116 protein-coding genes, 1 tRNA gene and 1 pseudogene (1 of these 118 running past the window's edge) are annotated in these 110,144 nt (G+C 60.8%); 53 read left to right on the top strand and 65 right to left on the bottom strand.

Annotated features, from left to right (window positions below; genetic code table 11):
- Positions 1-107: 107 nt before the first annotated feature.
- The 6 genes from AC1DXM_RS07420 to AC1DXM_RS07445 form a co-directional block, all read right to left on the bottom strand.
- A complete protein-coding gene (locus AC1DXM_RS07420; RefSeq protein ID WP_477232479.1) occupies positions 108-584 on the bottom strand; it encodes a YciE/YciF ferroxidase family protein in 477 nt (158 codons plus the stop codon).
- Between the two features lie 135 nt (positions 585-719).
- Positions 720-1,205 (bottom strand): YihY/virulence factor BrkB family protein, encoded by a 486-nt coding sequence (locus tag AC1DXM_RS07425; protein ID WP_477232480.1) that lies wholly within the window; start codon positions 1,203-1,205, stop codon positions 720-722.
- Positions 1,108-1,716, bottom strand: a complete 609-nt coding sequence (locus AC1DXM_RS07430) for a YihY/virulence factor BrkB family protein (RefSeq protein ID WP_477232481.1) — start codon at positions 1,714-1,716, stop codon at positions 1,108-1,110. Before AC1DXM_RS07430 ends, AC1DXM_RS07425 begins: the two co-directional genes overlap by 98 nt.
- 194 nt (positions 1,717-1,910) lie before the next feature.
- Complete coding sequence (locus tag AC1DXM_RS07435; RefSeq protein ID WP_477232939.1) at positions 1,911-2,162, bottom strand: GlsB/YeaQ/YmgE family stress response membrane protein; 252 nt, start codon at positions 2,160-2,162, stop codon at positions 1,911-1,913.
- A gap of 127 nt (positions 2,163-2,289) precedes the next feature.
- Positions 2,290-2,619, bottom strand: a complete 330-nt coding sequence (locus AC1DXM_RS07440) for a DUF4112 domain-containing protein (protein ID WP_477232482.1) — start codon at positions 2,617-2,619, stop codon at positions 2,290-2,292.
- A gap of 85 nt (positions 2,620-2,704) precedes the next feature.
- Positions 2,705-3,202: a YidB family protein gene (locus AC1DXM_RS07445; protein ID WP_477232483.1), complete on the bottom strand. Its 498-nt coding sequence runs from the start codon at positions 3,200-3,202 to the stop codon at positions 2,705-2,707.
- A 240-nt stretch (positions 3,203-3,442) separates the two neighbouring features.
- On the opposite strand from AC1DXM_RS07445, the gene AC1DXM_RS07450 reads away from it, so the two are divergent.
- A complete protein-coding gene (locus AC1DXM_RS07450; protein WP_477232940.1) occupies positions 3,443-4,441 on the top strand; it encodes a L,D-transpeptidase family protein in 999 nt (332 codons plus the stop codon).
- Between the two features lie 333 nt (positions 4,442-4,774).
- Here AC1DXM_RS07450 and AC1DXM_RS07455 read toward each other — a convergent pair whose 3' ends face one another.
- From AC1DXM_RS07455 to AC1DXM_RS07465, 3 genes are all read right to left on the bottom strand, one after another.
- Positions 4,775-5,038, bottom strand: a complete 264-nt coding sequence (locus AC1DXM_RS07455; RefSeq protein WP_477232484.1) for a YMGG-like glycine zipper-containing protein — start codon at positions 5,036-5,038, stop codon at positions 4,775-4,777.
- Between the two features lie 111 nt (positions 5,039-5,149).
- Positions 5,150-5,437, bottom strand: a complete 288-nt coding sequence (locus AC1DXM_RS07460; protein WP_477232485.1) for a hypothetical protein — start codon at positions 5,435-5,437, stop codon at positions 5,150-5,152.
- Positions 5,437-5,775, bottom strand: a complete 339-nt coding sequence (locus AC1DXM_RS07465) for a low affinity iron permease family protein (protein ID WP_477232486.1) — start codon at positions 5,773-5,775, stop codon at positions 5,437-5,439. Before AC1DXM_RS07465 ends, AC1DXM_RS07460 begins: the two co-directional genes overlap by 1 nt.
- Positions 5,776-6,292: 517 nt before the next feature.
- Here AC1DXM_RS07465 and AC1DXM_RS07470 point away from each other — a divergent pair.
- On the top strand, positions 6,293-6,592 hold the full coding sequence (locus AC1DXM_RS07470) for a DUF1236 domain-containing protein (protein ID WP_477232487.1): 300 nt from the start codon (positions 6,293-6,295) through the stop codon (positions 6,590-6,592).
- A 93-nt stretch (positions 6,593-6,685) separates the two neighbouring features.
- Here the strand turns inward: AC1DXM_RS07470 and AC1DXM_RS07475 are convergent, their stop codons facing one another.
- The 7 genes and pseudogenes from AC1DXM_RS07475 to AC1DXM_RS07505 all read right to left on the bottom strand — a co-directional run bounded on the left by AC1DXM_RS07475 (position 6,686) and on the right by AC1DXM_RS07505 (position 17,006).
- A complete protein-coding gene (locus AC1DXM_RS07475) occupies positions 6,686-8,764 on the bottom strand; it encodes a response regulator (RefSeq protein ID WP_477232488.1) in 2,079 nt (692 codons plus the stop codon).
- A 12-nt stretch (positions 8,765-8,776) separates the two neighbouring features.
- Entirely contained in the window at positions 8,777-9,652 is an 876-nt protein-coding gene (locus AC1DXM_RS07480; RefSeq protein WP_477232941.1) for a response regulator, read from the bottom strand.
- 15 nt (positions 9,653-9,667) lie between these two features.
- A pseudogene (locus AC1DXM_RS07485) lies at positions 9,668-14,580 on the bottom strand (HAMP domain-containing protein); the annotation flags it as partial.
- Positions 14,581-14,856: 276 nt separating this feature from the next.
- Positions 14,857-15,369: a DUF6894 family protein gene (locus tag AC1DXM_RS07490; protein ID WP_477232489.1), complete on the bottom strand. Its 513-nt coding sequence runs from the start codon at positions 15,367-15,369 to the stop codon at positions 14,857-14,859.
- Between the two features lie 47 nt (positions 15,370-15,416).
- On the bottom strand, positions 15,417-16,076 hold the full coding sequence (locus AC1DXM_RS07495) for a hypothetical protein (RefSeq protein WP_477232490.1): 660 nt from the start codon (positions 16,074-16,076) through the stop codon (positions 15,417-15,419).
- Positions 16,060-16,470: a phage holin family protein gene (locus AC1DXM_RS07500; RefSeq protein WP_477232491.1), complete on the bottom strand. Its 411-nt coding sequence runs from the start codon at positions 16,468-16,470 to the stop codon at positions 16,060-16,062. The genes AC1DXM_RS07495 and AC1DXM_RS07500 overlap by 17 nt, the downstream gene beginning before the upstream one ends.
- Positions 16,471-16,487: 17 nt before the next feature.
- Entirely contained in the window at positions 16,488-17,006 is a 519-nt protein-coding gene (locus tag AC1DXM_RS07505) for a hypothetical protein (RefSeq protein ID WP_477232492.1), read from the bottom strand.
- A gap of 493 nt (positions 17,007-17,499) precedes the next feature.
- On the opposite strand from AC1DXM_RS07505, the gene AC1DXM_RS07510 reads away from it, so the two are divergent.
- From AC1DXM_RS07510 to AC1DXM_RS07520, 3 genes are all read left to right on the top strand, one after another.
- On the top strand, positions 17,500-17,688 hold the full coding sequence (locus AC1DXM_RS07510) for a DUF3606 domain-containing protein (protein ID WP_477232493.1): 189 nt from the start codon (positions 17,500-17,502) through the stop codon (positions 17,686-17,688).
- A gap of 4 nt (positions 17,689-17,692) precedes the next feature.
- Positions 17,693-17,911: a hypothetical protein gene (locus AC1DXM_RS07515; RefSeq protein ID WP_477232494.1), complete on the top strand. Its 219-nt coding sequence runs from the start codon at positions 17,693-17,695 to the stop codon at positions 17,909-17,911.
- Positions 17,912-18,252: 341 nt separating this feature from the next.
- Positions 18,253-18,543, top strand: coding sequence for a hypothetical protein (locus AC1DXM_RS07520; protein ID WP_477232495.1), 291 nt, complete (start codon positions 18,253-18,255; stop codon positions 18,541-18,543).
- Positions 18,544-18,831: 288 nt separating this feature from the next.
- On the opposite strand, the gene AC1DXM_RS07525 is transcribed toward AC1DXM_RS07520, so the two are convergent.
- A complete protein-coding gene (locus AC1DXM_RS07525; RefSeq protein WP_477232942.1) occupies positions 18,832-19,149 on the bottom strand; it encodes a plasmid stabilization protein in 318 nt (105 codons plus the stop codon).
- Positions 19,150-19,224: 75 nt separating this feature from the next.
- Here AC1DXM_RS07525 and AC1DXM_RS07530 point away from each other — a divergent pair, with 75 nt between their 5' ends.
- The 4 genes from AC1DXM_RS07530 (at position 19,225) to AC1DXM_RS07545 (ending at position 21,498) form a co-directional block, all read left to right on the top strand.
- A complete protein-coding gene (locus tag AC1DXM_RS07530) occupies positions 19,225-19,827 on the top strand; it encodes a diguanylate cyclase (RefSeq protein WP_477232496.1) in 603 nt (200 codons plus the stop codon).
- Between the two features lie 125 nt (positions 19,828-19,952).
- Positions 19,953-20,426 carry a DUF899 family protein gene (locus tag AC1DXM_RS07535; RefSeq protein WP_477232497.1) on the top strand — a complete coding sequence of 158 codons (474 nt, stop codon included), beginning with the start codon at positions 19,953-19,955 and terminating at the stop codon, positions 20,424-20,426.
- A 219-nt stretch (positions 20,427-20,645) separates the two neighbouring features.
- On the top strand, positions 20,646-21,272 hold the full coding sequence (locus AC1DXM_RS07540) for a cupin domain-containing protein (protein WP_477232498.1): 627 nt from the start codon (positions 20,646-20,648) through the stop codon (positions 21,270-21,272).
- A 46-nt stretch (positions 21,273-21,318) separates the two neighbouring features.
- Positions 21,319-21,498 carry a hypothetical protein gene (locus AC1DXM_RS07545; protein WP_477232499.1) on the top strand — a complete coding sequence of 60 codons (180 nt, stop codon included), beginning with the start codon at positions 21,319-21,321 and terminating at the stop codon, positions 21,496-21,498.
- Here the strand turns inward: AC1DXM_RS07545 and AC1DXM_RS07550 are convergent.
- The 6 genes from AC1DXM_RS07550 to AC1DXM_RS07575 all read right to left on the bottom strand — a co-directional run bounded on the left by AC1DXM_RS07550 (position 21,495) and on the right by AC1DXM_RS07575 (position 25,336).
- A complete protein-coding gene (locus tag AC1DXM_RS07550) occupies positions 21,495-22,895 on the bottom strand; it encodes a phospholipase D-like domain-containing protein (RefSeq protein ID WP_477232500.1) in 1,401 nt (466 codons plus the stop codon). The genes AC1DXM_RS07545 and AC1DXM_RS07550 overlap by 4 nt on opposite strands.
- 165 nt (positions 22,896-23,060) lie before the next feature.
- Positions 23,061-23,564: a hypothetical protein gene (locus AC1DXM_RS07555; protein ID WP_477232501.1), complete on the bottom strand. Its 504-nt coding sequence runs from the start codon at positions 23,562-23,564 to the stop codon at positions 23,061-23,063.
- A gap of 60 nt (positions 23,565-23,624) precedes the next feature.
- The gene (locus AC1DXM_RS07560) at positions 23,625-24,029 is read right to left on the bottom strand and encodes a host attachment family protein (RefSeq protein ID WP_477232502.1); all 405 of its coding nucleotides are present in this window, start codon (positions 24,027-24,029) and stop codon (positions 23,625-23,627) included.
- Between the two features lie 260 nt (positions 24,030-24,289).
- The gene (locus AC1DXM_RS07565) at positions 24,290-24,691 is read right to left on the bottom strand and encodes a response regulator (protein ID WP_203278803.1); all 402 of its coding nucleotides are present in this window, start codon (positions 24,689-24,691) and stop codon (positions 24,290-24,292) included.
- A 200-nt stretch (positions 24,692-24,891) separates the two neighbouring features.
- Entirely contained in the window at positions 24,892-25,131 is a 240-nt protein-coding gene (locus AC1DXM_RS07570) for a hypothetical protein (RefSeq protein ID WP_192252064.1), read from the bottom strand.
- Positions 25,132-25,144: 13 nt separating this feature from the next.
- Entirely contained in the window at positions 25,145-25,336 is a 192-nt protein-coding gene (locus AC1DXM_RS07575; protein WP_210328143.1) for a hypothetical protein, read from the bottom strand.
- Between the two features lie 297 nt (positions 25,337-25,633).
- Here AC1DXM_RS07575 and AC1DXM_RS07580 point away from each other — a divergent pair, with 297 nt between their 5' ends.
- Positions 25,634-25,963, top strand: coding sequence for a hypothetical protein (locus tag AC1DXM_RS07580; protein WP_477232503.1), 330 nt, complete (start codon positions 25,634-25,636; stop codon positions 25,961-25,963).
- A gap of 112 nt (positions 25,964-26,075) precedes the next feature.
- Here the strand turns inward: AC1DXM_RS07580 and AC1DXM_RS07585 are convergent, their stop codons facing one another.
- Positions 26,076-26,429 (bottom strand): hypothetical protein, encoded by a 354-nt coding sequence (locus AC1DXM_RS07585; RefSeq protein ID WP_477232504.1) that lies wholly within the window; start codon positions 26,427-26,429, stop codon positions 26,076-26,078.
- A gap of 176 nt (positions 26,430-26,605) precedes the next feature.
- Positions 26,606-28,546, bottom strand: a complete 1,941-nt coding sequence (locus AC1DXM_RS07590; RefSeq protein ID WP_477232505.1) for a hybrid sensor histidine kinase/response regulator — start codon at positions 28,544-28,546, stop codon at positions 26,606-26,608.
- 198 nt (positions 28,547-28,744) lie between these two features.
- Between AC1DXM_RS07590 and AC1DXM_RS07595 the strand changes: the two genes are divergently transcribed.
- Positions 28,745-28,981, top strand: coding sequence for a hypothetical protein (locus tag AC1DXM_RS07595; RefSeq protein WP_477232506.1), 237 nt, complete (start codon positions 28,745-28,747; stop codon positions 28,979-28,981).
- Between the two features lie 151 nt (positions 28,982-29,132).
- Here AC1DXM_RS07595 and AC1DXM_RS07600 read toward each other — a convergent pair whose 3' ends face one another.
- Both AC1DXM_RS07600 and ligD read right to left on the bottom strand, forming a co-directional pair.
- Positions 29,133-30,152 carry an ATP-dependent DNA ligase gene (locus AC1DXM_RS07600; protein ID WP_477232507.1) on the bottom strand — a complete coding sequence of 340 codons (1,020 nt, stop codon included), beginning with the start codon at positions 30,150-30,152 and terminating at the stop codon, positions 29,133-29,135.
- Entirely contained in the window at positions 30,149-32,785 is a 2,637-nt protein-coding gene (ligD, locus tag AC1DXM_RS07605) for a DNA ligase D (RefSeq protein WP_477232508.1), read from the bottom strand. The genes AC1DXM_RS07600 and ligD overlap by 4 nt, the downstream gene beginning before the upstream one ends.
- 666 nt (positions 32,786-33,451) lie before the next feature.
- On the opposite strand from ligD, the gene AC1DXM_RS07610 reads away from it, so the two are divergent.
- On the top strand, positions 33,452-33,643 hold the full coding sequence (locus AC1DXM_RS07610; RefSeq protein ID WP_477232509.1) for a hypothetical protein: 192 nt from the start codon (positions 33,452-33,454) through the stop codon (positions 33,641-33,643).
- Between the two features lie 271 nt (positions 33,644-33,914).
- Here AC1DXM_RS07610 and AC1DXM_RS07615 read toward each other — a convergent pair whose 3' ends face one another.
- The 3 genes from AC1DXM_RS07615 to AC1DXM_RS07625 all read right to left on the bottom strand — a co-directional run bounded on the left by AC1DXM_RS07615 (position 33,915) and on the right by AC1DXM_RS07625 (position 35,758).
- The gene (locus AC1DXM_RS07615) at positions 33,915-34,301 is read right to left on the bottom strand and encodes a hypothetical protein (RefSeq protein ID WP_477232510.1); all 387 of its coding nucleotides are present in this window, start codon (positions 34,299-34,301) and stop codon (positions 33,915-33,917) included.
- A 15-nt stretch (positions 34,302-34,316) separates the two neighbouring features.
- Entirely contained in the window at positions 34,317-34,526 is a 210-nt protein-coding gene (locus tag AC1DXM_RS07620) for a hypothetical protein (protein ID WP_477232511.1), read from the bottom strand.
- 74 nt (positions 34,527-34,600) lie between these two features.
- A complete protein-coding gene (locus AC1DXM_RS07625) occupies positions 34,601-35,758 on the bottom strand; it encodes an AAA family ATPase (RefSeq protein ID WP_477232512.1) in 1,158 nt (385 codons plus the stop codon).
- On the opposite strand from AC1DXM_RS07625, the gene AC1DXM_RS07630 reads away from it, so the two are divergent.
- Entirely contained in the window at positions 35,757-36,002 is a 246-nt protein-coding gene (locus AC1DXM_RS07630; protein ID WP_477232513.1) for a hypothetical protein, read from the top strand. The two genes, AC1DXM_RS07625 and AC1DXM_RS07630, sit on opposite strands and share 2 nt — an antisense overlap.
- A gap of 116 nt (positions 36,003-36,118) precedes the next feature.
- Here AC1DXM_RS07630 and AC1DXM_RS07635 read toward each other — a convergent pair whose 3' ends face one another.
- From AC1DXM_RS07635 to AC1DXM_RS07645, 3 genes are all read right to left on the bottom strand, one after another.
- Positions 36,119-36,337, bottom strand: a complete 219-nt coding sequence (locus AC1DXM_RS07635) for a helix-turn-helix transcriptional regulator (RefSeq protein WP_477232514.1) — start codon at positions 36,335-36,337, stop codon at positions 36,119-36,121.
- Between the two features lie 584 nt (positions 36,338-36,921).
- Positions 36,922-37,983 carry a glycosyltransferase family 2 protein gene (locus AC1DXM_RS07640; RefSeq protein ID WP_477232515.1) on the bottom strand — a complete coding sequence of 354 codons (1,062 nt, stop codon included), beginning with the start codon at positions 37,981-37,983 and terminating at the stop codon, positions 36,922-36,924.
- Positions 37,977-38,522: a cupin domain-containing protein gene (locus tag AC1DXM_RS07645; protein WP_477232516.1), complete on the bottom strand. Its 546-nt coding sequence runs from the start codon at positions 38,520-38,522 to the stop codon at positions 37,977-37,979. Before AC1DXM_RS07645 ends, AC1DXM_RS07640 begins: the two co-directional genes overlap by 7 nt.
- Positions 38,523-38,708: 186 nt before the next feature.
- On the opposite strand from AC1DXM_RS07645, the gene AC1DXM_RS07650 reads away from it, so the two are divergent.
- The 4 genes from AC1DXM_RS07650 (at position 38,709) to rimO (ending at position 41,896) form a co-directional block, all read left to right on the top strand.
- Positions 38,709-39,065: a hypothetical protein gene (locus AC1DXM_RS07650; RefSeq protein WP_477232517.1), complete on the top strand. Its 357-nt coding sequence runs from the start codon at positions 38,709-38,711 to the stop codon at positions 39,063-39,065.
- 147 nt (positions 39,066-39,212) lie between these two features.
- Positions 39,213-39,620, top strand: coding sequence for a DUF930 domain-containing protein (locus tag AC1DXM_RS07655; protein WP_477232518.1), 408 nt, complete (start codon positions 39,213-39,215; stop codon positions 39,618-39,620).
- Between the two features lie 163 nt (positions 39,621-39,783).
- Positions 39,784-40,443 carry a TerC family protein gene (locus AC1DXM_RS07660; RefSeq protein WP_477232519.1) on the top strand — a complete coding sequence of 220 codons (660 nt, stop codon included), beginning with the start codon at positions 39,784-39,786 and terminating at the stop codon, positions 40,441-40,443.
- A 139-nt stretch (positions 40,444-40,582) separates the two neighbouring features.
- Complete coding sequence (rimO, locus tag AC1DXM_RS07665) at positions 40,583-41,896, top strand: 30S ribosomal protein S12 methylthiotransferase RimO (RefSeq protein ID WP_477232520.1); 1,314 nt, start codon at positions 40,583-40,585, stop codon at positions 41,894-41,896.
- A 74-nt stretch (positions 41,897-41,970) separates the two neighbouring features.
- On the opposite strand, the gene AC1DXM_RS07670 is transcribed toward rimO, so the two are convergent.
- Positions 41,971-42,414, bottom strand: coding sequence for a hypothetical protein (locus AC1DXM_RS07670; protein WP_477232521.1), 444 nt, complete (start codon positions 42,412-42,414; stop codon positions 41,971-41,973).
- Between the two features lie 237 nt (positions 42,415-42,651).
- On the opposite strand from AC1DXM_RS07670, the gene AC1DXM_RS07675 reads away from it, so the two are divergent.
- Positions 42,652-43,752, top strand: coding sequence for an acyltransferase family protein (locus AC1DXM_RS07675; RefSeq protein WP_477232522.1), 1,101 nt, complete (start codon positions 42,652-42,654; stop codon positions 43,750-43,752).
- 46 nt (positions 43,753-43,798) lie between these two features.
- Here the strand turns inward: AC1DXM_RS07675 and AC1DXM_RS07680 are convergent, their stop codons facing one another.
- The 8 genes from AC1DXM_RS07680 to AC1DXM_RS07715 form a co-directional block, all read right to left on the bottom strand.
- Positions 43,799-44,866 carry a BMP family ABC transporter substrate-binding protein gene (locus tag AC1DXM_RS07680; protein WP_477232523.1) on the bottom strand — a complete coding sequence of 356 codons (1,068 nt, stop codon included), beginning with the start codon at positions 44,864-44,866 and terminating at the stop codon, positions 43,799-43,801.
- A gap of 51 nt (positions 44,867-44,917) precedes the next feature.
- Complete coding sequence (locus AC1DXM_RS07685; protein ID WP_477232524.1) at positions 44,918-45,838, bottom strand: ABC transporter permease; 921 nt, start codon at positions 45,836-45,838, stop codon at positions 44,918-44,920.
- Positions 45,838-46,962, bottom strand: coding sequence for an ABC transporter permease (locus AC1DXM_RS07690; protein WP_477232525.1), 1,125 nt, complete (start codon positions 46,960-46,962; stop codon positions 45,838-45,840). Before AC1DXM_RS07690 ends, AC1DXM_RS07685 begins: the two co-directional genes overlap by 1 nt.
- Entirely contained in the window at positions 46,959-48,536 is a 1,578-nt protein-coding gene (locus AC1DXM_RS07695) for an ABC transporter ATP-binding protein (protein ID WP_477232526.1), read from the bottom strand. The genes AC1DXM_RS07690 and AC1DXM_RS07695 overlap by 4 nt, the downstream gene beginning before the upstream one ends.
- A gap of 214 nt (positions 48,537-48,750) precedes the next feature.
- Complete coding sequence (locus AC1DXM_RS07700) at positions 48,751-49,728, bottom strand: quinone oxidoreductase family protein (RefSeq protein ID WP_477232527.1); 978 nt, start codon at positions 49,726-49,728, stop codon at positions 48,751-48,753.
- A 19-nt stretch (positions 49,729-49,747) separates the two neighbouring features.
- A complete protein-coding gene (gene pcsA / locus AC1DXM_RS07705) occupies positions 49,748-50,593 on the bottom strand; it encodes a phosphatidylcholine synthase (protein ID WP_477232528.1) in 846 nt (281 codons plus the stop codon).
- Positions 50,590-51,204 (bottom strand): DUF1326 domain-containing protein, encoded by a 615-nt coding sequence (locus tag AC1DXM_RS07710; protein ID WP_477232529.1) that lies wholly within the window; start codon positions 51,202-51,204, stop codon positions 50,590-50,592. Before AC1DXM_RS07710 ends, pcsA begins: the two co-directional genes overlap by 4 nt.
- Positions 51,205-51,218: 14 nt before the next feature.
- Positions 51,219-52,115 (bottom strand): DUF2182 domain-containing protein, encoded by an 897-nt coding sequence (locus tag AC1DXM_RS07715; RefSeq protein ID WP_477232530.1) that lies wholly within the window; start codon positions 52,113-52,115, stop codon positions 51,219-51,221.
- 102 nt (positions 52,116-52,217) lie between these two features.
- On the opposite strand from AC1DXM_RS07715, the gene AC1DXM_RS07720 reads away from it, so the two are divergent.
- Positions 52,218-53,426, top strand: a complete 1,209-nt coding sequence (locus AC1DXM_RS07720) for a UbiH/UbiF family hydroxylase (RefSeq protein WP_477232943.1) — start codon at positions 52,218-52,220, stop codon at positions 53,424-53,426.
- Between the two features lie 263 nt (positions 53,427-53,689).
- A complete protein-coding gene (hspQ, locus tag AC1DXM_RS07725; protein ID WP_023668971.1) occupies positions 53,690-54,013 on the top strand; it encodes a heat shock protein HspQ in 324 nt (107 codons plus the stop codon).
- A gap of 71 nt (positions 54,014-54,084) precedes the next feature.
- Here hspQ and AC1DXM_RS07730 read toward each other — a convergent pair whose 3' ends face one another.
- Positions 54,085-54,711: an invasion associated locus B family protein gene (locus AC1DXM_RS07730; RefSeq protein WP_477232531.1), complete on the bottom strand. Its 627-nt coding sequence runs from the start codon at positions 54,709-54,711 to the stop codon at positions 54,085-54,087.
- A gap of 258 nt (positions 54,712-54,969) precedes the next feature.
- Between AC1DXM_RS07730 and AC1DXM_RS07735 the strand changes: the two genes are divergently transcribed.
- Together AC1DXM_RS07735 and AC1DXM_RS07740 are read left to right on the top strand one after the other, a co-directional pair.
- Positions 54,970-56,790: an extracellular solute-binding protein gene (locus tag AC1DXM_RS07735; protein ID WP_477232532.1), complete on the top strand. Its 1,821-nt coding sequence runs from the start codon at positions 54,970-54,972 to the stop codon at positions 56,788-56,790.
- 99 nt (positions 56,791-56,889) lie between these two features.
- Positions 56,890-57,570: a DsbA family oxidoreductase gene (locus AC1DXM_RS07740; RefSeq protein WP_477232533.1), complete on the top strand. Its 681-nt coding sequence runs from the start codon at positions 56,890-56,892 to the stop codon at positions 57,568-57,570.
- Positions 57,571-57,572: 2 nt separating this feature from the next.
- Here AC1DXM_RS07740 and AC1DXM_RS07745 read toward each other — a convergent pair whose 3' ends face one another.
- Positions 57,573-58,007: a hypothetical protein gene (locus tag AC1DXM_RS07745; protein ID WP_477232534.1), complete on the bottom strand. Its 435-nt coding sequence runs from the start codon at positions 58,005-58,007 to the stop codon at positions 57,573-57,575.
- Positions 58,008-58,158: 151 nt separating this feature from the next.
- On the opposite strand from AC1DXM_RS07745, the gene AC1DXM_RS07750 reads away from it, so the two are divergent.
- From AC1DXM_RS07750 to mgtE, 3 genes are all read left to right on the top strand, one after another.
- Positions 58,159-58,560, top strand: coding sequence for a hypothetical protein (locus AC1DXM_RS07750; protein ID WP_477232535.1), 402 nt, complete (start codon positions 58,159-58,161; stop codon positions 58,558-58,560).
- A gap of 89 nt (positions 58,561-58,649) precedes the next feature.
- Entirely contained in the window at positions 58,650-60,542 is a 1,893-nt protein-coding gene (locus tag AC1DXM_RS07755) for an ABC transporter ATP-binding protein/permease (protein WP_477232536.1), read from the top strand.
- A gap of 280 nt (positions 60,543-60,822) precedes the next feature.
- On the top strand, positions 60,823-62,190 hold the full coding sequence (gene mgtE / locus AC1DXM_RS07760; protein WP_477232537.1) for a magnesium transporter: 1,368 nt from the start codon (positions 60,823-60,825) through the stop codon (positions 62,188-62,190).
- Positions 62,191-62,228: 38 nt separating this feature from the next.
- Here the strand turns inward: mgtE and gor are convergent, their stop codons facing one another.
- The 3 genes from gor to rpiA all read right to left on the bottom strand — a co-directional run bounded on the left by gor (position 62,229) and on the right by rpiA (position 65,074).
- Positions 62,229-63,620 carry a glutathione-disulfide reductase gene (gene gor / locus AC1DXM_RS07765; protein ID WP_477232538.1) on the bottom strand — a complete coding sequence of 464 codons (1,392 nt, stop codon included), beginning with the start codon at positions 63,618-63,620 and terminating at the stop codon, positions 62,229-62,231.
- A 124-nt stretch (positions 63,621-63,744) separates the two neighbouring features.
- On the bottom strand, positions 63,745-64,356 hold the full coding sequence (locus tag AC1DXM_RS07770; RefSeq protein ID WP_477232539.1) for a DUF2059 domain-containing protein: 612 nt from the start codon (positions 64,354-64,356) through the stop codon (positions 63,745-63,747).
- The gene (gene rpiA / locus AC1DXM_RS07775; RefSeq protein WP_477232540.1) at positions 64,343-65,074 is read right to left on the bottom strand and encodes a ribose-5-phosphate isomerase RpiA; all 732 of its coding nucleotides are present in this window, start codon (positions 65,072-65,074) and stop codon (positions 64,343-64,345) included. Before rpiA ends, AC1DXM_RS07770 begins: the two co-directional genes overlap by 14 nt.
- A gap of 157 nt (positions 65,075-65,231) precedes the next feature.
- Between rpiA and AC1DXM_RS07780 the strand changes: the two genes are divergently transcribed.
- The gene (locus AC1DXM_RS07780) at positions 65,232-65,915 is read left to right on the top strand and encodes a phosphoglycolate phosphatase (RefSeq protein WP_477232541.1); all 684 of its coding nucleotides are present in this window, start codon (positions 65,232-65,234) and stop codon (positions 65,913-65,915) included.
- Positions 65,916-66,074: 159 nt separating this feature from the next.
- Positions 66,075-66,149 (top strand) — tRNA-Val (locus tag AC1DXM_RS07785).
- A gap of 59 nt (positions 66,150-66,208) precedes the next feature.
- Here the strand turns inward: AC1DXM_RS07785 and AC1DXM_RS07790 are convergent.
- Positions 66,209-67,453 (bottom strand): serine/threonine-protein kinase, encoded by a 1,245-nt coding sequence (locus tag AC1DXM_RS07790; RefSeq protein ID WP_477232542.1) that lies wholly within the window; start codon positions 67,451-67,453, stop codon positions 66,209-66,211.
- Positions 67,454-67,663: 210 nt separating this feature from the next.
- Between AC1DXM_RS07790 and AC1DXM_RS07795 the strand changes: the two genes are divergently transcribed.
- Both AC1DXM_RS07795 and AC1DXM_RS07800 read left to right on the top strand, forming a co-directional pair.
- Positions 67,664-68,071: a DUF6884 domain-containing protein gene (locus tag AC1DXM_RS07795; RefSeq protein ID WP_477232543.1), complete on the top strand. Its 408-nt coding sequence runs from the start codon at positions 67,664-67,666 to the stop codon at positions 68,069-68,071.
- Entirely contained in the window at positions 68,071-68,697 is a 627-nt protein-coding gene (locus tag AC1DXM_RS07800) for a GIY-YIG domain-containing protein (protein ID WP_477232544.1), read from the top strand. The genes AC1DXM_RS07795 and AC1DXM_RS07800 overlap by 1 nt, the downstream gene beginning before the upstream one ends.
- 202 nt (positions 68,698-68,899) lie before the next feature.
- Here the strand turns inward: AC1DXM_RS07800 and AC1DXM_RS07805 are convergent, their stop codons facing one another.
- The 4 genes from AC1DXM_RS07805 to AC1DXM_RS07820 form a co-directional block, all read right to left on the bottom strand.
- Entirely contained in the window at positions 68,900-71,599 is a 2,700-nt protein-coding gene (locus AC1DXM_RS07805) for a DNA/RNA non-specific endonuclease (protein WP_477232545.1), read from the bottom strand.
- Positions 71,596-72,840, bottom strand: coding sequence for a hypothetical protein (locus tag AC1DXM_RS07810; protein ID WP_477232546.1), 1,245 nt, complete (start codon positions 72,838-72,840; stop codon positions 71,596-71,598). Before AC1DXM_RS07810 ends, AC1DXM_RS07805 begins: the two co-directional genes overlap by 4 nt.
- Positions 72,841-73,028: 188 nt before the next feature.
- On the bottom strand, positions 73,029-74,006 hold the full coding sequence (locus tag AC1DXM_RS07815; RefSeq protein WP_477232547.1) for a trypsin-like peptidase domain-containing protein: 978 nt from the start codon (positions 74,004-74,006) through the stop codon (positions 73,029-73,031).
- A 9-nt stretch (positions 74,007-74,015) separates the two neighbouring features.
- On the bottom strand, positions 74,016-76,283 hold the full coding sequence (locus tag AC1DXM_RS07820) for a DNA/RNA non-specific endonuclease (protein ID WP_477232548.1): 2,268 nt from the start codon (positions 76,281-76,283) through the stop codon (positions 74,016-74,018).
- A 540-nt stretch (positions 76,284-76,823) separates the two neighbouring features.
- On the opposite strand from AC1DXM_RS07820, the gene AC1DXM_RS07825 reads away from it, so the two are divergent.
- Positions 76,824-77,510, top strand: a complete 687-nt coding sequence (locus tag AC1DXM_RS07825; RefSeq protein WP_477232549.1) for a Crp/Fnr family transcriptional regulator — start codon at positions 76,824-76,826, stop codon at positions 77,508-77,510.
- A 29-nt stretch (positions 77,511-77,539) separates the two neighbouring features.
- Here the strand turns inward: AC1DXM_RS07825 and AC1DXM_RS07830 are convergent, their stop codons facing one another.
- Together AC1DXM_RS07830 and AC1DXM_RS07835 are read right to left on the bottom strand one after the other, a co-directional pair.
- The gene (locus AC1DXM_RS07830; protein ID WP_477232550.1) at positions 77,540-81,865 is read right to left on the bottom strand and encodes a cytochrome P450; all 4,326 of its coding nucleotides are present in this window, start codon (positions 81,863-81,865) and stop codon (positions 77,540-77,542) included.
- Between the two features lie 129 nt (positions 81,866-81,994).
- Positions 81,995-83,767, bottom strand: a complete 1,773-nt coding sequence (locus tag AC1DXM_RS07835) for an adenylate/guanylate cyclase domain-containing protein (RefSeq protein ID WP_477232551.1) — start codon at positions 83,765-83,767, stop codon at positions 81,995-81,997.
- A 362-nt stretch (positions 83,768-84,129) separates the two neighbouring features.
- Between AC1DXM_RS07835 and AC1DXM_RS07840 the strand changes: the two genes are divergently transcribed.
- From AC1DXM_RS07840 to AC1DXM_RS07850, 3 genes are all read left to right on the top strand, one after another.
- Positions 84,130-84,390: a PepSY domain-containing protein gene (locus AC1DXM_RS07840; RefSeq protein ID WP_192254054.1), complete on the top strand. Its 261-nt coding sequence runs from the start codon at positions 84,130-84,132 to the stop codon at positions 84,388-84,390.
- Positions 84,391-84,474: 84 nt separating this feature from the next.
- Complete coding sequence (locus AC1DXM_RS07845; RefSeq protein ID WP_477232552.1) at positions 84,475-85,215, top strand: lysozyme inhibitor LprI family protein; 741 nt, start codon at positions 84,475-84,477, stop codon at positions 85,213-85,215.
- Positions 85,216-85,312: 97 nt separating this feature from the next.
- The gene (locus AC1DXM_RS07850) at positions 85,313-85,777 is read left to right on the top strand and encodes a hypothetical protein (RefSeq protein WP_477232553.1); all 465 of its coding nucleotides are present in this window, start codon (positions 85,313-85,315) and stop codon (positions 85,775-85,777) included.
- Between the two features lie 97 nt (positions 85,778-85,874).
- Here AC1DXM_RS07850 and AC1DXM_RS07855 read toward each other — a convergent pair whose 3' ends face one another.
- Entirely contained in the window at positions 85,875-87,752 is a 1,878-nt protein-coding gene (locus AC1DXM_RS07855) for a L,D-transpeptidase family protein (protein WP_477232554.1), read from the bottom strand.
- 214 nt (positions 87,753-87,966) lie between these two features.
- Positions 87,967-88,713, bottom strand: a complete 747-nt coding sequence (locus AC1DXM_RS07860) for a 3-oxoacyl-ACP reductase family protein (protein WP_477232555.1) — start codon at positions 88,711-88,713, stop codon at positions 87,967-87,969.
- 99 nt (positions 88,714-88,812) lie between these two features.
- Between AC1DXM_RS07860 and AC1DXM_RS07865 the strand changes: the two genes are divergently transcribed.
- Together AC1DXM_RS07865 and AC1DXM_RS07870 are read left to right on the top strand one after the other, a co-directional pair.
- Positions 88,813-89,421, top strand: a complete 609-nt coding sequence (locus AC1DXM_RS07865) for a TetR/AcrR family transcriptional regulator (RefSeq protein ID WP_477232556.1) — start codon at positions 88,813-88,815, stop codon at positions 89,419-89,421.
- Positions 89,422-89,484: 63 nt separating this feature from the next.
- Positions 89,485-89,880 carry a rhodanese-like domain-containing protein gene (locus AC1DXM_RS07870; RefSeq protein WP_192254046.1) on the top strand — a complete coding sequence of 132 codons (396 nt, stop codon included), beginning with the start codon at positions 89,485-89,487 and terminating at the stop codon, positions 89,878-89,880.
- Between the two features lie 8 nt (positions 89,881-89,888).
- Here AC1DXM_RS07870 and AC1DXM_RS07875 read toward each other — a convergent pair whose 3' ends face one another.
- Positions 89,889-90,800, bottom strand: coding sequence for an alpha/beta hydrolase (locus AC1DXM_RS07875; RefSeq protein ID WP_477232557.1), 912 nt, complete (start codon positions 90,798-90,800; stop codon positions 89,889-89,891).
- Positions 90,801-90,848: 48 nt separating this feature from the next.
- On the opposite strand from AC1DXM_RS07875, the gene AC1DXM_RS07880 reads away from it, so the two are divergent.
- Positions 90,849-91,301 carry a MarR family winged helix-turn-helix transcriptional regulator gene (locus tag AC1DXM_RS07880; protein ID WP_477232558.1) on the top strand — a complete coding sequence of 151 codons (453 nt, stop codon included), beginning with the start codon at positions 90,849-90,851 and terminating at the stop codon, positions 91,299-91,301.
- A gap of 416 nt (positions 91,302-91,717) precedes the next feature.
- Here AC1DXM_RS07880 and AC1DXM_RS07885 read toward each other — a convergent pair whose 3' ends face one another.
- Positions 91,718-92,329: a pyridoxamine 5'-phosphate oxidase family protein gene (locus AC1DXM_RS07885; protein ID WP_477232559.1), complete on the bottom strand. Its 612-nt coding sequence runs from the start codon at positions 92,327-92,329 to the stop codon at positions 91,718-91,720.
- A gap of 89 nt (positions 92,330-92,418) precedes the next feature.
- Here AC1DXM_RS07885 and AC1DXM_RS07890 point away from each other — a divergent pair, with 89 nt between their 5' ends.
- Positions 92,419-92,841, top strand: coding sequence for a nuclear transport factor 2 family protein (locus tag AC1DXM_RS07890; protein ID WP_477232560.1), 423 nt, complete (start codon positions 92,419-92,421; stop codon positions 92,839-92,841).
- On the opposite strand, the gene AC1DXM_RS07895 is transcribed toward AC1DXM_RS07890, so the two are convergent.
- A complete protein-coding gene (locus AC1DXM_RS07895) occupies positions 92,838-93,191 on the bottom strand; it encodes a gamma-butyrobetaine hydroxylase family protein (RefSeq protein WP_477232561.1) in 354 nt (117 codons plus the stop codon). The two genes, AC1DXM_RS07890 and AC1DXM_RS07895, sit on opposite strands and share 4 nt — an antisense overlap.
- 200 nt (positions 93,192-93,391) lie before the next feature.
- Here AC1DXM_RS07895 and moaA point away from each other — a divergent pair, with 200 nt between their 5' ends.
- The 13 genes from moaA to AC1DXM_RS07960 all read left to right on the top strand — a co-directional run bounded on the left by moaA (position 93,392) and on the right by AC1DXM_RS07960 (position 103,040).
- Complete coding sequence (gene moaA, locus AC1DXM_RS07900) at positions 93,392-94,387, top strand: GTP 3',8-cyclase MoaA (RefSeq protein WP_477232562.1); 996 nt, start codon at positions 93,392-93,394, stop codon at positions 94,385-94,387.
- A gap of 54 nt (positions 94,388-94,441) precedes the next feature.
- Positions 94,442-94,915 (top strand): hypothetical protein, encoded by a 474-nt coding sequence (locus AC1DXM_RS07905; RefSeq protein ID WP_477232563.1) that lies wholly within the window; start codon positions 94,442-94,444, stop codon positions 94,913-94,915.
- 120 nt (positions 94,916-95,035) lie between these two features.
- Entirely contained in the window at positions 95,036-95,392 is a 357-nt protein-coding gene (locus AC1DXM_RS07910) for a hypothetical protein (RefSeq protein WP_112561697.1), read from the top strand.
- Between the two features lie 134 nt (positions 95,393-95,526).
- Positions 95,527-96,447 carry a DMT family transporter gene (locus AC1DXM_RS07915; RefSeq protein WP_477232564.1) on the top strand — a complete coding sequence of 307 codons (921 nt, stop codon included), beginning with the start codon at positions 95,527-95,529 and terminating at the stop codon, positions 96,445-96,447.
- A gap of 4 nt (positions 96,448-96,451) precedes the next feature.
- On the top strand, positions 96,452-97,084 hold the full coding sequence (gene mobA, locus AC1DXM_RS07920) for a molybdenum cofactor guanylyltransferase MobA (protein WP_477232565.1): 633 nt from the start codon (positions 96,452-96,454) through the stop codon (positions 97,082-97,084).
- Entirely contained in the window at positions 97,081-97,584 is a 504-nt protein-coding gene (mobB, locus tag AC1DXM_RS07925; RefSeq protein WP_477232566.1) for a molybdopterin-guanine dinucleotide biosynthesis protein B, read from the top strand. Before mobA ends, mobB begins: the two co-directional genes overlap by 4 nt.
- A gap of 216 nt (positions 97,585-97,800) precedes the next feature.
- Positions 97,801-98,583 (top strand): ABC transporter substrate-binding protein, encoded by a 783-nt coding sequence (locus AC1DXM_RS07930; RefSeq protein WP_477232567.1) that lies wholly within the window; start codon positions 97,801-97,803, stop codon positions 98,581-98,583.
- Between the two features lie 74 nt (positions 98,584-98,657).
- Complete coding sequence (locus AC1DXM_RS07935) at positions 98,658-99,377, top strand: ABC transporter permease (RefSeq protein ID WP_477232568.1); 720 nt, start codon at positions 98,658-98,660, stop codon at positions 99,375-99,377.
- A complete protein-coding gene (locus AC1DXM_RS07940; protein WP_477232569.1) occupies positions 99,374-100,195 on the top strand; it encodes an ABC transporter permease in 822 nt (273 codons plus the stop codon). The genes AC1DXM_RS07935 and AC1DXM_RS07940 overlap by 4 nt, the downstream gene beginning before the upstream one ends.
- Positions 100,196-100,306: 111 nt before the next feature.
- Positions 100,307-101,176: an NAD(P)-dependent oxidoreductase gene (locus tag AC1DXM_RS07945; RefSeq protein WP_477232570.1), complete on the top strand. Its 870-nt coding sequence runs from the start codon at positions 100,307-100,309 to the stop codon at positions 101,174-101,176.
- A gap of 5 nt (positions 101,177-101,181) precedes the next feature.
- Positions 101,182-101,886 (top strand): DNA alkylation repair protein, encoded by a 705-nt coding sequence (locus AC1DXM_RS07950; protein WP_477232571.1) that lies wholly within the window; start codon positions 101,182-101,184, stop codon positions 101,884-101,886.
- 25 nt (positions 101,887-101,911) lie between these two features.
- A complete protein-coding gene (locus tag AC1DXM_RS07955; protein WP_477232572.1) occupies positions 101,912-102,406 on the top strand; it encodes a GNAT family N-acetyltransferase in 495 nt (164 codons plus the stop codon).
- Between the two features lie 64 nt (positions 102,407-102,470).
- Positions 102,471-103,040: a DUF3299 domain-containing protein gene (locus AC1DXM_RS07960; protein WP_477232573.1), complete on the top strand. Its 570-nt coding sequence runs from the start codon at positions 102,471-102,473 to the stop codon at positions 103,038-103,040.
- Between the two features lie 11 nt (positions 103,041-103,051).
- Here AC1DXM_RS07960 and AC1DXM_RS07965 read toward each other — a convergent pair whose 3' ends face one another.
- The 4 genes from AC1DXM_RS07965 to AC1DXM_RS07980 all read right to left on the bottom strand — a co-directional run bounded on the left by AC1DXM_RS07965 (position 103,052) and on the right by AC1DXM_RS07980 (position 105,582).
- Positions 103,052-103,543 (bottom strand): Lrp/AsnC family transcriptional regulator, encoded by a 492-nt coding sequence (locus AC1DXM_RS07965; protein ID WP_006333679.1) that lies wholly within the window; start codon positions 103,541-103,543, stop codon positions 103,052-103,054.
- Between the two features lie 144 nt (positions 103,544-103,687).
- Complete coding sequence (locus tag AC1DXM_RS07970) at positions 103,688-104,305, bottom strand: uracil-DNA glycosylase family protein (RefSeq protein WP_203278297.1); 618 nt, start codon at positions 104,303-104,305, stop codon at positions 103,688-103,690.
- Between the two features lies 1 nt (position 104,306).
- Positions 104,307-104,918 (bottom strand): glutathione S-transferase, encoded by a 612-nt coding sequence (locus AC1DXM_RS07975; RefSeq protein WP_477232574.1) that lies wholly within the window; start codon positions 104,916-104,918, stop codon positions 104,307-104,309.
- 28 nt (positions 104,919-104,946) lie between these two features.
- Positions 104,947-105,582, bottom strand: a complete 636-nt coding sequence (locus AC1DXM_RS07980) for a thermonuclease family protein (protein WP_477232575.1) — start codon at positions 105,580-105,582, stop codon at positions 104,947-104,949.
- Between the two features lie 75 nt (positions 105,583-105,657).
- Between AC1DXM_RS07980 and AC1DXM_RS07985 the strand changes: the two genes are divergently transcribed.
- Positions 105,658-107,178: a sensor histidine kinase gene (locus tag AC1DXM_RS07985; protein ID WP_477232576.1), complete on the top strand. Its 1,521-nt coding sequence runs from the start codon at positions 105,658-105,660 to the stop codon at positions 107,176-107,178.
- Positions 107,179-107,188: 10 nt separating this feature from the next.
- On the opposite strand, the gene AC1DXM_RS07990 is transcribed toward AC1DXM_RS07985, so the two are convergent.
- Positions 107,189-108,187, bottom strand: a complete 999-nt coding sequence (locus AC1DXM_RS07990) for a nicotinate-nucleotide--dimethylbenzimidazole phosphoribosyltransferase (RefSeq protein ID WP_477232577.1) — start codon at positions 108,185-108,187, stop codon at positions 107,189-107,191.
- Positions 108,188-108,386: 199 nt separating this feature from the next.
- Here AC1DXM_RS07990 and AC1DXM_RS07995 point away from each other — a divergent pair, with 199 nt between their 5' ends.
- Both AC1DXM_RS07995 and AC1DXM_RS08000 read left to right on the top strand, forming a co-directional pair.
- Positions 108,387-108,620 carry a DUF1289 domain-containing protein gene (locus AC1DXM_RS07995; protein ID WP_477232944.1) on the top strand — a complete coding sequence of 78 codons (234 nt, stop codon included), beginning with the start codon at positions 108,387-108,389 and terminating at the stop codon, positions 108,618-108,620.
- 13 nt (positions 108,621-108,633) lie between these two features.
- Positions 108,634-109,338: a TIGR02281 family clan AA aspartic protease gene (locus AC1DXM_RS08000; RefSeq protein WP_477232578.1), complete on the top strand. Its 705-nt coding sequence runs from the start codon at positions 108,634-108,636 to the stop codon at positions 109,336-109,338.
- A gap of 5 nt (positions 109,339-109,343) precedes the next feature.
- Here AC1DXM_RS08000 and dusA read toward each other — a convergent pair whose 3' ends face one another.
- On the bottom strand, positions 109,344-110,144 hold the 3' portion of the coding sequence (dusA, locus tag AC1DXM_RS08005; protein ID WP_477232579.1) for a tRNA dihydrouridine(20/20a) synthase DusA. It continues 201 nt past the right edge of the window; the window shows 801 of its 1,002 coding nt (coding positions 202-1,002); the start codon falls outside the window, past its right edge; the stop codon is at positions 109,344-109,346.

Raw genomic sequence — 110,144 nt, forward strand, 5'->3', positions numbered from 1 at the left:
GGGGCGCCTCCTCCCCGCTGTGCCCCCTCCTCCCCGCTGTGCCCCTTACAGCTTAAGGAGCGACTGTCACTCCGAAGGCCAGGAACTGCTCGCACCAACGCCGGGGATCAATTTGTCCTGTTAATCGACGTAACCGCCAGGTTCGTCAGCTTGTTGTTGGTGGCTTTTTCCTGGTCGAGGATCTCGCTGAGCAACTTGTGCGCCTCATCATGCCCAAGATCCTTTGCCCATTCCCGCAGCGAGCCGTACCGGGATATCTCATAGTGCTCGACTGCCTGACAAGCCGCCAGCAGGCCGGAATCGAGAGCCGTTCCCGACGCTTCCTCCATCAGTCCGTYAGCTTCCTTGATGAGGCCCTCTATCGCGTCGCACTTCTCCCCAGACGCTTTCTTGCCTATCGACTTGAACACCTGCTCGAGTTTCTTGATCTGTCCCTTTGTCTCTTCGAGATGGTCCTCGGCAGCTTTCTTTAGCTTGGCGTCCTTCACGGCCACAGCCACCTYGGGCAAGGCCTTGGTAATCGCGTTCTCCGCGTAATACATGTCTTGGAGGGTATGCTCGAAAATGTCGGCTAGAGTTTTCATTACAATGCTCCCTTGCCCGAATTGGCTTCGAGTGAAAGAGCGGGCGAGGCGAAAGGTTCCGTGCCTTTCACGCGGCACGCTACATCCTGCCGGAAGTCGCGATGGCTTATAGGATTGCGATGGCTTACCGCGTGGTCAGCGGCGAAGACCCAACATCAAGGTGGTCAGTGTTGCGCTCGCGCATGCCACCGCAAACAGCACGACAACTCCAGCAGGGTTGGACTTTTGCTCCGCGCGAAATGCGCCCACCTGTCTTGCTGGCAGACCTCTGTGAACCACCGCGTCCAGATCGGACCTGCTGCCGTGTCGAACGGAATAGGCGCGAGTGATTTCCGCACCAAAAAGAAAAATCTCCGCCGAGTAGTAAACCCACAGCAGGATGACGAGCAGMCCACCGGCAGCCCCATATGAGGACGCGATCGCRCTGGAGCCGATATACCAACCRATAAGCGATTTCCCGAGCGTGAACAGGGCAGCGGTCACAACSGCGCCAATTCCGACATCGCGCCATTCCAAGCTTCGATCAGGCAAGATCTTGAAGATAGCGGCGAACATGGCGGCGATCAGGACAAACGAAACGACCGCGTTGATCACGCCTAGGACGATTGTGCCGAACGGCAACTGTGCGTTGATGACGTTGCCTAGGGCCGAAATCGCCGCGCTCGCTCGAAACGAGCAACATGAAGCCCAGTGCAGCGACCAGTCCCAGACTTGCTGCACGTGCGCGCACCAGSCGCGACAACGAACTGCCCTGCGCTTCGACCTTCCATATCGCGTTCAACGACTGCTGCATTTCGCCAAAGACACCGGAAGCGGTCACAAGCAAGGTGATGATGCCAATCACCGCCGCCCAGGTGCCGGATGATTTTCCGGATGCGCTCTCTAGTGCGGTTTGAAGGAGACTTGCGCTTTCTGGACCCATCAGGCCTGTGATCTGGGCAGACAAAGCCAATTGCGCGGCTTCGTGGCCGAATGCGAGACCCGCGATTGCCACCACGATGAGCAGAATTGGCGCCAACGATGTCGTGGCGTAGAAAGCAATTGCCGCGCCGTGGCTAAGAGCGTTGTCGTTGACAAACCCAACGACACTTTCTCGCACCATGCCCCATGCATTTGTCAACACGCGACGCATTTCGTTTCCGAGTCGAATTGGCGTTCACTAGCAATGCGCCAGCACTTGCGATGTTCCGGTTGGGACTATAGCACGAGTTGCGCACTCCCCTCAAAATCCGAGGGCTAAGCGTCGCAAGAGGGCTGTGAAAAAACGCGTGACCCCAGGACCACGCGCCTCAATCATGAGTAAGAACGTGCAAGTCGATTATGGGTTCAGCGTCTAATCATTCGAGCCCCGGCAATCAAAATGCACGCACCGATGAAGCCGGCGACAAGATAGCCAAGCCAGCCGCTTAACGATACGCCCAGCACCCCGAGAAGGACGTTGGCAACGATGGCGCCGACGATCCCCAGAATGATGTTCATGAGCACGCCCATATTGCTTTTCATGAACATCTCGGCGAGCCAGCCCGCGATACCGCCGATGACGATAGCAGCTATCCAACCAATGCCTGGATTTTCCATATTTTCCCCTTTACTTGAACCGAAATTGGTTCGGCGGGAAAACGTGCCATACGCCAATAAAGTTCCTCGGGTGAATACTGAGCTACACTAAGGCAGATCGCGTCACCGGCCAGCTGCCAGCTTCCGCCTACCTCTGGAGGTGACGACGAAGCAGTCGGATGTTGCGGTTGTTGGCTTTGAAATAGATATCGAAGATTGAACCGAGAATAGGAACGCTTCCCCCTACCGTATCAAGCAGCACGTTCCCCAACATGCGGGCGACCAAGCCATTTCCAGCACCGCAGTTTCGGGCTCGCACCACGATATATGCCGAAACTAGGCCCGTCGCCATATCTCCGAGTACGGGCACCAGACCCACCAGAGCATCCAGTCCAAAACGTATTGATGTTCCTGGAATGCGCCAGCGGGAATCAAGCAACGCGGCCAATAAATCCAACTCGACAATTGCTGTTGCCACCTCAGAATCGCGATGGCCCTCCCGGCTCGTCTCAGCGGCCGGGCGTGTGCGATTTATCAACTCGCCCCGTTCTAGAGCTGTTGCTCTAGACATCGTCCTGACCGGTTGAATTCTTAGCTTGTGGCCTACGGGTGGGCACGTCATCAAGCAAGGTCGTCTCACCCGAGTTTCGCGTCGACTCAGCGGGCAATTTACCATCTGGCGTCATCTTGTTGACTGCCTCGGGCAAATCGCGCGTGATCCTGCTGATGAGGTCCTCGCGTGAAAGACCCGTCTGCATCGAGAGCGAAGTGAGTGTGTCTTCGTCTATGGCCGCCTCCACGTCGCTTGGCTGGATAGGCTGGTTCGGCCCGGTGCCAACCCAAGAGTCGACCTTCGATCCTGCCCCTGCCCCTCTGAATCGGTCGAGGATCTCACCGAGGGCTGTTCCCGACACGCCTTTCGATATCTGATCCAGAATCCCGCCTTGCGGGTCGCTTGGATTACGAGCTCCCGCCCCACGGAGCATGTCGCCGATCTTGTCGCGATTCTGGTATGCCAGGACGCCAAGCATCGCGATCGCCAATCTTCCCAGATTTGCCATTTTTGGTCTCCTCCACGGTTCAAATGGAGGAAGGGCTCAGCTTCACAAAAGTTCCGCGAGCGACGATCTAATGCTGGGTATCGCTGCGGCGCTGTCCGGGGCCGTCCGACTAAGATGTGAGTGCCGGTACGAGGTTGCGCTTGCGCTAAAGCCTTGAATCCAAATGCCTTGGACCGAGTTCACGGAACCAAATAGGCTGTGCCGCGTCATAGAGGCAGGTCCCCATCCGGAGTGAACTCGATGATCAGGCTCCTTGTTGTCGCGGCAGCGTTCCTCCTCGCTTGTGGGGGAGCCGAAGCGGCGAAGGAGGATCTAGCCGACGTCAACCAGGCGCAATTTGCATCCGACACTCCAAAGGGTTTCAGCCCAGTCGTTCTGAAGGCACAAATTCTCTTGGACCGCGCGCGCTTCTCGCCAGGCCTGATCGACGGCCACCTTGGTGAGAGCTTCACCAAGGCGATCAGCGCCTTCCAGACGGCGAACGGATTCCCGTCCGATGGCAAGCTCACCCAGGAAACCTGGGACAAGCTGCTGGCTACCTCCGCGAGCCCGGTCCTGATCACCTATGAACTGACGCGCAAGGATGTGCGCGGACCTTTTACAAAGCGAATTCCTGCTCGCCTGGAGCGCATGGCCCGGCTGTCGAGGCTCGGCTATCACAATGCGGCCGAGAAGCTGGCGGAGCGCTTCCACATCAGCGAACCGCTATTGCAAAGACTCAATCCTGGCATCGGCCTGAGAAAGGCCGGCACGAAGCTGCTGGTCCCTGACATTGGTCGGGGCGATCCTCCCGCCGCCATTGCCGAGGTTGAGGTCGACAAGGAGGCTCGCGTGCTACGCGCGCTTGATCCTTCCGGTAAAGCGCTCGCAGTCTACCCCGCGTCCATAGGAAGCGACGAAAAGCCCGCGCCGAGCGGCCAGACAGAGGTCAAACGCGTGGTGCACAATCCGACCTATCACTACGATCCCCACTTCGCTTTCAAGGGCGTCAAGACCAAACGCCCCTTCACCATTGCTGCCGGCCCTAACAATCCGGTGGGGTCTATATGGATCGATCTGTCGATCGAAAGCTACGGCATTCACGGCACCCCCGAACCCGGCAAGATCGGGAAGACCTTCTCGCATGGCTGCATCAGGCTGACGAACTGGGATGCCGAAGATCTCGCCTCGATGGTAAAAAAGGGCACGAAAGTTACCTTCAAGGGCGAAATGGCCGACGCTAGCGGCAAACCCAAGTAGGCATACCCACCAAATCGGTCATTTTGACCTGAAAAGCAGGATGTGACCAGGGCCTCATCAACGTTGTCGAGGTGGCAGGCAAGGACGGCTTCGGCTGGCACTTCGCCCTACTGTCGGGAACGGGAGCTGATCGCCCCTGGCTGGCAGGCAATCCTACCCCTCTCAAAGGATGGTGGATCGCGGGCTGCCGCAAAGAGCTATTGGGCTTCATTGATTTGACGCCAGCATCGGCTTCAATGCCCATCGCGAAGCCAAAACTGATGGAAGAAAGCAGCCGTGGGAAGGACCGAAATCAAAAGGCGCGTGATCGTAGAGGACCACGCGCCTTCTAAATCAGTAGCCCTCCGGGCACCGAGCCACGTAAACTCTTCCATACCTATCGCGGTATCTGCACTGGCCGGCTTCGCTGGCGTGTCCAATGACCGCGCCGGCTATCGCGCCAACTGCGCCACCAACAACCGCGCCTTTGACGGGGTCGCCTGCCACGGCGGCGCCTACTGCCGCGCCGCCCAATCCGCCCACGGCAGCGCCCTGTTCGGTGCGTGAACATGCTGCGAGCGGGATAAGTATACTCAAAATAAGAAGCGTCTTTTTCATTGATTCCTCCTTAGGCCATTATTAGCCATAACTTAAATGCGCGACCGGGTTTTTTGATCCACCGTCACCCGCTGCCAGCAAGCGAAAAGCAGATCAGGCATGTCGCATTCGTCAGTCATTGGGCTTGACTTTCATTCGGCGTGCGGCGTCCACCAACGCGGCACCGTCCCCATCAATGCTATCGACGAGTTCGCGAGCCTGATCGGGGTCGATGCCGGTTTCCCTCGACAAGAAGAAGACACGGAAGGACTTCTCTTCAGATGGAACGGGCGCAACACACCCGCCCCCATCTTCAGCCAGACGCTTGGCACGCTTTCGCGGTGTGCGCTTCCTCTGATCAGATGCCGTGAGAGGGTCGAGGGACATGGCCACGTCGTCTGCTGGGCCAGAAACGCTCATTATCGCTGTCCTCGATCTGCCGCTTCTTCTTCGAGCACGATAAGCTTTTCCCGGATCTCCTCCGGCTCGGCGTGCTCCAGTCCGACGACATCGTTTCTGGTTTCATCCAGTGAAACGATGATTTCATCGAGTTTGGCGTGGATGGCGGCTGTGTCTCGATAGCCCTGAATAAGGACAATCCCCGTGATCACGATAGCCGCTACTGAAAGCGCATAGGTAACTGCATTTGTCATGCCAAAGGGCACCAGAGCGGTACACGCCACCATGGCTATCATCAAGACGTAGAAACCCGGTGGCCGCGATAGGAAATCGGCCGCCACGAAAAGGATGCGGTTCATGTCCTTGCCACGGTCAACAAGGCAATCAGGGAAGCGAGGGCGACGCAAATTGGCACTGCCGCGAGTAAGCCTGCCTCCAGGAACCGGACTTCTTTGTCGCGAAACATTAGTTCACCCCACGCTCACCAGTCAGGACAGAGGGTTCAATCGCCATTTTCCGCTGCAGTAGAGTCGTCTCAGCGCAGCAATGGGCCAAGCAGATGTTGGGATCGTCAGCCAAGGGATATTCCAATCATTAGGAACGTGACTGCCCGCAAAAATCGGCGCGAGCAGCCAACGCGCTTGGCCAACACTTCTATCCATAGGTTCCTCCTGCAATCTGCATCAAACAACGAGCGCAGGGAGTGGCTGTTCCGGCCAGCATAATCCGCAAGACCATTGCGTCTTGCAGTCAGACCTTGGTCCTGCGTCGGCCCGACCGAAGTCTGTGCCTGGGAACATTTGCAATACGACAAAGTTGGATTGGCCAGGCCGACGACGAGGGTCGGTCCGTGCAGACCTAACAAAGGAGAAAATTATGAAAATCTATCTTACCGGCACCGCAGCGGCGCTTCTGCTTCTCGCAGGCATCGGCGCCGCTGCTGCAGAAGACATCATCATCCAGCCCGAGCAGGACACGGTTATCCGCGAATATGTGAAGAAACAGCCTCTCGCTTCGGTGAAGCTTCCCGGTGTGGAACTCAACGTCGGCACGGCTCTGCCTGATACGGTCGAGCTTCACGAAGTGCCGAACGTCCAATACCGTTACGTCGTGATCGACAACCGCACGGTTCTCGTGGATCCGGGCACTCGCAAAATCGTCAAGGTCTACGACTGAGCACTTTGCTACGTCAGCCCGTCGCCTCCCAAGGAGGTGACGGGCGAACAAATGCGCGTCGGTCGCTGTCAACCGGTCGGCGCTCCGATGGTGCTAGCCCACCTCGATCTTCTGGGGCTCTGCATTGGCGATAGCGAGGAAGATGCTGTCGAGCAGATCCTTGTCGCGGAAGGGCTTGCCAAGCAAGGGCACGCCCGCCGGTCGATCGGCGATGTCCTCTGCATCGGCATAGCCCGTGATGATAACCGCCGGCCAATCGGAGCGCAGGTTGCGCGCGAAGCGGATGACATCCACGCCGGTTACCAGGGGCATGGCGAAGTCGGTAACGATGACATCGAACTGATCGGGAGCACGTTCGATCATAGCCAGCGCTTCCGCTCCTCCTCCTGCGCACGTAACCTCGAACCCACGTTGGCGAAGCGATTCGGCTGTCAGCTGCCGCAACACGCTGCTGTCATCAATCAGAAGGATCGACGGGCGGCCTGCGGAGGCGCCGCCTAGAAGCGTGTGCCCAACTTCGGCTTCGAGCGAAGAACTGGCGGGTTCTTCGAGGGAGCGCGGCAGCCACAGCTGCATGGCTGTTCCGCGATCGACGGCGCTATCGATGCGCAGCGTCCCACCGGACTGCTTCATGAAGCCGTAGACGGTGCTGAGACCGAGCCCCGTTCCCTTCCCCACCGGCTTTGTGGTGAAGAACGGTTCGATGACCTTCGCAAGTATGTCAGGCGCGATACCCGAGCCCGTGTCCTTGACCGTCAGAACGACATAGTCTCCGGCCAGCACGTCTTCCGATCGATTTTTGATTGATCGGTTTTGCGCATGGACCGTTATTGTGCCGCCAGAAGGCATGGCGTCTCGCGCATTGAAAACCAGGTTCATCAAGGCAAGCTCCAGCTGTCCCGCGTCGACATGCACGGGCCACACCGCGTCATCGATCTGCCAGTCGAAGCGTATCAGCCCTCCCAAAACCGGTGCGACCAAGCCGTTCATGGTGTCGCCAAGGGCAGCAAGGCGCATCGCTTCCGGCTTCAGGGTCTGACGCCGCGAGAAGGCGAGCATTCGCGTGACCAAGTCGGCACCTTGTTTGGCAGAACGCCGCATCAGATCGACAACCTGTCGTGCCTGATCGTCCAGCGTCCCGCGGCGTTCAAGCAATCCCAATCCGCTGAGAATGGCGGCAAGCAGATTGTTGAAATCATGGGCCAGGCCACCCGTCAGCTTGCCGATTGCGTCCAGACGCTGTGATTGGAGCAGCTGATCCTCAAGCCCGCGCCGCTCGGTAACGTCCAGCAGTGTCCCCAGTATCTCTGGCTTTTCGCCATCAGACCCGTCCGACATCACACCCTGGTCGAGAAAGATGCGATACTCCCCGTCGGCGCACAGCCAGCGGAATTCGCAGGTGTAGAAGCCGGTGTTTTTTGTCTCCAGCAGTGCTTGCTCCAACCTTGAACGGTCTTCAGGGTGGACCCGGCTAAGGCCGAAGGCCGGATCCGAGATCAAATCGTCAGGCGAAAACCCGGTCAGACGCTCGACGCCCTTGGTCACAAAGCGCGCCGCGAAGGGCGGTTCGGCGGCCCGTGCATGGAAACACACCGGCAGCGACCTCAAAATGGCGTCCTGCCGTTCCTCTGAGCTGCGCAGGGCCCGTTCCGCCTGAAGCTTGTCCTTCTGCGCCTGGAGTGCCTGCGCCAGCAATCCCTGCTCGGCCGCGGCCTTTCGCTGGATTTCCAGCCTCTTCTCGTGAAGCTCGACGAACACCGCGACTTTCGAGCGCAGCATGATCGGATCGAATGGCTTGAAAACATAATCGACCGCGCCGGCGTCATAGCCGCGCAGCATGTGGGCTTCCTCCTTGTTGATGGCCGTGAGGAAGATGATCGGCGTGCGCTTGGATTGTTCACGCTGGCGGATGAGCGCGGCCGTTTCATAGCCGTCTATTCCCGGCATAAGGACATCCAGCAGAATGACGGCGAAATCCTCCTTCAGCAGATAGCGCAGAGCCTCTTCGCCCGATTGGGCGCAGATGACATCGCCGGTTGCGGCGAGCACTTCGCTGATCGCCAACAGATTGCGCTCATCATCGTCAACGGCGAGGATGCGAGACCTTGCCGGTGCTTCGGCCGATTGCACGGCCTCAAGTTTTCTTACCCTGTTTCGCGGCAGTTTTTGCATGGGGCCTGGCCGTCAGTTTACTGCCACGAGCATCTCGTCCGGATTCTCTGCGCGTGCTCGAGAACGGCCGATCCAGACACGAAGCAACGCCAGCAGCAGATCAAGATCGACCGGCTTGGCGATATAGTCGGAAGCACCGGCGTCCAGGCATTTCTGACGATCGCCCTTCATTGCCTTGGCGGTCACCGAAATCAGTGGGATGTGAGCGATCGCGGCCGTGCCGCGAATGCGCCGCATCGTCTCGTAGCCGTCCATCTCCGGCATCATGATATCGATCAAGGCCGCGTCAACATCGGGCGTCTGTTCCAGGAGCGCGATGCCATCACGGCCTCGCTCAGCATGCAGAACCTGTATGTCGTAAGTCTCCAGGACGCTGGTGAGCGAGTAGATGTTGCGGATATCATCGTCGACGATGAGAACTTTGGCTCCCGCCAGATCCGACCTGCCGGTCTGTTCGGTTTCGGTCTCGCGCGCTTCGCGTCCTTCGCCCGGCAGCGTCGCCGAGATATGAAGCGCCAATTGAGCAAAATTCTCCGCACGCGGCGCACTCGCAAGCGCTGGATTTAGCGCCAGCACCTGCTCAAGCGCATCCGGATGGGGGGCAAAAAACAGCAGTTGCGGCAACGCTTCCCCGAACTGGCCAGTGAGTTCGTCCAGCACTTGGGCGTTCTCCTTCGCTGAGCGGCCGAAGCCGAGCACGAGGGCATCATAAGAGGCCATGCCGACGTCGTCGGCGTTTGCCGCAAACCGACCGACCGCTGTCACCGAGGTGACGCCGTCGCGGATCGCTTCGACGAGCGATAGCCGGCGCTCTGGATCGGGGTCGGCGACCAGAACGCGGCGTTGGGTACGCAGTTTCTTGGAATGGATGTCCTGAAACACCTGCATCAGTTCGTCAGAGGACACTGGCTTGGTGGAAACGCTGGACGCGCCCTTACGGGCAAGGCTTCCGATATCTTCCGCACCCGAGATGACATGTATGGGAATTCCCCTTGTCTTCTGGTCGTGTCGCAACAGGTCGAAAAGCACCCAGCCATCGATGTCCGAAAGCCCGAGATCAAGTGTGATAGCGTCGGGAACCAGTTTGCGAGCCAATGCCAAAGTGCCGGAACCCGCATTCGACAAGACGCCTTTCAGCCCTGCCGAACGTGCGAGGCCGAGCAACAGCCCGCCAAATGTCGGGTCGTCCTCGACGATCAGCACGACCCGATCGGTCGGCGATATGGAATCGCGGTCGTCGATAAGCTCTGCCGAAGGCGGGCTGCCGAGCGAAGGCGCAGCAACGGCGTCCGTCGGCGCAGGCATGGCGGCTGACTGAGGGGCGGCCACGCGCGGGCCGGCGAACGGGATCACTAGCGTAAATGTCGAGCCCTTTCCCGGGACGCTTTCGACGCGCAGCTCACCACCAAGCAAGCGAGCAATCTCTCGGCTGATGGAGAGCCCCAGTCCGGTGCCGCCATATTTGCGGCTGGTGGTGCCGTCGGCCTGCTGAAAGGCCTCGAATATCAGCTTCTGCTTGTCTTCGGGAATGCCTATGCCGGTGTCGGTTACGGCGATTGCCAGAGCCTTCGTCGGATGTGAAGAGCCACTGCGGCGCCCGGTCTTTTCGACACGGAAATTCAGGCTGACCTCGCCATGCGACGTAAATTTGAAAGCATTCGAAAGCAGGTTGAGAACGATCTGCTGCAAACGCTTCTCGTCCGTGCGGACAGTCTCGGGAAGTGCGGGATCGACTTTGATGGTGAAGCCAAGGCCCTTGTCGGCGGCCAGCTGACGGAACGTGCGTTCCATGTGCTGCCGCAAATGCGTCACCGGCATATCGTTGATATCGATCGAGACAGTACCGGACTCGATCTTGGACAGGTCGAGGATATCGTTGATCAGGCTGAGAAGGTCGGTTCCGGCTGAGTTGATGGTACGTGCGAATTCGACCTGCTTTTCGTTGAGATTGCCTTGCTGGTTCGTCGCGAGGAGGTTTGACAGAATGAGCAGCGAGTTGAGCGGCGTGCGCAACTCATGGCTCATATTGGCCAGGAATTCGGACTTGTATTTCGACGTCAACGCCAGCTGCTCGGCTTTCTCCTCCAGAGCGCGCCGGGCCATCTCGATTTCGAGATTCTTGTTTTCCACCTGCTTCTTTTCGTTTTCGAGCAGCTGCGCCTTTTCCTGCAACTCCTCGTTCGTCGTATGCAGCTCTTCCTGCTTCTTGGTCAGTTCGGTCTGACGCGCCTGCAACTCCGACGTCAGCAACTGCGACTGCTTGAGCAGGCCCTCCGTGCGCATCGTTGCGGCAATGGTGTTGAGAACGATGCCGACGGATTCCATTAGCTGATTGAGGAACGACTGGTGGGTGTCCCGAAACTCACTGAACGAAGCAAGCTCGATTACGGCCTTGACCTCATCCTCGAACAAGGCCGGAAGGATGATGACGTTGGCCGGCGAGGCGCTGCCGAGACCCGACGTGACGCGCAGGAATTCCGGCGGCACATTGTCCAGCATGATGGCGCGCTTGTCTGCCGCACTTTGCCCGACCAAGCCTTCCCTGAGATCGAGGCGCTGCTTGATGGAAGCTTTGCTCTCGGCACCGTAGGACGCCGCCAGCTCGAGATAGGATTCCTCTTCGTCGCGATTGGTGACGTAGAACACTCCGTATTGCGCATTCACCAGAGGAGCGAGTTCGGACATGATGAGACGCGACACGGTGGCGAGATCGCGCTCGCCTTGCAGCATGCGCGAAAATCGGGCGAGATTGGTCTTCAGCCAGTCCTGCTCGGCATTCTTCAGCGTCTGATCCTTCAGGTTGCGGATCATCTCGTTGATGTTGTCTTTGAGCGCCGCGACCTCTCCTGAGGCCTCGACGCTGATCGAGCGCGTCAGATCGCCCTTGGTGACTGCCGTCGAGACCTCGGCGATGGCGCGGACCTGGGTGGTCAGATTGGCGGCGAGTTGGTTGACATTGTCAGTCAGGTCGCGCCACAGGCCTGCCGCACCCGGCACACGCGCCTGTCCCCCAAGCTTGCCCTCGATGCCGACTTCGCGGGCGACATTGGTCACCTGGTCGGCAAAGGTCGCAAGCGTCTCGATCATGCCGTTGATGGTATCGGCCAGAGAGGCGATTCGCCCTTCGCGTCGACTGTCAGTTTGCGCTTCAGATTGCCTTGCGCGACCGCTGTCACCACGTCGGCGATGCCACGCACCTGATTGGTCAGGTTTGTCGCCATCAGGTTGACGTTATCGGTCAGATCCTTCCAGGTGCCTGCGACGCCTTCGACCCGCGCCTGGCCGCCAAGTTTGCCCTCTGTGCCGACCTCGCGTGCCACGCGGGTCACCTCGCCGGCAAAGGAGTTGAGCTGGTCCACCATGGTGTTGATGGTCGATTTGAGCTCGAGGATTTCGCCCTTCACGTCGACCGTGATCTTCTTCGACAGGTCGCCGCGCGCAACGGCGGTCGTAACCTCAGCGATGTTGCGCACCTGGCCGGTCAGGTTCTCGGCCATGGAGTTCACGTTGTCGGTCAGGTCTTTCCAGGTGCCGGCGACGCCGCGCACTTGCGCCTGGCCGCCAAGCTTGCCTTCCGTACCGACCTCGCGTGCCACGCGCGTCACTTCCGAAGCGAATGAATTGAGCTGGTCCACCATCGTATTGATCGTGTCCTTGAGCTCGAGAATCTCGCCGCGGACATCGACCGTGATTTTCTTCGACAGGTCGCCGAGCGCCACGGCCGTGGTCACTTCGGCGATGTTGCGCACCTGGCCGGTCAGATTGGCGGCCATGGCATTGACGTTGTCGGTCAGGTCTTTCCATGTGCCGGCGACGCCACGCACCTGCGCCTGGCCGCCCAACTTGCCGTCGGAGCCGACCTCACGCGCCACGCGCGTCACTTCCGATGCGAAGGAATTCAGCTGGTCGACCATCGTGTTGATGACGTCCTTGATCTGTAAGATCTCGCCCAGGGCGTCGACCGTGATCTTCTGCGTCAGGTCACCGGTCGCGATGGCCGTTGCAACCTTGGACACGTCGCGCAATTGCACCGTCAGGTTGCCCGCCATGGCGTTGACGTTGTCGGTCAAATCCTTCCACGTACCGCCGACGCCTTCGACATGAGCCTGTCCGCCAAGCTTGCCTTCCGAGCCCACTTCGCGGGCCACGCGCGTGACTTCCGAGGCGAACGAATTCAGCTGATCGACCATCGTGTTGACGGTGTCTTTGAGCTCCAGAATTTCGCCTTTGACGTCGACGGTGATCTTCTTCGACAGATCGCCGCGCGCCACGGCCGTCGTCACCTCGGCGATGTTGCGCACTTGCCCGGTCAAATTCGCGGCCATCAGATTGACGTTGTCAGTCAGATCCTTCCAGGTGCCGCCGACGCCCCTCACCTCGGCTTGGCCGCCAAGCTTGCCTTCAGTGCCGACCTCGCGCGCCACACGTGTCACTTCGGAGGCAAAGGAGTTCAGCTGATCGACCATCGTGTTGATGGTATCCTTCAGCTCAAGGATTTCGCCTTGCACGGCAACGGTAATCTTCTTCGACAGGTCGCCCGAAGCGACCGCCGTCGTCACCTCGGCAATGTTGCGCACCTGCCCGGTCAGATTCTCTGCCATGGAATTGACGTTGTCGGTGAGGTCCTTCCACGTGCCGGCGACACCGCGCACCTGCGCCTGGCCGCCTAGCTTGCCTTCGGTGCCAACCTCGCGCGCCACGCGGGTCACCTCGCCGGCGAAGGAATTGAGCTGATCGACCATGGTGTTGATGGTCGATTTCAGCTCGAGAATTTCGCCCTTCACGTCGACCGTAATCTTCTTGGACAGGTCGCCCAAAGCCACAGCTGTCGTCACCTCCGCGATGTTTCGCACCTGTCCCGTGAGGTTCTCGGCCATGGAATTTACGTTGTCGGTCAAATCCTTCCATGTGCCGCCGACACCCTCGACGCGCGCCTGGCCGCCAAGCTTGCCTTCGGTGCCGACCTCGCGTGCCACGCGGGTCACTTCCGAAGCGAAGGAATTGAGCTGATCGACCATCGTGTTGATGGTGTTCTTCAGTTCGAGGATTTCGCCTTTGACGTCGACGGTGATCTTCTTCGATAGATCGCCCGACGCGACTGCCGTTGTAACCTCCGCGATGTTGCGTACCTGCCCGGTCAGGTTGGTCGCCATGGCGTTGACGTTGTCGGTCAGGTCTTTCCACGTGCCGGCAACGCCTTTCACCCGAGCCTGGCCGCCGAGCTTGCCTTCGGTGCCGACCTCGCGCGCCACGCGCGTCACTTCAGAGGCGAACGAGGCCAACTGGCCAACCATCGTGTTGACGATCTTGCCAATACGCAGAAACTCGCCGCGCAGTGGTCGGCCGTCGATTTCGACCATCATGGTTTGGGACAAGTCACCCTTGGCGACAGCGCCGATAACGCGGGCCACCTCGGCTGTAGGCTGAACCATGTCTTCAATCAGGTCGTTGACGGATCGGACACTGGATTCCCAACTGCCGGTGGCGTTTCGAACGCGGCCGCGTTCGCCAATCCGCCCTTCCTTGCCGACCACTCTGCTCAGGCGCTCGAATTCACGCGTCACCTGATCGTTGAGATCGACGATCTCATTGAAGGTATCGGCGATCTCGGAATCGACCCCTTCGTAGACATTGTCGATACGGACGGAAAAATCACCGCGCCGAAAGGCCTTTAGAGAATTGAGAATGCTTCGACGGTCCAATTGCTTCTTGGATGCCTGCACGGTCAAAGCGCCCCTCCCACTCAAAAATGGAATGCTTGAAACTGCCCCTGCGAGCCGAATGGTACATCCCCCCGCAACCCCGAAACGCCGCATTTCAAATTTCGTTCCACAGGGACGCTCCGCGGACCCAAAACCGGTTTGAAGCAGAGTAAAGGTTTCCCCAGGCGCGGGTTGCGTGGCGGATCAGACCGGGTATCGCAGGATCAAGCCGAATGAGGAACATGGGCCAACGGTTGGTGGCCAACGGGCCAGTCAGACGCAGAGCCGGACAATCATCACCGCTGTCGCCGCCGCCATTGGCGGTCATCCGCCCACCGATCCCGCCCATGGCCAGCGGCAAGGTTCTTGGCCCGCAATTGTCAGTTTGCCTCAAAGCGGCGTGTTGTCTTTGGCCTGCCGGGCGGCTTCGGCCTCCGCGACGTCGATCGCGCAAAGCTCGTTCCCGGCCTGGTCGCGCACGCGTACCAGCCATCCGGTCAGATCGTCAGCGCCGGGCTGCAGATCGACCAGCATGTCGATTGCGCAACGGATCGCTTCGGCACGAGCGGCCTCAAAACTTGGCATTTCGGCAGGGGGAACCTGGCGAGCCTGGTCCCTATCGCGATATTCGAACGTGTAAATATTGGTCTCCCCCGAGTGGTCATCGTCGCGTTCCGCAGAACCATCCGACACGCCGTTCCCGTCGACAGGCATCTCGAACGTTGCGGTCTGGACAAGCAGGGCTTTTGCACGGTCGATTGCGCCGAGGGCGCCGTCGGCGTCTTCGCCTCGCGCCATTTCGACGGCGACAGATTCCCCGCCCTCACCTTCAAACACCACTCGAACCAGAGGCAGGCCGGAGGGCGCGGCCGCCGGTCCAATGTTGATTCCAACAATCTGCATGGGAATTCCTTCAATTGTTCAGTGATGACCACTTTCGTCACTGCCGATCAGCGATTTGGCTGATCGTCGTCTTCATCCGCGCGGCCGAGATAGTCGCTGGCTGCCGTCAATACGGCCAGGAATGCAGCGGCGTATCTGGCAAATCCGAAGGCCTGTGCGGCGGCCAATTTCGCGCCCCAAGCATGTTCAGCGATAAACTTGTCCGCGATATCCTGAACTTCAGCTCCAGCCTTGCCGAACAGGGCGCGCTCCTTTGCTGTGGGCTCGAACGCCTTGCCGATAATGTGTCCAAGCAACAGGCCTCCTGCAGATCCAGCAAGCACCTTCGCACGCGTTGAGTTTGTGATTGCCTTGTGCGTATGGGCTTCGTAACGAATTGAAGCCGCGTCCGAATGGGTGGCGCCGGTAACCAGGTCGACAGCGTCATGATCGGCGCCTCGTGGACTGCGGGCACTTCGCCTGCCGGCGTCAAACACCGCAACCGCGCCCAACGCGACCGCTGCGGCGGCGCCGCCATTATCCTTCACGGCGTCGGACACACCGCGAAAGACCTTCGCAACCTTCCGCTTCGCGTATCGGGTCGACGCATCGACCAGATTTCGGGGCTGCAGCCGCCGGCTTATTTCGCTGACAGGCTCAAACAAGGCCTGCCGTTCTGCTCGGCTTTGCAGCATGATCTCTCGCATCTCTTCACTGGGTTGAGCCAAAACGCATCCCCTGTTTTAGTGCTGCGATATCGGTGCGCACCTGGTTGACGGTCTCGACCGGTGTGATGGTCCATCCCACCAGCGCTCGCTTGGCAGAATAGAGCAACAGCACGCCGCCGACCCCCAGCAAAACACCGACCGCCAGACAAGCGAGCATCGGATTTACGCCGACATGGATCATCGCGAGGATTAGGAACTGGACCATCGCGAACGCTGCCAGGACAAAGAGTGCTAATGCGGCGATGCCGCATGCACCCGACGAGACGATCGTCGTCGTCTTGACCTTCATCTCCGCCTGGAGAAGACGAAGATCTAGGCGCATCAGCGAAGCGAACTGGCTCAGCCCTTCGCTGAACACGCTCCCTAAGGGTCGGCGATCGGAACCATCATCCATTTGGAGTGCTCTTCCTCTCAGGAGCGATCGGAGCTTCGCATGATGCGAGTGAGAACCACACCGGCCAGGATGCCGACGCCGAAAAAGGCGGCCGGTTGTCGCTGCGCGAATTTCGTCACCGAGTCCAGCAATTCGCCCACGTTGCGATCCCTGATATCCGATGAAATCCGTTCCACGCCCTCCGCGGCGCTGCGGACCATGCCTGCAACCTGCGGCGATTGCTTCTCGATGCCGTCGGCGGCTTCCCTGACCGAGTGGGCAATGTTGGCAATCGCATCCGCGCCCGCGGTCTTGTTCGACTCCACCGCTTCCTTGAACGCTCCAGCAGCATCCGATGCCACCGAGCCGGCGTAATTTTTCGCGTCAGTCGAAACCGAGGCGGCTGCGGTCTTGAGGTGCGTTGCAGTTTCGGCAGCGCTCGACTTCAACTTGCCGAGTGCTTCCTTGCTATTGCCGGTCTGACCGGTCTCGGTCTCGTCCGGCCATTCATTCCCACTAGAGGCTCCGCTGAGGTCGTTGGTGATTGGCGTGTTCACGATTTTTCACTCCTGTTGTCATGAATTGAACTCGGCCAACAGCAACCAGTTCCTGGCGAAAACGAATATTCCTGCCTCGGACCGGGGGCGTCGCCAGTCGCCTCAGCTACTGCTACTTCGTATCGCAAATCGACAAGCCCGTTGCCCAGAGCCTCGAAGCCCTGCGACGAGCTAGACCCGGCCGGAATTCGACGAAGCTCTGGCTGGCGGCTCGACCCTCAATCGATCCCAGTCGTCGCTTGGTGGCTCGACGCGCTACCGATCCTTCTCACGGATGGTGAGCCAGTTTGACCCTCGCGAGACCGGGCGCCTCATGCCCTTGCAGCCCGCCCTGAGGCGCTTCTTCAATCGCTCGGGCAACAAGGCCTCGACATTCGCTAAGCGCATGGACTGGCGCACAAACCGCGAGTGTCAGACGAGAATTTGCACGCCGCTGAAACCAATTGTGATTGCGCACGTTCGAAGATGCGATGGCGTTGTGGAGGACGTTCAAATGACGGACGACAAGTATAACATTGGCTACCAGGACCGCGCTCAGGTCAGCGGCGACCAGGAATACGAGGTTGGTTATTTCGCAAGCAAGTTTGGCCTTTCAACCCTACAGGTCCGGGAGCTAATCGCGAAGCACGGCAACAACCGTGAAACCTTGGAGCGTGAAGCCAAACAGCTCGGCAACAGGTAAAGACATGGCGCGATATCAGGTGGAAGAGCTGTATGGCGAAGAAGTCGTCACATCAAACGACGCAGATGCCGAAAATGCCCTAGCGGCCGTCGAGGCAGTGACAGGAAAGGTGATTTCGCCACGGGCGCTGCAGGAACACTGGTTCAGAGTTGTGGACGAGGGCGGAAGTGTCCACGAATTCAGTCTGCACCAAGAGCAGCAACCTGCCGACTTTGCGAAGTGACGAGCTGGCAGCAAAGGAGGTGCTATGGCAAAGCCAACGACCAGCAGCGACCCGAATTCAGACATATGCCCCTACGACCTGAATTTTTTCGCCGACAAGCACGGCCTATCCAAGGAGACGGCAGAGGTCATTTTGCGCAGCAACGGACCATCCCGGACGCGGTGTGACTACGCGGCGGTAGCCTATCTTCGCTTCAAGCGTTTGAAAGAGGCGAGAGCCAAGCCCCCTGCAATGGCGACAAGGCTCTTGCAGTCGCGGCGGTCTTAATTGCTTCCCACCAATTCTGTTTCGCTTGGAACGCAACCCGGTCACGGGCATTGCACAGGAACAGGAGGTTCCCCATGCCAAAATTTCGCTTTGAGACGACAGCATATGGCCAGACAACCGCCTTCGAGGAGGAGCTAGCCAGCGCCGACATGGCGAGTCCGAGAGCGATCGAAAAGGCACGCGCAGCAATGGTGGCGGATCCTGGTACCGAGCAATCACGATCGATTACCAGGGTCTATGATGAAGCCGGATATCTGGTCGCCACAGTTAATTTTTCTGATGTATTGCCGGATGATCCGGACGCCGCTCAAGATGCGGTTGGCGAGCCGCCTGTCGAGGAGCCGGGTGTGATGCGATCTGGCTGATTGACGAGTACCCCATGCTCGCCATCGTCAGTTGGTCGAGCGCTTCAAGAAGCCCGCTGTTAGTCGCCTGCCTGCTTGTCGGCGCAGCATCGATCCTCGGCATGTTCTGTCGCGGGCTCACATACGAAATCGAGAAGCGCCCGGGAGACAAGTGGCAGATTCCGTTGAGTTGGAGTTGGCGCCCTACCAATTCTCCGCGGATGTTCGACGGGGCCAATGGCGTCGCATCGAAAGCAGGGAACCTGACTCTCGGCGCCGTGTCTCCAAAGGTCCCCCATCGTTCTCTGGCTATCTGTCCGCGTGACCTCCGTTGCGCGACCTTGTAGCCGCGGCTTTTTTTGCAGAGGCGGATCTGGCGGACGCCGAGCGCGACGCTGACGCCTTGCCGCCCAGTTCGCCACCCTTGTGAGCTGCTGGGTGGCCCGTATGCTTGCCACGACCCGATCCACCCTCCTTTTTGCCGCCTCCATCATCCTTGTTGACGGTCGCCCATGCGCGCCGCTCGGCTTCCTTTTCCGATACGCCGCGCTTCTCATATCCCTCGGCTATGTGGTCGGCCTTGCGCTCCTGTTTGTCCGTATATTTGGATTTTCCGCCTCGTGGCATGGTCTTCACTCCTCTTTGAGTTAGTTCACAACGGAGGTGGTTCAAAAGAGGTTCCACCGTCGTGGAGATTCAAAGATGTTGTCTGATCCGACCGTGCTGATCCTGATGTATTTCATCCTGCCGCTGTGGCTAATCGCAGGGTTCGCCGATTGGCTCTGCCACCGCGCGTCACACATCGAATTGACCACCGGCGCCAAGGAGTCCGTCATCCATCTTCTGATGTTTGCAGAGGTGGGCATACCATTGCTGGCGGCGATGTTTCTGGAAATCAACGCGTTGATCATTGCAACGATGCTGGTGGCTTTTGCGCTGCATGAGGCAACGGCGATGTGGGACGTCAGCTACGCCACCACGGCTCGAACCGTGTCGCCCATCGAGCAGCACGTGCACAGTTTCCTGGAGATGATCCCGCTGATGGGGATTGTCAACGTGGTCTCGCTTCACTGGGGGCAGTTCCAGGCGCTGTTCGGCTATGGCGACGAACCCGCACGGTTCGAGTTGGCCTGGAAGCCCGAGCCCCTGCCCGTGGCCTACATTGCCACAATCATCATCCTGGTCATTTTGTTTGAGGTGCTTCCTTATCTGGAGGAGTTCATCCGCGGCCTCCACGCCAATGAAAGGAAACTGATCCCTGAAAAGGCGCGCCGCGCAAAGTCTGGATCAACAACTGAACGCTAGTCGGAACTGCCGATGGCCCCGGCTGGAGCTGCATTGGATACCGTCGGATGCGTCGTTGACTTTTTTGCTGACTGCCCAAAATTGCATTCAGACTGCGCTCGCGGCGGACATGTTGGAGATTTCTCATGGATGGCGGCACTCTCACGCCCGCCGACGCACTGGCGGTAAAAGCCCGGACACCTTTTCCTGGCGCGAGCGATGAATACCAAAAGGCTCGACAGGCGTTGTTGAAGGACGAGATCGAATTCCGTCGGCATATGACCCGCGTGGCCGAGCAGCGCAGAAGCCTGCCTGATGGACCGGTCATCGAGAAGAATTATCGTTTCAAGGACGCGAATAGCGCCGATCTCGGACTGCTTGAGCTTTTCGGCGACAAGGACACACTGGTAACCTATTTTTGGGTATTCGGGCCGCAGCGCGCGCGACCGTGTCCGATGTGCACGAACTGGCTGGGCGCGGTGAATGGAAATGCCGCTGACATCAAGCAGCGCGTCGGCCTGAAAATACTCGGACGCAGCCCGGTCGAGCGGCAGATCGCATTCGCGCAGGAACGTGGGTGGCGCGATTTGGATTTCGTCCAGACAGTCGGCGACGACTAAGCCAATGACCTCAAGCTGATCAACGCCGATGGCAGCGAAAACCCAGCCCTGGTCGTGTTCAAGCGCGACGGTGAGCGGGTACGGCTTTTCTGGGCCAGCGAGATGACGGCGGAGATGGCCGACCCCGGCCAGGATCCCCGAGACGCTCCAGACATCGCGTCACTCTGGTCTGAACTACTAGGGCTCAGGCGCGCCCAGTCCCAACGAGAGGCTTCCGCTATGAGCATTCTGGAGAGCGCGAAGAGAGCCGTCGAGAAGATCACCGGTGTTGCGAGACCGGAGAAGAAAGATCTCGCGGGTCTCGTCAGAGGGCGCAAACCAAATGCCTTCCGATTCAAGGATGATGGCCTGGTGCCCAATCATCCGGCTTGGCCACTGGTCGTCTATCGGGGCGCCGTGAGGCTGCCGGACGAATTCGATCCTGCCGCCGTCATGGAAGCGCTCTTCGGAGCCAATGGCTGGGGCGATAGCTGGCGCAATGGCATCTACACGTACGTTCATTACCATTCGCGGATACACGAGGTGCTGGGCGTCGCGCGCGGCACGGCCAAGGTACAATTTGGCGGCAAGAAGGGCCGGACGCTGTCCCTGAAGCCCGGCGATGTGGCGGTGCTGCCGGCTGGCACCGGTCACCAATGCCTGTCTGCATCCGGCGATTTCCTGGTCGTCGGCGCGTATCCGCCTTTTGGAACATACGACGAATGCACGACTGCCGAGCAGCACAAGGATGCACTCGCGACGATCCCCAAGGTTGGCCGTCCACGCAAGGATCCCATCTACGGAAGCGAAGGCCCGCTTCTCGGGCTGTTCGAACGTGGCTCGTTAATCGCTCGTGGGCGGAACTAAATAAGAGCTGAACTACTGTGGATGCGAACCCAGCGAGACTGTTCGCGTGTCCAAGATCAATGACAAATGGAAAGTCGGCCGCACGGTCAACTCGAAAAAAGTCGTCGATGGCCTGCTGACCGTTGCGGGTAAAATCCGAATGCCGGGCCTGCCGCCGACGTCCGCCGGCACTGTCAGGTGGAGCCCCGACCACCTCCCCGCGTTGCAATCTTGTGCTGCGGGCTAAAGCTGAGATTCAATCGGAAGGTAACGGACCAATCCCGCCAGGATACGGCGATAGAACCCGGCTTCTGGTTCATGCGTGAAGTCCTGCATTTTGCCTTCGTCGCAGCCGTGCCAGTGCAGAACATTGTGCTTGAGTTCGAGCCGATAGCTCGCTTCCGGAGATATCTCTGACTGGAATCGATCCCGCAGCTCAGCAACCAATCTCGCATCCTCAAAGAGGACGCCCATTTCCGAGTTTAGAGACACTGACCGCGGATCGAAATTGAAGGAACCGACGAAGCCAATCTTGTCGTCAACGGTGAATGCTTTCGTATGCAGACTGGCGCCCTTTGAACCAAACACCGAGATTGACGGCTGACGGCTGAAGGGTTGAAGCTCGAAAAGTTTGACGCCCTTCCTCAGCAGTCGCTTGCGGTAATTTGCGTAAGCACCGTGGACCGCGGCGACATCCGTAGCGGCCAAGGAATTGGTCAGGACCGAGACCTCAACGCCGGCGCCGACGAGGTCCAACAGGATCGCTGAACCCCTTTTGCCTGGGATGAAATAGGGAGACACAATTTCCAGACACTTGCGTGTCGATTGAATGATGGGGCGCAGCTCTTTCATAAGCCAGCTGCGACGTCTCCAACCACGAACCTTCTCAGGTGGATCGGAAATAACCCGCACACCCTCCACCCAGTGAACATCGTTGCCGGCCGCGATAAACTCTACGACAGAGCCTCGGTCCCCAATGCCGTTCAAGAATTTTGACTCGGTTTCGGACTCGTTCACTTCGAACCGTTTGACCTGCTCATGCTCCGTCGCTGAACCAAGTGTCTTGATTGGCTTGGATTCCACGCATGCCCAGAAGGCATCAAATATCGCCGCCGTTTGCTGTACTGCAGGCCCCATGAGCAGAATGTCGAGGTCCCGGAAATTGGTCTCTGCCGCATCGAAATAGGCATCGCCAACATTGCGCCCGCCGACAATGGCAAACTTGTCGTCGGCGATCCAAGCCTTGTTGTGCATCCGTCGTGTCAGTGCAAAGAGCCGCAACAGCACTTCCACGCCACGCATGATCCGGCCGCTCCTGATGCCGCTCGGATTGAACAACTTCAATTCGATGTTTGGATGATTGTTCAGCGCCCAATAGGCAGCATCGTTTTTGCGCGGATTGACGTCGTCAAGGAGCATGCGCACCCGCACGCCGCGCTCAGCGGCTCGAAAAACCTCCTGCAGTAACAAACGGCCAGTGTGGTCATCGTGCCAAAGGTAGTACATGAGGTCGAGCGTGCGCACTGCGCTCCGTGCCGCCAGCACGCGCACAGCGAAGGCGTCATAGTTGTCCGAAACAAGCAGCAAGCCGCTCTTGCCGGCCTTGATGTTGTCGTCTGCGGTTTGAGAAACCGATACGTCCATGAAAATTGGCCACCTTCGGACGGCGGTCGCAGCCGGCCCTGCTCAAAATCATAGCAAGAACCCGTCACTGCCATTCTGGTTGCATGTCCAGCCGTTTAATAGCCTGGAGCTGCCCGTCAAATGATCCGTCAAATGACGGCGAACCAGCGGTGGACCACCTAAATCCTACGGCCGGTTCAGGTTGATCTCGCTGATAACAATGTTCTTCCCGGTGGATGGGTCTTTGTCGGTTGTCGTCAGACGCATCCCGTTGTCGCCAACCTTCTCCAGCTTCAACTGCGCAGCCCGGTCACCATTGACTTCTTTCGCCCAACGAATGCCGAGCACCAAGGCGTCGCCTGAACGATTGCCATTGAGTCCAGCCGGGCCGGTGCTCGATCCGGTATAAGTGCCCGTATATGTCTCGCCATTTGTCTTGACGTCGGCGCCGATAGCTCGCGAGAACACGACGTAGCCTGTACATTTGCCATCAAGTGACAGCGAACTCACTGTAGCGCTGGACGCAAATTTGCAATTGATCTTGATGGGCTTGGAATCGGCGTCGGTTTTCACCGTGCCCTTGCCAACCCAACTCCCGGCGAATGATTTCAGAAACGCGCCATCGTCGGCCTGTGCGGGCCATGCGACGCAGAGCATTGCTGCTGCGAAGCATCCAAGGGATTTTTTCATAATAGGTATCCTTATTTTCACCATAGCCGTAGCAACACCGGGGCGGCACGAGCGATCCGCCTAGGCGGCGGCAACTGCCTTCTCTATCTCCTGGGTGGAATGGCCCGTGAGATCCTTGGCGATTTCGCCGATGAGCACAGCTGACAGTTTCTGATGGTAGTGTTTGCGCAGTTCGCCAAGCGTTCGGGGCGCGGCGATGATGATCAGATTGTCGATCTGCCCGCCAAGAACCTGGCGGTTGAGCAGGTCGGCAGTTCCGGCTGCGAAGCTATCTTCCTCGATCCGGCTGTTGTCCGGGTTGGCGGAGCTGCTCTGATGCCGGGCGCCGGATCCCTTGTTCTCGTTTGTCACGTCCTCAACTGCTGCGGCAGTCAGGCTGGGATTGGCTTCGTCTCCCGAATTGCGAAACAAATTGAGCTTCTCGCCATCAGCTACGGCTACGGTCGCTCCCTTGGGGATATCCATTTTTATTGATCTCCGAGATTGCGCCAGCCGGTGTCGAATCCGGTTGATTGCCCGCTGACGTCAGTCTCAACGTTTCAACGCGTTATTGGATGCCTTTCGTGAAGTTAGGTCGAAACCGGGTGTCCCCGCTTTCGCAAGGACGGCAGTGGGCAGCACTCGGCCTTGCGAGGCGAGCGCCAGCCCGAACAAGTTGAAACCCTCAGATCCAAGCGAAGGAGCGATCCGCTGGTCGTGCAATGCGGCCATTTGAACTGGCAAACCTAGTCATCAGGATCGTTGGTGCTAGGGGCAGGCTGCGCATTCATCAGCGTAGATAGGGCGGTGATGATCTGGGGCAGGAAGAATGGCTTGGTGATCATAACGCTTTCAGGGACGCCCTCGGCGCCCCAATGGATAGCACTGTCGCCGCTCACGTAGACGACGGGGATGCTCGAGTTGGCCTGGCGCAAATGCCTCGCTATTTCCCAGCCGGATTTACCAATTCCCAGGCGAATGTCGGTAACGAGGCCCTTGAACTTGGTTGGATCCGCGTCGAACGCCGCCAAAGCCTTTTCGGCGTCATTAACGGCTATAACTTCGAAACCCGCTTCCTGCAGCGCCGTCTCGACGTCAAGCAGGATGAGCGGCTCATCCTCAACGACCAAAACCGCACCGATACTCATTTGTGAATGTCCCCCATTGCGCACCACTACGGTTCAAACTGGGGTTTGGTTCCAAAAGCACACCAGCGAAGCGGCCTTACCAAACGGAACAAGCTATGGAGGACGGCGCTCTGGTCGATGCGGCGATGCCTCTGACGGCCGGCCGAGTTGTTACGCTACGCTCGGGAAGTCTGATTGGAATTGCAAGCGTTGCGATACGGTCACGGGTCGCTCGGCTGCTCGCTGAGCGCAGCCTCATCGAATTCCGACTCAAGCTCATCACTTACAGGCTTGGGCTTCACCGCACCCGCGCCAAACTCTCCATCAAAGCCCTGCAACCATGCATCGGCGTAATCATGCCAATAGTCAGGCACGGCTCTGTCCTTGCCGTCCTTGCGTGCTTGCGCGCCATACATCCACGCATAGCCGGCGCGCTCCTGGTCCTTTTTCGCCACGGCCATTCAGGTCTCTCGGTCAATCGTCTGGGTTGGTGGAACGTCTGTCCAATATTCCGAAATCTGCGGAACGGGACCCGCTTTCAGCTTCCAGAAATCCTTCCGCAGCCAAGCCACGCCTGAGCAATTCCCGGACCGCAGCAGCCCTGCTAGGCATGCGTTTCTGAAAGCGCCAGGTATCGAGCGCCGTGAATTCCTTAGCGTTGAGCATGACCTGAAGACGTTCTGGTCGCTCAAGATTATCCGCCACAGCTGCCTCCAATTGGTCGTTGAGTGAAATGAGTAACTTACCCGTGTGCCTCATAAGACCTAAAGGGCGCGTAGGTTCCAAAGGCGTCAAATACATTTGATGCATGCCCTACTCACCATCATCAAATTCATCCAAAGGCGTAACCTACTAACTTATTGATTTAGCTATATATTATTTTCGAATTTACTTGCTTTCAGATTATTTCGGCTGCATGTTCACATCCGAGGGAAAACCCAGTCCTTGGGACAGGAGTTGACCATGCAATATTCCACAAGCCTGCGAGATGATCTCAACCAGATGGTTGTGGACGAGATTCGAAAGTACGGGATCGTGAACGTACCGGTAATGGCGGAGCGCATTCGAGCCCAGCAACCGGATGAAGGTTTCACCGCCCTTGATGCAGAGTGCTTAGTGTTAGGTTTCGCAGCCCTGTATTGCGCACCCATTGAGTTTGACAGCACGGGGTGTGCCTGGCGCAAGCGAAGGCCGGTGTCGGCGGTTAACGATGGTCTGCTGTTAGAGTTTGTCGAAGACGGCGATATGGCAGCGCTTGCCGGCCAGCCCGCGGCTGGGATCAAGGCAGCATAGTGCTGTCGCAGGCACGGAGCCACACAAGCCATTGCCTGTACTTTCCGCAGCAAAGGCGTGCCGAAAATAGCCTTCGCCTCGCATGAAGGCCCGCATCGGACTGTGTCCCCAATCAACTCTGCATGGAGTGCAAGAGAGCCTGCATGTGCTCTTCAAGGTCGAGCTCGCCACGCGCTTCAATTTTCAATAGGTACTCTGCCTTTACTCGACGCTCGCCCGTGCCGGTCGCGGGATGGGCACATATGGCCAGCAGCGCTTGCTGTTCTATTCGGTCTGCAATCTCGCGATCGTTCCAGGTGCTGCCCGCGCTATGAACAACCTGATGGAGCGCATCATAGGCGACCTGATGGGCGTCAATGAGCGCCTGCAACTTCGGTGCGGTAGCCCCACTCCGCGCTAAAGATGGTTCAACGACAGACGCGACGGCGGCGAACGCAAGAAGCGTGCGGCGAGTGACTCCGGGCATGCGATATCCCCTTTCTGTCTGACAGTTTCCGGCACATTATAGCACCAGCGTAACAGCTCGCGGAGGTGATCCGCGGAGCGAGCGCATTGTCTGCTGACAAGATCGCAGAAGCGGCTGGGCTGGCCATGCGGGATATTCATCAGACGCGTCCACCTTCACCATTGAAGCGGGAGGCTTCACCGCCGAAGGGCGATATCCATCGCCTTTTCCAAGTCATCATCAAAAAAGGGCTTGGCCAAGCGGGTGGCACTTGTCTGTGTGTCGGATGGAAGTTCGGCATAGCCCGTGGCTAGAATCGCAGGAAGATGGGGACGCTCGGCCCTAGCCAGTTCTATGAGCTCGGCCCCTGTCATACCTGGCATCGCGTGATCAGTGATCAGCAAATCCAGCTTCGCTTCACCCTTCAAGATCTCAAGCGCCCGCGTGCCAGAGCTTGCCTCCAACACCGCATGGCCCAGATCCTCCAGCATTGCGACCGTGTTCATCAGGACAAGCGGGTCGTCGTCAACAGCCAAGATTGATATCGCATGCCGGTTTGACGTGTTTTGTGGTGGCGTCTGGGCCTTTTCGACCTGAGGCTGAGGTGCCATGGCTGCGGGAAGCCAAATCTCAACCGTCGTCCCGGCACCAAGTTGACTGTGAACGACAAGGCGGCCTCCTGACTGCTCCGCAAACCCCTGCGCCATCGCGAGGCCCAAACCCGTCCCTTTGCCAACGCCTTTAGTCGTAAAGAAGGGCTCAGTCGCCCGTGCCAGCGTTTCGGCGTCCATTCCATGGCCAACGTCTTTCACCGAGAATCGGACATATCGGCCTGCTTTGAGCCTGTGATGATTGAAAGCGTCTAGCTCCTCCGCCTCAGCGCTAATGACGAGTGGCCCACCAGAGGGCATCGCATCTCGTGCATTGACCGCAAGATTCAAAAGTACCGACTCCAGCTGGTTGGGGTCAGTCACAACGCTGGGCAGCGACAGGGGAAATTGGGTCAAAACAGGGATAGACGGACCGATGGCCCGTTCAAGCATATCCGTCATGCCACGCACGAGTTCAGGAACAGAGACCGTTTGTTGATCAAGGTCTTGGCGGCGTGCAAACGCCAACATTCGCTGGGTTAGCGAAGAGCCCCTCTCCGCAGCCTGCAAAGCGTTGTCCAGGAGAGACACCAGTTTCGGATCATTGGATAGGCGCCGCCGTATCATCGATAGGCTGCTCTGGATCACCATCAAAAGATTGTTGAAGTCGTGCGCGACCCCACCGGTGAGCTGACCGATGGCTTCCAGTTTTTGGATTTGGAAGAGTTGTTCGCGGGTTTGCTCGAGCTCTTTCTGAGCCTTGCTGCGTTCGGTCACATCGCGGGTGATTTTGGCAAAGCCGATCAGTTCCCCGCTGTCATTTCGGATTGCATCGATGATCACATGGGCGAGAAACGTCGTTCCGTTCTTGCGCAAACGCCAAGCTTCCCGCTCGAAACGTCCTTCCTTGGCGGCGATCGCAAGGCTCTCTTCCGGAAGCCCAGCTTTTCGGTCAGCCTCGAGATAGAAGCGCGAAAAATGTTCGCCTAAAATCTCGTCGGTCTTGTAGCCTTTGATCCGCTCCGCGCCAAGGTTCCAGCTGGTTACAAATCCCTTCGGATCCAACATGTAAATGGCGTAATCGGCTACGCTCTGTACCAAGATTCGAAACTGTTCTTCGCTGCTTTTCAGTGCCTGTTGAGCGCTTTGTCTTTCAGTCAGGTCCCGGGTGATTTTGGCAAATCCGACCACTGAGCCGTCGGCGCCACGCACGGGATCGATAACCACGTGCGTCCAGTACTCCGTGCCGTCCTTGCGAACGCGCCACCCTTCGGCCTCGAACCGACCCTCAACCGCGGCCGTTTTCAGCGCACGCTCGGGCAACCCTGCGGCCCTGTCCCCCTGCCTGTAGAAGACTGAGAAATGTTGGCCGATGATCTCGACTGCGCTGTACCCCATGGATTTTTGCGCGCCCGGGCTCCAGCTGCTTACGATCCCGTTTGCATCCAGAAGATACACAGCATAATCGGTAATAGAATCGATGAGCACGCGATAGCGGTCCTCAACAGGAAGCGATGAGGTCGGCTGCTCGATTGACAATTTTTGCAAAGTTACTGCTCCCGTAACAGCTAGAAACGCAAGCTCTAACCCTTAGTTCCGTTCTGACAACTGTGTCCTCATCAATGGCAGGGGACCGATGAAGGCCTGCCGCTTGTGCCTCGACGGAAATGAGGTTGGACGTTCCGGCCAAATAGAAAAAAGGGCTGTCGGCGTTCGCGAGAGGAATCGGCTTTGCCGGGGAACGAGATGCTAAGGCAGCAGTTAACCGGCATCGCGTACACGGCAAGGGAGGAAAAAATGGGATTCTTTGGCAAATACTTTTTCGGCTTCGGCCGCAAAAAGTCTGACGACAAGCAACAGAGCGGCGACATGCGCAAGGCTACAGGTGCTGGCCCGGCTATCGCAGCGCATTCAAAGGACGCCAGGAGCTCGGCGGCCACGGGACAGAACCCGGCAGCGGCAAAGAAGAAATCAAACAACTGAGCTTCGATCGCGAGCCGCACACCATCGATGCTCCGCCGATCGACCCCGACATTCCAGCGCCGGCGCAACAGCCTGAGACTTAGCGTTTCCAAGGCGGTTGCGGCGGCGCCCTGAACAGGGACCCGTTTTCGAGGGGCGACCGGGCGAGCCGTCATGTTTTCAATATCTGCTCGAACGTGCACTGCTGTGGGCTCTTGTCAGGGCGCCACCGTATAAGTTTTGTACCATGCCGAAATCGATCGCCGGTGACGTGGTCGAAGCGGACTTCCACTACGAGTTCTGGACGAACGGGCTCCCACTGTCCGCTCCTCTCCGTGCTCCACCGGCTCGGGCCGCCAGGGGCTTTGCCGGTAAATCCCGGAGGTGATCGCAGCGCTTCGAGTTCCCGTGTCAGCTTTGAACGATCTTCCCGGGCGATCGTCGATGTGAATCCCACGTGGTCGAGTTTGCCTTGGTTGTTGTAGAGGCCAAGCAGCAAGGAGCCGACCTCGCGCGAGTTCGCCAGATAGCGGAACCCGCCGACCACACAATCGGCGGTGCGCAGCCGCTTGACCTTGACCATGGCGCGCTCGCCGGGCCGATACGCGTCGTTGAGAAGCTTGGCGACAACGCCATCCGTTGAACCCTGACCGGATTCGCCGAGCCACTTCATTGCAGTCGCCAAACTCTTAGTACACCGCGACAGCTCAAGTCCGCTTCCCGATTCTCCCCTGATTAAGCCTTCCAGCGCCTCGAGTCGTGCCGACAGCGGTTGATCCATCAAGCTGGCATCGGCACTGGCCAGCATGTCGAAGAGGATCAATTTGGCCGGGGTCTCGGCCGACAGTTTCCGAATCCTGCTTTCCGCTGGGTGCAGCCGCATCTGCAGCGCGTCAAACGACAGGGAACCATCGACTTCGATCGTGATCTCACCATCGACCACAAATGCTTGCGCCTTCAGGTCGCGCAGCATCGCGACTACCTCAGGAAAATATCGGCCAAGTGGCTTGCCGGATTTCGCCCTTAATTCCACCTCGTCGCCGGCTTTGAACGCCAGGCAGCGAAACCCGTCCCATTTGGGTTCGTATTGCCATTGGCCGCTGTCATCAGGCAGCGCGTCCGCCGACTTTGCCTCCATGGGCTCAGTGTCCAACGGAAGGCCAAAGGACGGTTTCACAAGCTTCGATGTCATGCGGCCAGCTTTGCTGCACCCAGCCGCTTGATGGCGGTGGCGATCGACCGTTCGCTATCGTCATAGTCGGTCCAGGCGACGATTTTCTTCAGGAGGGCCGGCACGGTTCGGACCGTGTATCTCTTCGGATCGAGATCCGCCTTCGCTTGCCCCCATGTCAGCGGCATGGAGACGGTCGCGCCTTCCCTTGCCCGCGTTGACAGCGGAGCAACGGCAGTCGCCATGCGGTCGTTTCGGAGGTAGTCGAGAGAGATGCGTGACGTCCGCAGCTTCTTGGCCATGTTGACGAGGTAGAGATCGGGGCGCTCCGCCGCCATCTGCATGCAGACAGCTTTGGCGAAGGCTTTGGCCTCGGGCCATGTCGTCTTGCTGCGCTGGCTGGCCAGTGGCGTGACGACATGCAACCCTTTGCCACCCGTCGTCTTGCAAAAACTCACTAGGCCCAGATCTTCGAGGCGATCGCGCACTTCCTTGGCGGCCGCGACCACCTGCGCAAAGGAGACTTCCGGACCAGGATCCAGATCGAAGACGAGCCGGCCGGGCACTTCCGGATGACCGGGCTGGCAATTCCAGGGATGCAACTCAAGGCCGCCTATCTGGGCGATCGCTGCCAGACCCTCAACGCGATCGATCTGCAGATATGGCTTGTGGTCGCCGAAGACTTTCACCAGTTCCAGCAGATTGGACGTGCCGGGCATCGCGTGGCGCTGGAAAAACTGCTCGCTTGCGTAGCCGTCCGGGGCTCGCACAAGCGAACAGGGGCGCCCTTTGAGATGTTTGATCATCCAAGGCCCCACGGCCGCAAAGTATTCTGCAAGATCGAGCTTGGTGACAGCGGTGCTATCGCCGGCGTTCGGCCAGAGCGGCTTGTCCGGCTTGGAAATGATGACACCCATGACGACCGGGCTTTTTCCCGTCCTGCCAGCCACCTTGGCAGGGTCGGCAATCCGAGTCTCCTGAGGATCGGCCGGGCGCTCGGCCTCGACTTCTTTCGCCGGCTTGTCCTCGCGTAGACCTTTGAAGGCCGCCTGCCTGATATTGCCGCCGCCGGTCCAGCCGGCGAACTCGATTTCAGCAACCAGCTCCGGCTTGGCCCAGAACACGGTCGCATCTTTTTTCGGTGCGCCATCGCCGGTGAATGGCGACTTCGCAGCCTTAATCTCCTTTAGCCTTGGCAGCAGCTGCTTGACCTTCGCCTCGCTGTAGCCGGTCCCGACACGGCCGATATAGGCGAAATGTTCGCCGCGATTGACGCCGACCAGCAAGGACCGGAACTTGCCATTGGTGGTCGACCACCCACCTATGACCACCTCATGCCCAGCGCGGCATTTCGATTTTGCCCAGGTGTCGGTCCTTCCCGAGACATAGGTTGCATCAGCCATTTTGGAGACAATGCCTTCGAGCGCAAGCCGGCAGGCGGACTGCAGCACCGCGTCGCCGCCGTTGGTGAAATGCTCGACATAGCGGATGAGATTTTCCTCGCCGCGGTCGACCTCGCCGAGCATCTCCCTCAGCCGCTCCTTGCGCTCAGTGAGAGGCAGTTTTCGCAGATCGACGCCATTTGCGAAGAGCAGATCAAAGGCAAAGAAGATCAAATCCTTTGTCCGGCGCTCCGACAGTGCGGCTTGCATCGCGGCAAAATCGGGCGCTCCGTTTTCGCCGAGCGCCACGATCTCACCGTCGACGATGACATTGGGAAGGCTTGCGGCCTCGTTCGCGATAGCGCCGAATTTCTCAGTCCAGTCCAGGCCCTTCCGCGTCCTCAGCGTGGCGGCGCCATCTTCGACACGCATCTGGACGCGGTAGCCATCGAACTTGATTTCGTGGACCCAGTTCGAGCTGGCCGGCGGCCGGGAAAGCGTCGCGCAGAGCTGTGGCGGGATGAAGTCGGGCATCGTCACTGCCGATGCTCGACCGGCTCGCTTTGGAGGTTGAGACGGCTTTGACGCTTTGGCGGCGCGCTCGTCGGCAGCATGTCCGCGATTGCTGTCCCACACGGCATCAGCATCGGCCACCGAGGAGCCCTGCAGCATGAAGGGCTTTGGTCCGGCACCTTTGCCCGCGGCAATCTTGTCCATGCTGCGTCCGGAGGCGACAGATCGGTCCTGCGCCAACACCGCGTCGCCATTGCCATCTGTCGCGTATTTGTCGCGGTGTTTGATCAGCAACCAATTGGTCCGCTTGCCGCCATTGCGGTCATGCTTCATCCGCACCAGGACGAAGCTGCCGCGCAGGCGCTTGCCGTCGAGCGTGAACTTCAGATCGCCTTTTTCCAGAGCCTGTTCGGGCGACAGTGCGCCTTCCGGCACCCAATAGCCGCGATCCCACAACTGTACGGTGCCGCCACCATACTGGCCCTTGGGGATCGTGCCTTCGAAGTCGCCATAGTCCAGCGGATGGTCTTCGACCTCTACCGCGAGCCGCTTGTCCTGAGGATCTAGCGACGGCCCTTTGGTGACGGCCCACGACTTGAAGACACCGCCGAGTTCCAACCGCAAATCGTAATGCAGACGCGTTGCATCGTGCTTCTGGATCACAAACCGCAGCCGGTTCGAACTAGCGATCGACGTGGGCTCCTTTGTCTGCGAAAAATCCCGCTTGGCCCGGTAGGTTGAAAGGTCGCCCTTGGTCATGAATGTGCCCCGGCTGATCACGCAATGCCGGGACTCAACGCGGTGAAGGTCATTGGGTTCATGTCTTGAACAGAAAGAGCGCGCACGCCCGCCAGCCTAAACGGACGACGCATTGTTGCGATGGCAACTGGTCGCTCTTAGGGACGAATAGGCATTTGGTTCGGTGATCCTGCCGGCCGGGTTTCCTCATGCATGGTATGCATTGAAGGACCCTCAACATTTCAATCGGCAAAATGTGCACGCAGCGGCTCAAGCGGTCCGCGAAAACGCCCACGTCAAGGATCGAAACACCCCCCTAGGGGGGTATCCGAATATCTAGGCCGGGCTGGTGAGAATACCGCTTCGGGTGAAAGCGCGCACAGCCGCAATTCAAATGTTGACCCACGCGCGCCTGCTTGTGCGTATGCGTATTGCGTGAGAGCGAAAATCTGTATTAGCGACAATGGTGGGCTTGGCAGCCGTTGTGGGAAATCGAACACCCACAGATCGGAGGCCCGCCCCACCCGGGTAAAATAGTCTGAAAACCTGCGGGGTCACGCGTCTGATGGCACTGATGGTGTGTGGAGTCGACTGGCACAGGTCTTGGTACGCCCCGGGTGGCAAAAGTGATTTTGTTGTCAGCACCAGGCGGGCTACGTTGCGTCATCCACGAAAGAGGAGATGACGATGAAAACATTCCTCGCAATAGCCACAGCGTTAGGCCTGTCCGTATCCGCCGCCTATGCCGATTGCCCATATCACCAGAAGGTACAGGCATCGATCGACACGCAGAAAACAGCGAGCGTCGAGAAGGCCGATATGTCGAAGGCTGCGGACACTCAAACTATAAAGAAAGAAGTGCCGCCAAAGACGGAATAACGGCGGGCTACCAGTCCCACGCCCCTGTGCGCAGCCTTGGCCAAGCGCACCGCCTTCCGCACGACGCCTGATGCGCTCCGGGCGGCCGCGGCGGCGAGTGCTGCCGGAAGAAAATCCCAAAAAAATCGAAATTGTTACGGTTTTGCAGAGCTAAACCCCGAAGCGGTCCAAGCGGGTAGCCACTGGCGCAACTAGACCCCATTGGGGTGGGTGGTCATCCCAATTCGAGAAACCGGCCAGGCCGGCAGTGCCGCCCGCAATGGGCGAACGGTTAGTCGCGCCACATTGTCTTGAGGTACATCTGCCCAAGGAAGACCAGGCCTGCCGCCAGTCCTATGCCGACCGGTCCCGTGGTTATGTAATTCAGATTGGGATTTGACTCTGCAAGGTTGGCAGCGAACACAGGCACTAAAAAGCCACCAACTACGCAGGCAACGGCAAGGTTGTGGAACACTTGAGCGAGCAATTTTACCCGTTCGTTGTATCCGGTCTTATCGGTCATTGAGGCACTCCTTTCATACCGCTTTTGCTGGTTGTTCATTCGAATTGTCGTTCGCCGCGGGCTTTCGGTCAGGCCGGATGCGATAGAATTGGTGCCATGAGATCGTTTTGATTTGAACGTCTCGCCGTTTGTCTCGACGGTTCTTGCAGCAGCCATTGGCGCCTCCCATCATCACTCGTCCACCCGCCGCACAGTCGGAAAGGAACTGGTGTATAGTTGGCCGTCGTCGCCTTCCGTGATCACGACGAACTGCCCCTCGGAATATGATCCTTCATGGACTACGCCGACGACCTGGCACGGATACCAACTAGTGCCGCCGCCCATCTTCTTGATTGGGTAGGCGGCTTCGAAGGGCGCGATTGAAATTACGTTGGTGGTCATGATGTGCTTTCACTTTGTTCTCTCCTCTGTAGGTGCATTAGACTCATTAGGGTGATTAGTTTCGGAGATTGAATCTAATCGGTCTTACCGATCTTATCGGGGTGGACGTAGGCGCCGAATGCGATCTTACTGGCCTCGCCGGACGCCACCATCTTTCCCAAAAGCACGTTGACGCTGCCGACTTTGAGACCGGTTGCGGCGGCGATCTCGGCCGGGCTCATGACCGCAGTTGCATCGGATAGCGCGCCAATTATCTTCCGGCGCTCGGCTGAACGCTTGACCTCATCGACGTCGCCAAGGACCGACCATCGGCCGGCGTCAAATCGAAGGGACTTTTCAATCTCTTCGATGTCTCTGCCGCGCCCGTATAGCTTCGGGCCATCGCCGTCCCGATTAAGGACCATGATGGTGTCGGCAGCGCCAGTTAGACCGTTAGTGCCGGAGATCATCTCAAGTGGATCGCTGGCTTCCTGTTTTCGAACGTGGGTTATCACGATGATTGCAATGCGATGCTCGCTGGCAAACCTTTGGAGGGGTGATAGCGCTGCATAATCCGCTTCGTAGGAATCCTGTGTTCGGCCTTTTGGTGGTCGCACCATGGCCAGCGTATCAATTACGATCAGCTTGGGGTCGACCGCTTCCTTCCGCCATGCGTCCAGTTGATCAATCAAACCGGCGTTTATGCGGGGCGCTTCAGTTCTTAGGGTGAGCCGTGAGATGTCCGGCCGGAGGCGCTTCAATGGCGGCAACACTTTGAAAAGCCGGTCCTGTAAGCGTCTCTGGTTATCTTCTAACGCCAAGTAGAGCACATCGCCTTGCTCACAGTTGACGCCCAGCGACGGGCCGCCCGTGGCAACTGCGATACAGAAATCCAGAGCGAGCCAAGACTTACCAAGCTTTGGCCGCCCGCCAAGGATGGTGAGGCCTTCAGCGACGTAGCCTGGCACGGTGAAGTTGACCGGGGCGAACTCGAGGCCAAGCAGTGTCTGAGCATCGATCTCCGAAGACGGGCGGTTGTCATTGGCCCCCTGTCTGGATTTGGACTTGGCTCCTAACTGCAAATGCTCGCGTTTCAGCCCGGTGGCATTGAACCGAATGGACTGAACCGTGCCGCTTGCCGTGGTCGCGCTTAGAACAAGCCAGTCTTCTCCGTCTTGTTTGAGTATGCCACCAAAATCGCGATGGTAGGTCGTTGCTCGCTGTTGTGCGGGCTTATCGTTGGCTGCGGTCATGCGGCGATGGCTCCTGAAGCGCGGCAAGAGCGGCGCGGGCGATTTCTGCAACAAGTGGCTGGGAGAAGGTGACGACGCGGCTACCCATCGCGTTGGGTGCAAACACGGCGTGGCCGCCGTCGGCGCGCCTGGAGAGCTTCAGATTGAAGACGCGGAGGTCTTCATTGATCTCAACATCGACGCGCGCGATAGCGTTGCCGAGACCGCCAGGCGGTTCGGGTCGGCAGGCAATGATTTTCAATGAGTGGTTTCCCTAAAGGAGTGCCGCCGTTGGTTCGGCGGGAGGTTTTTGAAGAGAGACGCGCCCGCGGCGGGTGTTCCGAGGGTTTCGCATGGCGATTGGCCGCAGGCGCGTTCCTGTTAGGCGGCTGCCCTCGCCTCTACAGCCGTGAGACCATCGACCCAGGCCATAACGTCCGCATATCGCCAGCGCACGGATCCCGTCCCGAGCGCGACAGGTCTGGGAAAAATTCCAGCTTCGATATTGCGGTAAATAGAGCTGCGGCCAAGGCCGACCATGCGTTCGACGTCTCCCACCCGGAGCAGCAGCGGAGGCGGGTTATCATTTGCGGATTGCATTTATTTTCGTTCCTCTCGAAAATTCCACTTGACACCGTTTTGACTTCCAAGTAATTTATCGGCTGCGATGGAGGCCTTGTATCAAGGTCGTATGCGCTATCACTTTTCACTAACAATGTCAAGTCCCATGCGTCTGCTTGGGACTATTTTTGTATGCGCCCCTAAACTGGGGTATTATCTGGGGTATTTCCCTAAGTTGCCATATAAAATCAGTTTTAAAACAGCAAGTTATGGAGTTAGTCGTATAGACACTCCCTCCGCCACATGCCATTGAATTACTTGCATAATCAGCTGCTTAGGCGATCGTACGTACAAAATGTAGTGTGCAAGGTGCCGAAACGCTGGCGCGGCTTGGCGCCAACTTTGCTAGATCGGCCACAGCCGTCTTGCGGAGCCTTTCGACTTCCTCCGCTTTCATTTCACCCATGACCGGCCGCCGGCCCTTGATGAGGTCCATATAGCGACTCGGCCGCATTCAGGGCCGGTTCCATGGCGCGGAGAGCTGCCCACTCGGCATGGAAGGCGGCTTCGAGTTCGGCAACCTTGCTCTCGGTGACCCGTTGCGTCGCCGGTCAATTTTTTGCCTATCGGCCGATACGCCTTCGCAATTGCCTTAGAGGGGCAGTCCAACGCCAACTCTTCGAGCGCTTGAGCGCCTCCATCTCCACCTTCAAAGCGTCCCTTTCTATCGCGAGAGCCTGTACTTCTGCCACAAGAGCCTCCGCTCGGCCGTTATCTGGGGCAGCGGGCGGAGGTGGTGTGGGCGGCGGGTCGGGTCTAACCAGGTTTTCTAGACGGTCGACCGCAAGTCGGTTAACGGCGTCGGCTGCTGCTTCGCGAATGATTGCGGTCCAGCCATCGGGATCGACAGACATGATGTCCCAGAAGACCTTTTGTTCCAGGTGTCCTGTCGGAATGGCGACCCGCAGCGGCGCTGGATACCAGATCGATTTCTCACACGCGTTGATAAATCCCGTCAGCCTCGGATTCCCGGAGTCTCTGAGGTTTTTCCACTTGGCGGAGAAATGCAGGCACGTCGGAAGGCGAAGGTAGCGCACGGCGGCGAACCCCTTGGTGAGCACGATGCGACGCCAGATCTCCCAGTCTCCCGCCCCGTTCACATCTTCTGGCCACACCGTCCGCTCCGCAAGAGCGCTGGCGCGATATACGACGCCTGAGGCCGCAATCGTGTTCCCTCTCGCCATGAATTGACGCCGCTCTTCGGGAAAAAACAGGTTGGTAAGATCAGGACCGCAAATGCCGTCGGTCGAGACCCAGAGGACCTGGCCGTAGACAAGTGCCACCGACGGATCGACGAACTGGCCGCGCATGAGGGCAAGATGATCCGGCATCATCAGGTCATCGTCGGCGGCGAAGGCTATCAATTCCCCGCGTGACGATCGAAGCGCCAGATTTCGATTGGCATAGCCAAAGTGAGGCGCCTTCGGGAAATCAAACCAACGAATGCGCGGGTCGGAAAAGCTTTTCACGACCGCTTCGGTCTCGGGTGCTGCGCCGTCGCCAACGACCAGAAGCTCGAACGATTGCTCCGTCTGCGCCAGCACCGACTGGATGGCATAGGCAAGAGAGTCGGGACGATTGTGGGTCGGCATCAGGACGCTGAAGAGCGGCGGAGCGTCTACCATCCCTTGAGGCCGCCAAAGTCGACCGGGATCAAATCGGTATCTAGCGGCAGCCGGTATTTGTCGGGATTGGCGTGGTCATATTGCATTGTAGGAAAATTGATTGCTCTAACGTCCCTCGTGCCGATGTTGTGGTCCGCGTGCCAGACGAATCTGGGGATGTTCATCAGGCGTGGCTGGGCTGAAGACAGAACAATCCGAAATACCTGTCCGCAGGTGCTCGACTCGGGCCTTGGGTCATACAGGACGACCTCCATTTCGCCATCGACAACGAAGTATCGATCCTCGTGAAGCTTATGCAGCCCCCAACCCTTCACCGTTCCCGGTCGGATGGTAAACATGTAGCAAAAGACCAGCGGATCGGGGTGCCAATTCCAGCGGGTGTCGTAGATTTCGGTGACGCTTCCCCTGTCGTCGAGGTGGGCGGTCATGTCGTGGAACGACAGGCCATCGGGAACCTTGGCAATCGGCTTGCCGGATCGAACCGTCTCCTGATCCTTCTTCGCCCCGGCCAACGTCTTTTCGAGAATGTTCTGCGCCATGAAACTCATCCAATCAATTCGATTGCGTTGCGACAGCCATTCTTGCCCTTCTTTTGAGCGTCATTCAACGGAGCCAGGAGGGCCGCGTGACAATTCCTCCCTGTATCTCGGCGCGCTGGTGGCGCTCCTACTTGCCAGCGCTGTCGGCGAGCTATCAGGCGCATCGACCGCCCTTACGATGTCGAATTGGCAAAGGCCAAAACTGCAAACGACCGCGAGAATGCTGAAAACGGTCGTCACTGGGAAACTTCGCTACACGTTGACGCGATCGAGGCGATCAAAACGCGGAGGCTCCTGCGCAAAGCGGATAGCCTTGACGTTCCTTATGAATACCCGAGCGAGGCCAGCTCCATTTGGGAACGGTCGCGCCAGCTGCACACATGGCACCTGACGACGATCGGTTATTCCGAAGTTCGAAAAGCGATCCGGCTGGAGCGCAGAGACCGGCGTGAATCCGCCATTACGTGGGCTGGCGTGATCATCGGGATCATCGGCTCGCTCACCGGACTGCTGTCTGTCTGGCTGTCTGCGCGAGGGCCGTAACGCGATGCCGTTTTGTCTTGGTTCTCGCAGCTCCATCCGGAAGATTACGCCTTCAACGTCGCACCGTTGCGCGCCGTTTCTGGTTTCAATTGCCAGTCTGACCGGACGCGGCCGGGTCGGCACTCCGGTTGATTTTTGAACCGAAATATGCTGGTTCTCCCGCCCATGAAAAAACTATTCCTTGCGGCCCTGGCGTCGGTGACGCTGGCATGGCCTGCCCAGGCGATGGACGCCGCCTTGCGCGCCGGCCTGCTGAAACTCGATCCGCAGACCCGGCTGGAACAGCGATGCGACGCAGAGGTTCTCGACCGCATCAGCCATGACGACCACAAGTACAAGGCCGACCGCGTCGTCGCCTACGCCTTTGCGACGCCGGAAATGAAAGCCGATGCCATCCGCAGCCCGGGCGCTGCCTTCCGCAGCAAGGGGCAATGGTACCGGTTGAAGTTCAAATGCGAGACGGCGCCGGACCATATGGAGGTCCTGCAGTTCCGTTACCGCATCGGTGACGAGATCCCGGAAGCCGACTGGGCGAAGTACAATCTCTACGACTGAATTTTCCAAAACCAGAATTCTCTCTGGCAGAACGAGCTTTCGCTATCACTGTGGTTTTTTGGCCTTGCCCGTAGCGTTCTCTTGACGCGCAGGAAGCATACACGTTAGGGCGTCGGCATATCCGACGACGAACACGCGGCGAACAAAAAGGGGCCTCCGGTCGATGGACATTTTTAGCGCCGCAAGCATGACCGCCCTCCTCCAGGTCATCGCCATCGATCTGGTGCTTGCCGGCGACAACGCCATCGTCATTGGCCTTGCTGCAGCCGGCCTGCCGGTCGAGCAGCGCAAGAAGGCCATCCTCATCGGCGTCTTGGCTGCAACAGTGCTGCGCATCCTGTTTGCCGCCGTCACCGTCAAGCTGTTGGCAATCGTCGGCCTGCTGCTGGCCGGCGGCATCCTTTTGTTGTGGGTGTGCTGGAAGATGTGGCGCGAGCTGCGGACGTCCTATGCCGACGAGCAGGAGGCGACCGAGGCGCTGGCCGATGCCGATCTCGACGGCGACAAGACGATTGCGACCGGCAAGGCGCGCAAGACGCTCGGCCAGGCAGCACTCCAAATCGTCGTCGCCGATGTCTCGATGTCGCTCGACAATGTGCTGGCGGTCGCCGGTGCGGCGCGCGATCATTTCCCCGTGCTGGTCATCGGGCTCGTGCTGTCGATTGCGCTGATGGGCCTCGCCGCGAGCTTCATTGCCAGGCTGCTGCATCGCTACCGCTGGATCGCCTATATCGGCCTGCTGATCATCCTCTATGTCGCGCTCGACATGGTCTATCGCGGCGTGGTCGAGGTCTGGCCGCATGTCAGTCCTGCGGTGAGCTGACGCTGCTGGTCAGATCACTTCTGCAACAGCCTGGGTTTCAGCTGGAAGCTGCGGTCGCGTTCGCCGCAGCCGCTGCCCATACCAATGCCACAATAAGTGTGGTACTGGCCGCCGATCCCGAAAAACCGGAAGTTGTTTCATGTCTGCCCCTCGCGTCAGTTTCGTCAGCCTTGGATGCCCGAAGGCCCTTGTGGATTCCGAGCGCATCATCACGCGCCTGCGCGCCGAAGGCTATGAGATCGCACGCAAGCATGACGGCGCCGACCTCGTCGTCGTCAACACCTGCGGTTTCCTCGATTCGGCGCGCGACGAGTCGCTCAATGCCATCGGTTCGGCGCTTTCAGAGAATGGCAGGGTCATCGTCACCGGCTGCCTTGGCGCCGAGCCCGACGTGATCCGCGAAAAGCACCCCAACGTGCTCGCCATCACCGGACCCCAGGCTTATGAAAGCGTGATGGCAGCGGTGCATGAGGCGGCACCCCCGAGCCACGATCCCTATATCGACCTATTGCCGCCGCAAGGCGTGAAGCTGACGCCGCGCCACTACGCCTATCTGAAGATTTCGGAAGGCTGCAACAACCGCTGCACCTTCTGCATCATTCCCGCACTGCGCGGCGACCTCGTCTCGCGACCGGCGGCCGATGTGCTGCGCGAGGCCGAGAAATTGGCCAAGGCCGGCGTCAAGGAATTGTTGGTCATTTCGCAGGACACCAGCGCCTACGGCATCGACATCAAGTACCAGACCTCGATGTTCGGCGACCGCGAAGTGCGGGCGAAATTCCTCGACCTGTCGGAGGAACTGGGCAAGCTCGGCATCTGGGTGCGCATGCACTATGTCTACCCCTACCCGCATGTCGCCGACGTCATCCCGCTGATGGCCGAGGGAAAGATCCTTCCCTATCTCGACATCCCTTTCCAGCACGCCTCGCCGCAGGTGCTGAAAAACATGCGCCGGCCCGCGCATGGCGAAAAGACGCTGGAGCGCATTCGTGGCTGGCGCGAAGTGTGTCCGGATCTCGCGATCCGCTCGACCTTCATCGTTGGCTTTCCCGGTGAGACCGACGAGGATTTCGAGATGCTGCTCGACTGGCTGGATGAGGCCAAGATCGACCGCGCCGGCTGTTTCAAATACGAGCCGGTCCGGGGCGCCCGCTCCAACGATCTCGGCCTCGAACAGGTGCCGCAGGAGACCAAGGAAGCGCGCTGGCATCGCTTCATGCAGCGCCAGCAGAAAATCTCGGCAACGCAGCTGGCCAAGAAGGTCGGCAAGCGCTTGCCGGTGTTGATCGACGAGGCGCATGGCACCTCGGCCAAGGGCCGCACAAAATACGACGCGCCCGAGATCGACGGTTCGGTGCACATCCAGTCGCGCCGTCCGCTGCGCCAAGGCGACATCGTCACCGTCAAGATCGACCGCGCCGACGCCTACGATCTTTACGGTTCAGCGGTTTAGAAAACCGCCAAAAGGGCGCCTCTCGGCGCCCTCGGCTTTTGGCACACCCCTGGTAAGGCGGTGTTGCGTTTTCTTCAGAGCTTGACCGATTCCATTGCAGCCAAGGACCGATCGATCGCCTGATTGAGGGTTTTGTCCAGCCGCGTGCCCGCCGAGCCAGCCGCGACCACGGACAGCCGTGCAGCAAATCCCAGATGATAGTCTACGAACCATTCGGGATGCGGCTCGGGTTCCGGAATCGGCGGCCACCATGGAGGAAGCTTCGGAATCTTCGGTCGCGTGGGGCACCAATCGTCGAGGTCGCTCATCAACGCCTTGCTATCGAGCCCGCCTCGCTCGGCGGACCAGGCGGAGCGGACGAATTCGTCCGCGATCGCGGCGCCCAGTTCGTGAGGCGGGAGCGGCTGAGGATTGAGTGCGATTTGCGCGAGCCGCCACTGTGGTCCGTGCGGGATGACGTCGTAAATGGCTGGAATGCGTTTACCGATAATGGCTAAGAGTTTTTTGCTCAATTGCATAAGACATTCTCCTGCTCAAATTAGTAACGTCGGCCGATTTCGTCGGGCCGCAAGATGAGCATGCAAGTAAAAAGCAACTTCGTCTGTGAAGGGGGTCACGGAGCCGTGTCCCAGACAATTGTGTCCGGTCGGATGCTTCTGCCGCCATTTACCAAATTTCGCGATATTTGCCGCTGTTTACCTTGTTTCGTCGAGATCTGCGCTATGGTTTCCGGGCCGTAAACGCCGAGACTTCGCATGGATGCCAGACCTGCCCGACAGGATCATATCGCGACGCTAGACCTGTTGAGGCTGACGGCGGCGTTGGCTGTGGTGTTCTTCCATTACTTCTTTCGCGGCGCGGCTGCCGAGGGCGCGCTGGCCGAGGGCTATCCGAGCGTGGCGCCGTTCGCGCTCTACGGCTATCTCGGCGTCAATCTGTTCTTCCTGATCAGCGGTTTCGTCATTGCCTGGTCGGCGGAAGGCCGCTTCTGGCAAGAGTTTGCGATCGCGCGTTTCGTACGCCTCTACCCCGGCTACCTCCTGTGCATGACGATCACCTTCGTCATCGTCATGGCTTTCGGCGCACCGCTGTTTTCAACCTCGCTCGGTCAATATGCAGCCAATCTGTCGATGTTTGCGCCGGCCTTGGGCCAGCCTTTCATGGACGGCGTCTACTGGTCGATCCTGCTTGAACTGGTGTTCTACGGCTGGGTGACGCTCGCTCTCCTCGGCGGCGTTTTCCAGAAATGGAAGCTTGGGCTGATCTTCGTCTGGCTGGCGATCTCGGCGTCGAACGAGTTCTTCCTTGGCAGCCGGGGGATAAGGCTGCTGTTCATCACCGAGTTCGGGCCATTCTTCGCCGCCGGCGTGTTGGTCCACCACATCCATGCGCATGGCCGCTCCCTGGCAGCCCTGCTACTGCTTGGTGCGGCCTTCCTTCTGTCCTGCAGCACGTTGTCCGTGACGCAGCAGTGGATGCTGAATGAATACGGCATTGCCGTTTCGCAGCCGCATCTGGTGATTGCCAACATCGTCATGCATTTCCTGCTGATCGGCGCCATCCTGCTGCGTGGCTATCTCGTGCCGTCCGCATTGACGCTGGCGCTGGGCGGGCTGACCTACCCGCTTTATCTCCTGCACCAGAAAATCGGCTATATCGTCATCAACGGCGCCGCGCCTTTAGCCGGCAAATGGGCCGCTGGCCTGGGCTGTGTCGCGCTCATGGTTCTGATTTCCTGGGTGATCTGGCAGTATTTCGAACGGCCGGCCCAGCGCAGGGTGAAGGCCTGGATCGGCGGCGCGCTCGATACCGCGCTGGCTCGGTTTCGCGGCAGGAGCGCACAGCCCGCGAAATGAAAAAGGGCGCCAGAGGGCGCCCTTTTTGTTTTGCGTTTTCCTATGCTTACTGCGGCAACTTGTCGTCGACGCCCTTCACATAGAAGTTCATGCCGAGCAGCGTGCCGTCGTCGGCGACTTCGCCGTCCTTCAGCCACGGCGTGCCATCCTGCTTGGCGACCGGTCCGGTGAAGGGGTTCCATCCCTCAGCGATCTTCTTGGTGGTGGCCTCGGCCATCGCCTTCACATCGTCCGGCATGTTGGTGAAGGGCGCGAGCTTCACGGCGCCGTCCTTGATGCCCAACCAGACATTGTCCGGCTTCCAGGTGCCGTCGAGTGCTGCCTGCACGCGGCTGATGTAGTAAGGGCCCCACTCATCGGTCAGCGAAGTCAGCTGCGCGTTCGGCGCGAACTTGATCATGTCGGAGGACTGGCCGAAGCCGTGCAGCTTGCGCTCCTCGGCCACCTGCAAGGCAGCGGTGGAATCGGTGTGCTGGACGATGATGTCGGCGCCCTGGTCAAACAGCGCCTTGGCGGCGTCGGCTTCCTTGCCCGGATCGAACCAGGAGTTCACCCAGACGATCTTGGCCTTGAAGTTCGGGTTGATCGACTGCGCGCCGAGCATGAAGGAGTTGATGCCCATCACCACTTCGGGGATCGGAAAGGAAACAATGTAGCCGGCGACACCAGCCTTCGATTCCTTGGCAGCGATCTGGCCGAGCACATAGCGGCCTTCATAGAAGCGCGCATTGTAGATGCCGAGATTGTCACCGGTCTTGTAGCCGGTGGCGTGCTCGAACATCACCTTCGGGAATTTCTTGGCGACCTTCACTTCCGGATCCATGAAGCCGAAGGAGGTGCCGAAGATGATCTTGCAGCCCTCGCGCGCCAGACGCTCGAAAGCGCGGTCGGCGTCGGGGCCTTCCGAGACATTTTCGAGGTAAGCGGTTTCGACCTTGTCGCCGAGCGCCTTCTCCACCTCGAGGCGGCCCTGGTCGTGCTGGTAGGAATAGCCGAAATCGCCGATCGGGCCGGTGTAGACCCAGCACGCCTTGAGCTTGTCGGCGGCCTGCGCCGACGCCGCCAGTGACATGGCGGCGGTCGTGGTCATAAGTGCAATAAGCAGTTTTTTCATTGTGTTACCTCTCTGAGTTTAGCCTTGGAGCTTTCCCGTTTGTTTTTGTTGTCAACGATCCGGAACGAATGGCTGCCCCAAGGAAGCCGGCGTGTTCATCATCGTCAGACGCTTGTTGCGCGAGATTAGAACGAGAACCACGACGGTTGCCAGATAGGGCAGAGAAGAAAGCAGCTGCGAAGGCACCGGAATGCCAAAAGCCTGTGCATGAAGCTGGCCGATCCAGACCGCGCCGAAGATGTAGGCGCCGGCCAGCACTCGCCACGGCCGCCAGGAGGCGAAGACGACCAGCGCCAGCGCGATCCAGCCGCGGCCGGCGGTCATGTTTTCCACCCATTGCGGCGTATAGACCAGCGACAGGTGGCCGCCGGCAAGGCCGGCGCAGGCGCCGCCGAAGATGACGGCGAGATAGCGGTAGCGGATAACCTTGATGCCAAGCGCGTGCGCCGATGTGTGGCTGTCGCCGATCGAGCGTAGCGTCAGCCCGGTGCGGGTCTTGAACAGGAACCACATGACCGCTGCCGTCAGCGCGATCGAAATGTAGAAGACAGGGTCTTGGCCGAACAGCAGCCTGCCCACCACAGGAATGTCGGTCAGGACGGGAATATACAGATTGGGCAGTCTTTCGCCGGGTTGGCCGACAAAACTGGTGCCCATCATGCCGGACAGGCCGAGGCCAAGCAGCGTCAGCGACAGGCCCGTCGCCACCTGGTTGGTGGCGAGCGACAGCGTCATCACCGCAAACAGCAGTGAGAACACCGCGCCCATGGCGATTGCCGCCAACAGGCCGATCCAGGGCGATCCGGTGAGATAGCCGGCGCCGAAGCCGCCGACGGCGCCCATGATCATCATGCCTTCGACGCCGAGGTTGAGCACGCCGGAGCGCTCGACCACCAGCTCGCCGATTGCCGCGATCAACAACGGCGTCGCCGCCGTGGCGATGGTCAAAAGGATGTTGACGGTGATGTCCATCAGCGGGCTTCCTTCAACTTCGGCGCAGCATCGAGTTTTGCAGCGCCCTTCGCTAGCGCCATGCCGACGAGGCGAATGCGGTAGTGGATGAGGGTGTCGCAACCGAGGACGAAGAACAAAAGCATGCCCTGGAACACACGCGCCACCTTGTCGGAGATGCCGAGCGCACTTTGCACCGCCTCGCCGCCGAGATAGGTCAGCGCCAGCACCAGGCCGGCGGCAACAATGCCGAGCGGGTTGAGCCGGCCTAGGAAGGCGACGATGATGGCGGTGAAGCCGTAGCCGGGCGAAATCACCGGTTGCAGCTGGCCGATGGCGCCGGAGACTTCCGAGATGCCGGCAAGCCCCGCCAGCGCCCCCGACAGCAGGAAGGCGAAGAAGACCATGCGGTTGAGCCCGAAGCCGGCGAAGCGCCCTGCCCGCGGGCTGGAGCCGAGCACGCGGACCTCAAAACCCTTGAGCAGGCGGCTCATCAGCACCCAGATCAGCAGCGCGGCGACAAGCGCGAAGACAAAACCCCAATTTGCGCGGCCGGCATCCCGCATCAGCTCCGGCAAAACGGCCGAGTCGTTGAACTGGATCGTCTGCGGGAAACCGTGGCCCTGCGGATCGCGCCAGGGACCGCGCACCAACCAGTCGAGGAACAGCTGGGCGACATAGACCAGCATCAGGCTGGTCAGGATCTCGTTGGTGCCGAAGCGCGTCTTCAGCAGAGCTGGGATAGCTGCATAGGCGGCGCCACCGACCATGCCGAACAACAGCATCAGCGGCAGCACGAGCGGGCCTTCGAAACCAGGAAACAACACCGGGATGGCCGAGCCCAAAATGCCGCCGAGGATGAACTGGCCTTCGGCGCCGATGTTCCAGATGTTGGCCTTGTAGCAGACCGACAGGCCGACCGCGATCAGGATCAAAGGGGCGGCCTTGATCGCCAGCTCATGCAGCTGCCAGACCTGGCTGATCGGCTCGATGAAGTAGATTTCGAATGCATTCAACGGGTTGACGCCGAGCAACGCGAACAGAATCGCGCCGGCAATCATCGTCAGGCCGAAGGCGATGAAGGGCGACAGCGCCGAAAACAGCATCGAGCGCTGCGGGCGTTTGACGAGTTCGAGGCGCATCATGCCGTCTCCAGCGTGTGTTCGGCGTGGCCGGGCTCGGCGCCGCCCATCAAAAGACCGATCTTTTCGAACGTGGCCTCGGCAATCGGCAGCGGTTTCGACAGCTCGCCATTGTGCATGACGGCGATCGCATCCGAAATCTCGAACAGCTCGTCGAGGTCCTGGCTGATGACCAGCACCGCCGAGCCGCTGCGCGCCAGTTCGATCAGCGCCTGCCGGATATGGGCGGCAGCACCGGCGTCGACGCCCCATGTCGGCTGGTTGACCACCATGACAGCCGGGCTGCGGTCGAGCTCACGGCCGACGATGAATTTCTGCAGATTGCCGCCGGAAAGGGCCGCGGCTTCCGGATCGGGCGCGCTCTTGCGCACATCCATCGCCACGATGATGCGCTGGGCGGCGGCATAGACCGCACCGCTTTTGACTGCGCCGCCGGTGCCGACAAAAACCTTGCCGTCGGTGGCGTGGCGCGACAGGAGCAGGTTTTCCGAAAGCTTCATGCGTGGCGCCGCACCATGGCCGAGACGTTCTTCCGGCACGAAGGCGGCACCCATCAGCCGGCGGCCGGTGATCGATAGCGCGCCGGCATCCTTGCCGCGAATGCGCACGGAAGCGGCATCCTGCTGCAGCACTTCGCCGGAGACGGATTCGAAGAACTCGCCCTGGCCGTTGCCGGCGACGCCGGCAATGCCGATCACCTCGCCGGCACGCACGTTGAGGTTGATGTTTTTCAGCGGGATCGAGAACGGCGTCGCCGGCTTTCGGCTGAGCGCGCGGATCTCGAGCAGCGGCTGCGCGGTCTCGATGCCGTCGGCCGGCGCGCGCACCACGGCTTTCACCTCGTTGCCGACCATCATGCGGGCCAGCGACGAAGCGGTCTCCTCGCGCGGGTTGCAGTGGCCGACGACCTTGCCGTGACGCAGTACGGTGGCTCGGTCGCAGATGCGTTTGACCTCTTCCAGCCGGTGCGAAATGTAGAGGATGGATTTGCCCTCCGAGCGCAGGCGTTCCAGCGTCTCGAACAGTTTGTCGGCTTCCTGCGGCGTCAGCACCGAGGTCGGCTCGTCGAGAATGATGAGCTGCGGCGTCTGCAAGAGGCAGCGGATGATCTCGATGCGCTGGCGTTCGCCGACCGAGAGATCACCGACCAGCGAGTCCGGATCGAGCGGTAGGCCATAGCTGAAGGAAAGCGCCCTCGCCTTGGCGGCGATCGAGCTGATCGGCGAGCCGTCATCCAGCGACAGCGCGATATTCTCGGCCGCGGTCAGCGCCTCGAACAGCGAGAAATGCTGGAACACCATGCCGATGCCGAGTTTCTTCGCCATGCCCGGGCTGGTGATGCGAACCGCCTCGCCGTTCCAGAAGATCTCGCCGGAATTGGGCTCCAGAGAACCGAACAGCATCTTGACCAGCGTCGACTTGCCGGCGCCGTTTTCGCCGAGCAGCGCGTGGATCTCGCCTTTGGCGATGTTGAGGTCGATATGATCGCACGCAGTCAACGTGCCGAATATCTTGGTCAGGCCACGAACCTCAAGCAGGTTCGCTCCATCATGATCTGCACTCACAGTGCCTCCCATCCGGTTTCCGGATATGTTCTGTGTTCCCGAAAGCATGGTATGCGCTGGCTGCTCTCGTGCGAAAGCAGCACCCACCTTGAAAGAGCTTCAAGAATTTCAGCGGAAACTCAAGGGGTAAAAATAAGCCTGCTTCGCACAACAAACTGACAGACCGGTTTTCATGCAAACAGCGCCCGGCACTCGGCAAAGCGCTGAAAAGCTGGGCAAATTCCCGTTAGGGAACCAGAATGGTGGTTCCCGTCGTCTTGCGGGCCTCGAGATCGGCCTGCGCCCTGCCGGCATCCTTCAGGGCATAGCGCTGGTTGATCTGGATCTCGACCGCGCCGCTTAGCACCACGTCGAACAAGGCTGCGGCCGAGACTTCGAGGTCTTCGCGCTTTGCATTGTAGACGAACAGCGTCGGCCTGGTGACGAACAGCGAGCCCTTCTGCGCCAGGAGCGACATCGAAAATGGCGGGATCGGCCCCGAGGACTGGCCGAAAGCGACGAACATGCCGAGCGGCCGCAAACAATCGAGCGAAGCGGGGAATGTGTCGTTGCCGACCGAATCGTAGACGACGTCGCATTTTTTCCCGCCGGTGATGGCGGCGACGCCGGCGACGAAATCCTGCTCCTTGTAGTTGATGACGTGGTCGAAGCCATGCGCCTTGGCGATCTCGATCTTGTCAGTCGAGCTTGCCGTGCCGATGACGGTCGCGCCGAGATGTTTCGCCCATTGTCCCAGGATCAGGCCGACGCCGCCGGCGGCGGCGTGGAACAGGATGGTGTCGCCCGCTTTCACCTTGAAGGTGCGACGCAGGAGATACTCCGCCGTCATGCCTTTCAGCATCATGCCGGCGGCCTGCTCGTCGCTGATGCCGTCCGGCACCTTGACCACGCGGTCGGCAGCGACGACGCGCTGCTCGGCATAAGCGCCGACATTGACGGCATAGGCGATGCGATCGCCCGGCTTCAGCCAGTCGACGCCAGTGCCAACCGCCAGCACGACGCCGGCCGCTTCGCCGCCCGGGATCAGCGGGAAGCCGCCGGGTGGCGGATAGAGGCCGGTGCGATGATAGACATCGATGAAATTGAGGCCAATCGCCGTGTGCCTGACCAGGATCTGCCCTGCGCCGGGCTGCCCCGGATCGGCATCCTCATAGGTCAGGACTTCCGGACCGCCATGAGCGTGGATACGGATCGCTTTGGACATTTTCGGGCTTTCCTGCGGGTCAGGTTTTCTTGCTGTCAGTCGCTTTTGTTGGCGGCTTGGCGCCGAGCTTTGGGAAGAACTGCATGATACCGCCGATGCAGGCGAGGTAAAGCCCGGTGACGGTAATGCCGACCTTGGTGAAGATACTGACCTGTTCGCCCAGAACACCGATCTGGTCGTAGAAGGCGGCAAGGGCTGCCTGCGCCAGCGCCAGCGCGCCGAAAGCGCACCACAGTAGCGTCATGCCGAGATTGATGGGCCGCAGCCGCACCACCCGCACCGGATGGATGAAATTGATCGGCACGAAGGTCAGGATGCCGGCCGCCACGACGACGCCAAAGGACACCCATTGCCCTGGCTCGATGACGAACAGCGTGAACACCACCATGTTCCAGACCACCGGAAACCCTTTGAAGAAGTTCTCCTTCGTCTTCATGCCGGTGTCGGCATAATAAATGGCGCTGGATACCACGATGATGGCCGCCGACAGGAACGACAGTTTTTCACCCATGAAGCCGCGTTGGTAGAGCGCGAAGGCGGGGATCAGCACGTAGGTGACATAGTCGATGATGTTGTCGAGGAGTTCGCCCGACCAGGTCGGCAGGATCTCCTTGACCTCGAGCTTTCGCGCGATCGGCCCGTCAATGCCGTCGACGAACAGCGCCAGGCCCAGCCACCAGAACATTGCCGTCCAGCGTTCCTCGCTCGCCGCCACCAGCGACAGGAAGGCCAGGAACGAGCCCGATGCGGTCAACAGATGCACCGAGAATGCCCGCGCCTGCGGCCAGGTTACCTTCTTCTTCGGCCTCGGAATCCGATCGGCGATCTTTTTGGCGGCGTTCCTGGCGGTTGTGTTCTTGCTCACGGGCCCCGCCAATCCAGTCTGCAGATTTCGGCCGAACGGCCGGCAAAGTTCCAGTTGCGGCCGAAGGCCCGCATCTTGCTCTTGTCGGACCTGGCCACGATGATCTCCGGCGCGATCCAGTATTCCGAGTTGCTGATCACGGTATCCTTCTCGCGATCCTTGCCGGGAATCGGTGTCACCGCCCCGTCGATGATCTTCGGTATCTGGAAAATACGCGTCTTGTCACGCGTCTCGTAGGTGATCGGCACCTGCTCGACGCCGAGGAACTTGCCGACGAGGATGGACAGCAACGACGTGGTTCCACCCGCCTTGCCGGTGAAGATCTTGGTCAAAGCCTTCACCGCGTAGACCGAGGCGCGCTTGTCGATGAACAGGCCCGCGGTCCAGTTGCCGCGGCTCATATAGCCCGGGATTTCCATGACCAGTCCGAGATTGAGGCCGGACAGGTCGACTTCGCCGAAATGACCGGCATCGATGCGGAACCCTGCCCATGTCTGGCAATAGCCCTCGGTCGGCGGATGGCTGCCAAGCGACAGCACGCAAGGGCAAAAAACCGTGCAATTGCAGGAGAGTACGAGCTCTCCTTTCATTGCCCAGCCTTGCTCTGCCATTGAATTTTCCCCCGTCATGCCGAGACTACTAGCAGGGCGACTGACCAGACAAGCAGTATCGCACCGGCCACCCGGGTAGGAACCCTGCCGGCGGTCTGTTTTTCGATCAAAGTGAACAGGCCGATCAGCGCCATCCAGAACACGTTCATGGTGCCGACGGCAAACATCACCAGCATCAGCGCCCAGCAACAGCCGAGGCACCACAGGCCCTGCTCCAGCCCGAGCCGGAAAATGCGACTGGGCTCAGCGCTCCAGTTGGAAAACAGGATCGAGAACGGGTTCCGGCATTTTGTCAGGCAGGCCTGCTTGAGGCTGCTGAACTGGTAGAGGCCCGCCACCAGCAAAGCGGCAGCAGCGGCAATGCCGCTCACCGGATCGAGCAATCGTCCGGACGAGGCGAATGTATGGACGATCAACGTCAGCACCGCAAAGCCGGCCGAGGCGACCAGCCATGTGCAGAGGTATCCTGTCGCCAGGATGAGCGGATGCGCCACCGGTTCGCCTTTGATGCGGGCGGTATCGGCGATTTCGCAATAGGTGCGGATCATCGGCGCTGCCGACGGCAGCATCGCCGCCACGGCCATCAGGAACCACATGGCGATCAGTGCCAGAAATTGTGCGCCGCTGCCGGCATCGAGCGGTGCGGGCGTCAGGCACAGGCCGAAGAAGCGGTCGAGAAAATCCGGCAGCGGCAGCTGCGGCAGATAGCGCAACACCACATCACCCGGTGCGCCGGCGCCGGGAAGCCGGCCTTCGGCGCCGCGGATCGCCATGGCGCCGAGAATGAACCATGCGAGCAGAATGCCGCCGCCGATGGCGATGTTGACCGTCAGCCGGGGATGGCGGGCAAGGCCTGCCGTGGCGCGGCCGGCGCGGTCGAGATGGCTGAAATCGTCCTGCTGGCCGGTCATGGCAATCGAATGAGCCTAATCGCCGCGTTGATCAAGCCGCATGGTCTGACCTATATCCATGGACAGACAGGATGGACCTGCATCGCAAACTGGAAGTCCAATTTGGATCATCGCGAGACAGCACGGATACTGGTTGCCGGCAGCGGCCCTGCAGGGCTGATCGCGGCGCTCGGTTTTGCCGAGGCGGGATTTCCCGTGACTCTCATCGGACCCGAGGCGGGCGGCCCCGATGGCCGGACGACGGCGCTGATGAACCCTGCCCTCAAGACCCTCGATCGTCTGGGCGTGCTTGCCGAATTGACGCCGAAGGCAGCACCTCTGAAGGTGATGCGCATCGTCGATGCTACAAGCCGGCTGATCCGCAGCCCGGTGGTCACCTTTCGTGCCACGGAGATCGGCGAGGAGCAGTTCGGGCTCAACCTGCCCAACAGCGCGCTCAACCCGGCGCTGGCTAGGGCCGTCACCGCGCATCCCGGTATCGAATGGCTGAAGGTGATGGTTGAGAGCTGGCGCCTGGACGCCGGCGGGGCACATGCCGTTCTGGCGAATGGAAGCGAAGTTTCCGCATCGCTGGCGGTCGCTGCCGATGGGCGCTTGTCACCGGCGCGCGAGGCGGCGGGTATAGCGGCCTCGCTGCGGTCCTATCCGCAGGCGGCGCTGGTGCTGAATTTCGGCCATCGCAGCGAACACAGCTTCACCTCGACAGAATTCCACACCGAAACCGGTCCGTTCACCCAGGTGCCGCTGCCTGGCAACCGCTCCAGCCTTGTCTGGGTGGTGAAACCGGAAACGGCAAAGGACCTTGCCGCACTCGACGACTCGACACTTTCCGAGCGTGTCGAACAGCAGATGCAGTCGATGCTGGGCCGGGTTATGGTCGAACCCGGCCGGCAGATCTACCCGCTGTCGGCGGCGTCGCCCGGGCGTTTCGCCCAGAACCGTGTGGCGCTGGTCGGCGAGGCCGCGCATGTGTTTCCGCCGATTGGCGCCCAAGGCCTCAACCTCGGTATCAGGGACATCGACGATCTGATTGGAATCGCTGGTGAAAACCGCAGCGATCCTGGTGCTGCAAGGGCCCTCGCAGCCTATGATTCCAGGCGCCGTCCCGACATTCTGGCGCGCAGCGGGGCAGTCAACCTGCTCAACATGTCGCTGCTGTCGGACATGCTGCCGGCGCAGATGGCGCGCAGCGCCGGGCTCAATGTGCTCGGCAGTTTCGCGCCGCTGCGCGCCTTCTTCATGCGCGAGGGATTGAGGCCGGGCAGCGGCTTTGCAGCACTTACTGGCCTAGGGAAACAGGTCCGGCGGTAATATTCCGTGCCGGATCATCCGGAGCAGCCGGTCAGACATTTTTGCCCTGGCCCGAAAATCCTGGACCGGGCTAGCCCGCAGCTTCACAAGGCGTCAAGCGCTTCGGCATTGAACTGACACACCGTCTGCGCCAGATAGGGTCGGATACCAGCCCTAAAGTCGGGCTCGATTTTTGCTGACGGCGTGTGTAAATTCAAAGCCTTAGAGCGCGTGCCGTGCATTCCAAGGGACGCCGGGCGCTTCAGGGCTTAGTGGTGAGTATGATGAAAACAGCCAAATTCTCGATCGGACAGGTAGTTCGCCACCGGCTGTTTCCATTTCGCGGCATCATTTTCGATGTCGATCCGCAATTCGCCAACACCGACGAATGGTATGAGGCGATCCCGGCCGATGTGCGGCCGCGCAAGGACCAGCCGTTCTATCATCTGCTCGCGGAGAATTCGGAAACCGAATACATCGCCTATGTGTCCGAACAGAACCTGCTCGAGGATCAGTCGGGCGAGCCGGTCCGGCATCCGCAGATCGGCGAGATGTTCGACAAGCGGCCAGACGGACGCTACGAGCCGAAACGCCAGTCGAGACATTGACCGCATCCTGAACGGGGCAACAAAAAAGCGGGGCAATGCCCCGCTTTTTGCATTTTTTGATTAGCCTGAGATCAGTTGGCGGCCTTGGCCTTGTCCTGCTCGTCCTTGAGCTTCTTGGCAAAATCCTGGTTGTTCTTGGCAACGAAGTCCTGAAGCTTTTTCTGCCGGTCTTCGATATCGGACTGCTGCAGCGGCGGGCCGTCATAGGCGCCGCTGAAGCCGGTCAAGGCAACCTTGATCGGGTTCGGCTGGTTCTGGAAGTTGACCGAGGTGAGCGTGATCGCCTGGCCCTTCTTGAAGGAAGCGACGAGCGTGTCGGTCAGCGGCACTTCGGCCACGCAACGGTCGGGGAAGCAGATGACATAATCGAGCTTCTGCGCCTTGCCGGTGTCGATCTGCAGGCCGATGCCGGGAGGCACCAGACGTCCGGTCGGGACCGTTACCTGGAACACCTTGCGGTTCACCTTGCCCTTTAGCTCGATCAGGCTGACGCCGGTGACCAGCTGGCCGTTGCCGGCGGTGACGATGTTCTGGACATTGCAGATGTCGACGTCTTCCTGCTTGGTGCAGGCCTTGAACCAGCCCTGCGGAATCTGCTGCTGCTGTGCGGAAGCAGCGGGAAGCCCGGCGACCAGAAAGCCGACCACGCCTGCGGCCATGACCGAAAGGCGGTATGCGTTGCTGTTCAGGCTCGTCATGTCGTGCATTTCCTCTCAAATGATCCCGGAACCGGCTTCTTCGCGCCGCGTGGTCCAGCTACCTGTTGCCGAATTGAGGCAACAGGATGACTTCGGAGCGCGTGTTACACTGCATGGGCAGGCGAATCCAGCCCGGCGCCTGCGATTCTTGGCCGTGCCATTGGTCGTGCGATTTGGGCTGACGTATCTGGCCGGAGCGCAGCGGCGCCATGCTAGGGTGCACTCCGAATCATCAAGCCGCCCAGTAAGGAGACGGTCATGGGCCGCGTTCTTGTTTGGCTGATCGCAGCGATCTCGTTTCTCGCCTTTTCGCTTCAGCCCGCGATGTCGGAGCCGAAACATGCCATCGCCATGCAGGGCGAGCCGGCGCTGCCGGCCGACTACGCCCATTTCGACTACGTCAATCCCGATGCGCCGAAGGGCGGCAACATCACCTATTGCGTCGTCGGCAGTTTCGACAATCTGAACCCGTTCATTCTGAAGAGCCTGCGCACCACGGCGCGCGGCATGATGGATCTCAACTACGGCAACCTGGTTTTCGAGCCGTTGATGACGCGCAATTACGATGAGGCGTTCAGCCTCTATGGCCTGCTCGCCGACAGCGCCGACATGGATCCCGAGCGCAAGTCGATCGAATTCCATCTCAACCCAAATGCGAAGTGGTCCGACGGTGAGCCGGTGACGCCGGAGGACGTGCTGTTCACCTACGATGTCTTCACCGACAAGGGCCGCCCGCCCTACAGGGATCGCATGAGCCTGATCGCCAAGCTCGAAAAGACCGGCGATCACAGCGTGCGCTTTACCTTCAACGACAAGGCCAATCGCGAGACGCCCTTGATCATCGCGCTAACGCCGATCATCCCGAAGCACGCTTTCAACAAGGACACCTTCGACAAGACGACGCTGAAGCCGGTGATCGGCAGCGGTCCCTACATAGTCGACAAGGTGCAGCCGGGGCAGCGCATCGTGTTCAAGCGCAATCCGAATTACTGGGGCAAGGACCTCCCCTCCAAGCGCGGCTTCGACAATTACGACCAGATCACCATAGAGTATTTCCTCAACGCCAATGCCAAGACGGAAGCGTTCAAGAAAGGCATCTGCGCCATCTACGATGAGGGCGATCCGGTCAAACGCGAGCGCGACATCGATTTTCCCGCGTTCCACCGAGGCGAGGTGATTGCCGAGACCTTCGACACCGGCATACCGCCAGTGGTGACCGGGTTCCTGTTCAACACCAGGCTGGAGAAATTTTCCAATCCGGTGGTGCGGCGCGCGCTCGGCATGCTCTACGACTTCGAATGGGCCAACAAGAACCTGTTCGGCGGCAAATACACACGCACGATGAGCTATTGGCAGAATTCCGAACTGTCCGCGCTCGGCCATCCCGCCTCCGACAGGGAGAAGGCGCTGCTGGCGCCCTACCCCGGACGCGTGCCGGCCGATGTCATGGACGGCACCTGGCGACCGCCGGTGAATGACGGCACGGGCCAGGACCGGAAGGTGCTGAAGGTGGCCTTCGACCTCTTGAAGAGCCAGGGCTATGCCGTCAAGGACGGCGTCCTGCTGGATCCCAAAGGAAGCCCCTTCGGTTTCGAAATCCTGACCGCCTCGCAGGACGAGGAACGCTTTGCCGCCATCTATCAGCGCACTCTGGAGAAGATCGGCATCACCGTGAGCATCCGCAGCCTCGAAGCCGACCAGATCCAGTCGCGCAAGCAGCGTTTCGATTTCGAGGTGCTGATAGGGTCGAGCGGTTTCAGCAACTCGCTGTCGCCCGGCATCGAGCAGAGTTTTCGCTGGGGTTCTTCAGAAGCCAAGAGGGAAGGTTCGTTCAACTTGGCCGGCGTCGCCGATCCGGCGGTGGATGCTGCGATCGATGCGATGCTGAGAGCGCAGACCAAGGAGGATTACGTCGCCGCGGTGCGCGTCCTCGACCGCTTGCTCATCTCCGGCAACTACATGGTGCCGATGCAGTACAATGCGCAGCAATGGCTCGCCTACTGGAATTATCTGGACCATCCGAAAAAGACGCCCATATTCGGTTATCAATGGCCGACCTGGTGGCGCAAAGCGAACTAAGCATGATCCCGAAAAGTGGTTACCGGTTTTCTCGGACAAACGGAAAACCGTTTTGTCCAGAGATCATGCTCAAAGATGTGTTCGCGGCAGGAGATCGAGATGAGCGAAGACAATTCCATCACCGTCGACGTGGTTTCCGACGCTGTTTGCCCCTGGTGCTTCATCGGCCAGAAGCGGCTCGACAAGGCGATCGCCGCTGCTGGCGACATTGAGGTGCATGTGCGCTGGCGGCCGTTCCAGCTCGACCCGACCATTCCGCCCGGAGGCAAAGACCGGCGCGCATACATGCTGGCCAAGTTCGGCAGCGAGGAGCGTATCCGCCAGATGCATGCCCGCATCGAGCAGCTCGGCGAAGCCGAGGGGATCAACTTCGCCTTCGACGCCATCAAGGTCGCCGCCAACACGCTGGACGCGCATCGCGTCATCCGCTGGGCCGGGGCAGCCGGCGAAGCCGTGCAGAACCGCTTGGTGCGCCGGCTGTTCCAATTGTATTTCGAGGAAGGCGCCAATATCGGCGATCACGCGGTGCTGATCGAAGCCGCCCGCGAGGCCGGCATGGACGCCGCCGTGGTCGAAACGCTGTTGCCGACCGACGCCGACGTCGAGGCGGTGCGCACGGAAATCGCCACGGCATCGCGGATGGGCATCACCGGCGTGCCGTGCTTCCTGCTTGAAGGCAAATACGCCGTCATGGGCGCGCAGGACGCGGATACGCTAGCCGACGCCATCCGCCAGGTCGCCGCCGCCAAGGCCAAGGGCGAGTTGGAAAAGGTGGGCTAAGCCTACTTCACGTTCACCTTGGCCTTGCTGACGAAGAAGCCGTGACCGTTGCTGCCCGTGCAGGTCAGCCCCTTGGTTGACGACTGGCAGGTAAACGGCCCTTTGCTCCAGCTGTTGCCATAGGCCAGCTTGGCGACATCGCTGCAGCAGCCCTGCTCACCCGGATTCTTGATCAATGTCGCCGGCCCGTTCGGCCCGAGGATCACCGTGACGTAGCTGGGCTCGACGCGCGAACAGCTCAGTTCCGGACCGCCATCCTGCGGCTGGTAGGTGCTGGTGCCGCCCTCGGGCGTGTAAATGCAGCCGATGTTGCCGGAGGGCGTGTTGAACTCGATTTGGCCCTCGGCGCTCGCGGGAATGGTCTGGTTGCCGGCATGCGCCAGAGACAGAAAGGCAAAGAGCGACAGGATTGCCGGGGCGGCTGCGCGTGCAAGCATTGGGAGATTCCTTGTTGGAGAACCGGGTATGCATGGGTGCCGACAGTGCCACGCAAGGTTCAACCGGCGGCGTATGAATTGTCAAATCTTGTTGAGCGGCAGCTAAAGAGCGCGCCTGGCCGAGCATGTCCGCTTCACCAGCGGCGAAACGGTGATCGACAGCTGTGACGCTGCCGCCAAGACCATTTCCGGGCACTTCTCGGGTTCGGGAAAGGATGATTCGGGCAAGCCCGAAGTGATCACAGACGGCAAATTTCCGGTGTTCCCGTCAGCCCGCGGTAGGAAAACCGGCCAATCGGCAAGGTCGATTGGTTCACGAAACCGTGAATCCCGCTTCCCCAAGGGAAGCTTTTCGCACATCTCAGCGTTCTCACAAAACATTGAAACAAAACGAGATATTTGGCCTGGAGACGGCTGCCTCCACGCACCACCTGTTGCCTCAAGGCAACGGCACGTGGGCTGCCTCACATTCGCCGCGATAAAATTAATAGAAAATGATCAATTGGTGTTACTATCCGTAACAAAACTAAAAAAGGTTTGGGCGGGATTGTGATTCAGGTCGACAGACCGCGACGTTCAATATCGGCACTTTGGAACCGCGACGCCGCCGCTGGCCCGTCGCCCCTGACGCCGGTATCGTCGATGCGGACCTTCTGGGGACTTATGCGGGCCTACTGGTTCTCGGACCGGTGGAAGGAAGCCTGGACCCTCACCATCGTCATCGCAGCCCTCACAACACTGCTCAGCAAAGCCGGGGTCTGGTTGGCCCTGATGATCGGGGAATTGACCTACTCGATCAATTACTATCATGACGCCGCCAACACCGCGCCACTCAGGACGCTGCTGACTGATGCGGGGCTCGTCGTGGTCCTGTTTGTGCTCAAGGATGCCGGCCTCGTTGGTGCGAGAAGCCTGGTGTCAAAGACTTTGCACCGCAAATGGCGCGGTTGGCTGAACAGCCAGTTCAATCAAGCGCTGCTCGATGGCAATCATAGCCATTTCCACGCCCAACATGGTTCGGCCGGCAGCGGAGGCCCCGCGCCGGACAATATCGACCAACGTATCCAGGAATCGATCAAGGGGATGACAGGCGGCGCGATCGGCCTCGCCATGGGCGTGCTTGGCGTTGCCACGTCACTCTATTTTATCGGCGAGAATCTCATCGAGACCTCCGTGGAGGTGGCGGGGCTGGAGTTCCTCGGCAGCTATGGCAGCGCAGTCCTCGCGTTGCTCGCCATCGCCACCTACGTGCCGTTCAACACCTGGATCGCGGTAAGGCTTGGAAGAGTACTGGAGCGGCTGAATGTGCGGCTGCAGCAGGCCGAGGGCAGCTATCGCGGCGAATTGACGACCTTTCTTCGCCGCAGTTTCCACGTCGCCGCGTCAGGCGCAGAAGACGTGCAGAAGACGGTGAACAACCGACTCTATGGCGACATCGATCGAACCTGGGCACGGTTGAACATCGTCAACGTCTCTTACGACGCATTCGAGGCGGTCCACAATTTCATGGGCTTTCGCATCGTCGCTTATGCGCCCGGTCTGGTTTCCTTTATTCACAACAAACTTGACCTCAAAGGCTACGTGACCGGCGCTGAGATGATCAATCAGCTGATCGGCCAGTGTTCCTGGCTCATCCGCGTGATGCCCGACATCGCGACCTTGCGCGCCAACAGCCAGCGCGTCACCGAATTGGCGAACGCCATCGAGAACGTCCAGCAGCCACAGGAGTTCTACAGCCAGACCGGCCGCTCCGACTTCCACTATGCCAGCCAGAACCCGGTCTTCGGCCTGACCATCCAGAAGCTCGAACTGGCGCATCAGGGCGAAGATGCCACGCCGTTCCTGAGCGCTGCCAATCTGCGCTTCCGGCGTGGCGAGTGGACGTTCCTCAAGGGCGAGTCCGGATGCGGCAAGACTTCGCTGATCAAGGCGATCAACGGCCTGTGGCCCTATGGCCGTGGCACCATCGTCTTCCCCGACGGCGTGAAGAGTTTTTATGCCGCCCAGGAGGTCAAGCTGCAGCAGGTGTCACTGAAGCAGCTGGTGTGTCTGCCCGGCTCCGAGCAGGACTATGGCGATGCGCAGGTGGCGTCTGCCCTGCACAAGGCCGGCCTTGGCGACTTCATCGAACACATGGCCGACGAAAGCCGCGAGGGAAAGATCTGGGATCAGATGCTTTCCGGCGGCCAGAAGCAGAAGCTGGTGGTGGCTCGCATCGTGCTGCAGCAGCCTGGGCTGCTGTTCCTCGACGAAGCGACCGGCGCCCTCGATCCGGATGGCAAGATCGCTTTCCACCAGGCGATCAAGGACAACTGTCCCGATGTCACGGTGATCAGCATCATGCACGAGGCGATTGCGCCACGATCAGCCACGGGCGAGGAATTCTACCACAGCGTGGTTGCGATCGCCGACGGTGTCGCCACCAAGAAGCCGCTTGCTCCGAACCTGCCGCGCGAACTCACCACCATCCTTACGCAGCCGCGACCGGTCGAAGACAAATGGCTGCGCTTCTCGCGCCGGCTGAAGCAAAAATAGCAACCACACCAAGCTCTTGCCGAGCCGCAACAGGGCGGCAACGACGGCGGTCGATCACAGTCTCGCGATTGGGACTGTTCCCGGCAGCTTTCGGCCATTCCTGCGATTGACTCGCCGAAATGCGCTCCTATGTTGCGCCCGGCTTGCAGCATTCCAAATCGAACCCGCAAGCAGAAAGGTCACCGCGCCATGCCTGGCGACAGTCACAGTCGAACGCAACCGCCGTCCGCCTCGACGTGACCTGATGGCTCGCGTCCTGCCGGACGGCAAGGAGTGAGCCATGAACGAATTTTCCCCCGTCGTAGCGGGCGACGATGCCGTCGCGATCCCCCGTATCCTTGCCAATGATCACGTCGCCGATGTCGTCGACGCCCTGAACCGGGAACCTCGCGAGACCGCGATCGAACTGCTTTGCGAAGTGCCGTTCGAGCGGCTGGTCGAGATCTTCGACCAACCGGAACTCGACGGCGCGTCGGAACTGGCCGAGGCGCTGCCGCGCGCCAAGGCGTGCAAGCTCCTCACCGCCATGTCGGTCGACCGCACCGCCGATATCCTGCGCGAGCTGGACGAGCCGGCGCGTTCCGAGCTGCTCGGCGGGCTGGTGCCGCCGCTGCGGGCAACGCTGCTTTCCATTCTCGGCTACCCCGAAGGCAGCGCCGCCTCGATCATGACGACCGAGTTCGTCAGCGTGCCTTCGGATTGGACCGTCGGCCGCACGCTGGACTACATCCGCAAGGTCGAGCGGACGCGCGAGACCGTCTACGCCATCTACATCGTTGATCCCGACATGCATATGCTGGTGCGCTCGACCGGGCTGCGCCGGCTGATCACCGGCGAGCCGGACGATCCGATCCTGTCGGTGGCGCCGGACCGCGTGCCGGTGACGGTAACGCCGCTGACCGATCGCGAGACCCTGGCGCAGACGATCTCCAAATACGATCTGCTCGCGGTTCCCGTCGTCGACCATGGCAAGATTCTCGGCATTGTGACCATCGACGACATCATCGACACCATGATCGAGGAGACGACCGAGGACGTGCACCGTTTCGGCGGCATGGAGGCGCTGGACGAGCCCTACATGAAGATGAGTTTTCTCGCCATGATCAAGAAGCGCGGCGGCTGGCTATGCGCGCTGTTCATCTCAGAGATGCTGACCGCGAATGCCATGCAAAGCTATGAGGGTGAACTGGAAAAGGCGATCGTGCTCACTTTGTTCATCCCGCTGATCATGAGCTCGGGTGGCAATTCCGGCTCGCAGGCAACCTCGCTCGTCATCCGGGCGCTGGCGCTGCGCGAAATCGGTCTTCGCGACTGGTGGCGGGTGGCATTGCGCGAATTGCCTACCGGCCTCGTGCTCGGCGCCATGCTTGGCGTGGTCGGCATCTGCCGCATCGCGCTCTGGCAATATATAGGCTTCTACGACTATGGGCCGCATTGGCCGCTGATCGCCACGACGGTGGGAGCAGCACTCGTCGGCATCGTCACCTTCGGCTCGCTGTCGGGATCGATGCTTCCATTCGCGCTGAAAAGGATCGGCTTCGATCCGGCGAGCGCCTCGGCGCCGTTCGTCGCCACGCTGGTCGATGTCACCGGCCTGGTGATCTATTTCTCGGTGGCGCTGGTGATCCTGCGCGGCACGCTGCTGTAGGGTGTGTGCTGATATTCAGGTGATGCCGGCGTTTTAGATCAATCGACCCGCACGCCGTCCTTCACGCGATAGGTCGGCTTGTACATGGTGACCAGTTCTTCCGCCGCTGTCGGGTGGACAGCCATGGTGCGGTCGAAATCGTCCTTGGTGACGCCGGCCTTCAGCGGAATGCCGAGAAGCTGCGCCATCTCGCCGGCATCCGGCCCAAGAATGTGGGCGCCGAGCACTTTTCGCGTGGCGCCGTCGACCACCAGCTTTGTCAGCATCTTTTCGTCGCGGCCCGACAGCGTGTGCCGCATCGGCCGGAACGTGGCGCGGTAGATCTCGATGTCGGAGTAGCGCTTGACGGCATCGTCTTCGGAGAGGCCGACAGTGCCGATCTCCGGCTGTGAAAACACGGCGGTCGGGATCGTGTCATGGTCGGGCGCCGTCGGGTTTCCCTTGAAGGCGGTCTCGATGAAGCACATCGCCTCGTGGATCGCCACCGGCGTCAACTGCACACGGTTGGTGACGTCGCCGATCGCCCAGATGTTGTCGATGTTGGTGCGGGAATACTGGTCGACAACGATGGCGCCGGTCTTGCCGAGCTCGATGCCGACGCCTTCCAGGCCCATATTCTCGGTGTTGGGGATGCGGCCGATGGCGAGCATGACCTGGTCGACCGTCAACACCTTGCCGCCGGTGACCAGCGCGTCCAGCCGCCCATCCGGCCGCTTGCGCACCCATTCCGACACGGCGTGGCAGAGGATCTTTATCCCCTTCTTTTCCATGGTCTCGTGCAGCATGCGCCGCAGGTCCATGTCGAAGCGCGACAGGATCTCCTTGCCGCGGTAGACCAGCGTGGTGTCGACGCCCAAGCCATGGAAGATGTTGGCGAATTCGACGGCGATGTAGCCGCCGCCCTCGATCATGATCGCTTTCGGCAGACGCTTGAGGTCGAAGACTTCGTTGGAGAAGATGCAATGCTCATGGCCAGGCAGCGCTGGATGCGGCGCCGGCCGTCCGCCGGTGGCGATCAGGATCTGGTCAGCTGTGACGGTTCGGTCGTCGCCCAGGAGATGCACGACATGCGGGTCGACCAGCATGGCGCGCGAGTGGAACGTCTCGCCGCCGGCGCCCTTTACGTTTTTCTCGTAAATGGCTTCGAGCCGGGCGATCTCGCGATCCTTGTTGGCGACCAGCGTCGGCCAGTCGAAGCTCGCCTCCGGCACCGTCCAGCCATAGCCGGCGGCATCAGTGAAATGCTCGGGAAATTGCGAGGCGTAGACGTAGAGTTTTTTCGGCACGCAGCCACGGATAACGCACGTGCCGCCATAGCGGTATTCCTCGGCGATGCCGACGCGCTTGCCGAGTGCGGCCGCCACGCGCGCCGCCCTCACGCCGCCGGAGCCGCCGCCGATGACGAAGAGATCGTAGTCGTAACCGGCCATGCTGACGCTCCTTGCCTCAAGAAATGTTTGAGACAGGTAGGCTGCATGAGGCCAAAAGAAAAGCCCGGTTTGCACCGGGCTTTCTTGGTCCAGCGGCGAGGACGCCGGTGGCGAAATCGATGACTTAGTTCTTCGGCGCTTCCGGCTGGTCACCGTCAGCGGGTGCCGCGCCATCAGCCGGGGCGGCACCATCGGCCGGGGCAGCGCCATCGGCGGGTGCCGCGGGAGCCTTGGCCTTCGCGGCGGCTGCCAGCGTCTCGCCGACCTGCTGGGCGAGATCGCGCGCCAGCCCATTCTGCCAGATGTCGGCCGCCTTGACCAAATCGCGCGTCACCGTCGGGCCACTGTCGAGCAGCTTCTTGCCGGCCTCGGAATTGTAGAAGGCAGCGATGTCGGTGAGGTCCTTTTCGGAGAACACCTTGGCATAGGCCAGTGCTGCCTCCTTCTCCAGGTCGGCACGGCGTGAGGCCAGCGCCAGCGCCTTCTCGCTGATGGTCTTGCCGATCAGCTCCTGCATGTCGGGGTTCTTCTGGATAAGCTGCTGCTCTAGCGCGGCAGCCGCCTGCGGCAGGATGTTGTCGAACGGGTCGGTCGCATGGATGGCAGCGACCGCGGCGCGCGCCGCCTTCAGATGCGATTCGGTGACATCCTGCGAGAACGCCGGGGCGGAAAACGCCAAGACAGCCGAAGCCGCCACGATGGCGGAGAATTGGCGAACCCGTTTATGCAACATCATGATCGGTAGAACTCCCTGGTTTTCGGGCGGCATGGACGGTTTGGATGCCGTCGCCACCGGCGATGATGGCCGCTGACGCCAGCCCGATGAAAAGACCATGCTCGACCACGCCGGGGATGGCATGGAGAGCATTCGAAAGCGCTCTTGTATCCGGAATGCGGCCAAAAGATGCATCGAGGATAAAATGGCCGCCGTCTGTAACAAAAGGCTGGCCCCCCGTCATCCTCAATGTGACTGGGCCGGAAAGGCCGAGACTTCTGGCCGCTGCCGCGACCGCGATTTCGGTGGCGCGCAGGCCGAACTGATTGACTTCGATCGGCAGCGGAAACCGACCGAGCGTCTCGACCATCTTCGACTTGTCGGCAATGACGATCATGCGCCCGGAGGCCGCCGCGACGATCTTCTCGCGCAGCAGCGCGCCGCCGCCACCCTTGATCAGCGTCAGTGCCGGATCGACCTCGTCGGCGCCGTCGACGGTGAGATCGAGCTCGGGCGTTTCCTCCAGCGTCGACAGCGGCACGCCGAGTTCGCGGCAGAGGGCAGCGGTGCGCTCCGACGTCGGCACGCCGACGACGGTGAGCCCGGTGGCGACCTTCTCGGCCAAAAGCCGCACGAACTCTTCCGCCGTGGTGCCGGTGCCGATGCCGAGCCGCATGCCGTCGCTGACATGGGCAAGTGCTGCCCGCGCGGCCTCGACCTTCAACTGCCTCGCATCCATGCTTGCCCCGGAGGTTTTGGCTTGCCTGTGATTTTTCTGATTGCGCGCTCGTAGCACTTTTGCCCGCTGGGTCAAAGACTTTGGCTGTCCGACTGCTTGCCTGAAAGAAGCGCAGACGCTATCGCCTGCCTGCAATGCATCAGCCACAGGACAGGCCATGACCAGACCAATCATCGTGTTCGACCTCGACGGGACGCTGGTCGACACGGCGCCGGACCTGCTCGACAGCCTCAATCACAGCCTCGCTGCCAGCGAGCTTGCCGCTGTCGACGAGGCCGGCTTCCGGCGCTTTGTCGGCCACGGCGGACGGGTGATGATCGAGCGCGCGCATACCGCGCAGCAGAAGTCGCTGGCAGTCGAAGAGCATGACCGGCTGCTGAAGCTGTTTCTCGATCACTACACGCTCAACATCCCCGGCAAGTCGCGCCCCTACCCCGGCGTGGTGGAGGCGATCGCCCGCTTCGAGAAGGCCGGCTATCTGCTCGCCATCTGCACCAACAAATATGAGGGCAATTCGAAAGCGCTGATCGAGGCGCTCGGCCTGACAAGGCATTTCGCCGCGATCGCCGGCCAGGACACGTTCGCCTTCCGCAAGCCCGATCCGCGCCATCTCACCGAGACCATCAAGCTCGCCGGTGGCAACCCGGACCGCGCGCTGATGGTCGGCGATTCGCAGACCGACATCGACACGGCCAAGGCCGCCGGCATTCCGGTGGTCGCCGTCGATTTCGGCTATACTGATCGGCATGTGCGCGAATTCGAGCCGTCGGCGGTGATTTCGCATTTCGACGCCCTGACGCTCGACCTGGCGGAACGGCTGATTGCGGCGGCGGCCGGCTGAGCGGGGGTGATCGCGGCGGGGCGGCGGCTGAGCGAAACAGGCGATTGCGCGGCTGCCCCTGCCCTCACCTACTTCAGGCACAGAAGGCCAGCGCATCGCCTTGACTTCACCAGCCTGCCTCCCTTATATCGCGGCTCGCTTGGCCTTCGGGCAACGAGCGGGCGATTAGCTCAGCGGGAGAGCACACCCTTCACACGGGTGGGGTCGCAGGTTCAATCCCTGCATCGCCCACCATCCAATCTGCTGAAATGGTTGGATGAGTTGGCTTTCAAGTTCGCAAATTCTGACTTACCTCAAATGCGGATGGAGGAATTTACCTTCATCTTCATTTCTTCCCGCTGTCGCACCTCCTCCAAGCGGGCACGCTCCTTGATCGCCTTCTGTTTGGCTTCCGACAAAAGGGTGGAGTGAAGGTGTCGAGTGGCGTTCGGCAACCACGACTTAAAATGATCAACAGCGTGCTGGACGCTATGTGAAGGCATGTTCGTGGTAACTTGCTGGCCGGAGAATTGGAAGCTGCCGGGGTCGTGCCCCATTACTGCCGAATAATTTCCCATATTGTGCAATGCATTGACCCACCTCTGATTCACTGGACGGTCCAGGGTTAAATTCAAAACCCCGTTGTCCCATGATGCCCCTACTAGCTGGGGAGGCTCGAAAGCGAGCGGGTCCGTTACGTCCCCTTCAGAAACTACAGTCCTGCCGATTTCGCTAAGGCGCTGGCGACTTAGATCCAACGATCGGCTTTGCTCAATTAGGTCCTTCACACCTGCTATGGAGCTTGGGCGCCCATCTGGACTTTGGGTAGTCATCTTTGCCACGACTGCATCCAGAAAGGCATTCACAGCGGATACCTGACCTATGAGCTGGTACTCTGTACCATGAGGCACTTGGCCTGTGAAAAGCTCATTCAGCATCAAACCAAGTGCATAAATGTCTGCCCTGCTGTCCACCGCAGATGCCCGGCGGCGCTGCTCTGGCGCAGCATAAGTAAAGTTCGCTAGCCTTTGCTGAGGGGATGTCTCGACGAGAGTTAGAAGCTCTTGAGATGTAAAGCCCGCAACCCCGAAATCCGCTACGGCAATCCGATCGGTGGATGAATCGTATAGAAAGTTCTCGGGTTTTAGATCGCGGTGGGTTGCACCCAGCAGGTGAGCGGCCTCAACGCCATCCAGCATTTGGGAAAACAACCTAATTACTTGTTCCGCCGTGGGCTTCAGAAGCATCTGTTCCCGCAAGCTGTTTGTGTAGCGTTGCATGACATAAAATGGGCCTTTTAGACCCGCGCCAGTTCCAAGTCCAAAATCAATAACACTGACGATGTTGCGATGGCTGTTGCGCAGTAGGAAAGCTGTCTCGTTTTTAAAGCGTTTCCGCTTATCAACGCTCACGTTGATGAGAAGCTTTAGAGCTATTGCGTTACCCACGTCGTCATGTCCGCCGTATACGCGGCCTGCTCCACCCTCTCCTAATATTTCGGTGAGCGTGTAGTCCGCGAACGTAGTTTGGACTGGTATTGGTGCCTTCAAAATGGACATGACACTGATTTAAATGAAATATTGACGGCCAACCAGTATCGTGGCTCACTTATCCAGTGAATTCTATGGATCGCCGCCAAGGGCGGGAGTTAAAGCACGTCCCCTGCACCGTGAAGTCCGGATGCGTCGTGAGAGCGTAAGCGAGTGGACACTAGAACACCACAGGCAGGGGCGTTACGTTGGCGATTTAGGATTGTGGTTAAGGGATAGATGAAAATCATCGTGTTGGTGTCCTGTGGGAAAACAAAGCACCATTCCCGAATTTCGGCCAGAAACCTGTATCAGGGAAGCTTGTTCAGAAAATCTCTCGCCTACGCCGAAAAGCTCAAACCTGACGCCATCTACATCCTTTCGGCGAAGTACGGGCTTGTTGGGCTGGACGATGAGATCGACCCCTATGAAAAGACGCTGAACAAGATGGGTCAAAGCGAAAGACGGGAGTGGGGGTCATTGGTCGCCGGTCAGCTGAGCCAGCGCTGCGACCTCTCCTCGGATACCTTTGTGTTCCTCGCTGGCGAGGTCTACAGCAAATACCTCCAACCATACATTAAAAACGCCTCTAGGCCATTGGAAGGGCTATCATTCGGCCGCCAACTGGCCTGGCTGGGGGATGCCTGATGTCCAAAGCGTGCGAGGTACTGCATCACAGGATAGGCTCGCTGCCACGTTTCACTGGGTCGTATAACCCAGAAGACGTGCCGACGGACGGAATCTACTTCGTGTTTGAAGAAGGTGAAAAAGCGCACGACGGCAACAGAATTGTGCGCGTCGGCACACACACCGGAAACGGCAACCTTAGAAAGCGTATCAACGAACATTTATATACGCCGAACAAGGATCGCAGCGTTTTTAGGAAGCACGTTGGAAGGTGCTTACTTGCGTCACGAAACGACCCTACGATTTCTCAGTGGGAGCTTGACCTAACGTCCAGGCTGAGCCGTCAGAGGCATTTCACGCCTGAGCTGAAAGTCGTACTCGACGCAATCGAGGCCGAGGTCAGCGACTACATCACCAAGAAGCTGTCTTTTGCCGTGATAGAAGTAAAGGCTGGACAAAGCCGGGTGGACTTAGAGTCTTCGCTACTAGCCACCGTCTCTCAATGCGATGAATGTAATGCGTCGGCGAAATGGCTTGGTCGCCATCATCCCAATCGCGCAACCTTTGGGGCAGTCGGTATTTGGAATGTCCAGAGCCTGAACGGGCCTCCGATGACTGTCAGCGAAGTCGAGGCGCTAGCTGTGTAGGTGCTCACCACGACCTTTTTGGAACTAAGCCGCAGGTTCAATGCCCCGCACCGCTGGAACTGGCAGACATTGGAGCCGCGGCGCACCTTCATCTGTTCGAGATCCCAGAACGAGACCTCGTAGCATCGCCACCGTTTTGAAGCGGTGCATCACGGCTTTTTGACGAACGGCCTTTTTCCGGCAGTCCGGGCTTCGGCCACGCCTATATGCTGACCCAGATCTCCAAAGTGTTGGCGCCGATAATGGGCACTGCCCTGGCGTTCGCCGATTGGCCGGCCGCAGTGAGGTCGGCGGCCAGCAGTTCGGCGGCACGGCGGTCGGCATCGACGTCCGGGTTATAGCGCACCTCGTTCCTGCCGGCGGCAGCGGCCACTCGCTCCTCTCCAGGCGTCGGGATGTCCCAGCCCAAGGCGCGCATTTTGGCGGAAAGGGCTTGGGCGTCTTCGCGTGTCATACCGGCGAACTGGACATAAACCGTCTGCGGGTTCTGCTGGATATGCAGCCGGTCCTTCAATGTGTTGAGCGCGTCGCGGTCCTGTTCGCCGATGATCGCCTGTCCGTCGGCTGCTGATGTATCGAGATCTGCCACAGCGCGGCGCGCGGCGGCGAACACAGGCAGCCAGTCCGGGCGGGTCCACAGATCGGGCGGAACGCTGAGCAAGGTCTCAAGCACGTTGCTGCGCCCGGCAGGCGTCAGTCCGATCATGCTTTGGAGGCCGGCCATCTCGACGAGAGCCGCCACGATCTTGCGCCGTTCGGGCACCGGCAGGTCCGGATTGCCGAGGACGGCGATCAGTCCGCTGCGCAGCGCATCACTTGCGCCGTCAGCGCTGTCGAGCAGCTTGACGCGCCCCGCCAACGCGTCGGCCGCGGTTCCGTTCGGGCCGGGATGCTTCACCGAATCCGTCCATTCGATGAGAGTGCCGAAATTCAGGCTGGTGCGTTTTTCAAGCTCGGCAACCGGGAGCCGGTATCGCTCGGGATCGAATTCGCCTGTTGCGTCGGCTGGGATGAAGAACGCGTCGACGACGAATCCTGGTTGCCCGCTCATCTCGCTCTTCGCGGCGGACGGCACGGAGGAGACAGCGAGCTTCCAATAGGCATAGGGTACCGGAACGTCGCCGACCGGCTGATCGGCGGACCGGAAGACGGGACCGCTGAAGATGGTCACATGGTTGGCCAGCGGATTGTGCTGGGTGCGCACCCAGTCTTCGAGCGGCAGCCAGATATCGCCATAGAGCTGGCGTGGCTGCGGCATCGTGTTGGGCAGGACATAGGCATATCGGGCCAGTTTGAGCGCGGCCGTTTCCGGATCGGTTGTGAATTCAGGGCCCCAGGCGATGTCGCTGGCATTCGCCAACCGCGCCGGCAACACGACTTGGTTGTACCAACTGCGATCCGGTTGGGCGTCGCGTGGCAGGCGGCCATCATACCGCAGTCCGCCTCCGGTGATCTGCAGGATCATCCTTTGCGACCGATCCAGGTTGACCGCAGAATAGATCGCCATGCGGTGACTTCGGCTCATGACCAACGAGTAGTTGATGTAGTCCAGCGGTGTCGCAGAGGCGTCGCTGGCCAAATCGCCGGTCAACCTCGGCAAACCAACTATGGTCTGGATAAAATCGACCTTATACCCCGTGCGACTATTGGGCTGTTTGTCGATGTCCTTGCCGAGCAGCGGTTCAAGCGCACTCTGCAGCGGCGCCGGCAACTGGCCGAGAGCGATCTCGTTGCTCTTCACCCGACCAGCGAGTTCGACAAGCACCGCCTGCCTCAGCTCGGGAGTCAACTCGTCGAGGGACATGTGGCCGAGCTTGAGCTGTTCGACGACAAGCACGATTGCCGATCGCAAGATAGCCTGGGTAGCCTGCAGTTCAGCGAGCCTCCTGGCCGCGTCTTCCGCGTTTTTCAGGGCAACATCATGCGCTGCCTTGGCCTGGTCGCCGGCCTTTTCCGCCTCGTCGACAGCGGCTTTTAGTTCTGCGTTGACCTTTTCAGCCTTGTTCGCCCTGTCTTCGGCGTCACTCTGCGCCTTTTTGGCTTCGGACTGCGCCTTCTCGGCAAAGGAGCGCGCACGGACGGCGTCATTCCTCTGGTTCAAAGCGAAATAGGTCGTTGCCGCCAAGATCGCCGCCGCTATGGCAAACAGCACGATCAAAAGGTTCTTGCTGCGATCGCGTTGCTTCTGGCTGTCCGTCTCCGCCGTGGCGCTCGCCTCGACGAACTCGGCGATGTCAGGCCCCTGCGGAAGTTCGGACGCCTCCTTCAGCGCTTCGCCACGCAGGAGATAGCCGGCGTAGCCGGTGTTTTTCCATTGCCGCGCCTGAGCGGCCACGCGGATGCGAAAGCGCTCGGTTAGCTCGTCCGAACTCAGTTCGTCGTCCGATGCGAAGCCGTCGCCGGATACGGCACTATCCTTGGTCGCGACGGCCACCGATTCAGGAACGGCTATGGCGACCGCTCCGGGATCATCGATTTCACGCGATGCGGGTTCGGAGTCGACTGCGACGGCGACCGGTTCGGCCGTTTCGAGGCCGCCTGCGAAGGCCGCGAGACGCGCCGGGCTGACATCGGCTGAGGTGATGCCGGGGCGCGTGACCAGTTCTGCCGACCAATAATCGAGAATGCGCTGCGCCGCGCGCCGATCGGATTCCCGTTCGATGGTGCTGCCCGCGCGCCGCGCCCTGGCCAGGAAGTCGCGGATGGTCCGGGCATCGGGAACCGTATTGTCGATGCTGGCTTCCGTCGTTTCGGCGCCGGCCTTGTCGCTGCGCTTCATCGAGGGGTCGCCGGCTTCGTTGGCACTGGCGATGCGCATCAGCTCGAGATGCGCGATGCGGATGTCGCTCAGCGAGACAAACTCGGTCGAGGTTTCGGTGCCTGTGACTGTTTCTTCGCTCATGACCCCAGGTCCTCAATGATCTTGTGCAAAGGCGTGCTGACGCGGACGATCGAGGCGCATTCCGTTTTCAGCGCCAGATCGACCTGGACGAAGCGTTGCTGGGCCTCGTCCCGATAGGCTTCGAAGGCAAGGATGAAGGCCGTGTCGACGGTCTCGCGCGACAGCTGGTCGTTGACGTCGGTGGAGTAGCCGGCAAGCATTGTCCGCCACTGTCCGTTCGGGTCGAGATCGGCAAGAACCTTGACCTTCGTTTCCAGGTTTCGCCACAGCGGCGAGAACTGGAACGGCAACGACTTGTCCGCCGCAGCACCCCCTTCTATCGGCTCGATCATGTCGGTGAGGCTGGCCAGCTTGTTGTCGATGTCCTGCCAGAGCTTGTGCTCGACGACCCGCGCATAGATGGTCGAGGACAGTACCTTGATCGCGTCCTGCGCGGCTTTTATTGCCGGCACGGAAGGCTCATCGGCTGGAAGTTTGCCGGCTATTGTTTCGAGCCCCGCAGCCAGGATGCCGAAAGGCAGATTCTTGGCGGTGACGAAGATCTGCTGATTCAGCCGCGAGGGTACGACGCGCAGCACGGTGCGCACATCCAGCAAGGCGTCGTAGGCGTCAGCCGACGTGTCGGGGATTGCGCCCTGCAGTTTCGTCGCGGCGGACCCGAGATCGTCGAGCCACGCCTGCTCGATGTCGCGAAGCGCCGGTCCGGGGGGCAATACCGTGATCTTGTCGCCGGCGGATGCGCAGAAGAGCCTCAACTGGTTGAGGAATTTGCGCAGGACGCGGACTTGATTCAGATCCGCGCCCATGTCCCGCCCGGCGATCATGAGGCTCTGGAAGCTGCCGATGCCATATTGAAAGCTCTGCAAGCCGTCATGCAGGTTCTTGTAAGTCGCAAGAACATCGATCTGGCTGGTGACGGCGGTGAGCCCATCGCCGGCGGCGAGGACCGCCTTGATATCCTTGGGCTGCTGGTTGACGGCGTCGAAGCCGGCGACCGCGGTGTTGACCCGATCGTCGGTGGTCAGGCCCGGCAGGTCAGGCGTCGGTTTCGCCCCTGTTGTCAGTTCCTGGAGGTAGGCGGTGCACAGCGCCGAACATTGCGGATTTTGCGCAGCGACGGTGGCCATCAGCGGCTGCGACAGTTTGTTGGCCTGCGCATAGTCAAGGATGCTGAACCAGACTGTGAGAGCCGGCCCCTGCAGGTTGACCGCACCGGCGAGGATACCGGCGTCCTTGGTCACCCTCAACCAATCGGGAGGCAATGGGTAGAGATCAGCCAGTTGAAGCCTGAGGTCGAAATAGGCGCTGATCTCTGAACTCCTCTGGCGTTCGGTGTGGCCTTATGGTCCGTCACATCCGAAAGAATTCACATGGCCTAGTCTTAAATCGTCGCGCATCTCGTTACACCATCGGTCTGCACACATCACCACTATACAGGCTTGGCCGCGAGGTCCTGGATGATGGTGTCGATCGCGATGCCCTCGTTGCGATAGTACGTGCTCTTGGTAGCCGCGTTGGGCTCGGTGAGCCAGCCGCCGCTGTGATGCAGCGCAATCAGGTTCCAGTCGGTGTCGAAGACGGGCGATCCCGACGAGCCCGGCAGCGTGTCGGTGAGATATTGAACGCGGCCACCGCCGACGAAGGCCACGACGTTGGCGACGAATGAAATCTGTTTTTGCGCGCCGCCGGGGTGCTGGATGATGTTGACATGGTCGCCGACCTTGACGGTCATGGGTTTCATGTCCAGCTCGCCCCATTTGGAGGCGTCTCCCTTGATGCGGACGGCCGACCAGTCATTATCCTTGGAGGTGCGAAGAGGCACGGCGGTGTCGATGCTGAATTCCTCGAATGGCGCGTCGAGCCCGGCGACCGTGCGCTGATAGTTGAACTGGACCACGGCGCCCACCATGGAAGCATCGTCGGGCAGCACATGGTTGTTGGTGATCAGGATCCCGCCGGCGGTCATGAAGCCGGTGCCGGAACTGCCATCGGCACGCTTGATGCGCACCACCGATTTCGCCCTTATAACGCCGAGTTCAAGATAGCTGATCGGCACCAGCGTGCTTTTGCCACCGAGGATCTTTTCGAGCTGGCCCGGCGCGCCGCTCCACTTGGTGGTGGCAGGCCCTTCGACCGGTGGTGGCGGGGCATGCTGCTTTGCCTGCAGCAATGCCTCGTCGCCGGGATTCTCATCCAGCGCGAAGGCGATGAGAGTGTCGACTTTGGTCTCCTGCTTTGCGCGCTGGACAATCGCGAACCAGTTGTTGATCGCCTTGTTGTCAAAGGCGATCTGGGCCGTCGCCAGCCCGACACCTTTGGCGACACGCACGCCGTCGCCGATCATCGGATAGAGATTGGCGAGGATCCGGTTGAGGCTGGTCAGCTCGGTTTGCGTCCATTCGGTCATTGGACACCCCTAACTCTTCTTCTTTCGCTTCCGTGATCCAGCCCGCAGGGCAATCTCCGTGCCCCGCACCGTGTCATATTGATCGGCGTCGATCAGCGATTGGTCGAAGCTGACGCCGGTCATTTCGGCGATTTCGGTCAGCGGGTACATGGCGCCGATGAATTCTTCGGCGACCGTGAACTCCAGTTCAGTGTCGGTGAGGTCCTGTTCGAGGACGAAACCATAGCTGGCAAGGCCGTCATTGACCCGGGCCACGACCACTTTCCAAAAGCGGCGCGGCACGAGCGCGCGAAGACTGGTGCCCTTAGGACCCTTGCCGGCGAATGTCCGGTCGTCATCGGCCAAGACCGGCCCGGCGAAGACGCAAAGCCGCTCGCTCGCCGCCTCGGACAAGACATGGTTCTCGAGATCGCCCCAGTTCTTCTCGCCGCTGTCGGAGCGGTTGTAGCCTTCGACCTGAGGCGAGCAGTTGGTGACATGGAACGAGCAGACATTGCCCCGGAGCAGACGTTCGAAGGTGCTGCCCCAGGCCACGTCATCGCGCCTGACGATATGGCCCTTATCGAAGGCGCCCTGATCCTTGACGTAGAAGACGTCGGGGATCTGGTACTTGTCGTCGAGCCGCAGATCCGGGAACCAGCGCTCGCTGAACAGGCCGCCGCGCGAATAGTTGCGGCCCTTTTCCGGCTCGCGCAGATCGCTTTCCTCGGTGACGTTGGAGGCGGTGAACAGGGCCAGCCGCCGCTTGGCGTGCATCTTGAGCGAGAAGTTCTGGTAGTCGAGCCGCGTGCCGCCGGCCTTGAGCGGCGCCAGAACGGAAGGGTCGGTGGCCTCCGGCATCGGCACCACGACCGGCGCGAGCTTGGTGCCGCCGGAGAGGAATTTTTCGTCGTAGCCCTCATAGGCGGCATAGTCGGCGACCGATTTGGGAACGAACGCGCCGCCGGGGGGCGTCGGTTTGGCCGCTTCGAGTTCGACCGATTCCGTGACCGCCTCATGGGCAGGCGTTGCACCGAGCGAGACGGTAATGCGCAACGGAACTTCGAAGGTGACGCTGCCGCCGGGCGAAACCACGACGCCTCCGCCGGTGGGTGGCGCCTGGGTGACGACGCCCGGGATCCGCTTTACGCCGCCGACCTCGACCAGGTTTACGCCCTCGGCCGGCGAGGCGCTGTCGGCCTTGTTCCACCAGGCGCCCCAATCGTTGGGGCCGCCGCTGGCGGCGCTGGCGAAGTTGAGGTCGAGGTCGACGACACGCTGGTCTTTGGCCAGCGCGCCGGTGGGCACGGCGTAGTTGCGCTCGAGATAGCGGCCGGCGAAATGCAGCGCCACGACCTCGCCGGTGGCGAGGTTGATCATGGCGGTACCGGAGTTGCCGCCAGTCGTCGAACAATCATGTGTGGCCGCGTTGACGATCTTGCCGAAACTCTCGGTGCCGAAGCCGCCCTGCAGCATGCCCGGCTGCAGGCGCTTGACCTGAAAGCGGTTGCGCATGAGGTCGTTCTGGACATCGACCGCGTTGCGGTTGTCGAACGCCGGATAGCCGATGGCGACAACTTCCTGACGCAGCATGTCGCGCGCGTCGGCGACGGCGAGCGACAGCGGCTTGATGTTGTCGGGCAGGCCCTCGACTTCTAGGATCGCCATGTCCCAATAGGGATGGATCATCCGGACATTGTGGATCTTGAAGACGTTTCCTGCGGCCGAATCGCGCTTGAAGTCGATGCCGGCGGCGCGGCCATTGATGAACTGCAGATTGCGGTCACCGAGGCCTGCGGCGAAGATCTGCGCAACATGACGGTTGGTCATCAAGAGGTTGCGCCCGACGACAAAGCCGGTGCCGCCATAGGGGATGTTGGTGTTCCACAACAGTTCGATGCGCCCGATCGCCGGCAGGGTGGCTTCGATGCGCTGCTTCAATGCGGCCTCGCTGGTCAGCTTCGTCCACAGCGAGTGACCCGGTGTCGGAGCGCCGTCGAAAGTCAGCGTCGTGAAGGTCCCATCCTTGATGTCGTAGACCGGCCGTAGCTCCGGGATGATTATGGCTTCCAGATCGGCAAGCTGGTCGGGCGCGACTTCGGCCCCTCGCGCCAGATTCTCCGCACCCGCGCGCGCCGATTCAAACGCCGCTTCCGCCTTGCCGCCGTCCGTGGGCGCAAGGGATTCCAAGGCGCCACCGGCCATCGTCTCCATGTTGGCGAGGACCGATTCAGTCCCCTCGCCCCCGGTGACGAGATCGAGATATTGGCGGATACGCTGCTCTCTGCTGACCGGCATGGTCGCCCCTCCCCCAAAGGTTCTGCCAAAGTAAAGAACTGTATTGCCCCATTTTAGGCTGGCGCAATTCTGGCTGGCGCGCAAGGAAACAAATCAACGCGCGTCTAATATGACTGAGGCGTGACGTTGGCATGTCTCTTCGCCCGCAGTCGCTCGCGCGATGCATGACGCTCGCATTATTTTAGCCCCGCCGTATGTGATCTCGATCACAGACGCTCACGCTGCTTGCGCTCACCAATTGCAGCGGTGGAAACAGGCATTGCGGCTCATGCCGCCTTTTCGCGATTTCAACAGTTCTGCAAGGATTAGCAGGCACCAGGAATTTTCATCACCTAACTCTTTTCATCAGTTGCCGTCTGCACGCCTCCGGCTCCTCCCGCCGGGCGTGCAGACGGCTTTCCGCCTGGCGCAAGCCACTACTGCGCGCGACCACTGCGCCACGCCTTTAGAAGGCGTAATGGCAAAGGGATGAACACCGGGCTTTGATGCGGTGCACTCTTGCCGTAAACTTTGCTGATTGCGGCAATTGGGAAGTTCAACATGGCTTTTGGCGGCGCGAACGACAGAAACGATCTGCCGCGCCTGGCGCGCATCGATCCAAAGCTGTTCGATATTCTTTTCAGCGGTTGCAAGGTCGAGCGCTACGCCGCGGGCCAGCATCTGTTCGTCCAGGAAGATGCCGCCGACCGCATCTACGGGGTGATGAGCGGCACGGTGGAAATCTCGATTTATTCGCCCGGCGGCCAGAAGCTGGTGGCCAATATCGAGCTGTCGCGAAGCCTGGTCGGAGAGATCGGCGCCCTTGACGGACGGCCACGCACCGCCACTGCCATCTGTCTTACCGCGTGCGAGCTGGTCTCGCTGAGCAGGACACAACTCTTTGATCGAATTGAAAGAAATCCGCCACTGGCGCGCGCGATGATCGAACTTCTGTGCGCCAGGCTGCGCTGGGTCAGCGGCGAACTCGGCGATCAGGCCTTTTTCGGCATCGAGGCAAGGCTGGCCAAGCGCCTGGTCTTCCTGGCCGAGGTGATGGCCGATAGCGCCGGCTGGATACCGATCTCGCAATCGGAGCTCGGAGAGTTCCTCGGCGCCACGCGTGAGTCCGTCAACAAGACCCTCAATGACTGGCGCGCCCGTTCGTTCATCGCCATCAAGCGCGGCGGTCTGCGTATAACCGATGCTGGCGCATTGCGTCATATCGCCGAGTCGCAGGACGACGACTGAGGTTCCTTGCCCACGGAAGACCAGCCGAATCAGAGCCGCGAAATCAGGTAGCGCAACGCCGAGCGGCTGGGCATGAAGAAATAACCGCCACCTCGTGTGGTGACGAACTGCGGCATATCGCGGAGCGTCGTGACCTTTTCCCATGACGGAATGGTGAACCTGCCATCACCGTCGCTCGCACCAATCGTCGGGTCCTTTTCAGCGACGAGGCCCTGGAATGTGGCCGACGAAACCCAGGTTTGCTGGATGAATTCATACTGGCGCTCGATGTCGGCGTTAAGGCACATGAAGAGCAGCCCCTTTTCGACCTTGCCATTCTTGCCGTCCGGCTTCTCATAGGTGCGGCCGACCCGCAGGATACGATGGCGCTTGCCGATATTGATCTGCGTATCGCGGTCCTCACCCAGCGAATCGCGTGGGTTGGAACGGCGTATGTGCGCACCAAGTGGGCAACGATGTCCTTGCGGGTCCTCGGCGCCAGTGGCGAAGTTGTTGTCGACAACGCGTCCCGGATGATCGGGGTTGCGCACCAGTGAGCTGCCGTTCTGCCAGCGGCCGAGCATCTTGGCAGCAATCCAATCTTGCGTGACGGCTTGGTTGCCGAGTTGGCTCGCGACCAAGGCTGCAGCCTTTTTGCAGTAGTCGTTGAAGACGTCGACATGCTGCTCGAACTGGCGAACAACGAGGAATGAGCCGTTGCGGCCGAAATCGCGCGGCGGTGTCGGCAGGCCCGGAATAAGCCGGCTACGGCGCACCTGCGAAAGGATTCCGGCTCGATCGCGTGATGCGCTTACCGAGGGCGAGGCTGGATAGAACCCATGCTCGTCACGATAACCGAACAGGAACTCGCCGGGCGCGACCAGATGCATAGGCGCGGCGCCCCTGCTGGCGCGGGTTGTGCCTCGGACAATCGGCTGCGAAATCCCGTCCGCGAAACCGAAATGCTCGTAGGCTGGCCCGCGTTCCGACCTACCGTCACGCTTTGCCCCATCGGACGATTTCGCATTCGTGTCGGTCGGACCACGATTTACGACGAGCGGCAGTTCGGCGACGACCTTCATGCCGGCACCGGTCGTCTTTCGTTTCACGGTGGCAATCTCGGTCTTCAACCTTCCCGGGTCTTCAGCATAGCAGACGATGACCACGTCCACGGGGTTCGCCAGCGACCCCCACTCCCATTCGTCCGGGCCGTCGCGGCCTCGGTCGTCCAGAATGCGGCCACGCTCGGGATTGCCCATGCCATGGCGAAAGGCGATCGGAAATGTTTCCAGTGGATCGCCATCCACCCCCTCGTCGAGCCCAAACTGCCGCAGGCCACCGGGACCAAAGGCTACTATCATAGCGCGCCCGGCGGGCCGGCCTTCGCCGAAACTCGTCTGCTCAACAACGAAATCGAGCCAGGCTCTGCGCTTGGGCGCCGGCAACTTGTCCGGCACGCGGATCGCAAGCATATGCGAATAACCGAGCGGGCCGAGCGGGCCGAAAAAGATGGACTGGATCTCGCCGGTTTCCAGCTGCTGCTCGAGAGGTGCCGGAAAAGCAGAACTGATATTGGCCAGCAGCGAGGTGGTCTTTTGAACGGTGGTCGTTTCGCTCGCCGGGCGCCGTAGCGAACCAAACAAGCTCAGCCAGTCGCGCGCCTCGTTGCCGACGGCGGAAGCAATGCCGCGCCTGATCCGGGAATTGATCCGGATGCGCGTTGTGTTGATTTGGGGATAGGCGGAGTACCAGAACAGTGTCGGCACCTGCTGGCGCCGCGCCCAGCGCTTGAAGCGATCGCCGTCACGCGCGCCGTCAAGGAACAGCCATCGTGTACGTGGATAGCCCACAGTGTTGCTCCACACGCCGGTCAGGCCAGCGGATGCCTTGGCGATGAAGTCCTCAAGATAACTTTCCCAGCTGCCACCGTAGTTGGAGAAGAACATCAATCTGTTGGAGCCCGGCAGGAGTATCCAGCGGGCAAAATGGATGGTGTTGATGGTGTTGAGGAAGCCTGGCTTGAACACCTTCTGGGCAGCTATCGAGATCAGGTAGAAGGAAAACCTGAGCGCCAGCCGCCGCAAGATGCCAGCCTTCATCGTCGAAATCGCGGTCAGATGGTTCTGCGCCGCGTGGTCCTCCTTGACGAGTATCGCGTTCAATTCAGATATGCCGATCGATGTGCTTTCCGGCTGATCTCTATCCTCGCGGCGTCGCAGCGCCAGCAAGCACGCAAACACCAGCAGCGCCGCTGCCACCAACACTCCAAGTCCCGACAACAGAAGTGAAGTGATTGCTACGGCTATGGCGGTGAAGGAGATTTCGTGGGAACTGATGTCGATGGATCTGCCGAACACCACACTATAGGTCATGTACCAGCAAGCAGCCCAGATGATCGCCACCGTGACGAAGACCGGCGGTACCAGCAAGGTCGTCATCAGGGCACGGCCCCAATGGCCCGGCGGCTTTTCCAGCCGGCTTTCGGCCGGCTCGAACGCCCAGGCAAACGTCCCCAATGATCGAAGATGCTGGCGAGCTTCCGCGAGCACGGCGGGAGCGTTGCCGGTGCCTTGGCGTGGCCGCTCCACGATGCCGCGCACAGCTTCGAAAAGCTCTGCCTCGGCCATGATGCGCTGGACCGAATGACCGGGCGTGCCTGAAAACACCAGTCCGGCATTGCTGCCGAAGGACGGCGAGATGTCGACATTGTGCTTGCGCAGGAAATCGTTCAAGGCGCCGCTGTCACGCAGGTCGCAGACGTCCTTGAAGATCGGCCGCAGCCGGTGCCCGATGGCGTGCGTCACCGCATTGATGACATCGTCGATGCTGCCGTCGCCGGAAATCTCGAGAACCAGAGCTCCCTTTTGCTGACCGGAATCAGCGTCGATCTCGCCCGTGCCGACAACCGCCAGGCTGGTGAAATGGATAGTGCCGACAATGTCGAGCGCGGTGCGGATCTCTTCGCCGGCCGGATTGCCGAGGCTGGCAACCTTGTCGCGCACAGCGTCCAGCGATCCGGACCCGGTGACCGGGCAGACCACCGTCACCATCGACTGGGTGACCGTGCGGCAGAGTGCTGCCGGTTCGAAATCGACCTTGAGGGTTTCGGGATAAGCGCCGATGCGCGTCATCCGCCCAGCCTTGCCCGACATGCGGCGCAGGTTCTGCTTCTGGAACAGAGCGCGCAGGCTTTCGCCGATCTGGATCCTGGCGATCTCGGCGCCGATGCACTGATGGATGCCGTGGCCGAAGACCATGTAGTCGCGATGCGGGCGCGATGTATCGAACTTGTCCGGGTTCTGCACGGCGTCCGCATCGAACATCGCCGACAGCGTAGCCGGCATCACCACGGTGCCCGCCTTGACGAGGCGCTCGCGTCGCGTGCCCTTGCCGATGATCGCGTCGCGTGCCGTGTAGCGCCACGGGCCGATCCAGATCGGCTTGAAGCGCATGGCTTCAAGGACGGCCTTGTCCAGCTTGCCGGTGTCGTTTTCAGCAAGTGCCGCGTCGATCGCCTGCCGTGCATCCGGCCGCGACAGGATCACGTCGAGGCAATTGCCGCTGGCCAGAACATTGGTCGGGACGAAGCCCGCGATCATGCCCAGCATGATCGAGTTGAGGTCGTCCCGCGACAAGCGGTCCTGGTCCATCTGGGCAACCAGCCTTGCCAGCGGCTGCTCGGTCTTCAAGCCCCGGTCCCTGACCGACTGGATAGAGCGGTCGATGACTTTGAGAAGACGATCGCCCGCCACCACTGCAAGCTCGCGCATGACGGGGCTCGCCCCCGGGTCCGAAAAGAAAAGCGCGCTGAGCGCGATCGACCAATCGGCGAATTCCGATTCGTCGTCGATCTCGATCCCGAAATAATCGCGGCAGATGTGCACTGGAACGAGCTTCAGCAATCCGGAGATCGCATCGAAACCGGGGCTGGCGCGCATCATGATCTCTTGCGAATGACGCGCTGCGATCGGCCTGACGACGGCTTCGACTTCGGCTGGCGGAAAGGCGCTCAGCACCGACGATTTCATCCGGCGGTAGTCGGCGCCGTCCTGCATGCCGAGGATGAAATTGGAGCCTCGCGCGAACTCGGTCATTTCCGGGCCGTACGGGGTTTGGAATTCGTCGCCGCGCTCCAATATGTCGCGGACATCGGCGTTCTTGGTGACGAGCAGAACCCCGAATAGTTTGCCGGTCGGGCGGAAGCGCCGCAAGAACGCCAACCACACGCGCGGATGATCTTCGACGACAAATTCGGCGATGCGCGCCAAAAAGCCCGTTTTGCGGATCCGGCCGAGATCGAAAGGCGGCATTTCCGATAGCGGTCGCTGGTTTTTCTGGGCCTCACGAATGCCGTCGAAATACTTCAGTTTGGTCATGCGCGTTCAAGCCCCCCGGCTGTCCACGTTATTGCGATGCCGGCCCTTCAACGCCTAGGTTTGCATCGATTGTACGTATGTGAATTTTTTCACAGTTAATCGGTGTTCGGCCAGCATTGAACGCCATGCTCATTTGGCCAGTTGGAAATTGGCGACGAGGAACTCGTTCGCGGCCTTGTCGGTAAACGGTATCCAGCGCACACGCTGTTCGGAAAAATCGGGATGCCGGGTGGCGAAAATGGCCATCTCGCGCCGCGCCTGTTCCGGCCGGCCGCTGCGCATCAGCGCGCCTATTTTCAGGAACCTGGCATAGAAATAGCCCGGAGACAGGTTGAGCGAGCGGTCGGCGGCGGCGATCGCCGCCGGCCAGTTCTCGACGAAACTGTAGGCTGCCGCCAGTTCCCCCAGATTGTGGAAGCGGTAGAGGTCGAACGGGCTCAGTCGCTCGGTGTCGAGAAAGAACGGGATCGCTGACGCGGCATTGCCGAGCAGCAGCTGGGCGCTGCCCATGGCCGAGCGCGCGAAGGCAAAGCTCGGATTGATGTGGATCGCTTCCTCGAGATGGTCGACCGCCGATCGCGGTTCACCCCGCATGATGTCGACGGCGCCGAGGTGGGCGTGCGGACGCGCATCCAGGCTGTCCATCAGCAAGGCCTTGCGGGCAAACTGCTCGACCTTGTTCAAATCGTCGCTGTCGCCGAACCGCAGCCATGCCCGCCAGAAATACCACCACGCCAGTTCGTTGAGCACGGCGCTCGAATTGGGGTCCTCGCGGTAGGCCTTCTGGAAGAACTCCAGCGCCGTTTCGGTGTCGCCGCGGGTGCGCCGGTTCATGTGCCAGCGTCCGCGCCGCACCAGCTGCCAGGTCTCCAGGCTTTCCCAGGGCACCTGGAAAGTGCGCGCCTGCTCCGCCCGGTCGACCTCCTTGTCGAGGATCGAAACGATCTCGGCGCCGATCTGGTCGCGCAGGTTGAAGATGTCGCCCAGGTCGCGATCGAAGCGCTGCGACCAGACCAGCCGCCCGTTGGACGCGTCCGCCAGTGAGGTGTTGAGGCGGATCTGGCCACCATTGCGCATCAGCGTGCCGCTGACGATGTAGCGCGCGCCGAGCGCGTTGCCGATCACCCGCGTGCCCAGCGTATCGTCGCGAAACTGGAAGCTGGAGCCCTTGGCGATGACCGAGAGCCACTTGGTGTTGGAAAGACCGTAGATAATGTCCTCGGCAATGCCATCGGCCATATAGCCGATGTCATGCTCGCCGCCATTGCCCTGAAAGGGCAGCACGGCGATCGCCGGCGGCCCTTTGGACGACAGCTTCTGCGGGGCGTTGACCTGAGGGATGGCCGCGAACGACGCCGCCGGCGAGGCCCCGTTGCCGCCGCGCCCGGCGATGAGGACGCGCACCGGCAGGGCAATGTTCTTCAGCATGAATTCGCCGAGATCGGTGAATTCGGCCGCCGTCGTGTCCTTCACATGGTGCCAGGTCGTCTCCGAAACGGCGAGACCGCCGCCCGGTGCGAACTCCTGGATGCGAGCGGCGATGTTGACGTCGTCGCCGTACAGTTGGCCGCCCCGCACGATGACGTCGCCGGTGTTGATGCCGGCACGAAACGGCATGCGCATGTCGTCGGCGACCGAAGCGTTGAGCGCGACGATGCGGCCCTGGAAATCGAAGGCCGCGCGCAAAGCCTCGATCGGGTTGCCGAATTCGGCCATGATGCTGTCACCGGCGTCGCCGAACGTGCGGCCGCCAAACGTGGCACAGCTGTCGGCGATGATGTCTCGCCGCTCCTCAAATGCCGCGACAGCAGACTCATCGTCGATGCCCATCAGCCGTGAAAACCCGACGGCATCGATAGAAATGATTGTCGCCAGCTGACGGGTGTAGTTCCGTACAGCCATGTTCGAGCCCCGGTCCCTTCTGGTTCTGGTCCAGCACAGGCGACGACCCGTTCCTGAAACATTCCGCCGCGCACTGAGAGAAGAAATCCCGGCGGGTTTGGCGCGCCATGCCACCCCGCCTAGACCAGAACTCTAGCAGGGTCTTGGGCAAAGCTCTACCACCATCGGGTTGTCCAGCGCAGGTCACGGCAGCGGCCATGGTTAGCCGCCGGTTACCGCAAATGCGTGGGGGGTATTCGCCCCCTCTGGGTTGCGGTTCCGGAGCGTTGCGGAAGCCACGCCTCGTTTGCCGTGGGCGGGAACAAATTGGGCTGCGAACGAGTTTCCGGTGCGATCCATGCCAACATGAAATGAGGGCAATCATGCGAAATCTTGTTTTGGCGACCGGCCTTGCACTGCTTCTCGCCGGCGCAACGGCCTTTGCCGCGGATGATGACAGGCCATTGCCGCCGCAGAATGCCCAGAAACTGTCGGCAATCATCGCCAAGGTCGAACAGCGCGACGGCTTCCGCTATGTCAAGGAAGTCGACTGGGACAAGGACGGCTACACCGTCACCTATTACACGGCCGACAAGGCGAAAGTCGAAATCACCTTCGATCCGGTGACCGCCGAACCGAAATAGCGCTGCCGCCCCTTCGGCAATTCCTTACAGCGGACTTTTTGCCTAGAGTGATGGGCAAACTGGTGCGTGAAAGTGGGGGCGGTCATGCTTTCTTCCAGCCGGGGTTCCAACTGGCTCGTGCCCGGCATTGCCTTGGCCTGCGCGATAATCTGCGGGACTGCGGCACGTGCCGAGGGACCGTCCTTCAATTGCCGCAAAGCCAGCCTGCCGGCGGAGAAGGCAGTCTGTGCCGATCCACAGCTTTCCGCCATCGATGCGCTGGTCGCGAAGGCCTTTACGGGTTTCGAACCGGCCTTTGGCGGCGACAAGCGCAAGATCGCCCGCGCGCTGATCGCCGACAGGAATGCCTGCGGGCAGGATGCCGCCTGCATCGTCAGCGCCCAGAACAACGCCCTGCAGACCTACGGCAATGCGCCGTCCTGGGTGCAGGACTACAACGTCGCCCTGATCGGCAAGAAGGCGCTCGACACCGCCGCACGCCATCCCAAAAGTCCCGACCAGCTCCTGCCCTCGTCGATCGGGCAATGCGCCTTCACCCACATCACGGCGCTGACGACGAGGCTCGGCGACGACCCGCTGGAAACCGCCAGTCCTGAAGCCGGCAGTCTGGCGCGATTCAGCAATGGCGGCGCCGGGGTTTCCTATGACCGGGAGCCCGGCCTCGCCAGCTCGAAAGTCGGCGACCCCGTCGTGATGTGCCTGATCTCGGTCCCGCGGGACTGCCCGGAGGGCGATGAACGCGGCCGTGTCTATTGCGGCGTCGACCTCACGATAAAGGGCAGGTGGGTGCTGCCCGATTCGCAACATATGTGCGGCGGCGCCTGAAGAGCGCCGCAAAGCACCGCTGGGTGCACTCTTGCGCCATTACGCCTTTGATGGCTCAGTGCGCGCGACAATTGCAGGGCACGGGGGTGCATTGGCGATGGTAAAGCACGTTTTGAAGCGCATCCTGATGATGTTAGCCGGCTATCTAGTGGCCGTGCTGGTCGGCCTGGTCGCCGTAGTGGCAATCTATGCCACGTTGAGTGCCCTGCCCAACGCGCCTGAGTATTTCGGTTTTGCCATCGTCACCCCGCTCGCGGCGCTAGTGGTGCCACCGCTGGGCATGTTCGTCTATTTCCTGACGATCATCCTAACCGGTCTGCAGACGCTGATCTTCGCGCTGATCGCCGAATTCTTCGCGCTGCGCAATTTCCTTGTGCACATGCTGTTTGGCGCTGCCGCTGCCGCGGCCGGCTTCTTCTTGATCTGGCCGGGCGCAGAAGAAGACACCCAACGCTGGGCCGATATCGGCATCATCGCCGGCGCCGGCCTGGTCGCGGGTCTCGTCTATTGGCTGATCGCCGGCCGTGATGCCGGCTTCCGGCGTCCGCTCATCCAGCGCTGATCGCACGAATCGTGCGAACGCCTATCGACTAAAATCTAAAAGAAACCAAAGAGATAGGAATGGTTCCTCGTTTCGATGAACGAGAAACCATGTGGGATCAGCTCGTCGGCGAACGCACCGCCTCGGTCGCGTCCAGCGCCTGCATCAGCCGCGTGTCGCGGTCGTACACGTCGTTGAAATACTCGACGTTGCCGGACAGGTCCGGCCAGGCGGTGAAGTATGCGACGTAGACGGGAATCTTGCGCGTCACGTCTTCGGTCGCATGGCCGTGCTTCAGCTTCTCGGCGATGTCGTCGACCGAGGTGCCGAGCACCGCCGCCGCCATGCCGCGCGGGTCTTGCAGGCGAATACAGCCGTGGCTCAGCGCACGCATGTCGCGCTGGAAGAAGGACTTTTGCGGCGTGTCGTGCATGTAGATGGCGTGCTTGTTGGGGAAGAGGATCTTCAACTCGCCGAGCGCATTGGCTTCGCTCGGCTGCTGGCGCACGCTGTAGGGAATGTTGGCGCCGTAGGCGCCCCAATTGACGGACGACGAGGGAACCCGCCTGCCGCGCGAATCGGTCACCTCGTAGCCGGCGCGGTCGAGATAGCCCGGATCGCCGCGCAGCCTGGGCAGCATCTCATTGACGATGATCGACTGCGGCACGCCCCAATAGGGATGGAAATCGACCTGCTTGATCTCCTTGAAGAAGAAGGCGGTCTGGTTGGTGGTCCGGCCGATGACGACGCGGGTCTTCAGCTTTTCCTCACCATTGTCGATATAGCTGGCGGTGAAGGCGGGCTGATTGATGAAGACGCGCGGGCTGCCGAGATCGGACGGCATCCAGCGCAGCTCTTCAAGTGCTACCTGCACTTTCTGCAGCCGGTCGGCCTTGGAGGCGCCGGCGAGCGAGGCGACGGTGCGCGGGCCGATGACGCCGTCGCCCTTCATGCCGGCCTTCACCTGCACGGCCTTGATGACCGGTACCAGTTCGGGAACATAGACGTCGCTGGCGCCGAGCCGGGACAGGATCTCGCCATAGGCGCCGCCCATCTCGTCGTCGAGATTGCGCGCGATCAGCGTCAGCAGCTTCGGCAGTTCGGCGCTTGTCTCGCCGGGCTTCAGCAACAGTTTCGGGTCGACGACGATTTCGTTTTCGGCGCTGGCCTGCAACGATTCCAGTTCGACGCGCAGCGCCTGGTATTCGGCGTTCTGCGGATGGCGCGATTCGAGATAGGTGCGCACCTGCTGGGTGCGGGCGAGCGTCTTCAGCACGCCTTCCATGTCGACCGGCTTCGGCGGAAATTCATAGTAGCCGGTGATGCGGTTGGGATCGACGCGGCCGCTCTGGGCATCATGGGCATAGCGCAGGACACGCGCCGACAGCGCCATCTCGAAGCGCACGAGCTCCTTCAGATGCGCGTCGGCATCGACCGCCGATGCATTGGCTGCCGGCACCTCGACCGTGTAGTCGGCCGGCGAGAGGCCATAGCTTGCCGCTTCGCCGAGCACCCGCACCGCATCCTGGGCGCGGGCATTGGGGTTGCCGTCGTTCACCCAGATGAAGTCGGGATTGGCCGAGTAATAGGCAATCAGCGCCTTGGCGATATCGGGCTCGGCATAGAGTTCGTAATCGCTGAGGCCTGCAACGGCTTCACGAAAGGCGGTGCTCGTCACCGACGGCACAAAGGCCGCATCCTCGGCTGTTGCCACCTGAGGGGGAGCTGCCACCAATGCCGTGAAGTCGACGCGCACCAGCCGGTCGGCCTTGTAGGTGTAGTAGCTCGGGCTGCTGATTTTGGTACCACCGCCGCCCGATACGGCGGGCGGCCTGCGCTTTGGCGGCGGTGGGAATTCGCCTTGCGAATTGTGTCTGACGCCACCGCCGAACAGCATGTCGAACAGCCCTTGCGCGCTTGCCTGCGGCATGCCGAAGGCCAGCGTTGCCGCAACCGCAAGCGGCATCACAGTGGCTTTATTTCCCAGAAATTTCATGGATCACCCGCTCCGGCTGCAAGCCGGCTCCCGTTCCGCGCCGCTAGACGATCTTGCCAACCGCATGGCGGATGTAAGGCGCTACTATACTGATTCATACTGATTTCGTTAAGCTTCCATAAATTTCGGCGGGTCTGTTGCAGAACGGTTTCACGACATCGTGACGCCAGGAGCGGCGTCGCCGCCGCCCCGGTCGTCAAAGCCGGCTGTTGCTTCAGGCGTTGGCGCCGCCGTCGATGGTCAGCGCCGCGCCGGTGACGAATCGCCCTTCCGGACCGGCCAGCCAGGCAACCATGCCGGCGATCTCGTCGGCCTTGCCGAAGCGGGGCGTCGCCATCTTCTGCCGCTGGTGTTCGGCATGCGGGCCTTCGGCCGGGTTCATGTCGGTGTCGGTCGAACCGGGGTGAACGACATTGGCGGTGATGCCGCGCGAGCCGAGGTCGCGTGCCAGCGCCTTGGTCAGGCCGACCAGCGCCGCCTTGCTGGTGGAATAGGCGCTGAGGCTGGTATCGGTAACGCGCTCCGCCAGATTGCTGCCGATCGAAATGATGCGGCCGCCCTCGCCCATGTGAGCCGCAGCCGCTTTCGAGGCGACGAACGGGGCTCTGAGATTAACCTCCATGGTTTCATCGAAGTCGGCCAACGACATTTGCTCGATGGGCGCAGCGCGCCAGATGCCGGCGCTGTTGACCAGGATGTCGAGCCGGCCGAAGGCATTCACCGCCTCGGAGACCGAACCTTCGATTGCCGCGGCGTCGCGATTGTCGGCCTGGATGGCGATGGCGCGGCCGCCTGCCGCGACGATCTCGGCAACGACCGCGTGCGCTGGCGCCTCGCTGTTGACATAGGTGATGGCGACATCGGCGCCATCGGCCGCAAGCCGCTTGGCAATCGCAGCACCTATGCCGCGGCTGCCGCCGGTGACGAGTGCTGCCTTGCCGTTCAATCCGTTCGCTGACATGCTATTCTCCTTTATGTAACGATCGATACATAAATGTCTGGCAGCCTTGCTCGCGCAGGTCAACTGAATTATGTATCGATCAACACAGAAATGAGAGCCATGCCGGAAAGAGGCCGTCCCCGCACCTTCGATCGAACCGCCGCCTTGCGGCAGGCGATGGAGCTGTTCTGGGCCAAAGGCTATGAAGGCACCTCGATGGCTGACCTGACCGCGGCGATGGGGATCAGCTCACCCAGCCTCTATGCCGCCTTCGGCAGCAAGGAGGCGCTGTTTCTCGAAGCGACCGACTATTACACCCGCACCGAAGGCACCGAGATCTGGACCGCGCTGGACGAAGCACCGACGGCATGCCAGGCGATCGAGAACTTCCTGCGCCAGACAGCCAGGGCCTATTCGCAGAACGACCGACCGCAGGGCTGTCTGATCGCGCTTGGCGCGTTGCACAAGGACTCAAGCAGCGGCGCGATCTGCGATGATCTGCGCCGCCGGCGCGCCGAAAACCACACCCTCTTGCTGAGACGACTGGAACGCGGCGTGGCGGAAGGCGAATTGCCGAAGGGCTTCGACAGCGACGCGGCTGCGACCTTCTATGCGACGGTGCAGCATGGCATGTCGATCCAGGCGCGCGACGGCGCCTCGTGTGACGCGCTGATGGCTACCGTGGCCGGAGCAATGGCGGCGTGGCAGGGGCTCGCCGGAACGGCGTGACAAAAAGCTGGCGTTGTGCTGGAAATCCGGTGAGCGGCGAAAACGCGCCGGGAGGGATTGTTCGTGAAAAAAGGCTATCGCGAGCTGCTTGACGAGGCCAATGCCGAGATCGAGGTGGTGTCGCCTGAGGAAGCGGCCGGGCTGCTCGACGACGAGGACACTATCTTCGTCGATTTGCGCGACCCCAGGGAAGTGGAGCGGGACGGCCAAATTCCCGGCGCCAAGCATGTCACCCGCGGCATGCTGGAATTCTGGATCGATCCCGAAAGCCCCTACCACAAGCCGTTCTTTGCATCGGGCAAGAGCTTTGTCTTCTTCTGCGCCGGCGGCTGGCGCTCGGCGCTGGCCACCAAGACGGCGCAGGACATGGGGCTGTCGCCGGTCAAGCACATACTCGGCGGCTACACCGCCTGGAAGGCGGCCGGGCTGCCGGTCGAACCAGGTGGCAAGAAGAAATAACCGTCAGGTCAGTGCAGCGATACTGTGTCCTGGTGACCGGTCACAAAGCCGACTGCGCGCGCGACAACGCCCTTGTCGGCAAGAATGCGGCGGTGGCCGAGCCCGTCGGCCCAGTGCAGCCGCACATGACTGCCGGCGCCGGCGTAGCGCCTGGCATGGTCGGCAGGAACCTCGCGGTCATCGGGCGCGTGGATGACCAGCGTTGGCACCGGCGCTTCGGCCAGTTGGCGGTCGCCGGTGAATTCGTTGAGCGGTCGGCCCGACAGTCGTTTCACCTGATCGGCCATGGAAACCTGCGAACGCGGGCCGACATTGAGCATGCGGCTGAAGTCGGCAAAGATCGCCGGCAGGGAACTCGGTGCTGCGATCAGCACCAGCTGTTCGGCCGCCACCGGCTGGATCCCTTTGATGGAACCGGCAATGGCGTTGGCGGCAACGGCGCCGCCGAACGAATGGCCGATGATCGCCTTGAACGGTCCGAACCAGTCAGCCGCCACCCTGGTTGCCTCGACCGCATTGACCATGTTGAGACGACGGCCCAGCGACTGGCCGTGGCCCGGCAGGTCGAGCGACGCGACCCGGTAGCCGGCATTGCGAAACCCTTCGATCAGCGCACGCATATATTCGGTGCGCGAGCGCCAGCCATGGATGACCAGCACAGTGCCGGCGGACGCCCTGCCCGGCTCCGGCCGGAATTCGTGCACCATGACGCAGCCGTTCTTGGTCTTCAGCCGGTGATGACGCGCCTCGGCCATGAAGCCGGCGGCGCGGTCGACCGCGCGCCGTTCGCCGTCGCTCAGCGCCTTCACGCTCGGCGTGCGGCAGAACAGTTCAAAGGCGGCGCGGCCGCTCAGGCGCGGCGCCACATGCTCGGCGGCGCCGAACACGCCCCGGATGACCTTCAGTCCAAATGATGCCATAGTGGCGATCCATCCATTCCGTTCAAGCATGAACATAATAGTTCAAACATGAACATTAAACAAGAGCTGCCCTGGGACAACCCGCGCTTTCGCAACTGGGTCGCGGTGGCGCGCGCCTGCCATGTGCTTGAGCGTACGCTGGCGGTGAAGCTGGCGCCGCTGGACCTGAAGCCGGCGCAACTCGACGTGCTGATGAACCTCTATCGCCATCCCGGCATGTCGCAGCACGATCTCGCCCGCAAACTGCTGGTCGGCCGCTCCAACATCACCATGCTGTTGCCGCAACTCGAGGCGCGCGGCCTGCTCGTCCGTGAAGGCGACGAGAAGGACAAGCGCGTGCTGCGGCTGACGCTTACCGAGGCCGGCACGGAGCTGCTTATGAAAGCGCTTAAGGTGCATATGGCGCTGATCGAGAAGGCGATGAGCCAGTCGACACCGGAACAATGCGACATGATCGGCGAACAGATGCGCAAGATCTACGATGTGCTGAAGGATATCTGAGCAGTCAGGGCATGATCTCCGGGAAAGATCATGCTCTTGCGTGTCGTCTGAGGGGCCGACCTACCCTGCGCAATTTTTCCGCGGCTTTGCTTGGCATCGTTGTGCCTCTGTGCGGGCCGCCGCCGCACAGGATTACGCTTGATATTGCGCAGGCAAGCAAAGGATGGGTAGGAGACGTTGCGACATTGGACCCAGATTCTTCACGGCCATTGGGTTTCCCTCCTGCAGGAAGGGCGCCGTCGACCAGACCTATCCCCGATTGTCGCGGCCATGAGAACAAGGACCGCTACCTTTTCGGGGTGGCGGTCCCGTTCATGCTCGCTGATTTGCCCTTGATCGAGGTCGGTTCAATTGGCATCGCGCAACTGGCGACGGTACGGTTCGTCAAGTTGGGGCCGCCTCTAGAAGCGACCAACTCACCACATCGTCTTCTTCGCCCGCTCCGGCCATTCCTTGTCGTAGGTTTCCGCGTCGATATTTTTGCGGCTGGTGACTTCCAGTATTTTTCCCGGCGTCGGCAGTGATTTCGGATCGACGTGTTTCGCCGGGTTCCACAGCTCGGAGCGGACGATGGCGCGGGCGCACTGGAAATAGACCGAATCGACGTCGACCACGGTGACTGAGCGCGCCGGCTTGCCTTCGACGGTGAAGGAGGCGCACAGCGCGGCATCGGTGGTGATGCGGGCGCGGCCATTGACACGCAAAGTCGTGCCCGAGCCCGGCACCAGGAACAGCAGCCCGACGCGCGGATCCCGGATGATGTTCTTCAGCGAATCGGCGCGGTTATTGCCGCGCCGGTCCGGCATCATCAGGGTCTTCGGATCATGGATGCGCACGAAGCCGGCGAGATCGCCACGCGGCGAGCAGTCCAGCCCTTCCGGCCCGCTGGTTGCCAAAGCGACGAAGGGCGAGGCCTCGATGAAGGCGGCATATTCGGGGATGACATGATCGAGTTCCTTGACCGTCGACGCTTCGCCGGGCAGGCCATAGAGCGCTTCGAGCTGTTCGACCGTGGTGATGTCAGACATTTTCCCGTCTCCGAAACGTTGTCGGCGTTACCCCAATTCCATGACGTCCTTGCGACGCGCCACAGCGTGACAATCAGGAAACGGGTGTCATGGAACTTCTCGAAAACATGTTCGACGTCGAAATGCGATTCCTGCAATCGGGGTCGGGCAACATCGAGATGCTGACCGGCGCCTTCCACAGGGATGTCGTCGTGCATGAACCGGACTCTCTGCCCTATGCCGGCGACTGGAGCGGCCTTGAAGGCATCGCAGCCCTTTTCCACAAGATGCAGGAAAGCTGGAGCAATGTGGCGGTGGAGAACCTTCAGGCAGCGCAAAACGATGACATTGTCTTCATGAGCTGCACGCTTTCGCTGACGGCGCGAGCCAATGGCGTGACGATCAGGCAGCCGTTTGCCGAAGTCCTGCGCTTCAGGGATGGTCGGCTGATTGAAGGCACACCCTTCTACTACGACACCAGCGAGATCCTGGCGGCCCTGGCCAAGCCGAAAGATGCGGACAGGACGACCTAGCGATCGCGGCTCAGCCCCTTCTCCTGGAGCTCCGCGAGATATGCGTTCCAGCGCGCCTCCTTCTCATGGCCGAGCGTGTGCAGATAGTTCCAGGTGAAGATGCCGGTGTCGTGGAAATCGTCGAAGGTGATGCGCACGGCGTAGTTGCCGACCGGCTCGATCTTGAGGATGGCGACGTTGCGCTTGCCTGGCACCGTCACCCGCTGCTCAGGCGAGTGGCCCTGCACTTCGGCCGAGGGCGAGGCGACGCGCAGCAATTCGGCCGGCAGTTCGAACGGTTGGTGATCGGGAAAGGTGACGGACAGCAGTTTTCTGTCCTTCGAGACCCTGAGTTCCTTCGGCGCCGTCATTGTCGTCCACCCTGCATCAATCCACCCTTCCCTACGCTGCTTCGCTCAGCCGGAAAAGGTCATTTAGACCCCGCCGACATCGGATGTCGGCCAGGGAATGTTACCAAAGATCAAGAGCGGCTATCTTGAATGGCGGGTTGGTTCGTATCACATAGCTGTATATAACGGCGCCACTAGCAGCCATTGGAAACGCTTGACGCATGGACATGATCGATCCTTTCGGTCGCACGATCAGCTACTTGCGCGTGTCGGTCACCGACCGCTGCGATTTCCGCTGCACCTATTGCATGGCCGAGGACATGGCTTTCCTCCCCAAGAAGGACCTGCTGTCGCTCGAGGAACTTGACCGGCTCTGCACCGTCTTCATCGAAAAGGGTGTGCGCAAACTGCGCCTCACCGGCGGCGAACCGTTGGTGCGCAAGAACATCATGCATCTGGTGCGCCAGCTGTCGCGGCATTTGAAGAGCGGCGCGCTGGAAGAACTGACGCTGACCACCAATGGTTCGCAGCTGTCGCGCTTTGCCGCCGAGCTCGCCGATTGCGGTGTCAAGCGCATCAATGTCTCGCTGGACACGCTCGACGCCGACAAGTTCCACGCCATCACCCGCTGGGGCCATCTCGACAAGGTTATGCAAGGCATCGGCGCCGCGCAGGCGGCAGGTCTGAAGGTCAAGCTCAACGCGGTGGCGCTGAAGGATTTCAACGACGCCGAGATTCCTGAGATGCTGCGCTGGGCGCATGGCCGCGGCATGGACCTCACCGTCATCGAAACCATGCCGATGGGCGAGATCGACGCCGACCGCACCGACCAGTATCTGCCGCTGTCGCTGCTGCGCGCTTCATTGGAGCGTCAGTTCACGCTAAGCGACATCCCCTACAAAACCGGCGGCCCGGCGCGCTATGTCCATGTCGCCGAGACCGGCGGCCGGCTCGGTTTCATAACGCCGATGACGCATAATTTCTGCGAAAGCTGCAACCGGGTGCGGCTGACCTGCACCGGCACGCTCTATATGTGCCTGGGCCAGGAGGATGCAGCCGACCTGCGCGCGCCATTGCGTGCGTCCGAAGGCAACGAACTGGTCGCCACCGCAATCGACGAAGCGATCGGCCGCAAGCCCAAGGGTCATGATTTCATTATCGACCGCCGCACCAGCCGCCCCTCGGTATCGAGGCATATGAGCGTCACCGGCGGCTGATTTTTCCGCGTTCTCGTGCAATGGATGACTCCACTTTTTGATCGGAGGCATGGCATGAAGCGTTTTTTCTCAGGTTTGGTATCGGCAGCATTGATCGCGGCAAGCAGCGCCGCTGCCGCGCCGTTCACCTACACCAATGCGCGCTTCGGCACCGTCTGCACCTTTCCCGACGAAATCTTCACAGACCGCCAGCCCGATCCGGACAATGGTGACGGACAGCAATGGCTCAGCGCCGACGGCGCCAGCCTGATCTGTTCTGGCATCCTCAACGTCAGTAATGACACGCCCAAAAGCTTTGTCACTGATGAGAAAGCAAGCAAGGAGGCGGGCTACGAGATTACCTACAGCAAGACCGGCAAGAACTGGGCGGTCCTGTCGGGGCTGAAGGATGGAAAGATCTTTTACGAGCGGCGCCTGTTCGGCAAGGAAGGCGTCATTCACACCATATGGATCGACTATCCGCCGGCGGTGAAAGCGAAATACGATCCGCTGGTCGGCGCCATCGCCGGCAGCCTCAAAGCCCGTTGAGCATTTTCGGACACATCCCAGAAAAGTCTTCTGCGCAAAACACCGGCGGATTTACCGCAAGCGCGATCAGGCCTAGCTTCCCGCCCTGTAGCGGTTCTTTGCTCACTGGGGGAATACGACATGCGCAAACTCTTACTTTCACTTGCAGTGGTTGGGCTTGCAGCCGCGCCGGCAGCAGCACAATCGATCGGCGGGAAGTACACCGTCGCCGGCACCAATTTCGACGGCTCGAAATATGGCGGCGAAGCAACCATCACGCTGACCAGCGAGACCACCTGCACCATCCACTGGGAAACCGGCGGCTCGTCCTCGGACGGCATCTGCATGCGCAACGACAATGCCTTCTCCGCGGGCTATGTCATGGGCGAAGAGATCGGCCTCGTCGTCTACAAGGTGGAGGATGATGGCTCGCTGCACGGCCTCTGGACGATCGCCGGCAAGAACGGCAGCGGCACCGAGGTGCTAACGCCGAAATGAGGCTCCCGATCATCTGATCGGCCCTCGCTGGGATTTTACAGGCCACGGGTGAAAGTCCTTGGCCTATTTCTTTGACGTTGCTGTCTTGCCGCCGACTGCTACAGGCTTGATTTAGTGCAAAACCGGTAACGCCCTTGCCTCTTTCCCCAAATCTTCGCGGTGCGCTGTTCATGATGGTGGCCATGATCGGCTTCACCCTCAATGACGCCATCACCAAGTTCTCGTCGGAATCGATGAACATGGCGCAAGTCATGCTGGTGCGCGGCGCCTTTGCGTCGGTGCTCGTCGGCCTGCTCGCCTGGCAGCAAGGCGCCCTCGCACGACCGGGCTCGATGCTGCAGCCGCTGGTGGCGTTGCGCGTCGTCGGCGAGGCGGGCGCTACCGTCGCCTTCCTTGTCGCGTTGGCGCATTTGCCGATCGCCAATGTGTCGGCGGTGCTGCAGGCACTGCCGCTGGCGGTGACGATGGGCGCGGCCCTTGTGTTTGGCGAAGGCGTCGGCTGGCGGCGTTGGCTGGCGATCGCCGTCGGTTTCGGCGGCGTGCTGATCATCGTGCGGCCAGGTTTTGAAGGATTCAGCGTCTATTCGCTATACGCACTCGTCTGCGTCGCCTGTTGCGCGGTGCGTGATCTCGCCACCAAACGTATCCCGCAGGCTATTCCGACATTGCTGGTGTCGACAGCAACCGCGATCGCCATGACCATTGTCGGCGCCGTGCTGCTGTCGCCGATGGGCGGCTGGACGCCGATGTCGGGCAAGGGAACCGCGCTGCTGGCGCTGGCGGCTGTGCTGGTGCTGATCGGCTACCAGTTTATCATCATGGCGATGCGGGCTGGCGACATCTCCTTCATCGCGCCATTCCGCTACACCGCGCTGTTATGGTCGATGCTGCTTGGCCTCAGCATCTTCGGCGATGTCCCAGACCTGCCGATGATCGCCGGCTCCGCCATCATCATCGGCTCCGGTCTTTACGCGCTCTATCGCGAGCGGGTCGTCGGACGGCAGAAGCCCGCGGCCGAAAGCGCTGGACCCGACATGGCGCCGGACGGCATATAGGGCAATGAGCCGAGACATTGCAGGGATCATCCTAGCCGGAGGCCTGTCGCGGCGCATGGGCGGCGGCGACAAGACCTTGCTCGCCCTTAGCGGGCGTCCGCTTCTCGGCCATGTCGTTGCCCGTTTGGCGCCACAGGTCGGATCGCTGGCGCTGAGCGCCAATGGCGATCCGGCACGTTTTGCGGCGTCCGGACTTTCGGTTCTCGCCGATACGGTCGAAGGCCATGCCGGACCGCTGGCCGGGATCCTCACCGGCCTCGAATGGGCGGCGACAAACACCGCCTGCAAATCCTTGGTGACCGCCGCCGGCGACACGCCGTTCCTGCCGGTCGATCTGGTCGCAATGCTGGCCTCCGCCGCAGCCGGTCGGCCAGGCTCGATCGCTGTCGCCAGTTCCAGCGGCAGGCGGCATCCGACCTTCGCGCTATGGCCGCTCGGGCTGCGTCAGGCCTTGCGCCATTTCCTGGTCGATGAGGACAATAGGCGCGTCTCGGCCTTCGTCGAGCACCATGATTTTGTCGAGGTGGAGTTTCCCTTGTCCGCTCTTGGCGGCAATGAGATCGACCCGTTCTTCAACATCAACACGCCAGACGATCTTGCGGTGGCGGAGCGTCTGTTGCAGAGCATCGGGCCATGAACATCTTCGGCATCACCGGCTGGAAGAATTCCGGCAAAACCACACTGACCGAGAAGCTGGTCACCGAGCTCGTCCGGCGCGGCTGGACGGTGTCGACGGTCAAACACGCCCATCATGAGTTCGACATCGACAAGCCGGGAGCCGACTCCTTCCGCCATCGCCAGGCGGGGGCCACCGAGGTCGCGATTGTGTCGGGCGTGCGCTGGGCGCTGATGCATGAATTGCGCGCAGAGAACGAGCCGACGCTGGAGACGATCCTGTCGCGGCTGGCACCGTGCGACATCGTGCTGGTCGAAGGCTACAAGCGCGAGGCGCACAAAAAGATCGAGACCAGGCGACTGGAGGCCAAGGATCGCTCGCCGCTCTCGGCAAATGACGCGCATATCGTGGCGATCGCCGCCGACTTCGCGGTCACCGGCGAAAGCCTGCCGGTGTTCGACCTCGACGACACCGGATCGATAGCCGACTTCATCGAGCGCGCCACCGGCCTAAAACCGTGAGGCCCCTGCCCGAACCCGGTTCAGCCGCTCTCTTCAGCTGTTTCATTGTCTGACCCGGCGTCAGCATTGGCTGGACGCGCAAATCCCGCAAGCAACGGTTTTACAGTTGCTTTTCTCCCGAAAACAGTGGGAGTATCCTGCCAGCGGGCGGTCAAAAGCACCGCCCCACAGAGCCGTTCCGGAACGACGGCCGGGAGCAATAAAGAGAGGACTATCATGCGTATTGCACTGCGTATCGCGCTCGCCGCATCGGCTGCGCTGCTGACGCTCGGCGTCGCCCAGGCTCAGGAAACCCTGAGGATCGGCACCGAAGGCGCCTACCCACCCTTCAACAATTTGACCTCCGATGGCCAGCTCGTCGGCTTCGACATCGACATCGCCAAGGCGCTCTGCGACGAGATGAAGGTCAAGTGCACCTTCGTCGCCCAGGATTGGGACGGCATCATCCCGGCGCTGCAGGCCGGCAAGTTCGACGCCATCGTGGCCTCGATGTCGATCACGCCGGAGCGTCTGGAAAAGGTCGACTTCACCCACAAATACTACAACACCCCCTCGGCGATCGCCGTGCCGAAGGACTCGACCCTCAAGGGCGTGACCAAGGAAGATTTGGCCGGCAAGACCATCGGCGTGGCAACGACGACGACGCATTTCAACTATGCCTCGAAGACTTATACGGACAGCACCATCAAGGGTTATCCGAGCAGCCCCGAAGAGCAGGCCGATCTCGCCAATGGCCGTCTCGACGCGATCGAGGATGACATCGTCGTATTGCAGCAATTCCTGGATTCGCCTGATGGCGCCTGCTGCAAGATTCTCGGCCAGCCCTCGCCGCAGCCAGTCGAGATCTTTGGGCCGGGCGCCGGCATCGCCGTGCGCAAGGGCGAGACGGATCTGGTCAACAAGTTGAACAGCGCCATCGACGCCATCCGCGCCAACGGAAAGTACAAGGAAATCAACGACAAGTACTTCAAGTTCGACGTCTTCGGCGCCGAGTCCTGATTATCTGAAACAAGGCGGCAGGGGAAATTTCTCCTGCCGCCTTGGCCTGACAGAAGTGGAGACAAGATCCGTCAATGCCAAGCCAGAACATATGGATACTTCTCACTTGGGGACCCGATGGCTGGATTGACGATATTGCCTATGGCGCACTGGTCACCATCGCGCTTGCGCTGGCGACACTGCCCATCGGCCTGACGATCGGCTTTTTCGTCGCCTGGGCCAAACAATCCGAAGAACCGTCGCTGCGGCTGGCAGCCAACATCTACACCACCGTCTTCCGCGGCTTGCCGGAACTGGTGACGCTGTTTCTGTTTTTCTTCGGCGTACCAATCCTGTTGCAGCACCTCGTGCGATATTTCCGACCAGACGCGACCATCGACGTCAACAGCTTCGTCGCCGGCATGATCGTGCTGTCGCTGATCTTTTCATCCTATGCCAGCGAGGTGTTTCTTTCAGCCTTTCGAGCCATACCGAAAGGTCAGTATGAGGGCGGCTATGCCATCGGCCTGTCGAACTGGCTGACCATGCGCAAGGTGATCTTGCCGCAACTCCTTCGCATCGCGTTTCCCGGACTTGAGAACTGCTGGCTTAGCCTGCTCAAGGATACGTCGCTCGTATCGGTCGTCGGCCTCGCCGAGACGCTGCGCAATGCCTACACGGCTGCCCGCGTTACCAAGCACGCTTTCCTGTTTTATGGCGTTGCGGCCATGGTGTTCCTTGGTCTGGCCGTCGTTTCATCTTTTGCCACCAGCGCGATCCTGCGCTCGCTCGGCCGGCGGGAGGCGCAACGATGAGCGTCACAGCCGCCTTGGTCGAACGACCGCCACCCCGGGCGCGCGGCTGGCCGCGCAGCCGTGTCATCGGCTATGCGATGGTCGGTTTCTGGATCCTGTTCGGCCTTGGCATCGTCAGTTATCTGATCTTTGCCTGGAACGCCGATTTCTTCGCCAAATATGCCCCGGCCTATCTGAAGGGCCTGCAAACCACGCTGTTACTGGTCTGCATATCGATGGTGCTCGGAGCGATCCTGTCGGTGCCGGTCGCTTATGGGCGCATGTCCGCCAACCGGCTCCTGTCCGGCCTCGCCTATTGCTATGTCTATTTCTTCCGCGGCACGCCGCTGCTGGTCCAGACCTATCTGGTCTACTACGGACTGGGATCGTTCAGGGCTGAGCTTCAAACGGTCGGCCTCTGGGATTTTTTCAAGGACGCTTTCAATTGCGGTGTGTTTGCCTTCGCACTCAACACCGCCGCCTATCAGGCCGAGATCCTGCGCGGCGCCATCGAAAGCGTGCCAAGAGGCCAGTGGGAGGGTGCTGCTTCGCTTGGGCTGCACAAGCTGCAGACGCTCCGCAAGATCATCCTGCCGCAAGCGCTGATCGTCGCCTTGCGTCCCTATGGCAATGAGTTGATCCTGATGGTCAAGGCCTCGGCCATCGTCGCCATCATCACCGTCTACGATTTGATGGGTCAGGCCAAGCTTGCCTTTGCCAATTCGTTCGACATCCAGGCCTATATCTGGGTCGCCCTCGTCTATCTGGTGATGGTCGAGATCTTGCGCCATGGCGTTGAATGGATCGAACGCCGGATCACCATACATCTGAAGCGTTGACTGGTTCCATGTGCCTGTGCCAGTCGATCGGCCCACGCGCGTCTTGACGAATTGAGTGCAGGGCCTAGAGAGCTTTCCCAACAATTCCGTTTCCATCTGAAGGGCAAACCTATGGCATCTGTGGCATTTCTCGGTCTTGGCGTGATGGGGTATCCCATGGCCGGGCACCTCAGGAACAAAGGCGGCCACGAGGTCACCGTCTACAACCGCACCGCGGCGAAGGCCGAGCAATGGGTGGCCCAGCATGGCGGCAAGCTTGCCCTGACGCCGGCCGAGGCAGCCGAGGGCCAGGATTTCGTCTTCTCCTGCGTCGGCAATGACGACGATCTGCGCTCGGTGACGACCGGAGCCAACGGCGCCTTCGCCGCGATGAAGAAAGGTTCGGTGTTCATCGACAACACCACCGCATCTGCAGAGGTGGCGCGAGAACTGGCCGACGCCGCGAAAAAGGCCGGCTTTTCCTTCCTTGACGCGCCGGTTTCCGGCGGCCAGGCGGGCGCGGAAAACGGCGTGCTGACCGTCATGGTCGGCGGTGAGCAGGACGCCTACGACAAGGCCAAACCGGTCATCGACGCTTTTGCCCGCATGGTCGGGCTGATGGGGTCGTCGGGCGCCGGCCAGCTCACCAAGATGATCAACCAGATCTGCATCGCCGGGCTGGTTCAGGGCCTGTCCGAAGGCATTCATTTCGGCAAGAAGGCCGGGCTCGACATCGAGAAGGTGATCGAGGTGCTCTCCAAGGGTGCTGCCGGTTCCTGGCAGATGGAGAACCGCCACAAGACGATGAATGCCGGCAAATATGATTTCGGCTTTGCCGTCGACTGGATGCGCAAGGACCTCGGCATCTGCCTCGACGAAGCCGACCGCAATGGCGCCAAACTGCCGGTGACGGCGCTTGTCGACCAGTTCTACAAGGATGTGCAGGCGATGGGCGGCAAGCGCTGGGATACGTCTTCGCTGCTGGCACGCCTGGAAAAATAGGCGGGATGGTCGACCTTTCGCCCCAATCCAGCGCCGACGAGATCGTCGCGCATTTGCGGTCGATCGGCTCGGAGGACAATCGCCGCGGCATGCTGCGCTATGGCATCAAGATCGAACGGGCGCTCGGCATTTCGCATGGCATGCAGCGGCAGATTGCCAAAAAGATCAAGCGCAACCACGAACGCGCCTTCGAGCTTTGGCAGACCGGCATCATGGAGGCGCAGTTCATCGCCTCCGTCACGGCCGACCCGAAGCGGATTTCCGCTGCGGATGCAAGGCAATGGGCGGCGTCCTTCGATTCCTGGGATATCGTTGACGGCGTCTCCGATCTCTTCGTCGACACGGACGCTTGGAAGGAACTGATCGAGGAGTTCGCGGCGGACGAGCGGGAATTCGTTCGACGCACGGCTTTTGCCATGATGGCCTGGTCTGTCGTGCACCGGAAGCAAGAGCCAGCAGCGACGTTCCTCGGCTTCCTGCCGATCATTGAAGCGCATGCCACCGACAGCCGCAATTTCGTGAAGAAGGCTGTAAACTGGGCGCTTCGTTCGATCGGCAAGCGATCGGTGGAGATGCACGGCGCTGCCCTTGCCGTGGCCGAACGCCTGGCGCAGTCGACGGACAAGACGGCACGCTGGAATGGCAAGGACGCAGTCAGGGAGCTGACCAATGCCAAGACGCTCGAGCGGATCGCCGCCAGAAAAGCCTGACCTGGGCAAACTCCGGTTCACTGAGGTGACGCGGAAAACCCGCGCCGATTTCGAAAACCTGTTCGAGGCGCCGGGCGGACCCAAATATTGTTGGTGCATGGCCTGGCGCCATTCCAGCCGCGAGCATGTCGAGAATGATGAGAAGAAGCGCATGATGATGGCGTCTATCGAGGCCGGCACGCCGGTCGGTATTCTGGCCGAGCTTGATGGCAAGACCGTCGGCTGGTGCTCGATCGCGCCGCGCCAGACCTACCGCAAACTGTCGCCGCAACAGGACGATGCCGAGACGGATATCTGGTCGATCGTCTGCTTCTATGTGCCGAGAGTGCTGCGCGGCGGCGGGCTGGCGGCTGCCCTGCTCGACGCTGCCGTCGACCATGCCTTTGCCAAGGGTGCGCGCACCGTCGAGGCCTATCCGGTCGACCAGGCATCGCCGAGCTATACCTTCATGGGTTTTCGCGACATGTTCGCCGCTCGCGGGTTCCACGAGATCGGCATGGCGGCTCTCGCAGACATGTGATGCAGCTCGAGCGTTGACGCAATCGGCCACGGCGTCTTTACTCCCAGCACAAAGGAAGCGGCCGATGAGCAGACATCTCAAACCGACCATGGCGCTTGCAGCCGCGCTGCTGGCATCCACTACCTTTGATGCCTCGGCACAGACCGCGCACATCTTCTGGAAGGATCTGCGGCCGGCAACGCAGGCGGTTGCCGAAGATGCCGGCCTGCCGATGATCGCGGCAAAACTGCCCGATCATGGCGAGACGCTGTCGCTCAACCTCCAGGACAAGACCGTTCAATTAGCCGGCTATGCATTGCCTGTCGACCGCGATGGCGACCTCGTCTACCAGTTCCTGCTGGTGCCGTGGACAGGCGCCTGCAGCCACATGCCAACGCCGCCGCCGAACCAGATCGTGCTGGTCACGCCGGCCCATCCCTACAAGATGTCGAAGGCCTATGAGTCGGTTGCCGTCACCGGCGCTTTGCAGCCCGGCATGGAGAAGAGCCAGCTGTTCATTCTCGACGGCGTCAGCATCATCCAGTCGGGTTACACCGTGCGCAAAGCCGAGGTGGTGGCTGTCGACAACGTGCCGGATACGATCACGCTGCCGGTCAACTCGCCCTGGACTTTTCTCAACAAAAAGAAGAACTAGCGGGTTTAGCCTTAAGCCGCGTTGGCCCCGGATTCCTTGTCCAGCACCATGTAGTCGAGCGGCATTTCGGTCGTGTACTTGATCTGCTCCATAGCGAAGGACGACGACACGTCGCGGATCTCGATCTTGGCAATCAGCCGCTTGTAGAAGGCATCATAGGCGGCGATGTCGGGCACAACCACGCGCAGGAGATAATCGACGTCGCCGCTCATGCGGTAGAATTCGACCACTTCGGGAAATTCCTGGATGACTTCGGAGAAGCGCCGCAGCCATTCATGGCTGTGCGAATTGGTGCGGATCGACACGAAGACGGTGACGCGCACATTGACCTTTTCGTGGTCGAGAATGGCGACGCGCCGCTTGATGACGCCCTCTTCCTCGAGCTTCTGGATGCGGCGCCAGCACGGCGTCGTCGACAGGCCGACCTTCTTGGCGACATCGGCAACCGCGAGCGTCGCGTCCTCCTGCAGGAGGCGGAGAATTTTTCTGTCGAGGCGATCCATTGAGATGCTCCCTGGTGCAGGCCGCGTTCCCTGGGGCGCGACGCGCTTTGGGAATAGATTGGCTATACTCCCTCTTATTTCGGCCTTTCACAAGAAAGAAATTCTGCCGAATGGCATAAAAGCGAGTGATATCTTGCTTAAAGCTTAAGCAATGCGATAGCGGATTTCCGATCTCAGGAAGGGCAGCAAATCCATTTCAAACCATGGATTCTGCTTCAGCCAGCCGGAGTTGCGCCACGATGGATGCGGCAGCGGCAGCACTTTCGGGCTGGCCGGCGCGTCCCAGATGGCGCGCCAGTCCATCACGGTTTCGGTCAGCGACGGCCGCCTTGCTTCACCCATATGCCAGGACTGCGCGTAGGAGCCGATGGTCAGAACAAGATCGATCTGCGGCATCAGCGCCATCAGTTGCGCGCGCCAGGCCGGCGCGCATTCGCGGCGCGGCGGCAGGTCGCTGCCCTTGGCGTCCTGGCCGGGAAAGCAGAAGCCCATCGGCACGATGGCGAATTTCTCGGTGTCGTAGAATTCGTCGGCGCTAACCGCCAACCAGCTTCGCAAGCGGTCGCCGGACGCGTCGGTGAACGGCATGCCGGACACATGCACCTTGGTGCCCGGCGCCTGGCCGGCGAGCAGGATGCGGGCGCTGGACGACGGCAGCAGCACCGGGCGCGGCTCGTGCGGCAGCGGCCGTCCCACAGGATTGTCGATGCAGATGCGGCAGGCGCGGACCGTTGCCGTCAGGCGTTCGAGCTCTGCCTCCATCTCAGGCGGATGCGCTCGGCCGGCTGGTGACGGCGCCGTACCAGCGCAGCACGTTGGCACACTCGTCCGGCACCTTGATGCGCGCCGGTTTCATGAAATCGATGGCGATCATCCCGGTGATGTCGGCGATCGAATAGACATCGCCGGCGGCGAATTCCCGCTTCACCAGTTCGGCGTCGAGCAGGTGCAGGAATTCGAGCGCTTTCGCCTTGTTGGCCTCGCCCCATTCGGGGATCTGCGGAATTTCCCATTCCTTCATCGCCGGATGGATGTGGCGAAAGGCCTGGGCGACGCAGCTGAGCAGGTTCAACTCCATGCGCCGTTGCCACATCTCGACCTGCGCCTTGCCAAGCGCACCTCGTCCGAACAGCGCCGGCTCGGGGTGCAATTCCTCGAAATAACGGCAGATGGCGACGGATTCGGTGAGGATGGTGCCGTCGTCGAGCTCGAGCACCGGCAGCCGCTGCAGCGGGTTGCGTGAGCTGACCGGCTCCTGTTTGTGCCCCATGGCACCCATGTCGACCGGCACCAGCGGCACCTCGATGCCTTTCTCGGCGAGGAAGACCCGCACACGCCGCGGATTGGGGGCGCGGCCACCGTCGAACAGTTTCATCTCAATCCTCCCGGTCTGGTCCTTCAAACTATAATGCGCGTGCCCAGAAGCGAAACATCTCGCGCAAGGCGTCACCGAGCGAAGCCAGCGTGCCGTGCCGTCTTTCGACCGGGCCTTCGTGGTGGCTTTCGCGCCAGTCCTGCGGCTGGTCGAATGTGCCGGCCCAGATGCCGGCCTTGCCGGCGCGGGCAACGGCCTGCTCGGTTTCGTAGTCGCCATAGGCGATGGCCCAGCCGGCCTCGACCTGGGCCCGGTTCAAATCCTCGCCGCCGGCCTTGCAGTCGCCGAGCAGGCGGCCGTAACGATCGCGCTGCCAGCCGCTGCAGGTCACCGGATTGCCCGATATCAGCCGCACCAGCGCCTGCCGCGCCAGCCTGCCGCAGGCATAGTCGGCGCCGTCCTTGCGGCAGATCTGCTGGTATTCGGGAGCATCGATGCCGCGCATACGGATGCGTTCAGTGCCAAGGGTCAGTGAATCCCCGTCATTGACGATCGCGCTCCCTTCAGCCTTGCGCGTTTCGAACCGGTCGAGCCGCGCGGCGAGCAGGATCAATAGGCCCAGCAGGATGATCGTCAGCCCATAATCCAGCAGCTTGCGCCACCGGCTTCGCGGTGGCGGCGGATAGTATCGCCGGCGCGGCCTTGGCGACCACGAACGGCTCATATGGCAAACAGTCTCTTAATCATTCGAACGTAGCTTAACGAATTGAGATCGCTGCGCGCATAAATTGAAGTTTCCATGCCTCTGCTACGCTCGAACACAGCGGATAAATTCATTGTGGACCGCAGGAAACCGCACCGCAACAGCGATGTGGCGCGCGCGGTGCGCAGGACACGCGACCGTCTTTCGCAACAGGTCGGCAATCTCGACTTCGATCGCGAGCTGCTGAGGCTGCATGCCCGCGCCATGGTGGGGGGTGCGACCGTCATTCCGCTGTTGGTGCTGGCGATCGCGGCGACCGGGCTTCTGGCCGGCATGGACAAGCAGATCAGCATCTGGGCGCTGTTCACGCTGATCTGCTATTCGATCGTTGCCTTCATGGCGCGGCGCGTCGAGCGCACCGAAGCCGCCGAACTCGACCCTTTTCGGGCACGCCGCGATTTCCTGATCGGCCATTCGCTATGCGGTCTCGGCTGGGCCTGGTTCGCCTGGCTCGGCTGCGCCTCCTGCCAGATCGATTATTTCCCGGTGATCAAGGCGATGGTGCTGCTGCTGGCGATGGCAGCGACCGCCATTACCGCGTCGTCCTTGCGCAGCGCGCTGCTCGCCACCTTCGTCATTCCGGTGGCGGTCTATGCCTATGCCGAATCAAAACTGTGGATGTCGGTCGAGACGATGATGGCCGCACTGCTGGTCGCGGCTCTGCCGTTCTTCGCCTACTTCGCGCGTCATCTCAACCAATCGTCGCTGATGTTGTTGTCGTTTCGCTCCGAAAAGGATGCGTTGCTCGCCGAAGTAGAGACGGCAAAATCGATGTCGGACGAAGCCCGTCGGCGGGCCGAAGACGCCAACCTGGCGAAGTCGCGCTTTCTCGCCTCGATGAGCCATGAGCTGAGAACACCGCTCAACGCCATTCTCGGTTTTTCCGAGGTGATGGCCAATGAGGTGCTGGGGCCGATGAGCAACCCAACCTATCGCGACTACGCCCGCGACGTGCACGATTCCGGCCAGCACCTGCTCGACCTGATCAACGAGATTCTCGACCTGTCGCGCATCGAGGCCGGCCGCTACCAGCTCAACGAGGAGCCGGTGATGCTGCTCAACATCGCTGAGGATTGCTGCCACATGATGGAGTTGAAGGCGCGCAACAAGGACATTCGCATCGTCCAGGATTTTGAAAGCGCGCTTCCGCGCCTGTTCGCCGACGAGCGCGCGGTGCGGCAGATCATCCTCAACCTTTTGTCCAACGCCATAAAATTCACCGCCACCGGCGGCGAAGTTCGTGTGCGCGTCGGCTGGACGGCGGGCGGCGGCCAATACATCTCGGTCAAGGACAACGGGCCGGGCATTCCGGAGGACGAAATCCCGATCGTGCTGTCCGCCTTCGGTCAGGGCTCGATCGCCATCAAGAGCGCCGAACAGGGCACGGGGCTCGGGCTGCCGATCGTGCAGGGCCTGCTCGCCATGCATGGCGGCGAATTCGAACTTCTTTCCAAATTGCGCGAAGGCACCGAGGCGATCGCCATCTTCCCGCTCAGCCGGGTGATGGAGGAATTGCCGGCGCTGCCGACCAAGGCGGTCGCGGCGCGGCGGCGCTAGCGGCCTGTTTCTAGGCTTTGACCGCGGCAGCCATGCCCGAACTGGTGAGCGCCGCGGCCTTGACCAGGCCGGCGGCAAGGGCCGCCCCTACCCCCTCGCCGTGACCGACACTGAGGTCAAGCAGCGGCCTGAGGCCGAGCCGCTCGGCGGCAAGCCTCTGGCCAGGCTCCGGCGACAGGCTGGCCAGCAAGCAATGGTCGAGTGCCGCGGGATTGGCGGCGTGCAGGACGGCAGCACTGGCGGTCGCGGCAAAGCCGTCGAGCAGCACCGGGATCTTCTGCATCCGGGCAGCGATGATGGCGCCGGCAATGGCGGCGAATTCGCGGCCACCGACCCGGCGCAGTGCCTCCAGCGGATCCCTGAGAGCAGCACCATGGAAGGCAAGGGCGGCGTCGACCACGTCAGCCTTGCGCGCCTGCATGGCCGCGTCTGCACCCGATCCCGGACCGACCCAGTCGGCGCCGCTGCCGCCGAACAAGGCCGCGCACAAGGCGGCCGCAACGGTGGAATTGCCGACGCCGAGATCGCCGAGGCAAATCAGATCGGCGCCGCCGGCAATCGCTTCCATGCCGAAGGCCATGGTGGCGGCGCAGCCGCGCTCGTCGAGGGCCGCGTCCTCGGTGATATCGGCGGTCGCAATGTGCAGCGCCAGGTCGAATACCTTGAGGCCGAGATCGTTGGCGATGCAGACCTGGTTGATCGAAGCACCGCCGGCAGCGCAAAGCTCGACGGCGTTGGCGGTCGCCGCAACAGTGCGCGGCGAAATGCCGTGACGAGTGACGCCGTGGTTGCCGGCGAAAATCGCCACCAGGGGCCGGTTCACCGCCGGCGGCGCGCGGCCGCTCCAGGCGGCAAGCCAGGCCGCGATGTCCTCGATGCGGCCGAGCGAACCTGCCGGCTTGTCGGCCCTGGCAAACAGCGTGCGCACGCGCGCCTCGGCCGCCTCGTCGGCCGGCGGCAGGTTCGCCAGCAGATCACGGAAATCGTCGAAAGGCAGTGCGCTGGTCATGACGTCGGTGCTCGTCTCCAAGATTGCCAAGCGGCATAGCCGCCTTGCCCGGCCGGCACAACCGTCAAGCCGCAATACCGGGCCGTGCCGCAAAAGCGGCTGCCGGCGGCGAAATCCGAAGGGCTTGCATTGGCTTTGCCGTTGCACCATGTGGAAGCGGGACAAGGGATTCCGCGGACGGGATCCTCGAGAGAACATCATGACGGCCATCGAATCTCCGTGCATCCTGGTCTGTTCGATCGACATGAAAACCGGCTTCTGCTTCGGTTGCGGCCGCACGCGCGATGAAATCGGCGCCTGGATGGGTATGACGCCGGAAACCCGCCGCGACGTCATGGCCGAATTGCCGGCCCGGCTGGAGACGGTCGAACGCCGGCCGCGCCGGGAAACACGCCGCAGCCGCATGGCGCGCGAGCGCGACGTCCTCTCGTGAAACGGCAGGTCCAATGAACCGACTGTTCTGGATCGTGATGGCGGCAATCGGCGTCGGGCTGGTGCTGCTGATGATCAACAACGACGCCGGCAGCACGTTCGGCATCGAGAATTACGATTTCAGCCGGCTGGTCTGGCTGGGCGCGATCGGCTTGCTGGTCAGCGCCGGCCTGATTCGATCCGGCAGGCCGCTCGGCGCCATGGCCCGCAATCTCGGCACCTGGGCCGCGATCGTGCTGGCGCTCGTCGCCGGCTACCAGTATCGCTACGAGTTGCAGGATTTCGCCAGCCGGGTGACGGCGGGCCTCGTTCCCGGCAGCCCGTTGGCGCTGGGCGTCGAAGACGGCCATGCCACGGTGACCCTGGACAAGGCCGACAGCGGCCATTTCGAAGCCCGCATCACGATCAACGGCGCGCCCATCCGCACCGTGGTCGATACCGGCGCGACCAGCACGGTGCTCACCGCCGAAGACGCGCAGGCGGCAGGCTTCAATCCTGCGGCACTGAGCTTCACCATCGCGGTCTCGACTGCCAACGGCATGGCGCGCGCTGCTTCGGTGCGAACCGACGAACTGGCGATCGGCGGCATCGTGCGCAAGAACATGCAGGTCATGGTCGCCGCACCGGGCGCGCTCAGCCAGAGCCTGCTCGGTATGAATTTTATCGGGTCGCTATCGGGTTTCGACGTGCGCGGCGATCGAATGATTTTGCGCGACTGAACCGCCTAGGCGGCCTGTTCGGCGCGGTCGAAATCAACAGCAGCAAACGCTGCCTTGAGCACATCCGGCCCCGCGCCAGGCCTCGTCGCATCGGTCGACAAAATCTGCCGAAAGCGGCGCGCGCCAGGCAGACCGTGGAACAGGCCGACCATGTGGCGGGTGACGTGGCCGAGCCGCCCACCCTGCTCGATATGGCGCGCGGCGTATTCCGCCATCGTGTCGATCAGCGAGGCAAAATCGAAAGCGCCGGGTTCATCCCCATAAAACGCAGCATCGACGCCGGCCAGAATGCCCGGCGTGTGGTAGGCGGCGCGGCCAAGCATCGCGCCATCAACATGGTCGAGGTGGCGAGCAGCCTCGTCGAGCGATTGAATGCCGCCATTGATGCCAATGAATTTGTTGTATTTTCCGACCTTCAGGCGATAGACCCTGTCATAGTCGAGGGGCGGGATGTCGCGATTTTCCTTCGGGCTCAACCCCTCCAGCCAGGCTTTGCGCGCATGCACCCAAAGCGCATCGGCGCCGGCCGTGAAGACGCCGTCGGCCAGCGCGTTGAGCGCAGGCTCGGGGTCCTGCTCGTCGACACCGATGCGGCATTTTACAGTAACCGGGATCTTCACCGCCACCTTCATCGCTGCCACACTATCGGCGACGAGGTGCGGCACCTTCATCAGGCAAGCGCCGAACGTGCCGGACTGGACGCGGTCCGACGGGCAGCCGACATTGAGGTTGATCTCGTCATAGCCGAATGCCTCGCCGATGCGCGCCGCCTCGGCCAGCTTCTGCGGATCGGAGCCGCCGAGCTG

The organism is Mesorhizobium sp. P3_A2, from assembly GCF_056403115.1.

Excerpts from the sequence above, each read along its gene's own strand:
- AC1DXM_RS07465 (WP_477232486.1), bottom strand. The coding sequence starts at position 5,775 with ATGAACCGCATCCTTTTCGTGGCGGCCGATTTCCTATCGCGGCCACCG.
- AC1DXM_RS07735 (WP_477232532.1), top strand. The coding sequence starts at position 54,970 with ATGGGCCGCGTTCTTGTTTGGCTGATCGCAGCGATCTCGTTTCTCGCC.
- AC1DXM_RS07795 (WP_477232543.1), top strand. The coding sequence starts at position 67,664 with ATGAAAATCATCGTGTTGGTGTCCTGTGGGAAAACAAAGCACCATTCC.
- mobA (WP_477232565.1), top strand. The coding sequence starts at position 96,452 with ATGAGCCGAGACATTGCAGGGATCATCCTAGCCGGAGGCCTGTCGCGG.
- AC1DXM_RS07490 (WP_477232489.1), bottom strand. The coding sequence starts at position 15,369 with ATGCAGATTGTTGGAATCAACATTGGACCGGCGGCCGCGCCCTCCGGC.
- AC1DXM_RS07935 (WP_477232568.1), top strand. The coding sequence starts at position 98,658 with ATGCCAAGCCAGAACATATGGATACTTCTCACTTGGGGACCCGATGGC.
- AC1DXM_RS07585 (WP_477232504.1), bottom strand. The coding sequence starts at position 26,429 with ATGCCCGGAGTCACTCGCCGCACGCTTCTTGCGTTCGCCGCCGTCGCG.
- AC1DXM_RS07770 (WP_477232539.1), bottom strand. The coding sequence starts at position 64,356 with ATGATGTTGCATAAACGGGTTCGCCAATTCTCCGCCATCGTGGCGGCT.
- AC1DXM_RS07630 (WP_477232513.1), top strand. The coding sequence starts at position 35,757 with ATGCGGCGATGGCTCCTGAAGCGCGGCAAGAGCGGCGCGGGCGATTTC.
- AC1DXM_RS07700 (WP_477232527.1), bottom strand. The coding sequence starts at position 49,728 with ATGTCCAAAGCGATCCGTATCCACGCTCATGGCGGTCCGGAAGTCCTG.
- AC1DXM_RS07600 (WP_477232507.1), bottom strand. The coding sequence starts at position 30,152 with ATGACATCGAAGCTTGTGAAACCGTCCTTTGGCCTTCCGTTGGACACT.
- AC1DXM_RS07675 (WP_477232522.1), top strand. The coding sequence starts at position 42,652 with ATGGATGCCAGACCTGCCCGACAGGATCATATCGCGACGCTAGACCTG.
- AC1DXM_RS07855 (WP_477232554.1), bottom strand. The coding sequence starts at position 87,752 with ATGAAATTTCTGGGAAATAAAGCCACTGTGATGCCGCTTGCGGTTGCG.
- AC1DXM_RS07610 (WP_477232509.1), top strand. The coding sequence starts at position 33,452 with ATGAAAACATTCCTCGCAATAGCCACAGCGTTAGGCCTGTCCGTATCC.
- AC1DXM_RS07820 (WP_477232548.1), bottom strand. The coding sequence starts at position 76,283 with ATGCCGGTCAGCAGAGAGCAGCGTATCCGCCAATATCTCGATCTCGTC.
- AC1DXM_RS07985 (WP_477232576.1), top strand. The coding sequence starts at position 105,658 with ATGCCTCTGCTACGCTCGAACACAGCGGATAAATTCATTGTGGACCGC.
- AC1DXM_RS07885 (WP_477232559.1), bottom strand. The coding sequence starts at position 92,329 with ATGTCTGACATCACCACGGTCGAACAGCTCGAAGCGCTCTATGGCCTG.
- AC1DXM_RS08000 (WP_477232578.1), top strand. The coding sequence starts at position 108,634 with ATGAACCGACTGTTCTGGATCGTGATGGCGGCAATCGGCGTCGGGCTG.
- AC1DXM_RS07475 (WP_477232488.1), bottom strand. The coding sequence starts at position 8,764 with ATGCAAAAACTGCCGCGAAACAGGGTAAGAAAACTTGAGGCCGTGCAA.
- AC1DXM_RS07535 (WP_477232497.1), top strand. The coding sequence starts at position 19,953 with ATGGATGGCGGCACTCTCACGCCCGCCGACGCACTGGCGGTAAAAGCC.
- AC1DXM_RS07555 (WP_477232501.1), bottom strand. The coding sequence starts at position 23,564 with ATGAAAAAATCCCTTGGATGCTTCGCAGCAGCAATGCTCTGCGTCGCA.
- AC1DXM_RS07540 (WP_477232498.1), top strand. The coding sequence starts at position 20,646 with ATGAGCATTCTGGAGAGCGCGAAGAGAGCCGTCGAGAAGATCACCGGT.
- AC1DXM_RS07655 (WP_477232518.1), top strand. The coding sequence starts at position 39,213 with ATGCTGGTTCTCCCGCCCATGAAAAAACTATTCCTTGCGGCCCTGGCG.
- AC1DXM_RS07680 (WP_477232523.1), bottom strand. The coding sequence starts at position 44,866 with ATGAAAAAACTGCTTATTGCACTTATGACCACGACCGCCGCCATGTCA.
- rpiA (WP_477232540.1), bottom strand. The coding sequence starts at position 65,074 with ATGGATGCGAGGCAGTTGAAGGTCGAGGCCGCGCGGGCAGCACTTGCC.
- AC1DXM_RS07520 (WP_477232495.1), top strand. The coding sequence starts at position 18,253 with ATGCCAAAATTTCGCTTTGAGACGACAGCATATGGCCAGACAACCGCC.
- AC1DXM_RS07625 (WP_477232512.1), bottom strand. The coding sequence starts at position 35,758 with ATGACCGCAGCCAACGATAAGCCCGCACAACAGCGAGCAACGACCTAC.
- AC1DXM_RS07710 (WP_477232529.1), bottom strand. The coding sequence starts at position 51,204 with ATGGCAGAGCAAGGCTGGGCAATGAAAGGAGAGCTCGTACTCTCCTGC.
- AC1DXM_RS07640 (WP_477232515.1), bottom strand. The coding sequence starts at position 37,983 with ATGGTAGACGCTCCGCCGCTCTTCAGCGTCCTGATGCCGACCCACAAT.
- AC1DXM_RS07635 (WP_477232514.1), bottom strand. The coding sequence starts at position 36,337 with ATGCAATCCGCAAATGATAACCCGCCTCCGCTGCTGCTCCGGGTGGGA.
- AC1DXM_RS07940 (WP_477232569.1), top strand. The coding sequence starts at position 99,374 with ATGAGCGTCACAGCCGCCTTGGTCGAACGACCGCCACCCCGGGCGCGC.
- AC1DXM_RS07840 (WP_192254054.1), top strand. The coding sequence starts at position 84,130 with ATGCGAAATCTTGTTTTGGCGACCGGCCTTGCACTGCTTCTCGCCGGC.
- AC1DXM_RS07730 (WP_477232531.1), bottom strand. The coding sequence starts at position 54,711 with ATGACGAGCCTGAACAGCAACGCATACCGCCTTTCGGTCATGGCCGCA.
- AC1DXM_RS07990 (WP_477232577.1), bottom strand. The coding sequence starts at position 108,187 with ATGACCAGCGCACTGCCTTTCGACGATTTCCGTGATCTGCTGGCGAAC.
- AC1DXM_RS07445 (WP_477232483.1), bottom strand. The coding sequence starts at position 3,202 with ATGGCAAATCTGGGAAGATTGGCGATCGCGATGCTTGGCGTCCTGGCA.
- AC1DXM_RS07470 (WP_477232487.1), top strand. The coding sequence starts at position 6,293 with ATGAAAATCTATCTTACCGGCACCGCAGCGGCGCTTCTGCTTCTCGCA.
- AC1DXM_RS07895 (WP_477232561.1), bottom strand. The coding sequence starts at position 93,191 with ATGACGGCGCCGAAGGAACTCAGGGTCTCGAAGGACAGAAAACTGCTG.
- AC1DXM_RS07685 (WP_477232524.1), bottom strand. The coding sequence starts at position 45,838 with ATGGACATCACCGTCAACATCCTTTTGACCATCGCCACGGCGGCGACG.
- AC1DXM_RS07845 (WP_477232552.1), top strand. The coding sequence starts at position 84,475 with ATGCTTTCTTCCAGCCGGGGTTCCAACTGGCTCGTGCCCGGCATTGCC.
- AC1DXM_RS07805 (WP_477232545.1), bottom strand. The coding sequence starts at position 71,599 with ATGAGCGAAGAAACAGTCACAGGCACCGAAACCTCGACCGAGTTTGTC.
- AC1DXM_RS07620 (WP_477232511.1), bottom strand. The coding sequence starts at position 34,526 with ATGACCACCAACGTAATTTCAATCGCGCCCTTCGAAGCCGCCTACCCA.
- AC1DXM_RS07910 (WP_112561697.1), top strand. The coding sequence starts at position 95,036 with ATGCGCAAACTCTTACTTTCACTTGCAGTGGTTGGGCTTGCAGCCGCG.
- AC1DXM_RS07995 (WP_477232944.1), top strand. The coding sequence starts at position 108,387 with ATGACGGCCATCGAATCTCCGTGCATCCTGGTCTGTTCGATCGACATG.
- AC1DXM_RS07860 (WP_477232555.1), bottom strand. The coding sequence starts at position 88,713 with ATGTCAGCGAACGGATTGAACGGCAAGGCAGCACTCGTCACCGGCGGC.
- AC1DXM_RS07715 (WP_477232530.1), bottom strand. The coding sequence starts at position 52,115 with ATGACCGGCCAGCAGGACGATTTCAGCCATCTCGACCGCGCCGGCCGC.
- AC1DXM_RS07790 (WP_477232542.1), bottom strand. The coding sequence starts at position 67,453 with ATGTCCATTTTGAAGGCACCAATACCAGTCCAAACTACGTTCGCGGAC.
- AC1DXM_RS07525 (WP_477232942.1), bottom strand. The coding sequence starts at position 19,149 with ATGCCACGAGGCGGAAAATCCAAATATACGGACAAACAGGAGCGCAAG.
- AC1DXM_RS07745 (WP_477232534.1), bottom strand. The coding sequence starts at position 58,007 with ATGCTTGCACGCGCAGCCGCCCCGGCAATCCTGTCGCTCTTTGCCTTT.
- AC1DXM_RS07850 (WP_477232553.1), top strand. The coding sequence starts at position 85,313 with ATGGTAAAGCACGTTTTGAAGCGCATCCTGATGATGTTAGCCGGCTAT.
- AC1DXM_RS07815 (WP_477232547.1), bottom strand. The coding sequence starts at position 74,006 with ATGACCGAATGGACGCAAACCGAGCTGACCAGCCTCAACCGGATCCTC.
- AC1DXM_RS07660 (WP_477232519.1), top strand. The coding sequence starts at position 39,784 with ATGGACATTTTTAGCGCCGCAAGCATGACCGCCCTCCTCCAGGTCATC.
- AC1DXM_RS07695 (WP_477232526.1), bottom strand. The coding sequence starts at position 48,536 with ATGGGAGGCACTGTGAGTGCAGATCATGATGGAGCGAACCTGCTTGAG.
- AC1DXM_RS07615 (WP_477232510.1), bottom strand. The coding sequence starts at position 34,301 with ATGGCTGCTGCAAGAACCGTCGAGACAAACGGCGAGACGTTCAAATCA.
- AC1DXM_RS07835 (WP_477232551.1), bottom strand. The coding sequence starts at position 83,767 with ATGGCTGTACGGAACTACACCCGTCAGCTGGCGACAATCATTTCTATC.
- AC1DXM_RS07825 (WP_477232549.1), top strand. The coding sequence starts at position 76,824 with ATGGCTTTTGGCGGCGCGAACGACAGAAACGATCTGCCGCGCCTGGCG.
- AC1DXM_RS07830 (WP_477232550.1), bottom strand. The coding sequence starts at position 81,865 with ATGACCAAACTGAAGTATTTCGACGGCATTCGTGAGGCCCAGAAAAAC.
- AC1DXM_RS07755 (WP_477232536.1), top strand. The coding sequence starts at position 58,650 with ATGCGGACCTTCTGGGGACTTATGCGGGCCTACTGGTTCTCGGACCGG.
- AC1DXM_RS07455 (WP_477232484.1), bottom strand. The coding sequence starts at position 5,038 with ATGAAAAAGACGCTTCTTATTTTGAGTATACTTATCCCGCTCGCAGCA.
- AC1DXM_RS07570 (WP_192252064.1), bottom strand. The coding sequence starts at position 25,131 with ATGGCCGTGGCGAAAAAGGACCAGGAGCGCGCCGGCTATGCGTGGATG.
- AC1DXM_RS07580 (WP_477232503.1), top strand. The coding sequence starts at position 25,634 with ATGCAATATTCCACAAGCCTGCGAGATGATCTCAACCAGATGGTTGTG.
- AC1DXM_RS07930 (WP_477232567.1), top strand. The coding sequence starts at position 97,801 with ATGCGTATTGCACTGCGTATCGCGCTCGCCGCATCGGCTGCGCTGCTG.
- rimO (WP_477232520.1), top strand. The coding sequence starts at position 40,583 with ATGTCTGCCCCTCGCGTCAGTTTCGTCAGCCTTGGATGCCCGAAGGCC.
- AC1DXM_RS07800 (WP_477232544.1), top strand. The coding sequence starts at position 68,071 with ATGTCCAAAGCGTGCGAGGTACTGCATCACAGGATAGGCTCGCTGCCA.
- AC1DXM_RS07510 (WP_477232493.1), top strand. The coding sequence starts at position 17,500 with ATGACGGACGACAAGTATAACATTGGCTACCAGGACCGCGCTCAGGTC.
- moaA (WP_477232562.1), top strand. The coding sequence starts at position 93,392 with ATGGACATGATCGATCCTTTCGGTCGCACGATCAGCTACTTGCGCGTG.
- AC1DXM_RS07980 (WP_477232575.1), bottom strand. The coding sequence starts at position 105,582 with ATGAGCCGTTCGTGGTCGCCAAGGCCGCGCCGGCGATACTATCCGCCG.
- AC1DXM_RS07890 (WP_477232560.1), top strand. The coding sequence starts at position 92,419 with ATGGAACTTCTCGAAAACATGTTCGACGTCGAAATGCGATTCCTGCAA.
- AC1DXM_RS07690 (WP_477232525.1), bottom strand. The coding sequence starts at position 46,962 with ATGATGCGCCTCGAACTCGTCAAACGCCCGCAGCGCTCGATGCTGTTT.
- AC1DXM_RS07460 (WP_477232485.1), bottom strand. The coding sequence starts at position 5,437 with ATGAGCGTTTCTGGCCCAGCAGACGACGTGGCCATGTCCCTCGACCCT.
- AC1DXM_RS07515 (WP_477232494.1), top strand. The coding sequence starts at position 17,693 with ATGGCGCGATATCAGGTGGAAGAGCTGTATGGCGAAGAAGTCGTCACA.
- AC1DXM_RS07550 (WP_477232500.1), bottom strand. The coding sequence starts at position 22,895 with ATGGACGTATCGGTTTCTCAAACCGCAGACGACAACATCAAGGCCGGC.
- AC1DXM_RS07780 (WP_477232541.1), top strand. The coding sequence starts at position 65,232 with ATGACCAGACCAATCATCGTGTTCGACCTCGACGGGACGCTGGTCGAC.
- AC1DXM_RS07500 (WP_477232491.1), bottom strand. The coding sequence starts at position 16,470 with ATGGATGATGGTTCCGATCGCCGACCCTTAGGGAGCGTGTTCAGCGAA.
- AC1DXM_RS07905 (WP_477232563.1), top strand. The coding sequence starts at position 94,442 with ATGAAGCGTTTTTTCTCAGGTTTGGTATCGGCAGCATTGATCGCGGCA.
- hspQ (WP_023668971.1), top strand. The coding sequence starts at position 53,690 with ATGAAAACAGCCAAATTCTCGATCGGACAGGTAGTTCGCCACCGGCTG.
- AC1DXM_RS07450 (WP_477232940.1), top strand. The coding sequence starts at position 3,443 with ATGATCAGGCTCCTTGTTGTCGCGGCAGCGTTCCTCCTCGCTTGTGGG.
- AC1DXM_RS07950 (WP_477232571.1), top strand. The coding sequence starts at position 101,182 with ATGGTCGACCTTTCGCCCCAATCCAGCGCCGACGAGATCGTCGCGCAT.
- AC1DXM_RS07875 (WP_477232557.1), bottom strand. The coding sequence starts at position 90,800 with ATGGCATCATTTGGACTGAAGGTCATCCGGGGCGTGTTCGGCGCCGCC.
- AC1DXM_RS07965 (WP_006333679.1), bottom strand. The coding sequence starts at position 103,543 with ATGGATCGCCTCGACAGAAAAATTCTCCGCCTCCTGCAGGAGGACGCG.
- AC1DXM_RS07880 (WP_477232558.1), top strand. The coding sequence starts at position 90,849 with ATGAACATTAAACAAGAGCTGCCCTGGGACAACCCGCGCTTTCGCAAC.
- mobB (WP_477232566.1), top strand. The coding sequence starts at position 97,081 with ATGAACATCTTCGGCATCACCGGCTGGAAGAATTCCGGCAAAACCACA.
- AC1DXM_RS07970 (WP_203278297.1), bottom strand. The coding sequence starts at position 104,305 with ATGGAGGCAGAGCTCGAACGCCTGACGGCAACGGTCCGCGCCTGCCGC.
- AC1DXM_RS07670 (WP_477232521.1), bottom strand. The coding sequence starts at position 42,414 with ATGCAATTGAGCAAAAAACTCTTAGCCATTATCGGTAAACGCATTCCA.
- AC1DXM_RS07960 (WP_477232573.1), top strand. The coding sequence starts at position 102,471 with ATGAGCAGACATCTCAAACCGACCATGGCGCTTGCAGCCGCGCTGCTG.
- AC1DXM_RS07575 (WP_210328143.1), bottom strand. The coding sequence starts at position 25,336 with ATGCTCAACGCTAAGGAATTCACGGCGCTCGATACCTGGCGCTTTCAG.
- AC1DXM_RS07435 (WP_477232939.1), bottom strand. The coding sequence starts at position 2,162 with ATGGAAAATCCAGGCATTGGTTGGATAGCTGCTATCGTCATCGGCGGT.
- AC1DXM_RS07975 (WP_477232574.1), bottom strand. The coding sequence starts at position 104,918 with ATGAAACTGTTCGACGGTGGCCGCGCCCCCAATCCGCGGCGTGTGCGG.
- AC1DXM_RS07740 (WP_477232533.1), top strand. The coding sequence starts at position 56,890 with ATGAGCGAAGACAATTCCATCACCGTCGACGTGGTTTCCGACGCTGTT.
- AC1DXM_RS07945 (WP_477232570.1), top strand. The coding sequence starts at position 100,307 with ATGGCATCTGTGGCATTTCTCGGTCTTGGCGTGATGGGGTATCCCATG.
- mgtE (WP_477232537.1), top strand. The coding sequence starts at position 60,823 with ATGAACGAATTTTCCCCCGTCGTAGCGGGCGACGATGCCGTCGCGATC.
- AC1DXM_RS07565 (WP_203278803.1), bottom strand. The coding sequence starts at position 24,691 with ATGAGTATCGGTGCGGTTTTGGTCGTTGAGGATGAGCCGCTCATCCTG.
- ligD (WP_477232508.1), bottom strand. The coding sequence starts at position 32,785 with ATGACCAAGGGCGACCTTTCAACCTACCGGGCCAAGCGGGATTTTTCG.
- AC1DXM_RS07530 (WP_477232496.1), top strand. The coding sequence starts at position 19,225 with ATGTTGTCTGATCCGACCGTGCTGATCCTGATGTATTTCATCCTGCCG.
- AC1DXM_RS07645 (WP_477232516.1), bottom strand. The coding sequence starts at position 38,522 with ATGGCGCAGAACATTCTCGAAAAGACGTTGGCCGGGGCGAAGAAGGAT.
- AC1DXM_RS07865 (WP_477232556.1), top strand. The coding sequence starts at position 88,813 with ATGCCGGAAAGAGGCCGTCCCCGCACCTTCGATCGAACCGCCGCCTTG.
- AC1DXM_RS07595 (WP_477232506.1), top strand. The coding sequence starts at position 28,745 with ATGCTAAGGCAGCAGTTAACCGGCATCGCGTACACGGCAAGGGAGGAA.
- gor (WP_477232538.1), bottom strand. The coding sequence starts at position 63,620 with ATGGCCGGTTACGACTACGATCTCTTCGTCATCGGCGGCGGCTCCGGC.
- AC1DXM_RS07560 (WP_477232502.1), bottom strand. The coding sequence starts at position 24,029 with ATGGATATCCCCAAGGGAGCGACCGTAGCCGTAGCTGATGGCGAGAAG.
- AC1DXM_RS07480 (WP_477232941.1), bottom strand. The coding sequence starts at position 9,652 with ATGCAGGTGTTTCAGGACATCCATTCCAAGAAACTGCGTACCCAACGC.